Source organism: Panacibacter microcysteis (assembly GCF_015831355.1).
In the GTDB taxonomy this organism is placed as follows: domain Bacteria; phylum Bacteroidota; class Bacteroidia; order Chitinophagales; family Chitinophagaceae; genus Panacibacter; species Panacibacter microcysteis.
This window is the reverse complement of record NZ_JADWYR010000001.1, coordinates 288,358-403,700: the sequence shown is the minus strand read 5'-3', so window position 1 is coordinate 403,700 and position 115,343 is coordinate 288,358. Positions and strand designations below refer to the sequence as shown.

Genomic DNA, 115,343 nt, shown 5'->3' with positions numbered 1-115,343 from the left:
AACTCAAAATCGTATAGTATAGACTGCATACAGAAAATTTACACACACCTTTTAAGGTGGTTGAAGTTAAATGCATTGCATATTATACAGCAACAGCCTTGGCTGAACAGGAAAATTCAATGGCTATGTATGCAGTAAAAACTACTGAAGCGGATTGCACAAAAATGCCTGGTGCAAGTGCGCCAGGCATTTTAAAAACACAAACCTCGTAAGCCGGATTCTGTTTCAACACTATCATTTATCTGCGATAAACATTACTGTTTACCTGTAGCTGCCTACCCTGGCTCATCAGGCGGGCCGCCCTCGGGCGAGCCTATACATGGCATTACAGCATCCAAGGTTTACCCGTACGGTATATTACTATACCATACTGTGAGCTCTTACCTCACATTTTCACCCTTATTCTGCGTTGGCAGAACGGTTATTTTCTGTGGCACTGTCTGTTTCCGGCGTATACCGGAACCCGGCGCTTAACCGGTGGATTTACCCTATGCTGTCCGGACTTTCCTCTTTGTAAACAAAGCGATAGTTCGGGTTTGTGCAATTGCAAAAATACAGTAAGAAAATGATGGAGCCGGCAGTAGTATTTTATGGCATCGTCCCTTGCGTCGCATTACGTTCATCTGTATAACCCATGGCATCAATACTGGAAGTAAATCTCCGTAGCGCCATATCCATATTGCGGGTGGTATTGGTTAATAAAATATCGCACTTCTTTTTTCGACTTAAGTATGTCATGTATCTCATCCCTGAGTTTGCCGCTGCCCACACCGTGAATAATGGTAAGGCCAGGTTGCAGGTGAGCCACGGCAAGATCGTACCATTTTTCAAACTCGTTCAGTTGCATGGTAAGAATTTCAAAGTTGCTCATATGGCTCCAGTTGTCTGAAAGTTTTTCCATATGCAGGTCCACCACACTCCTGGGCGAAGGCAGGTTTTGCCTGGCTTTTTTTGCCTCGTAGGCAGTAAACTGTTTGTGAACGCCGGTTGGAACATCAGGTTTGTCATCAAACGCCTTATCCGGGTATGTTTCAAAGAGTTTAAAACTGATGGTAGGCTCGTTCTTCTCTTTCATCTCTTCCACTTTTTGAAAAAGTTGTCTGGCCTTTAATTTCACGGATGCCTCGTAGAACTCCGCCTTGTTTTTGACTGGTGTTATAAGCGAGAATTCAAAAAGAAACGAAGGGCTGTCGTTAAAGTCGGCAAACGAAAGATCATGCAGGTAGAAGTCATGGAAGGCTGTTACTTCGTTTGCTAGTTCAAAAGAAGGGTTGCCAAAAAAATGTTGCTCATAATTAAACTTATAGCCGGTATCTGTTCTGTTTACTACGTGAATTTTAAAAAGTTCCACCACTTCATCGCCAAACTCATCAATAGTAAATTTTGGTATCAGTGAAAGCCATACACCGGTGGTGGCTTTTATTTCGGCTGGTTTCGCTTTTGTTTTTTCCCTGGGAATATCTTCCACGAACTTCTTTTCTTTCTTAGGCTGAAAGATATTTTTCTTTTCTGTAAACCGTTTGAAATATGGAAAATCAATCTGGTCCATGTACGATGGAAATCTAACGCCACGCACTTCCACCATTACCATTTTGTTGTTGATGATCTCAACTACTTTGCCTTCTTCATTGGTATGCAAAACAACAATGTCATCACCTACCTGGTATTTCATCTTCTTTTGTTTATTAATGTGCAAAATTAAGCACTAATGAAATGCGTACAGGTAGCCGCTTACAGACAGCTTTACAAAAGGTGTAATTTGATATTTATGCTTTTGCCAGCCTGCTTTTCCTGTAGCCGTACAAAAAATAAATTGACAAACCAATAGCCATCCAGATAAGAAAATACATCCACGATACCGCAGGTATTTCAATCAGCAGGTAAGAACAAAACAATACACCCAATATTGGGATTAACGAGTAGTTGCGTATAAAAGTTAATACGCTCAATACTGCAGCCAGCACAATAAAAATAACAAACAGGATCTCCTGCAGGTTATCACTGCCCAGGTTTTGTACACTTGAAATTATCCTGTCTTTAGAGAAAAAAGCAAAGAGTACAAATAGTAATGGCACAATTACCTTTCCGTTTATGTATGGCAGTTTAAACTTACCCGTAGAATTGCCGGTTAAATTGGCAATTCTTGGCAAGGTTAACACTCCGCCGGACACAAGTACAAATGCAAACAGTGTTCCTATACTCGTAAGATCTGTCATTAAAGAACTCCTCATAAACAAAGAAGGTACGGCAACCAGTATACCTGTTATAATAGTAGAAAACCATGGCGTCTGGTATTTCGGGTGAACCTTTCCAAAAGCTTTTGGCAGTAATCCGTCACGGCTCATGCTCATCCATATACGCGGTTGTCCCAGTTGAAAAACCAGCAACACACTGGTGGTGGCAACAACAGCACTTACAGAAACAATATAGCCGATCCAGTTTTGGCCAACCCTTTCAAAAACAAAAGCAAGTGGGTCAGATACATTCAATTCTGAATAGTTTACCATGCCGGTTAGCACAAAAGCTACAAGGATATACAGCACAGTACATATAACCAGTGAATATATCATACCCCGGGGAAGATCCCTTTGCGGGTTGCGGCATTCTTCTGCCGTGGTGGAAATGGCATCAAAACCAATATACGCATAGAAGACGGCAGATACGCCTTTTAATACACCACCAAAGTCATTTGGCATAAAAGGGTTCCAGTTGCCCGGTTCTACAAAGAAAAAGCCTACAATAATTACAAAAATGATGACGAGTATTTTGAAGATCACCAGGAAATTGGTCATCTTTTTACTTTCTTTCATGCCTATATAGGTAAGCGCGCTGATAAGGCATACGATGATGAACGCTGGTATGTTCAAGAAGATATGTTTGCCGGCAATTACCGGTGCATTGTTCCATGTGTCGTAGGCAAACTGCATTGTTTTGTCAAGTGCGCCGCCTGCATTGAGTGTTTCCTGCGCTTTGGTAAAAGCCTCTTTTGCACTGCCTGGGTCTGTAATCATCCAGCCGGGTAAATGAAGGCCAAAGCCTTCGAGCAGGTTATTAAAATAACCGCTCCAGGAAATAGCTACCACAATATTACCTATCGCATATTCAAGTATGAGTGCCCAGCCAATGATCCATGCAATAATTTCTCCAAACGATACATAAGCGTAAGTATACGCACTGCCTGCAATAGGCACACGGCTGGCAAACTCGGCGTAGCACAGCGCAGAGAAGCCGCATGTTACCGCTGTTATAATAAAGAGCAGGGAAATACCCGGGCCGCCGTCAAAAGCGGCCTTGCCTATAGTAGAGAATATACCCGCACCCACCACCGCGGCTATACCCATAAAGGTGAGGTCTTTTACATTCAACACTTTTTTTAAGCCACCGCTATGTCCGTGCCCATCGTCCAAACCGGCTTCTGCATCTTTGACAATTTTTTCAATAGATTTTTTTCGGAAAAGTGAGTTAGACATAATAAGGAGTGGTTTAAAGCGGTCAAATTATGCAAAATATAATATGCACACAAAATTTTGCATTGGAGCGCAGCAAGTTTTTATGAAACGCTTTGGCTGTTGTGCCTGGCAACTTCCATGCGTTGTATGCACAAAAAGCACGCTGCAGCCGCCATAACAACGGAACGCAAAAGTGAGTGACACAACAGGCGATGCCACAGTGCTCAAAAGCTGGTACCATCATACTCTTACCGCTAATCCATATTTTGCGTGCTTTAACAAACAACCTAACCAGCGTTATTTTCTAATCAATACATTTGCGCCAACCTTAATTAAAAACATAACTATGCACATTAAGATGAAACTTTCTATGGTAATGGGAGGCTTTTTGATGATGTCTGCCGCGGCAGATGCGCAGAAGGTCGACTTTACCGAATATGATTTACCCAATGGCTTACACGTTATTCTGCACCAGGACAAGTCTGCGCCTGTAGCGGCTGTTACTGTTTTTTATCATGTTGGTTCAAAAAATGAAGAAGTTGGCCGCACGGGTTTCGCGCATTTTTTTGAGCACCTTTTATTCGAAGGAACAGAGAATATTAAACGCGGTGAGTGGTCTACCATTGTTACTTCCAATGGCGGGCAGGATAATGCCACCACATCCCAGGACCGTACTTTTTACTATGAGCTATTCCCTTCTAACCAGCTCGAACTTGGTTTGTGGATGGAGAGTGAACGCATGCTGCACCCGGTAATCAATAACGAAGGTGTGGAAACGCAAAACGAGGTAGTAAAAGAAGAAAAACGCCAGCGTATAGATAACCAGCCTTATGGCCATTTCCTCGAAGAAGTATTTACAAGATTGTTTAAAAATCATCCGTACCGCTGGCAACCCATCGGTTCCATGGAAGACCTCGACGCTGCAAAGCTGGAAGAGTTCCAGGCGTTCTTTAAAAAATTCTATGTGCCCAACAATGCCACACTAAGTGTTGCCGGAGACATCGACATAGAACAAACAAAAAAATGGATCGCCAAATATTTTAACGACATTCCCAAAGGCGCAGATATTGTACAGCCAAAGATTGAAGAAGCACCTATTACAAAAGAAATTGTAGATACCGCGTACGATGCTAACATACAGATACCGGCCATCATGACGGCTTACCGCGTTCCCGGTCTTACATCTGAAGATTCAAAAGTGCTCGAGATGATCTCTAGTTATCTCTCGAATGGCGGTAGCTCAAAACTCTACCGGAAAATGGTTGACGATAAAAAGAATGCATTGCAGGTAGGCGCCTTCAATTATTCGCTCGAAGATTATGGAGCATACATTACCTATGCTTTGCCAAACAACAACACGCCACTTACAGACCTGTTGAAAGATATAGACGAAGAAGTGGCAAAATTGCAGACTGAGCTCATCAGCGAGCAGGATTACCAGAAATTATTGAACCAGTTCGAGAACGAATTTGTAAGCGCCAACACACGCATGCTCGGCGTTGCAGAAAACCTGGCAGATGGGCATGTGTATTTTAAAAACACCGGCCACATTAATGATGAGTTGAATGCTTATAAAAAAATTACACGTGAGCAGATAAGAGAAGTAGCCAAAAAATACCTCAATCCAAACCAACGTGTAACGTTGTACTATTTACCCGAAGCTAAAGGCACTAATTAATTTTTATGAGCCCGGCAGCAGTACATGTGGCATCGCCTGTTGCGTCGCACTCTTGTACTAATGAGCATTGCTGAGCCGGAGCGCACAGTATACTGCCAGCGCTTCTATTAGCAAAAGGAAAATAGTTAATCATTACAATTTCTTTCAAACAAGTTATACAATGAAACAAATAATTATAGCAGCCACCGGTTTATTGTTTACCACAGTAACAATGGCGCAATCAGCAGTCGACAGAAGTGTAAGACCCAAGCCGGGTCCTGCACCGGCTATTGCCATTAAAGATCCCGTTATTTATAAACTTGCAAATGGCATTACCGTTTTGGTAGTAGAAAATCATAAACTGCCAAAAGTAACCGCCACCTATTCAATAGATGCAGGCCCGGTAACCGAAGGCAGCAAAGCTGGAACGCTCGATCTTATGGGCGGCATGCTTGCAGAAGGTACAACAAAAATGAGCAAAGCGGAATTTGATGAGGCAGTAGACCAGATGGGTGCAGATGTAAGCCTTGGTTCATCAGGCGGCAGCGTAGGAGCGCTTACCCGTTATTTTGATAAAGCCTTTACATTAATGACAGATGCATTAAAAAGCCCTGCATTCAAACAGGAGTCTTTCGATAAAATCAAAACCCAAACCTTAACAGGCATAAAGTCGAATGAAAAAAGTGCAAAAGCCATTTCTGCAAATGTGGTAGGCGCTCTGTCATTTGGTGCTGATCATCCGGCCGGCGAGTTTACTACCGAGACTTCTGTAAACAGCATTACGCTTGATGACATCAAAAAAGCCTACGCTAAATATATCACGCCATCGCGTGGCTACCTGACCTTCGTTGGAGATATTACACCTGCCCAGGCTAAAGCTCTGGCTGAAAAAACGTTGGGTAACTGGAAAGGCACTGCATTATCACTGGAGCAACTGAAAACAGTTAAGAACCCTGCCAAAACAGAGATCGATATAGTAGACGTACCAAATGCGGTACAAAGCGAAATAACGGTTACAAACCTCGTGTTATTACCAATGAGCAGCCCAGACTATTTCCCGGTATTGCTTACCAACCAGATACTCGGCGGTGGCGCAGATGCAAGACTATTTCTCAACCTGCGTGAAAAACATGGCTTTACTTATGGCAGTTACTCCAACATAGGTTCTGGCCGTTTTCAGTCCAGGTTCAGCGCTACAGCTTCTGTACGCAACGATAAAGTTGACAGTGCAGTGGCCGAAATACTTACTGAACTTAACCGTATAAGAACAGAGAAAGTTTCTGCTACCGAACTTGCCAATGCAAAAGGAATTTATAACGGATCATTTGCATTGGGTTTGGAAAACCCGGCACGTACGGCTTCATTTGCAAGCAACATTATCATCAATGACCTGCCCAAAGATTTTTACAGAACATACCTGCAAAAGATCAATGCGGTAACTGTTGAAGACGTGCAGCGCGTGGCTCAGAAATATTTTAGCTATAACGATACAAGAGTTGTGGTGGTAGGTAAAGCTGAAGCGGTAAAGCCCGGTCTTGCAAAACTTGGGTACGATGTAAAGATGTATGACAAGAATGCAAAGCCTGTTGAAGCAAAAGCAAATGCAGCGGTAAACATGACCGCCGACCAGATCATCGATAAATACATAACTGTATCAGGCGGCGCAGACGAATTAAAAAAGATCAATTCAATATCTTCTACGGGCACACTGGCAGTGCAGGGCATGCAGCTGGATGCTACATCTAAAAGAATGGCGCCAAACAAAGAGTTGATGGAAGTTTCAATGAATGGCCAGGTTGCAATGAGAACTGCTTTCGACGGTGAAAAAGGTTACCAGTCGCAAATGGGTAATAAGATGGATTTTGATGCAGACCAGCTAGCAAAAAAGAAAGAGATCAAAGGTTTGTTTCCACAGATGTATTATAAAACAGCGGGCTATAAACTGGAAGTTACCGGCACTGATAAAGTGGGCGGCGCTGATGCATATAAAGTAAAAATTGTGTCACCTTCCGGCGCTGAGGCGGTTGAGTATTATGATGTGGCAACCGGAAATCTTGTAAAAGAAGAAGCTGTTGAAAAACAGGGAGGCATGGAAATACAACGCAGTGTTGAATATGCCAATTTTAAAAAAGTTGGTAATGTTCTTTTGCCTTTTACTTTTAACATATCTGTACAGGCGGCGCAGGGCAGCCAGGATCTTGTAATGGAAATAAGTGAATATAAAATAAACGAAGGCGTAACTGACGCAGACTTTAAATAAGCTGCCACTTTTGTTTTGATAAAGCAGTTCAGCAATGAACTGCTTTATTTTTTTCGGCGCTTTTCACAGCCTTGTTTCATTGTTATAGCGCCTATCTTTGTTTCATTAATCAGAAATTGCCATGAATGAAAAATTTGTTGCACGGATAAAAGCAGAACTTACAGAAATAGAAGCCGCCGGCCTGTATAAAAAAGAAAGAATTATTACCAGCGAACAGGGTGCGGAAATAATTGTGGGCGGTAAAACGGTGTTGAATTTTTGTGCCAATAATTACCTCGGTCTCTCATCTCACCCAAAAGTTATTGAAGCTGCGCATAAAGCAATTGACAGTCATGGTTATGGCATGAGCAGCGTACGTTTTATTTGCGGTACACAGGATATACACAAAGAACTGGAAGCAAAACTTGCGCAGTTTCTAGGTACAGAAGATACAATTTTATATGCCGCTGCATTCGATGCCAATGGCGGTGTTTTTGAACCTTTGTTCAACGAGCAGGATGCCATCATTTCAGATGCACTTAACCATGCGTCTATTATTGATGGCGTGCGTTTGTGCAAAGCAGTGCGCTACCGCTACGAGCACAATAACATGGAAGACCTTGAAACAAAATTGCTCGATGCTGCTCACTTGCGCAGCCGCATTATTGTTACAGATGGTTCTTTTAGTATGGATGGCACCATTGCCCAGTTAGATAAAATCTGTGACCTCGCCGATAAGTATGACGCTATTGTAATGATTGATGAATGTCATTCATCCGGCTTTTTGGGTAAAACAGGCCGTGGCACGCATGAGTACCGCGGTGTAATGGGCCGCATAGATATCATAACCGGCACACTTGGTAAAGCGCTAGGCGGAGCAAGTGGTGGTTTTACAAGCGGTCGTAAAGAAATTATCGAGATGCTGCGCCAGCGCTCAAGACCGTATCTTTTTTCTAATACGGTTGCGCCAAGCATTGTAGGTGCATCTATCGCCGTGCTGGATATGCTTACAGAAACCACCGAGCTAAGAGATAAACTGGAATACAATACGCGCTATTTCAGAACGCAGATGACGGCTGCCGGTTTTGATATTAAACCGGGCGATCACCCCATTGTTCCGATAATGTTATACGATGCGGTGGTTGCACAAAACTTTGCGGCAAAGCTGCTGGAAGAAGGCATTTATGTAATTGGTTTCTTTTACCCGGTAGTGGCGAAGGGCCAGGCGAGAATTCGTGTGCAGTTGAGCGCCGCGCATGAGCAACACCACCTTGATAAAGCAATCGCTGCATTTACAAAAGTGGGTAAAGAACTGGAGGTGCTAAAGTAAGCAGTGATTGTATAAGCTGGTTGAACCCTTGCCGCCTGAAGTGCTGCAGTACAAGTGTGCGACGCAAGTAAAGCTACATAGTAGCAATGCAGCCGGGTACAAAAAATATTAACTCTTGAGAGAAAAAAGCTGCGATGCAGCTTTTTTTGCGGGTAGCCACGCTGCAAGTACTGCAACCGTAAACACTGTAAAGGATACCAGCAAAAAATCCTGCAGGTGCATTTGCACGGGGTAGTAGTTAATGATAAAAGTGCTGCCGGTAAGTTCAATAAAATGAAATTGGAGTTGCAGGGTGCAAATGACCAATGCCAGCAACATACCAGCGCCGCCACCTACAATTGCCAGTACCAGGCCTGCACTTAAAAAGATGTTTTGAATACGTGTAGTGTGTGCACCCATGGCTTTAAGTACAGCAATGTCTTTTTGCTTTTCCAGTACCAGCATGGTTAGTGCGCCAATCATGTTAAACGCAGCAACTACAAGTATAAGAGAGAGAATACCATAAATCACCCACTTTTCAATCTGCATTACGCTGAACAAACTCTGGTTCTGCTCGTAGCGTGTACGCACTTTCATTTTATCGCCGGTAATGGCCGCCAGTTGTTTGCTGATTGCCGTTTCGTTACTGCCTGGTTTCAAAAGTATGTCCACACCGCTGTACTCTTCATTTTTCAGGTCGAGCATATATTGCATAAACCTGAGATTGGTAAATGCGTATTTATCATCAAACTCCTGCTGAATGGCAAATATGCCGCTGGTTACAACATTGTAAGAATGCATGGCCTCCAGGTTGTCAAACGTGTTGGCCTTCCTGTTGGGCAAATACACAATAAGATTAGACAGTTTATCCTGCGGGTCTGCACCTACAGCATTGCTGATGCCAGAGCCGGCAATAATGGCTGGCTCTTCATCGGTTCCAAGGTTGTATGTACCACGTTCAATATGCTTGCTCAGGTTACATACTTTATCGTAAGCAGCGTCTACGCCTTTCAGGTATACGATGGTCTGGTAATCACCATTCATCAGAACGGCTTTTTCTTCCACGAAAAAACTGATCTCGCCAATGCCCGGGGTAGCCGCAATTTTCTGCACCATATCAGGCGTAAAAGCTGCATATTTTCCTTTGGCAGGTGTAATGCGAATGTCTGAGTAAAAATCGCTGTAAAGGCCTTTAACAATATCTTCAAAACCGTTGAATACACTTAGCACTATGATAAGCGCGGCCGTGCCTACTGCAATAGCAAGCACGCTGATCCACGCAATGATGTTAATGGCATTGGCAGACTTTTTACTCCTGAAATACCGCCATGCAAAAAGGAAATTCAAGTGCTGAGATTTAGAAAATGAAACGGAAGTTAATCTATTTTGTACCGGGCAGCATTGCTACTATGTAACTGCGGTTGTGTCACTCACTTGTACGTCCGGTTCATTAGTCAGCAAGGCCACAATCATCGTGTAAACTGCATACAGCTTATGCGCCCACTGTTACAATACCTGTGTACGGTCATCAACTACAGCTTCGGTCTCAACAGTAGCATGTTTTTCTTCATCTTTTGTAGGGAAGAATTTTTTCTGCCACAGGAGCAGCGCAATCACACCGGCAGATATAGAAGCATCGGCCAGGTTAAAGACCGGTCTGAAGAATTCGAAACTTTCGCCACCCCACAGCGGAAACCATGATGGGAACGTTGCATCCGTAATGATGGGGAAGTAAAGCATGTCTACAACCTTGCCATGCAAAAAGGTAGCATAATTATGCTCGGTAAAAGCCTGGGCAATAAGGTATGGCTGGCTTTCACTGAATATAAGTCCGTAAAACATACTGTCTATCAGATTACCCAGTGCGCCGGCATAGATGAGAGCCGCACAAACAATGAACCCGCGGTGGTATTTTTTGCGGATAATGGTACGCAGGTAAAACGTACCAAAAATTACGGCCACCAAACGAAAAAGAGTAAGGATGATCTTGCCAAAATCACCGCCAAATTTCCAGCCCCAGGCCATTCCTTCATTTTCCACGAAATGCAGCCTGAACCAACTGCCGATTACATTGTGTTCCTCGCCAAGATAATAGCCGGTTTTAATGTATACTTTCAGCAACTGGTCGGCAAGTAAAATGCCTGTGATGATTAATGCAACGTGCTTACCCTTCACGATTAAATAAAATTTGCGGCAAAGATAAGGGAAATGCATGCTGCCCTTTAGTACCTTAACAAATGGTTTTTCGCCTCGCTTCTTTACGCATAATTTCAATTTTTCTACGCCGGAATTGTTTATCTATGCAGGTATAATTCTTAACCATGAAGGCTTTGCGCTTTTTAGTGATCCTCAGTTTCACCGTCCATATTTCCTGCGCACAGGCGCCAAAAGACAGCTATACCAAGATTGAGCAAATGATCCCCATGCGGGATGGTACCAGATTATACACGGCCATATACATTCCAAAAAACAATGCCGGAAAGTTGCCTTTTCTGATGGTGCGTACACCATATTCCTGCCAGCCCTACGGTAAAGACAATTTACCTTCCCGGTTGGGGCCAAACATGTTGTTTAAAAATGAACCTTATATTTTTGTTTACCAGGATGTACGTGGCCGCCACATGAGCGAAGGCGTGTTCCGTGAAATGACGCCTTATATACCAGGTAAAAAAACAAACAAAGACGTAGACGAAAGCAGCGATACTTACGATACCGTAGACTGGTTGCTGAAGAATATTGACAACAACAATGGCAAAGTTGGTATATACGGTATTTCGTACCCCGGATTTTATGCCACCGCCGCCCTGCCAAATGCGCATCCTGCAATTAAAGCTGTATCTCCGCAGGCGCCCGTTACAGATGAGTTTGAGGGAGATGATGCCTACCACCGGGGCGCATTCTTTGTAATGGACAACTTCGATTTTATGAATTTTTTTGATGCCCCTAGAAGCGCACCCAGGGCAGACAACCCGCCCATCGATAAAAACCTTGAAATAAAAGATGCATATGATTTTTACCTGAAAGCCGGCGCATTATCCAATCTTAATACAAAATATTTTGGTGGCAAAAGCAACATTTGGAATGAATACCTGGCGCATGCAACGAAAGATGCTTACTGGCAATCAAGAGACATCAGGAAACACCTGGTAAATGTAAAACCCGCTACACTGGTGGTTGGTGGCTGGTTTGATGCGGAAGATCTTTTTGGTGCATTGAACACTTACAGTACTATTGAAAGCCAGAATAAATCAAATGACAATAGACTGGTAATGGGCCCGTGGACACACGGTGCATGGGAACGCCAGAATTGGAACAGGTTTGTATCGTACAATTTTGAAAGCAACACTGCCGCATATTTTCAGCAGATGGAACTGGATTTTTTCAACTATCATCTGAAAGCAAAAGGAAATTTTGATGCGGGCGAGGCAACGATCTTCTTTACAGGCACCAATGAATGGAAGCGTTTTGCGCAATGGCCGCCGGCAGGAGTTAAAACACGAAAATTATTGTTGAATGCAAATCATCAACTGGAATTAAACGATGTGGCTACCACAGGCGCCGATGAATACGTATCAGACCCGGCGAACCCGGTACCCTACATAAATAAAATTGCCGGCGAGCGGCTGAGCGAATACATGGCGGCCAACCAGCAGTTTGCCGCTGTGCGCAACGATGTACTTTGCTACACTTCTGTTGTGCTCGATAAAGATATTACCCTGGCCGGGCCGCTAACGGCAAACCTGTCTGTAAGTATAACCGGTACAGACGCAGATTTTATTGTAAAGATTATTGATGTTTTGCCTGATTCTGCCGCCACGCAGCAATTGGTAAGAGCAGAGGTGTTAAGGGGAAAGTTTCGTAACAGCTTTAAAAAACCCGAACCTTTTAAACCGGGTAAAATAACGCCGGTAAAATTGCAACTCAATGATGTAGCGCACACTTTTAAAAAAGGACATCAGATTATGGTGCAGGTGCAGAGCTCATGGTTTCCGCTGGTAGACCGTAATCCACAGCAATTTTTAAACATACCTGCTGCAAAAGACACCGATTTCAAAAAACAGTCGATTAAAATTTTGCACAGCAGCCAGTATCCATCCTGGATCAGTTGCACCGAGCTCGAGTAAGCCAATCACACATAGGTTACCAGGGCTGGTCCTGACAAAATTGTGGTTTACAGGCAGGTTGTATCGCTGTCTTCGTGTTGCCCAATAAAGATCTAACCGTTGAAGAGTGCGACGCAACGGAAGCCAAATTCTGGTATTACAGCCGGGTTAATCATCAAAAAATACCCGTATTTACAAATCAGGTATTCTTTTTGGATAGGTAAAATGCCTTGCGAAGCATTTTTTTTTGCATTTTTGCAACAGGCACCATTTTAAAAACAGGCATGAAGCAAACGATATACAACCAGTTAACCGAGAAAAAAAGAGCAGGGCGCAAATCATTCACGGTGCTTATTGATCCCGATAAAGTTGATGGCGGTAAGATTGATAACCTTATAACCCTGGCTCTGGATGCTAAAGTGGACTATTTTTTTGTAGGTGGCAGCCTAGTTATTTCAAATTATCTTGATCAATGCATTCAGCACATAAAAGCGGCCTGTGACATTCCCGTGGTCCTTTTTCCCGGCGCACCATCGCAGGTTAGCAAATACGCAGATGCCTTATTGTACCTTTCTTTAATATCAGGCCGTAATCCCGAACTGCTTATTGGTCAGCACGTAATCAGTGCGCCGTTTGTAAAACAATCTGGCCTGGAAATAATGCCAACCGGCTATATGGTTATTGATGGTGGCGCACCAACAACAGTTTCTTACATTTCAAACGCATCTCCCATTCCGTCAGACAAAAATGAAATTGCCATGTGCACCGCTATGGCGGGCGAAATGCTGGGCATGAAGCTCATCTACATGGATTCCGGCAGTGGCGCCAAAAGGCCCGTTAGCGAGGCCATGATCGAAAAAGTGTCTGCCAGTATAGAAGCCCCGCTGATTGTGGGTGGCGGCATTACCGATCCTGAAAAAGCATACCTCAACTGCAAATCGGGTGCAGATGTTATAGTGGTGGGCAATGCAATTGAGAAAGACTCGTCTCTTATAAAAGAAATGAGCGATGCTGTTCACTCTGTTCCCGTATTGGTTTAATCGTTTTTTATTTTGGTAGCCGGCTGTAAACCGCTCTGCGGCTTCTCTTGCGTCGCACTCTTGTGCTGTATCTCATTATTCAGCAGTTCCGGGCACTACAGCGCACCTCCTTGCAAACAGCATCGTATGCAGGTACGTTTATGGTTGAGCTATATTGTTTCTATACCCTGGTACAGGGTACGCAGGCTTTGCATGCTTAACAATCTCATCCCTTCGGGCAAAAATCATAAACTTATCTTTGCGCCTGCAAGCTATCAATATGGAACTAAACAGGTACATTGACCATACCATTCTAAAGCCTACAACACTGGTTGCTGATATCGAAAAATTATGTAAAGAAGCCCGTGAGTATAATTTCGCGGCCGTTTGTGTGCCGCCACCGTTTGTAAAAAAAGCAAAGCATTTACTGGAAGGGTCTGGCGTTAAAACCGCAACGGTAATTGGTTTTCCTTTTGGTTACTCAGCCACAGAGGCAAAAATTGCGGAGGTGCTGCTGGCTATTGTAGATGGTGCAGACGAGCTGGACATGGTGATTAATCTGATAGCGCTCAAAAACAATGACTGGGAATACCTCGCAAACGAAATCAATCATATAATGCCTATAGTACGGCAAAAGCAGAAAGTCATCAAGATCATCATAGAGTCAGGCATATTGACCAACGAGGAAATTACCAGGTGTTGCGACTTATACGGTGCTGCCGGCATAGATTATTTGAAAACTTCCACAGGCTATGCAGAAGCCGGCGCCACGGTAGAGGCTGTAAAGCTTTTTAAAAAGCACCTGCCTGCTGCTGTAAAAATAAAAGCTTCAGGCGGTATAAGAACCTACGGTTTTGCCCGGGAGCTGGTAGAGGCAGGAGCGGAACGGCTGGGCTGCAGTGCTGGAGTTTCGATCATGCAGCAGGCGTCGGACGATTCAACAGATTATTAAACCAATCAATATTAATTTTATTTTTAGCTGTATAAAAAATTATATATGTGCCGATCGTCGTTATTAATACTATTCTGCTGTTTTATTGTTTTTAAAGCCGCGGCCACAGATACGGTTATTATCCATAAAGATGCAAGGCTGGACGTATTAACGGCAAAACAGGCGGCGGTAAACAAATTAACGGCTAAAATGACAAGCAATGGCCAGTACAAGGGTTTCAGGTTACAGGTACTTAACAGCCGCAGCAGGGATGAAGCTTTTAAAGCAAAGTCAGACCTCCTGCAAATGTTTCCTGATCAGAAATCGTATGTACTTTTTCAATCGCCATATTTTAAAGTAAGGATCGGGAATTTTTATGAAAAGGCTGAAGCGATTTCTTTTAAATCGCAGTTATCAAAGAAATATCCCCAGAATGCTTACGTTGTAGAAGATATCATTGAATATACCCCTGGAGAGGATGAAGAAGATCCCGCGGTCAACTAGCGCGAAACCATTACATATGCTAAAAGAGAAGATCAATACCCTGGTAGCACAATACAGCGAAACATTTATTGCTATCCGGCATCATTTACATGCAAACCCGGAATTAAGCTACCAGGAATTTGCCACGTCTTCCTTTATACAACAGCAACTTGAAGTTTTAGGTATTCCTTTTACGGTTATTGCTACAACCGGCGTTGTAGCCACGATTGAGGGCAGAAATCCCGGCAGCAGGGTTATTGCCTTGCGTGCAGACATGGACGCTTTGCCGATAAGAGAAGAAAATGACGTAGCATATAAATCACAGCAGCCTGGTATCATGCATGCCTGCGGGCACGATGTGCATACAACCTGCTTACTGGGTGCAGCAAGAATATTGCATGAGTTAAAGAATGAATGGGAGGGAACTCTGAAACTGGTTTTCCAGCCCGGCGAAGAAAAAAACCCCGGTGGTGCCAGCCTCATGATAAAAGAAGGTGTACTGGAAAGCCCGGTGCCGCAGGGTATTGTAGCGTTGCACGTAAACCCGTCTCTTGATACCGGACATCTCAGTTTTCGCAGTGGCCGCGTAATGGCCAGTGCAGATGAGATATACATCACTATAAAAAGTAAAGGCGGCCATGCTGCCGCTCCACATCTTACTGCAGATACTATACTTGTGGCTTCTCAGGTAATTGTAAGTCTGCAACAGGTTATCAGCCGTAACAATAATCCTTTTTCACCGTCGGTTTTATCAATCTGCTCTTTCCAGGGTGGCAACACAACCAACGTTATACCGAGCGAGGTGAAATTAATGGGAACGTTCAGGGCGATGGATGAAGAATGGCGTTTCAAAGCGCATGAACTTATACGAAAGCAAACAACGGGCATTGCCAGTGCAATGGGCGCAGAAGCGTATATACATATTGATGTAGGCTATCCCGCTGTAGATAATGACGCAAGGTTGACCGCAGCTGCAAAAGCGCTTGCGGCTGATTATGTAGGCGCACGGTTTGTCTCCGAAACTGAAATGAGGATGGGTGCTGAAGATTTCGGTTATTACACACAAAAAATCCCAGGTTGTTTTTTCAGGCTGGGAGTAAGGAATGAAGAAAAAGGAATCATTCATAATGTTCATACACCCAGGTTTAACATAGATGAAGATGCGATTGCTACAGGCATTGGCGTAATGGCATGGCTCGGTGCTACACTTGCTGTTGAACCGGAACCCTCATAAACAACACATGACAGAATTGTACATAAGAAAAAGGCTTGTGAAGCCGTTTTTCATGCTTTCGTGGTTTTGCATATTTTGCACTGCTGTAAACGCACAGCAGCGTGCTATAGACAGTCTTTCCCGTTTACTCAACTATCACACAAAGGAAGACTCTGTACGGGTAGACCTGTTAATCAAATTGTCAGGCTATTACCAGGGCGTTAACCTTGGCAATGCAGAGATTTATGCCACCAAAGCACTTCACCTCGCTGAAAAGATAAAGTCACACAATTCCATATTCGCGGCAATGTCCCAGTTGGGTAGTGTGTACTCCTGGCAAAGACAGTCTGCAAAAGCATTGAATATTTATTTCCGTGAACTGGAACTGGCAGAAAAGACCCGCAACGAGTTCTGGCAGCAGGATGGTTACCTTGGTATGGCTTACGTATACGAACTGGAGAATGAATGGGATAAAGCATTACAATACACTTTGAAAGCCCTCCCTTATGTAGACAAATTAAACGATTCTTTTGTAAGGGCTTCCGCATATACAAACCTCGGTTCTGAATATCTTGGCCTGGGAGACACAGAACAGGCCCAGCATTACCTGAAGAGTGCCGCCCAATACTACCTGGAAAATGAATACTACGATCAGTACGCCAATAACGAGATCAACCTTGCCAAAGTGCATGTCGTTAAAAAGCAGTACGATTCTGCAAAGGTTCATTTCGAAATTGCTGATTCTGTTTTTTCAATGCTTGATGAGCCTTACCAGGTAGCCGATGTTTGCCAGCAAATGGGCGACATGTATGTGAAATCGGGCAATTACGGGCAGGCAAAAAAATACTACAGCAAAGCCATTGAGCACTACGACAAGAATGATATTTCTGAGGCAGATTATGCACTTGCTATGATGGGCCTGGGCGTGGTGGCTTTATCTGAGCAGAAATACGATATGGCGTCAGACATCCTGCACAAAGAATTCAGTAAGGTAAAAGCAGCAAACATTGCCGAGCAGGAACTCAATTACCTGCGTTATATGGCCAGGGTAGATTCGGCTAAAGGCAAATACCAGGAAGCATACGAACACATGCTGGAGTTTGCCGCTTTAAACGAAATTGCCTACAACGAGGAAAAAATAAAGGCTGCCCAAAAACTTGCCATAGAATCTGAAGTGCTGAAAAAAGACAAGGAAAATGAGCAGCTGAAAATGCAAAACAGCCTGCAGCGGAAAGTGGTCATCCTTATTGGTATTACAGGCATTTTATTATTGATCATCGGCATTTTTCTTGCCTCTATGTACCGGCAAAAAACAGTAGCGCTCGAGTCATTAAAAGACCAGCAAAATACCACAGAAGCAAAAAACAGGGAGCTTGCAGTAATCAATGCCATCAGGGATAAACTGATCTCCATGATTGCACACGATGTGCGTGCACCCCTTACCTCCCTGCAGAACACCCTGTACCTTACCAGGGAAAAAATCATCAACAAAGAAGAGTTTGCACAACTTAGCATGCTGCTCGATAATGATATCAAACACCTCATCAGCATGCTCGACAATACACTGGTATGGGCAAGGGAGCAGATACATGTGCTCAATGTAGACAGGGTAAGCTTTAACCTGTACGAGCTGGCAGAAGATGTACTCGTATTATATAAGCAGTCTGTAAAAGATAAATCCCTGGTGCTTAAAAATGAAATACCTGCCGACCTGGAAGTGGTGTCAGACCGTGAAATTATTCATACCGTTATGCGAAACATGGTCTCAAACGCCATTAAGTTTACACCTCCCGGCAAACAGATTATGCTAAAGGCTTTCCCGGGAAACACCGAAGTACTCGTGCATATACAGGACGAAGGTGCAGGTATTGCTTACAGTATTTTAGAAAAGATCAGCAAGAAAGAATTTATTTCAACACGCGGCACCAACAATGAAAAAGGTACAGGACTGGGCCTTATGTTCAGCTACGACCTGCTCGAAAAACTAAATGAAAGTCTTACCATTAAAACCGAGCCCAACGAAGGCACTACCGTTATTTTTTCCATAACGCCTCCCGCTAAACCAAAGGCAGATTAGCAGAATCAGGCACATTTCACTTAATTTGCGCCCTTTACAAACGGTTGTATTTTTTTGAGCCCGGCATTTGTACTTATAGCATCGTCCCTTGCGTCGCACACTTGTACTGTAGTACAGGAATCAGCAGCAAACAGCGTATTATGCACAGGATTGCTGCACTGTTGCCTGTTGCCTTGTTGCTTTTTCTTCCGAACGTACAAGTGAGTGACACAACAGGCGATGCCACCTGCACAGGTGCCGGTATCATCATTATAAAAAATTATGGCAAAAGAATTACGTAGAGAACAGGCGCTGGAATACCATGCAAACGGCAGGCCCGGAAAGATTGAAGTGGTACCAACCAAAGAAGCCAAAACCCAACGCGATCTTTCGCTGGCCTACAGCCCGGGTGTGGCGGAACCATGCAAAGAAATAGCCCTTAATAAAGAAGATGTTTATAAATATACCGCCAAAGGAAACCTGGTGGCCGTAATAAGCAATGGCACGGCGGTACTGGGTTTGGGAGATATTGGCCCGGAAGCCGGTAAACCTGTAATGGAAGGCAAGGGCGTACTCTTTAAAATCTTTGCAGACATTGATGTTTTTGACATAGAGATAAACGAAAAAGACCCGGAAAAGTTTGTGCAGATTGTAAAGGCGCTCGAGCCAACTTTTGGTGGTATAAACCTTGAAGACATAAAGGCACCCGAATGTTTTTACATCGAGCAAAAACTGCGCGAGGAATTACACATCCCGGTAATGCACGATGATCAGCATGGTACGGCAATCATCAGTTCTGCTGCATTGCTCAATGCGCTCGAAATACAGAAAAAGAAAATTGAAAAAGTGCATTTTGTTGTCAGTGGTGCGGGTGCCGCTGCCATGGCCTGTGTGCAGTTATATGTGGCATTGGGCGCCCGCTACGAGCACTTTACCATGTTTGATAAAGACGGCGTGCTGCACCGCGGAAGGACAGACCTGGATGAAACAAAAATAAAATTCGCCATTAATAAAAGTGATGTAACACTTACCGAAGCAATAAAAGATGCAGATGTTTTTCTCGGTCTTAGTGTAGGCAATATTCTTACGCCGGAAATGGTAAAAAGCATGGCAAAAAACCCCATTGTTTTTGCCATGGCAAACCCGGATCCGGAAATAGCTTACGAAACGGCTGTAGCTGTAAGGAAAGATATTATTATGGCAACCGGGCGAAGCGATTACCCCAACCAGGTAAATAACGTACTCGGCTTTCCGTACATATTTCGTGGCGCACTTGATGTGCGTGCAAGCAGCATTAACGAAGCAATGAAACTCGCTGCAGTGCAGGCTTTGGCACAAATGGCCAAAACACCGGTGCCGGATATTGTAAACCTTGCTTACAATCAAAAAAGTATGGCTTTCGGTCCTGAGTATATTATTCCCAAGCCACTCGATCCGCGTTTACTGGCCACGGTTGCACCGGCGGTTGCCAAAGCTGCCATGGATAGTGGCGTTGCCAAGAATCCTGTTGCCGACTGGGATAAGTATGTGCTCGATCTGAACAAAAGACTCGGGCTCGATAACCAGGTGATGCGGGTGATCGGCACAAAAGCCAGGCGAGATCCACGCCGTATTGTGTTTGTAGAAGCCGATAACCAGAAGATCCTGAAAGCAGCAAGCATCATTTACGATGATGGTATTGCTTACCCTATTTTATTGGGCGATGAAACAAGAATCAGAAGGATTGCAGGCGATAACCATATTGATATTACCGATATACCCATCATCGACCCCAAAAGCGATGAGATGGAAGAAAAAAGAAACTTTTATGCAGAGCTTTTCTTTAAGAAAAGGCAACGCAAAGGTTTCAACTATTACGAGAGTAAAAAAATGATGCGCGACCGTACCTATTTTGGTTGCATGATGGTTGAAACCGGCGATGCAGATGCAATGATATCGGGTCTTACACGCAACTATGTAGATGCTATAAAACCTGCACTGCAGATCATCGGTACCGAAGAAGGAGTGAAAAAGATTGCTGGTATGTACCTTTTGCTTACCAAACGCGGCCCTCTGTTCCTGGCTGATACAACAGTCAATTTCAACCCCACGGCCGAAGAACTGGCAGACATTACCATAATGGTGGCCAGAGAGGTGCGCAACTTTAATATTGTACCACGCATAGCCATGCTTAGCTACAGTAATTTCGGTAGCAGTAATTCCCCTGAAGCAAGGCTCGTGGCAGAAGCTACCCGCCTGGTAAAGCAGCGCAATCCATCGCTGATCGTAGATGGCGAAATGCAGGCCTGGGTACCGTTTAACAAAGACATCTTAAAAGATAATTTCCCTTTCAGCGATCTTGTTGATGAAGACGTGAATGTATTGATATTTCCCAATCTTGCTGCGGGCAACGTGGCATACAATCTGCTGAAAGAAGTGGGCGGTGCAGATGCTATTGGCCCTATACTGCTGGGTGTAAAAAAGCCCGTGCATGTATTACAGATAGGCAGCAGTGTGCGTAGCATCATTAATATGGCTAATATTGCAGTAGTAGATGCGCAGATGAAATGCAGGGTAAATCCAAATGAAGTTATTCAGCGTTCTCCCTGGTGGAAGCGTTTGAAGAAGAAGAAACGATAGATCAGAAAGAGGTAATAACAGGAAGCTTTCATTTGTTCGCAGCAGTTTCCAGGTAAAGAGATATACTGTTTTGCCGGCTGTAGTATTTCATGGCATCGCCTGTTGTGTCACTCACTTGTACTGCGAAGCCATGATGGGCAACACGAAGGTTAAAGCAAAGGCTTCATTATACCACGGTTACGTGGTAGAAGAAAGTTAAACAATATTCAAAAGAGCGGTCCAAAAAAAATTACCAGTGATAGGTTTATTTCTCAATCATCTCGGAAGGTTTCTGCTCATGCTGCGAAGCATGTTCACCAAACCTGAAAATTTTAAAATGTACTGGAAAGAATTTATGCACCAGTGCGTAGAAATTGGCGTAGGTTCTTTACCAATCGTAATCATTATTTCATTGTTTCTTGGTGCTGTAACTACCGTACAAACGGCTTACCAGCTTGTAAGCCCGCTGGTGCCGCAGTCAACCATTGCACAGATTGTAAGAGACAGTGTTATTCTGGAATTATCTCCAACAGTTGTATGTATTGTGCTGGCAGGTGTGGTAGGCAGTAAGATTGCCAGCGAACTTGGAAACATGCGCTCCACAGAACAAATAGATGCGCTTGAAATAATGGGTATTAATACACGCAGCTACCTGGTTGCACCAAAGATTGTTGGCGCATTGGTAGTAGTACCCTGCCTGGTTGTTGTATCTGCGGTACTGGCTATATGGGGCGGCAGAATGGCCGGGTCTTTATCCGGTATTTTGTCAACCGAAATTTTCGATAATGGTTTGCGCCAGAACCTCACACCTTTTAATATCACATTTGCCTTATACAAAGCGTACACTTTCGCCTTTATCATCAGCAGTATTCCCGCCTACTATGGTTATCATGTAAAGGGCGGTGCATTAGAAATTGGCAGAGCCAGTACAACCGCTGTTGTAGTAAGTTGTATTGTTATTCTTTTTGCAGATTATATCCTGGCTGCCTTGTTCCTCTAGCGGGTAGTCAGCAGAGGGTAATGAGCCATGTTTGTTAGGAGCGCCTGAATGTTTTAAGCACTGGCTTTATTTACCAACCCTTTTACTATTACATATCAGTCGTGATCTTTTTATAACTCGTTATGACACCTTTTATCAGCGAAGAACTGAAACCCTGGTGTTCCATTTCATTAAGCCCAGCAATGGTGCAGCCTTTTGGCGTGGTAACCTTATCTATTTCCTGCTCGGGGTGGGTATGTTTCGTAAGCAGTAATTCTGCGGCGCCTTTTACGGTTTGTGCGGCAATCAAAGATGCAGTTTTGGCGTCGAAACCTATTTCTATACCTCCCTGTATATTGGCCCTTATGTAACGCATGGCATATGCGGTGCCACATGCGCCCAATACTGTTGCTGCATCCATCAGTTTTTCCTCAATGGCCACTGTTTTACCCAACTGGTCGAAAAGATCTGCAACAAATTTCGATTGTTCTTCAGATGCATTGTGTTTGCAGATGCAGGTTATACTTTCCTGTATCGCTATTGCTGTGTTGGGCATAGCGCGGAATAACGTGAAGTCATTACCCACTATTTCCTGAATATCTTTTATCCATATACCGGTAATAACACTTACAAGTACATGTCGTTTTGCATCCAGTTTTGGTTTCAACTGTTGCAATATCTCTTTTATCTGGAATGGTTTTACAGCCAGTATTACCCAGTCTGCAAACTGTATGGCTTCTTCGTTATTGTTGCTTACAAGCACGCCTTTTTCTTCCAGTGAAGCAAGTGTGCTGATATTTCTTTTGGTGATAATGATATGTTCTGCTTTTGTAAACCCGCTGTTTACAAGACCTTCAGCTATTGCTGTACCGAGATTGCCACCACCAATGATGGCTATTTTTTTACTCATGTTATTTTGGTTGTGATTTTTTGCTTGAAACCTGCGACAATCTCATCAAAAAAAATTATGACAAAGCTCTGGTCATCATATTTAAACCGCTCCTTTGACTATAAGACTTACCAAATCTTTCCGGCAGCCAGGTAATTGCGCACATAGTCATCTAAACCATCTTCCAGGGCATAAAATATATCTGTATAACCCGCATTGCGGAGTTTTTGCATGTTTGCTTCTGTGAAATACTGGTATTTATCCCGTATGTCAGCAGGCATGTCTATAAATGTGATATTCGGCTCTTTGTCCACACCGCGGAAAGTTGCTGCGGCAAGGTCATAAAAGCTGCGTGCCGTTCCGGTGCCAAGATTGTACAGGCCATTTATAAATGATGCGTGTTGCGTAGCTGATGAACCTGTGTTTGCAGATTGCCGGGAGGCGAGCGATGGCTGCATTTTTTCCATCATCCAGTAGATGACTTTCACCACGTCTTTTACGTACACAAAATCTCTCAGTTGTTCACCATCTTTAAAATCAGGGCGGTGACTTCTGAATAATTTTACCTCACCGTTTTGTTGTATCTGGTTGAAAGAATGAAATATAACACTGGCCATTCTTGCCTTGTGGTACTCGTTTGGTCCATACACATTGAAGAACTTAAGACCCGCCCATGATGGCGGCGTAACAACCTGCTTCAGCGCCCACTTATCGAACTCATTTTTACTTACGCCGTATGGGTTCAGGGGTTGTAAGCTATCAACCACATTGTGGTCATCGTTATAACCATGCTCCCCGGCACCATAGGTTGCAGCAGAAGATGCGTAGATCAGTGGTATATTTTGATCAACACAATATTGCCATATTTTTTCCGAGTATTCAACATTCAGTTCCTGGTGAATGGCATAATCAAATTCTGTTGTGTCCGTACGGGCGCCAAGATGAATCACTACGTCTACATAAGGCTCGTGCATGATCAACCAGTCAAAAAGATTGTAGCGCTCAACCACGTGTGCGTAGCTTTTGTGCTCCCAGTTTCTGCGCTTTTCTTCCACGCCAAAATCATCTGCAATTATAAGGTTGTTGAAACCTTTTTCATTGAGGTATTGTACCATGCAACTGCCTATAAATCCTGCAGCACCTGTAACTATTATATAACCTTGCTGTTTGCTCATACTGTAATGTTTAAACTACGCCGATTTAACAGGATATAAATAAAACTGCCAACGATAGTATACCGCTCAGGATGCGATCGTCTGCTGTTCACGGCAATATACTTTGAATTTTTTATGCACAGCCTGCTGTCTTCGTATTGGGCTATTAAAAAAGCCACCTGTTATTAGTGTTAAAAATTTCGCGGAGAAATTTTACATAACAGGTGGCTTGCATTTTTTTATAACCATTAATGTAGTCTGGCAGATAACCAGGCTGTAAACCTGGCGTATGTAACACCCGCAGTGCTGAATAAAGGTTTGCCGTACAAGAGTGCGACGCAACCGGTGCTCAATACCTATTCCATAGCCTGGCTCAAAAACTAATTAACGAGTATTTTTTCTATAGCTGTATCGTATTTGTTTTTCCAATCGCCAATGTTGCCCCAGTTTTCGCTGTTTACTTTTATTTCGCCGCTTGTAACTGAGCCGAGTGTTGTAACAGGAATATTGGCAGCGGCTGCTTTTTGTTTAATGCTTTCTGCCTGTTGTTTTGTACAACTGATCACCACACGGCTTTGCGCTTCGCCAAACCAGTAAGCATCTTTGCGCAGGTCGGTATCAGCATTTACCTCAAAACCAAGATTGCGGTTGAAGCCTTTTTCAAGTAGTGTTATGGCAAGACCACCTTCACTGATGTCGTGTGCGCTGCTGATGATTTTTTCATGAATCAGTGACGCAACAAATTTCTGCACAGCGAACTCTTCATCCAGCTCAAAATATGGCGCAGGTGAATATTCCACGCGTTTTAGTTTGTGCAGGTATTCAGAAGAACCGATGCAATTGTGCTGCTCGCCTACGAGGATAATTGTATCGCCGGCCTGTTTGAAATCAAGCGTCATGCGGTTGTCAAAATTATCCAGGATACCCACCATGCCAATGGTTGGTGTAGGGTAAACAGCGCCTTCCGGGTGTTGGTTGTAAAAACTTACATTGCCACCGGTTACCGGTGTGTTGAATTTTTTACAGGCATCGCCCATACCCGTTACAGCCTTTACAAACTGGTAATATACCTCGGGGTTATAGGGGTTGCCAAAGTTGAGGCAGTTGGTAACACCAATAGGCTCGCCACCGCTGCACACGATATTACGTGCAGCTTCTGCAACAGCGATCATACCACCTTTATAAGGATCTGCAAATACATAACGGCTGTTGCAGTCTGTTGTAACGGCCAACGCCTTGCCTGTACCTTTTGCAAGCACGATGGCTGCATCGCTTGGTGCATTGGTACTGGTATTAGCACTGCCCACCATACTGTCGTACTGTACCGTTATCCAGCGCTTACTGGCAATGTTTGGAATTTGTACCAGTTGCTCCGCTATCTCTTTTAACGCTGCATTGCTTTCAATATCCGTTATACTATCTATGTTGAAATCTGCTACCTGTGCAAGATATGCAGGCTCTTTGTATTCACGGGTGTACTGGGGTGCACCGCCGCCCAATACAAGTTCATAGGCTGGTATAGATGCTTCGAGTTTGCCGTGCATATAAAAGTTGAGTAAACCGTCATCGGTTACTTCTCCGATCTGGCTGCAGGGGAGATCCCATTTATCAAACACTTTCAGTAGAGCTTCTTCTTTACCTTTCTCTACTACTATCAGCATGCGTTCCTGGCTTTCGCTCAGCAGCAGTTCCCATGCTTTCATATTTTTTTGTCGTGTAGGTACTTTATCAAGATCTATACGCATACCAACATTGCCCTTTGCACTCATTTCAGCGGTAGAGCAAATGATGCCTGCGGCGCCCATATCCTGCATGCCAACTACTGCACCGGTATCAATCACTTCAAGACAAGCTTCCAATAATTTCTTTTCCTGGAAAGGGTCGCCAACCTGTACGGCCGGTAACTCTTCTGTACTTTCTTCTGTAATATTTGCAGATGCAAAAGAGGCGCCGCCAATGCCATCTTTACCGGTAGCACTGCCCACGAAGAAAACCGGGTTGCCCAGGCCTGCTGCAGTAGCGCTGATTGTTTTATCAACGCGTACAATACCAACGCTCATGGCGTTGACCAGTGGATTGGTATGGTAGCATTCTTCAAAATATACTTCGCCACCTACGGTAGGTACACCAAAACAGTTGCCGTAGTGGCCAATACCTTTCACAACGCCGCTCATCAGGCGTTGTGTTTTTTTATCTTGTATGTTGCCAAAGCGCAGGCTGTTGAGCGATGCGATTGGCCTGGCACCCATCGTAAAGATGTCGCGCTGAATACCGCCCACACCGGTTGCCGCACCCTGGAATGGTTCAATAGCACTCGGGTGGTTATGGCTTTCAATTTTAAACACAACACCCCAGCCGTTACCCATATCCATTAGCCCGGCGTTTTCTTCGCCTGCAGCTACCAGCATACGGCCACCATCGCGGGGTAAGGTTTTAAGCCACTTAATAGAATTTTTGTAGCTGCAATGCTCGCTCCACATGGCGCTGAACGTACACAGCTCAGTAAAGTTTGGCGTACGCCCCAGTTTTTGTTTGATCAGTTCAAACTCGTCGGCTGTAAGTCGTAATTCTTCGGCGGTTTTAACGGTAACTTCCATTTTCCGTTTATGGTTTGTAGTTTATAGTTTGAAGTTTATTGTGAGATACCAGCTTTAGCACCAGTGGCATCGCCTGTTGCGTCGCAATCCGTTCATCTGTAGTAAAAGAATTGAGCGATAGCGGCCAGGTTTTTACGCCGCAAAGGTAAGGAAGTGGGGGAAGGCAGAAAAGCGGGAAATATGTGGGTATTTAAAAGTTAGTATTGATTTCTTTAAAATTGGCGAAATCCCTAAAATGAACCTTTCTAAAAAAAATACAGAGGTTTATTCGTCGCTGCGATCGGCAATTTACCTGGTAAGAAACAGTGTCAGATCTTATTATGATCTTTCAAAAAAAGTGTCAATTTATCAAATTGATAAAGCAGGTAATATAATAAAGCGTGCAATTGAATTTGAACTTAATTAAATCATTGCTCAATTACCAATCCAACCGCACAAGTGTGCGACGCAACGGATGCTTAATGCTTATTCTGCTGCCCGGCTCCAAAAATTAACTAACCAGTGTACCAACGTGCTTGCCTTCAATAACATTCATTAGGTTGCCCGGTTTGTTCATATCGAAAACAATGATCGGTAATTTATTTTCCATACACAAGGTAAAGGCCGTCATGTCCATTACTTTCAGGTTTTTAGTAAGGCACTCATGGTATGTAATGGTATCGTATTTGGTTGCAGTAGGGTCTTTCTCAGGGTCTGCTGTATAGATACCATCAACACGGGTGCCTTTAAGAATAACGTCTGCTTTTATTTCTATTGCGCGGAGCGAACCGGCAGTATCTGTGGTGAAATAGGGGTTACCGGTGCCTGCGCCAAAAATAACTACACGGCCTTTTTCAAGATGTCTCATGGCGCGGCGGCGTATGTATGGTTCTGCAACCTGTTCCATTTTAATAGCGCTTTGCAGGCGTGTTTTAACGCCCACTTTTTCCAGCATGGCCTGTAATGCCATACCGTTGATCATTGTGGCAAGCATACCCATGTAATCGCCATGTGCACGTTCAATGCCGGTTTCGTGCTCGTTGAGACCACGGTAAATATTGCCGCCGCCAATTACAAGCGCCACCTGTACACCCAATTCGGTTATAGCTTTTATATCAGTTACATACTGCTCAATAATTTTTGCATCGAACGGATCTGCATGTGCTGAACTAAGACTCTCGCCGGATAACTTTAAGAGGACACGTTTGTATTTTGGAAGCATAGAATATGTATTGATATAAATTGTTTGCAAATAACTGTAAAAAATTATCAAATGGCAAATGTGAATTACCATTTAAAATGTGTATACAGAATCACTTTCGCGTGTTATTTGCGCTTTGCAATATTGATATAAGTATTAAGTACAATACCATTGTTGTGCTGAAATACATTTTTGTTATCAATTTCGCGGCCCAGTTGTACAATCTGGTTCAGGTATCCTGCCTCTATGCGAAAAGTTGGATTAAACCTGTAGCCCGCTAATAATGCCACACGGTTCTGGTCAAAAATATTTTCGCCTACATTTTTGCCAAAGCCCATAAATATTTCATCGTAGCCTGCCACATACCAATGTTTATCCAGCGGTACATCCAGCCTGGGCATGTAACGCAGCCTGTTTAAATAGATCCATGTATCAGGTTTTGCACTTTCTATACTGTTGAAACGGCCCAGCCACCTTTGCTCAAGCCGTAAACGATGTGCCAGCGTTGTTTTACCTACCGGTGTTGTAACGGTTACCTGCTCATACATGCGGTGCTCAGGAAAAGTTTTGGGTACAGATGCCAGTGAATAGGTGCCGTAAGGGAATGTATGAATAAAGGCATAGCCAACATGTACGGTTACATGGCTGTTTACTTTATAATTTATGCCAACACGTGGTAAAGATTGTTGCCAGCCTTCTATAATATTGGTGCGCCGCCACTGGTATTCTATATGTGCGCTTACTTTATCAGATATTTTAGGTGTTACAAACAATGCGTACCAGCCAATGGTATTGTGTTCGCTAATGCGGTTTTGCGCAACAGAAAATAAAGGCAGAGCCAGTAATAATGCGGCAAGTGTTTTTCTCATGGCTGCAAATTTAGGCGCCGTGTACTAACAATCGGTAACAATACATTTTCTTTGCGGGCAGAATTGTAATGTATGAAAAGTACAAATGTCTATTACCAGGATTACCTTCAGCTACAGCACATATTAAACAGCCAGCACCCCGAGAGCTTTAAAGACGGCAATAAGCCGGCACACGATGAAATGTTGTTTATTGTAATTCACCAGGCGTACGAATTATGGTTTAAGCAAATCCTGTTTGAGGTAAACAGTGCCGTTGATATAATGAGCCAGGAAAACATCAATGACAATACGCCGCAACTGCAAACAGTGGTACACAGGTTAAACCGCGTAATAACAATTCTTAAAGTGCTGGTACACCAGATAGATGTTATGGAAACCATGACACCCATGGATTTCCTCGAGTTCAGGGATATGCTGCGCCCCGCATCCGGCTTTCAGAGCTGGCAGTTTAAAACGCTGGAAGCAAGGCTGGGCCTGCAGTTTGAAGAAAGACACGGGAAAGAATATTACACCTCCCAGCTAAAGCAACCCGAAGTAGCAACCATCAAACATGCAGAGCACGAAAAGTCTTTGCTGTATGTAGTGAATAAGTGGCTTGAGCGAATGCCGTACTTCAATAACACATCCAACTGGGAAGACTTTGAAACCGAGGCCAGGGATGTACACATACACCCTTACTGGAGCACCTACAGAAGCCGTTATGCAAACAGCCTTGCAGAGGCAGAGCGTAACAATCTAACGATCTTCAACGAAATTTTTATTGAAGGTAAACACGATGGCCAGCTTACCGCAACAGCAAAAAGAGCTGCGTTGTTTATTATGTTATACCGCGGCTATCCAATACTGCATTTACCGTTTGAGCTGCTGAATAACCTGCTGGAAATAGATGAACAAATGAGCACCTGGCGGTACAGGCACATGAATATGGTACACCGCATGATCGGTACCCGTATAGGAACGGGCGGAAGTACAGGTAAAGATTACCTGAAAGCCGCGCTGGATAAGCATTACATATTCAAAGAGATAGCGCAGCTAACAAGCTTTTTAATTGAAAGAAGCAGGCTGCCCGTGCTTCCGGATTCACTGATACATCATTTAAGTTTTAATGCGTAAAAGAGAGATTATGTACCAGGCAGCAGTAAAAGCATTAAGCTGCTGTTGCGTCGCACTCTTGTACTGTTGAAGCAATATTGGGCAATTAAAGTAAATTCCGGCCTTAACAGCTTAGCTTCATTATTTTAATGCTTTAGTGCCTTGTTGCCTCCCTGCCTATTGCTTCTTTGCCTGTTCTTAAATCATTTCTGCTTTCTGCCTGTATTCTTTAGGCGAGAGTGCGGTTGTTTTTTTGAAGATCTTATTAAAATTCGACAATGTCTTATACCCGCATTGAAAAGCGATCTCTGAAATATTCAGGTTTGTTTCCAGTAAAAATTTACAGGCATTGGAAATGCGAACCTCATTCAGGTACTCCACGAAATGCCTGTTGGTTCTTTGTTTAAATAACCTGCAAAACGCGGTAGGAGAGAGGTTGGCAATCTTAGATATTTCTTCCAGCGATATATCGTTGAAATAATTGGTGGTAATATACTTGTACACATCAGAAAGCCTGTCTGGCTTGGTTTGCAGTGTTGTGCCGGTATAACCTTCGTTGGTAATATATTCTATATCTTTTGAAGTGGCCAGTATATTCAGTAATTGCATCAGGCATATGATCCTGTCAAAGTCATACAACCTCGTAATCTCTTCCATTTTCTCGGCAATTTGTTTTTGTGTATTGCCGTTTATTTTTATGCCTCTTGATGCACGGTTGAAAAGGTCTGTAATTTTAGCACTTTCACGCAGTTCGTAAAAATTTTTAGAGAACAATTCTTTATTAAAGTAAAGAACAATCGACCGTGCCTGGAGTGTAGACTGTTCTTTGTGGTAGATCTCATCATTTAGCCATACGTGGGGCAGGTTTGCGCCAATAAATACCATATCGCCACCAGAAAATGTATCGAGTTTATCGCCAATAATGCGCTTACCTGTACTTTCTTTTACATAAACCAGTTCATACTCCGGGTGATAGTGAAAGGGTGATTTAAAATAAGGCTCGTTTCTTTCAATAACACCAATATAACTATGCAGCAGGCTGGAAATTTCGGTTTGGAGTGCTTTCATGTTTGCAATAGAATAAATTTGGTTTTAAATGCAATTACACAAGGCCAAGCGTTTTGTCCCTTACGAGCAGGCAACAACCCAGCAGGCCGGCTTTTTCATTTATCCTGGAAACAATGATCTCTGTATCCGTATTTACAAGACTTAGAGAATATTGAAAAATTGATGATTGAATTACAGGTAAAAGTAAAGAGTCTCCCAATGCAGACAATTTCCCGCCAATAACTATAACATTTGGGTTAAAAAGATTGATGGCTACGGCAAGACCTTTACCCAGATTAGTACCGATACGCGTTACACCTTCAATTGCCAGGTTGTCGCCAAGATGCACGGCTTCCACTACATCCTCCAGTTCAATAAAGCCCTTTTTTTGCAGAATATGTTTAAGGCGGCTGTTACTGCCCTCCTGCATTTTACCGGTTATCAGTTCAATGAGTGCCATACCGGAAGCTTCTGTTTGCATACAGCCTTTTTTGCCGCAAAGGCAAATCTTTTCGTTGTTGAATAAAGGTATATGACCCAGTTCACCTGCATAGCCAGACGCCCCGTATAAAGGCTTGCCTTCAACAAAAATTCCTGTGCCAAGGCCATAGTCCAGGTTAATGACAATTACATTTTCAGGGTATTTTTTTCGGCCAAAATAATATTCGCCATAGGCAATGGTACGGCTGTCGTTATCTATATAGACCGGTAAACCTGTTGCATCTTCCAGTATTTTTTTTACCGGTGCATCTTCAAAATGGTAAATCGTTAGTATTTCGCCGTTTTTTACATTTATACGGCCGGCAACACTTAACCCCATTCCTACTATCTTTTCTTTTGGAATTAAAGAGTGTTCCAAAAAATCAGTAATCGTTTTTACGATGGCATCAAGCGAATCATGTGGCGTGCTAAACGGGAATGGAATATTCAGTCTGGACTCTGCAATACTTTTATCGAAACCCATCAGGGCAAGGTTAAGGCTATACTTCTTGATTTCCACCCCCAAAAAGTAACAGCTATGTTGATTAAGGGTATAGATCGTTGCTTTGCGCCCGACACCTTCTGTTTTATGGCCGGCTTCTTTTACAAGACCTTCGTCTACCAGGCTCATTGTTACATCATTTGCTTTGGGTACGCTTATATTTAAAAGATCTGCCAGTTCGGAGATAGTAGATTCCTTCTGCATGCTTAACTGCGCAATGATTTTCTTCTTATGCAAATGCTCTTTAAAAGCAACTCCTGATAATTCGGCACCGCTAAGGTGTCCAAAAACTGAATAATTCATTGATTAAGAAGGATGGTTAAAAATATTCTAATAATGGGAATTAATTAGCAATTATTTTACTAAATACATTACTGATTGTAAAAATATTTTATTTTGATAAAGATTTGTTTAAAATCTTTTAACAAAAACCATTTCTTTAAATTAAACTGCTAAGAAACGATGAAAAAACTGCTCCTTCTTTTTGCATTCATCGCGGCCACACTTGTCTCTACGGCCCAGAATGTTGCGGTTACCGGCAAAGTGTCAAACAGTGCTGGTTCCGGCATTGAAGGTATTAATGTTTTGGTGAAAGGTTCCAGCAAAGGAACAATTACCAAAGCGGATGGATCCTTCAATCTTTCTGCTCCATCAAATGGAACACTCGTATTTTCCGGCGTGGGTTATGCCCAGCGTGAAATTGCAATCGATGGACAAAGTACAATAAATGTTACTTTGTCTGAATCTCAAAATGAATTAAATACAGTTGTTGTTACAGCGCTTGGGGTATCAAAGCAGGCCCGTAAACTAGGTTACGCAGTTACTTCAGTTAGCGGAGACGCTATGAACAAAGCCAGGGAGACAAATATTGCCAATTCATTAGGCGGCCAGGTAGCTGGTCTTAGTGTAAGAGGTACTAACAGTGGACCGGGTGGTACTTCCAAACTCCTTTTAAGAGGTTTACCAAGTATGACAGGGTCAGGTTCTCCGCTGTTCGTAATCAACGGCATACCTATGGACAATAGTCAGCGAGGTAGTGCTGGTGAGTGGGGCGGTTCTGATAATGGAGATGGTATTAATAACATCAACCCTGATGATGTAGAATCAATCACTGTTTTAAAAGGCCAGGCTGCATCAGCTTTATACGGTTCAAGAGCTACAAATGGTGTTATTATGATCACTACAAAAGGTGGTAAAAAAGGCAGAAAAGACTTTTCTGTTGAGTATAACCTTAATTACATGGCCGACATGGCAATGAACCTTACCGATTTTCAGTATGTATATGGTCAGGGCGATCAGGGGGCAAAGCCTGCAACCCAAACTGATGCGATCAACACGGCGTATTCTGCGTGGGGTCCTAAGTTGGATGGTAGCCAAATCCTCGGATACGATGGCAAAAACTACACTTACAGCGCAGTAAAAGATAACATTCAGAACTTTTACCAGACTGGCAACTCTCTGACAAATTCTATAGCACTATCAAAAAGCTCTGAAACCGGTTCATTCCGTATTGGATTAACTTACTTAAACAATACAGGTATTGTTAGAAACAGCGGTTTAAAACGTTACAGTATCAGCCTGAATGCAGATCAGAACATTACAGAAAAGCTATCAGTACAGGCATATATTAACTTCATCAACCAGGAAAGCGAAAACATCGCTGCATTAAGTGATGCCCCGATGAACGTAAATAATGTAAGGTTTCTTGCGCCAAATATTGACCAGGCAACACTGGCACCCGGTTACGACCTGACAACCGGTCTTGAAACTGTTGTGGGTGGAATCTATTCCCAAAATCCATGGTTCGTGGTAAATAAAAGCCAGAACAATATCGGACGGAAAAGAATGATCTCATCAGTTGCATTGAAATATAATTTTACTGATTGGTTGTATGCACAGGCAAGGGTAGGATATGACCTTATTCACGATAATGCTTTCAAAATAGAGCCTTGGGGTACAGCTTACAGGAACACCACTGTAAACAATGTTTTCGCCAGCGGTTATCTGCAAAATCTTGATAAATCAGAAAGGTTTGAGCTAAATGTGGATGGCATTGTTGGTGCGAGCAAGAAGTTTAACAGTATTGAAGTAAATGCACTCGTTGGTGCAAACCTCAGGAAAAACCAATACTCAATGAGCCATCTGTACGGTGGTCCGTTTATACAGAAAGATTTTTATAGCTATAACAATCTATACAATAAGTTTTCTGAATACGATAACTGGGCTACAGAAGTTCATTCTGCTTATTATAGCATAGACGCTACCTATAACAATTTCCTTACTTTAGGAACTACAGGTCGTTATGATGCATATTCTACTTTACCTGTAAACAATAACACAGTTTTTGTTCCTGCAGTAACAGGTGGATTTATTTTCTCTGAACTGCTAAAAAATCCGGGCATTCTTCAGTTTGGTAAGCTCCGTGCTTCTTATGCTTCTACAAGTAATGAATTGTCTGAAGCCTATAGAACGCAGATTTATTACTCTTTGCAAACGAACAATTATAACGGAATTCCTTTGGGTACTTATGACCTTTCTCTTCCAAACGGTCTTTTAAAACCATTTGTTGTAAATGAAATAGAGCTTGGTACGGAGCTTCATTTCTTCAAAGGAAAATTAAACCTCGATGTTGCGTGGTTTACAAAGAAAACGAAGAATGAGATTATGGGTGCAACAATTAGCAGATCAAGCGGTTACGGAAGTGGATACGTTAGCACCGGTTCTACAAAAAACAGTGGTATCGAAATTCTTATCAGCGGTACAGTTGTAAAGTCAGGAAACTTCTCATGGAAGCCCTCTCTTAATATTACAAAAGTACAAAACAAAATTCTCAGCACTACAGAAGATAACAGCAACATCAACCTGGGCCAGGCGAGAGAAACACTTGGCAACCTGATTACTGCTTATGTAGTTGGTTTACGTGGCCCGCAGATTCTGGGTTACGACTACCGAAGAGACGCTGCCGGCAATATTGTTGTTGATGGCTCAGGCATTCCTTTAGCTGCTGCAACTGTTACGCCACTCGGTAGTGTGTTACCTACTTTCTATGGTGGTTTTAATAACGAATTCACATTAACCAGGGATATCAGTTTCTCCTTCCTAGTTGATTACAATTTTGGTAACAAAGTTATCTCAATGACCAGCAGATCTGCCATGAGTGCTGGTTTGCTAAAAGAAACACTTGTTGGTCGTGAAGGTGGTTTAGTCGTAGATGGCGTTACCGAAAGCGGAGAAAAGAATACCACAAACGTGTCTGCACAGTCTTATTATACGGCTCTTGCATCCCGCATTACTGCACTGCATGTGAAAGATGGAGATTTTGTAAAACTGCGCCAGGTTGCGTTAACATACAATTTCCCGGCAAAAACTATACAAAGAACAAAAGTGTTCAAAGGCGCACAGCTTTCTTTTACTGCCAGAAACCTGTTCATATTGTATAAGAAAGCGGAAAATATAGATCCTGAAGAGTCTTTCGGTTCAAGCATAAATTATTATGGAATTGAAGGTCGTAATCTTCCATCTGCACGCTCAATCGGTGTCAACCTGAAAGTGACTTTCTAACTTTGATCATCTTATTTTAAAAATGCAATTCATGCGTATAAAAACTTTAACTGGTGTATTAGCTATAAGCTTGCTTTGCTCACGGTGCACCAAGGATTTTGGAAGTATAAATACTGATCCAAATCAGCAATCGCCTGCAACGTTCAATGCAGAATATTTTCTTGCAAGCAGCCAGAACGAGTACAAGGGTGCTATAACTGGCTACGAAAGCGGTTTCATTTTCGAATCGGGATGGGCACAAATATTAGGTGCGCCTTCTACTGGGTATTTGTCTAATATGGACAAATATGTTGAATCATCAAATACCAACGACTATGCAAGCAGGGCATGGAACGACTGTTACCGTGCTGCAGGTTATGCAGATGCTATTATTCAGAAGCATAAAGATGATGCAGCTAAAACAAATCTTGTGAGCGCTGCCACAGTAATGAAGGTATTATCGCTCCAGTATATTACCGATATGTATGGCGACATACCGTATACAGAAGCATTAAAAGGTTTTGACGGTACATCACTTGGTACTATTTTTCCGCCTTATGATAATCAACAGACCATTTATATGTCTATGTTGTCTGAGCTTGATGTAGCCCTTACAAATTTTAATACTGGTGAACCTGGCCCTACAGCAGACCTTATGTACCATGGGGATATTACAAAATGGAAAAAGTTTGGCTATTCCTTAATGCTGCGCATGGCAATGCGTTTGACAAAGGTTGATGCAGCTACAGCCCAGTCATATGCTGAAAAAGCGTATGCCGGTGGTGTGTTTACCTCTAATGATGATAACGCATTGCTCAAAGGCGAGAATGCAACCGGGCATGGTAGCGAAAATCCCCGTGTGCTAACCCTGGCAGGAGATATCGAATACATACGCTGGGGTAAAGAGTTCATCAATTATCTAAAGTCAACCAGCGACCCCAGGTTGCCTGTTATATCTGAAGTGGTAGATATTGCAGCTGCAGTTGATATTGCGGTAACACCAACAGTTTCAAACACCACTCCTGCAGATCAGTTTGGTGTACCAAATGGTTATGTTACAAACAATACCAGTCCTTACTATATAGCAACTGAGCCAGATTATCCCGGCGCTGTTGGTGCAGGTACATCTGTTGCAGAAATTCTTGGTAAATATTCACGTCCAAGAAGAGCATTATACTACGATCTTAACGGACCTATCTTTTTCTTATCGTATACTGAAACCTCATTATTATTGGCCGAAGCTAAATTCAGGGGATGGAATGTAGGTTCGCTTTCTGCGCAGGATTATTACCAGCAGGGTATTGCAGCAGCACTAGGTACTTATTCTACCTTTAGCGCTTCCGCAGGTGCAATAGATGCAGCAGCCATTACGGCTTATGCCTCATCTCAAACATTAACTGCAGGAAAAGAACTTGAACTGATCAATACACAATTATGGTTATCTGAAGGTTCATTTTTAAACTTTACGGAAGCTTGGACAAACTGGAGACGCTCAGGCTATCCTGAGTTAACGCCAGTAACTTATCCAGGACAGTTTGCCAACGCAACAATTCCAAGAAGACATATATACCCAACATCTGAGTCTACGACAAATAGCGATAATTACCAGGCTGCGGTAGGTAACCTCGATGGTGGCGATAAATGGACATCACGTGTATGGTGGGATAAATAATTTTTAGTTTCACAAGCAGTGTTTCCTTAGTATGGACATGAGACAGGGCTGTTTTCAGCCTTGTCTCTTCTTTTTAGCACAACCTGCATTTGTATAAGCGGGCTTGCTCCGGATCGCTTCAGTTTCATTCATAATAAAGCGCTGAAGTGTGCGACGCAACAAAGATGACACGCCTGCTGCAGCCGGTAACCCCAAAAAAAATACCGGGTATTGAACGGGCATTGGAACGGGTGGCATCGTCCCTTGTGTCACTCACTTGTACGGTATAACTTTATTGGGCAGTGCGATGCGATCCCCGCACAATAGAATAAGTTTTATCTGCTAACTTGCAACCACCATAACAATTGTTTACGTGCTTTTAAATTCTGTCGCATGAAGTGTTTGTATTATATGGGTTTACTTGCTGCCATCCTGTGCATTGTAACCAATACAAATGCACAACCTCTTTTTCAGCTGCTGCCGCCAAAAGAAACCAATGTAAAATTTATCAATGAAATAAGTGAGAACGAAAACCTCAATGTACTGGCATATGAATATTTTTATAACGGTGCAGGCGTTGCTGTAGGAGATATTAACAACGACGGGCTGGAAGATATTTTTTTTACCGCCAACATGAAGCCCAATAAACTTTTCCTCAATCTTGGCGGAATGAAGTTTAAAGATATCAGCAAAGAAGCCGGTATAGAAGGAAGAAGCAACGCATGGAAAACCGGTATCACCATGGCTGACGTAAATGGAGATGGGTTGATGGATATATATGTTTGTTATTCCGGCAAAGTAAGTGATGATGTAAGGCGCAACCAGCTTTTTATCAATAAAGGCAACACAAAATTCAGCGAAGAAGCAAAACAATATGGCCTCGACGATAGAAGCTATAGCACACAGGCCGCTTTTTTCGACTACGATAACGATGGCGATCTCGACATGTTCCTGCTAAACCACAGCACAAAGAAAATAGACAACATAGAACTGGCGCGCTACCGCAACGATGTAGATTCTCTTTCAGGAAATAAGCTGTACCAGAATAACAATAATCATTTTACCGATGTTTCTGCCCAATCTGGCATAAGGCGCAACCCGCTGACCTTCGGCCTTGGCATAGCTGTGGCAGATATTAACAAAGATGGCTGGCAGGATGTTTATGTAACCAATGATTATAATGAACCGGATTATCTCTACATCAATAACCACGATGGCACATTCAAAGAAACATCCCGGCAGTTGCTTACACACCTGTCGCAATTTTCGATGGGTGTAGATATTGCAGATTTTAATAACGATGCACTGCCGGATATTATGACCCTCGATATGCTGCCCGAAGATAACCGCCGCCAGAAATTACTGCAGCTACAGGAAAACTATGAGTCTTTTCAACTGATGCAATCGCAGGAATTGTATAAGCAATACATGCGCAACATGCTTCATTTAAACAATGGCGATGGCACATTCAGCGAAATAGCACAGGCGTCAGGCGTTTCCAATACAGACTGGAGCTGGAGTCCTTTGTTTGCCGATTTTGATAACGACGGGTACAAAGACCTGTTTATTACAAATGGTTATTTGAGAGATTATACCAACAAAGATTTTCTGCGCTACTGGGGAGATTACAAAGTAAAAAAAGCAATGGACCGTGAGCCAACCAAACTGATGGACCTCGTTACGGCCATGCCTTCAACCGCTTTAAACAACTATATTTTTCGCAACAATCACGATCTTACTTTCTCAAATATGAAAAATGAGTGGGGTATGACCGATGCTGCGATCTCCAATGGCGCTGTATACGCAGACCTGGACAATGACGGAGATTTAGATCTTGTTGTAAACCATATTAACAGCAATGTGGCCATATACCGTAATATGCAGCAGGAGCAAAAAAAGACTTCTTACCTCACGATAAAACTTACTTATAAGGGAGCCAATAAAAACGCTGTTGGCTCCAAACTTTACGTATATACCAATACAGGCGTGCAGTATCTGGAGATAAACCCCAACCGTGGCTACCTGTCCTGCATGCCGGTTACTGCACATGTTGGTTTAGCAAACCAGGATTATGTTGATTCAGTTAAAATAATCTGGCCCGACAATACAGCGCAAATTTTACTGCATGTTAAAGCCAACCAGCTAATGCCTGTTGCGTATCAAAATACTTTGCCGGCCAACTACGCAGCCAATGATTTAAAAACATTGTTTAGTAAAGCCAAAGACGTTATTACATACCGCAACGAATCTTTCGATGAGAATGATTTTAAGCGCCAGTTGCTGATGATGTTTATGTATTCTAAAACCGGTCCCGTTACAGCTGTTGCTGATGTTAACAAAGACGGCATGGAAGATATGTTCATCAGCGGCGATCGCAGTAAGCCGGGAACTGTTTACCTGCAACAAAAAGATGGCAGTTTTATGCCGGTAAAAGACCTTGCAATCGGCGATGAAAACGTTAATGCAACAAGTGCTGCTGCTTTTGCTGATGTAAACGCAGATGGGTTTGCAGACCTTTATATTGCCAAAGGCGGCTTTTCGTTGTTTCAGCCAAATACACCGGCATTGCAGGACGAATTGTATATCAACGACGGCAAAGGCAACTTTAAGCTGGCAGCAAACGCTTTGCCCGATGTAAGTGCCAGCTCAAAGAGTTGTGTGCGTGCCTGCGATTATGATAATGATGGAGACATTGATCTTTTTGTAGGCGGCCGCATTGTTCCGGGCCGCTATCCTATGACGCCTTTGAGCTTCCTGCTCAACAATGATGGCAAAGGAAATTTTTCAATTGTAAATACTGCCTTCAGCGATATCGGTATGATAACCGATGCACAATGGCACGATCTGAATAATGATGGCAGGCAGGATCTTGTAATGTGTGGCGAATTTATGCCCGTAAGTGTTTTTATTAATAACGCTAACGGTTTTGCTGACAGCACCAACACTTATTTTGCCTCGCCGGATAATGGCCTGTGGTTTTCATTAAATGTGGCAGATGTAAATGCAGATGGTAAGCCTGATATAATTGCAGGCAACACGGGCCGCAATACACAAATACATTTTTCTGCTAAAGAGCCCGCTGAATTATTTTTTGCAGATTTTGATGGCAATGGTTCAATAGACCCTTTTCTTAATTGTTATGTGCAGGGCAAAAGCTACCCCTTTGTAAGCCGTGATGAACTGAATGAACAGATTTATAGTATGCGCAAAAGATTTACTTCTTACAAAGATTATGCTGAGGCCGGCATGAACAATATTTTTACACAGGATGAAATGGCAAAAGCCGGAAAGCTTAGTGCTACCGAATGCAACAGTGTTTGTTATCTGAATGTCGATGGAAAATTCCGGAAAGTAGTGCTGCCGGTGCAGGCGCAGTTTTCTGTGGTTACAAAAATAATTACCGAAGATTTTGACAAAGATGGCAAAGAAGATATTTTATTGCTGGGCAACCGCTCAGACAACCGTCTAAAGATCGGCGCTGTGGATGCAAATTTTGGTTGTGTTCTGAAAGGAGACGGCGCAGGCACTTTTAAGTATCTCGCTCAAACAGTCTCCGGTTTGTCAGTGAAAGGCGATGTAAAATCTGCGGGGTTCATCATCATAAACAACGCAAAAGTTTTATGCATAGGTGTTGCAGATGGTCCAATGCAGTTTTATACAATGAATTAACTATTTGGTACCCGGCATTTGAATAAACATGAAACTCCTGTTGCGTCGCACTCTTGTACTGTTGAATCTTTATTGACCAACCGCGAAGATTGTAGCGAAGATGGTGTAGCAGCAGGAAGGCTGCCACACGTTCAGTAGCGAACCAAACGTACAAGTGAGTGACACAACAGGTGCTGATGGTAGCAACATAGCCTGTAACATAAAAATTACCGCTTTAATGAAACGCTTAACTATACTGTTACTTTTTTGCTCGCTTATAGCCAGGGGGCAGAAGAATGCTGCCTACGAAAAAATGGTGCAGCCTGCAGTTTTTTCCCTGTCTATGGTAATGATGCATGATGTAGTAAACCCACCCGCGGCCAGCCGCTACTATGCGTATTGCATGCTCGGTGCCTATAACATTATAGCGAACCATAATAACAGCATTGTGCCGCTCCAAAGTTTTGTAAAGCGTTACCAACCCGTTTCCATTGCAATGCAGCAAACAGATTATGACTACCGCATTGCATCGTTATACGCCATTTATGAGTCGGGAAGGTTGTTGCTGCCTTCCGGTTATATGCTGGAAGAAAACCAGCAAAAGTTTATTGCGGCATTGAAAAAGCAAAAAGTAAAACAAAGCATTATAGACAGTTCGGTAAGCCTTGCAAAGTCTGTTGCTGCGCAGATAGCGTTGTGGTCAAAAACAGACGACTATGGAAAGCTGAGCGCAAAGTTGCGTTACACGCCTGTAAAAGGAGAAGGTTACTGGTTTCCCACACCACCGGCTTACATGGAAGCTGTGGAGCCAAACTGGCGTACCGTGAAGCCGTTGGTTATAGATTCCTGCAACCAGTTTTTGCCTTTGCCGCCTGTTGCATTTAGCAAAGACACGACAAGTGCGTTTTATGCGCTTGCCAAAGAAGTGTACAACGTTTCGCTGGCGCCTACGCAGGAGCAATTGAATATTGCCGGTTTTTGGGATTGCAATCCTTTCGTAGTGGCCAGTTCCGGGCACATGTCGCTGGGTTTTAAAAAAATAAGCCCGGGTGGCCACTGGATGAATATTGCTGCAATTGCAGCTGAAAAGGCCTCGTTAGATTTTGACAGGACGATACAAGTGAATACGCTTACAGGCATTACACTCATGGATGCGTTTATAAGTTGCTGGGATGAAAAATTCCGGAGTAACCGTATAAGACCTGAAACATATATCAACCACTATATTGATGTAAGGTGGCAGCCATTGCTGCAAACGCCGCCATTTCCTGAGTATACGAGCGGTCACAGTGTAATCTCGACTGCATCGGCCGAAGTGCTGAGTTATCTTTTTGGTGATGCGTTTGCTTTTACAGATAATACCGAGGTCATGTTTGAATTACAGCCACGAACGTTTTCCTCTTTCCGCCAGGCTGCAGAAGAAGCTGCAATATCCCGTTTATATGGTGGTATTCATTATCGTGATGCCATTGAACAAGGCCAGGCAGAAGGCCGGGGCGTAGGTAATTTTATTGTGGCGCAGTTAAAGGCTGCAGGGGTAAAGCCGGTTTTGTAGGGTCTTGTATAAAAAAGAGGAGGTAATAGACATTACCTCCGTCAACCATAAATTGCCCGTAGGCAAATCGTTTATAATGAGTTGTACAATTCAATTGTAAAAGTATTGTGCAAACGTTTACACTGCTGGCTGAAAATTGCCATTTTTTAGTAAAATTTTCTTATTGCAGCCGCGGAAACTGCGCTGTATTTATGTGTTTTACGCCAAAAAAATTTACGACAGTTTTCTTAACTGCTGTAAAGTTGCTTTCAGGTCTTTGGGTAATTCTGCTTCGAAGTTGTAGTTGGTGTCTTTGTGTATAAACTGCAGGCTGGCAGAATGTAATGCAAGCCGTGAAAGCAGGGGCCGTTCAATATCTTCACTTTTGGAAAGATTGAACTTTTTCTTTAGCGATGATAACAATATAGGTTCAGGCGAACCATATAGTTCATCGCATACGATACTGTTACCAATGTGCTGCATGTGTACCCTTATCTGGTGTGTGCGGCCGGTATGAATACGAAACTTAACCCATGCATACAATTTGAAATGCTCCTGCACTTCATACTCAGTTAAAGAAGGCTTCCCTTTTTGATGGGTAACCATTTTGCCATTTTTTGCAGGGTGCTCCATCATTGGCGCGTCTATGATGCCGGTTTCATGTGCAGGGTTGCCGTGAACCAGGCCGAGATAATATTTTGCTACATCCCGGCTTTCAAATAACTGAGATAATTCTTTGTGGGTTACATCATCTTTCGCGAATACAATTACACCACTCGTATCCCTGTCGAGCCTGTGTACGGTGTAAATGCTGCCGTATTGCTGCAACAGTATATCTTTCAGCGATGGCTCTGACTGCATACGGTCTGGCACACTGAGTAAGCCGGACGGTTTATTGATTACAACAAATTGATGATTCTCAAAAATTACCTGTGGTTTGTTGTGTTTACTCATAACTGATGTATAAACAGGAAGATGCTGCAAATAAATTGCGTAGTGGCACCCGAAGATGGTGAAACATGCAATGTCGTACAAGTGTGCGACGCAACCAAAGCATCATAGCAATGCTGCAGCCTGGTACAAAATGGTTTTTATTCTTCTTTCTTATTTCTTACAAACGATTTGTTCATGTATTTGAGCAGGCGTACTTCTTTTTCTGTGAGAAAACGCCATTTGCCACGATCAACATTCTTCTTGGTGAGGTTGGCAAACATAACACGGTCGAGGTTTTTTACATCGTAACCAAGGTGTTCAAAAATGCGGCGAACGATCCTGTTGCGGCCACTGTGTATCTCTATACCAATCACGCTTTTGTCTTTTGCATCTGCATAAGAAACCGCATCTGCATTGATGAAACCATCTTCGAGCGTAACGCCTGCGAGAATGGCTTCGAGGTCTTTTTTAGCTACCGGCTTATCAAGTCTTACTTCGTAGATTTTTTTTATTTCAAACGAGGGATGGGTGAGTTTTTGTGCCAGTTCTCCATCGTTTGTTAAAACGAGTACACCGGTGGTGTTCCTGTCAAGCCGGCCAACAGGGTAAATGCGTTCGTCGGTTGCGCCCTTTAAAAGATCAAGTACTGTTTTTCTGCCTTCCGGGTCTTTTGCGGTAGTGATATAGTCTTTGGGTTTATTTAATAATATATAAACGGGGTTCTTTTGGGCATAAAGTTGTTTACCCTTGAAAACAACTTTATCTGCGGCGCCTACTTTATAACCGGGCTCGTAAACGATAGAACCATTTACTTTCACCTTTCCTTCTTTCACAAGGTCTGCAGCTTCCCGTCTGCCGCAAATGCCGGCATGGGCAATATATTTATTCAGCGGCATTTGTTCAGCTTCTGATTCTTTTTGCTGCTGTGGTTTTTGTGTTATCTGCTGGTAGGTTTGTTTTACGGGTTTGCCTTGTTTGTAACGCGGAGCCGTTGTATTGGAAGGCCTGTTTACTGGTCTTTGCGGCGTAGTGCTGTTTGGTTTGTCATTGTTTTTGGCAGTCTTTTCAGCTTCAAGCCTCTTTTTAAGAAAACCATTGGTAGCGGCAGCTTTTTGCAGTTTGGATTCTTCGATCTTCTTACGGATTTCCTTTTTTATCTTTCTTTTCTCCTGGCGTATTGCTTCTTTCTTTTTTGCGCCGGACTCTTTGTTCATGAACTTGTCGAATGCATGTTTTGCCATAATATACAGTTTTGCTGTTTTTCAACAGGAGCGGTAAAGGTATTGTATTGTTTTCTTATGCGGTTAGCAGCAGCAAAAAAGCCAATTTAGAATTCTACAAGCCCGGAGATATATGACAGTAATCATAGAATGTATATAAAAACCGGTTGTATTTTCGTTATATCTTACAACTGAACATTCTCTTTCAAGAAATAACTGCTAATGAGGGACGGGCAAATGAACGGGCAATTACTGCCTGGTGTATATCGTAATCAATATAAGAAAACCGGCCAGGATTTTATTTCTGCCGAAGAAATGGCCGAGATACTGGCATCGATGGATGATCTTGTTTTCCTGATGGATAAACAGCGAAATTTTAAACGTTGTTTTCAACATCAATCAACAGACCTTTTACTGCCACCTGCTTTGTTCCTGAACAAAAATATCACTGAAGTTTCTTTTCCTGCTGATGTACTTGCACTAATGCAGGCTGCATTTGATAAGGCTGAAGCCGAGGTAGCGACACAGTCGATCGAATATAAACTGGAACATAATAAAACAGGAAAATGGTACAACGCAAGAATTTCTGTAATGCCAAATACGGGTTTTACTGTGGTGGTGAGAGACATTACAAAGTGGAAAAATCTCATTTTTCATTTCCAGGAAAATGAAAAAAAATACCAGCTGCTTGCGGAAAATACCACAGATCTTGTTGTGTTATACAATACCGATGGTAGGATAGCCTATATTTCGCCGGCGGTTGACCATTTGCTGGGTTTTACTGCAGAAAGCCTTACCGGCATTAATCCTGCCTTTTTACTGCACGAAGACGATAAGGCGTACATAGAAAAACATTTTAAACCGGAACTATTCCCCGGAGATGCAAAGTTTGTGTTTGAGTACCGGTTACGAAATGCTGACGGCAAATGGCTGCATTTTCACACCACGCGCAGGTTTATAAGAAATGAAAATAACGAAGTAGTACATGTACTTGCATGCTGCAGGGATATAACACACCGGGTAAAATACGATGCTGCACTCAAAAAAAGCGAAGCCCACTACAAATTACTGGCCGATAACATACTGGACCTCGTTGCATTGCACGATGTAAACGGCGTATTTGAATATGTTTCACCTTCCGCACATACAGTGCTTGGTTATGGGCCTGCTGAACTTGCAGGCAACAACGCTTTTGATCTTATTCACCCTGAAGATGCAGCAGGGTTGTTTGAAAAAAATAACCTTCGGGTTTCGCAGGGTATAGATTCATTTAAAGAAGAATTTCGCATACGGCATAAGGAAGGGCATTATGTATATTTTCAAACAACTACCAGGGTTATCAGGGATAAAGACGGTAATGCACATCGGTTTTTAAGTGCATCGAGAGATATTACCAACTGGAAACAATCTCAGTTTGCTTTGAAAGAGAGCGAGGAAAAATACAAAGGCCTGGTGGAGAATGTTGACAATCTTATTATGATGGTAGACCGGGATATGAATTACCTGTTCGCCAACCAAATGGCTGCAAATTTTCTCCGCATGCCGGCCGAAGCTATTGCGGGTAAAAAGATGGGCAGTTTACTGCACTCCACAACTGCCGCAGACTGGCTTGAAAAAGTGCAACAGGTATTTATTGATAAAGTGCCCTTGCGCTGGGAGACAAGTATAGACGTAAATGGCGCCACATACTGGCTGAGAACAGGGTTTAACCCGGTTCGTAATTCGCGGGGTGAGATCTATGCGGTTTTGCTGAATGCTGTCGATATCACCAATATAAAGCGCACAGAAAACCTCCTGGAAGAACAGAATAAAGGCTTAAAGGAAATAGCATTTCTGCAGTCTCATGTAGTGCGTTCGCCACTGGCCAATATACAACACCTGATCAGCCTGCTCGATAAAAAGCAACTTACCGAAGAAAACAGGATCATTGTAGAACTGTTACAGGTTTCTGCCAATAATCTTGACAACGCCGTGAAACACATTGTTGAAAAAACCTACCTGCCGGAACAATAAAAATTACCTGTCTTTATTGGCAAGCTGACCGCAGGCCGCATCAATATCTTTGCCACGGCTTCTTCTGAGTCTTGCATTTACGCGGTTGGCTTCGAGGTATTTCATAAAGTTTTCAATGGTATCTTCATCGGGTTTGGTAAACCTGAAAGCATCAATAGGGTTGTACTCAATAATGTTAATAAGGTCTGCCGGTACCTGCCTGTAAATCCTGATTAACTCATCCGCATCTTTTTGCGAATCATTGAAGTTCTGGAAGAGGATGTATTCAAACGTTATTTCGTTCTTTGTGTGCTTGTAAAAATAATTCAATGCATCAATCAGAACGCGTATATTGTTGGTTTCATTGATAGGCATTATTTCGTTGCGCTTTACATCGTTGGCAGCATGCAATGACAAAGCAAGTTTGAAGCGTACTTTATCATCTCCCAGTTTCTTTATTTGTTTGGCCACACCGGCGGTTGATACTGTAATGCGTTTTGGGCTCATGAATAAACCATCTTCTGCAGAAATGCGTTCAATCGCCTTCATTACATTGTTGTAATTGAGCAACGGTTCGCCCATACCCATAAAAACAATGTTGCTCAGTTTTTTATCGTACACTCTTTCGCTTTGCTGGTTGATCAGCACCACCTGGTCGTAAATTTCATCGAATGAAAGGTTTCTTTTGCGTTCCATATAACCCGTTGCACAAAATTTGCAGCTCAGACTGCAGCCAATCTGCGACGATACGCATGCGGTCTTACGCTCGTCTGTAGGTATAAGCACGCCTTCAACCAAATGGCCGTCGTGTGTTTTGAAGCGGCTTTTAATAGTGCCGTCTGCACTGTATTGCGTAGCATCAACCTTTAGTGCCGGTAAAGTAAATTCATCTCCCAGTTTTGCACGCAGCTCTTTGCTCAGGTTCGTCATATCATCAAAGCTGTGTGCATGTTTTTGCCATAGCCATTCATACACCTGTTTAGTGCGAAATTTCTTTTCGCCCATTTTTTCAAAAAAGGTTTCCAGTTCCCGAAGACTCAAATGGCGTATGTTCTGCGCTTCTTTCATGCCGCAAAGATAGCGCACGGTGCTTTCTTTTTAGTGAAGGATTTGGTAACGGGCTGTAGTGAAGGTGGCATCGCCTGTTGTGTCACTCACTTATACTGTTGGAGCTTTGTGGAGCAGGCGATAGCAAATATTAACCAGCAAAGAAAGCCGTACCAGCAAGATGGTTGAGTAAACAGATCGCCTCAGCCGCCATAAAAACGGAACCCCGAACCGAGCGTGGCAACAGGCGATGCCATGAAAAGCTTGTGCCGGCTACAGAAAAAAACCGGTTGCGCTGAACCGGTTTCGAGATATATACATTAAAGTTTATGCTACTTGCAACTCATGGCATTATCGCCTACATAATATCCTTTTTCCGGGGTTTTAGACATCAGGCTGTTAAGAAAACATACACTGTTGGAAACGAGGAAATCGTCGTTAAATACCCCATGGCCGCCACCGGGTTCTATGTGGGCCACCGCCGGAATGCCCAGTGTAGTAAGTCTTTCATACAAAGGCTTTGTGCCGTAACTCGCAGGAAAATTATCGCAGGTATAATAATGTGAAATATCAAAAGGAACTACCTGGTCTGCCGTACCGTGGTAAAAAATGGTTGGTTTTGCATTGGCTGCGGTAATGATCTCCGGCCTCGACATGCCGCCCCACATAGAAAGAATACCTTTTATCTGGTAGGTGTTTTTCAGCGTGTTACCCTGGTCCAGGGAACCGAGCTTCGCGGTGATAGCAGGCATAAAATCGTCTGCCAGCTGTTGGGTATAGTAAGATGTGTTAAGGGTGATAATACCTCCTGCACTGGCACCTCCAATAAACACCCAGCTTGTATCTATATCGTATGTGGTTGCATTAGCCACGAGAAACCGCAGTGCTGCTCTTGCATCCTGTACCGCACGGTAAGACGCTTCTTTTGCCTGCGTGGTATCGCCATTACAGGTATTGTTTTCGTCCTGTGTCCAGCCGAGGCGGTAATTGATGGATGAAACGATAAACCCTTTGTTGGCAATGGCCGTACAAAATTTGTCTGAACTTGATTTGTCGCCACCCACGAGACCTCCGCCGTGGATCCATACGAGTAGCGGATATTTAACACCATCAACCATGTTTGCCGGCTGGTAAACATCCAGTTTAAGGTCTTCCTGCTGGCCAAGCCAGTTGGTATTTGTTGCGTATGTTACATCTTTAAATGCGGTGCCCGATGGGTTATCTGGTGGAGTGTTGGTATTCCTGTACGCATTGTCTTTAGAGCATGAGGATAACAATAAGTCCGTAATGAGGATTATAAATATGCTGCCCGTCTTCATAACCTTGATTTTTTTATTGACTTGTAAAAGCTTGCGAGGTTTAAGATTATGGCCATTAAAACTGCCAAGCTATAAACAGGAGGAAAGCCAAAAGTGTGCCGTGGCTTGTTTTTGAGGCATGTGAATTTTTTTCCCCGGTAAAAAAGAAAGCAAAAAATAATGGGGGTGTTGGTGTTACCCGGCTTTGCGCCTTTCCAACTCTTTGTTGATCAGAGATAATTCCCTGCCTGTTTGCCCGCTTACACTGGTATTTTCCTGCGCCCTGCGCATAAGATACGGAATAACATCGCGTATGGGGCCAAAGGGTAAATATTTGCTTACTGAGTAGCCAGCCTTACCAAGATTGAAAGTGATATTGTCGCTCATGCCGTACAATTGGGAAAAATGTACGTTCGGGTGATTGTGCTGTAAACCTTTTTCATCCAGCAGTTGTGCCGCAAGCAGGTTACTTTCTTCATTGTGAGATGCCACAATAACAGCCGTATCGGCAATATTCTCAAGGCAAAAACGCACCGCTTCGTTGTAATCCCTGTCAGTACTTTCTTTATCCGGCTGAATAGGAGAAGGGTATCCATGTTCGTCAGCTCTTGCTCTTTCTTTTTCCATGTAGGCCCCGCGCACCAGCTTAACAGCCAGTTTAAACTGCTTTTGCCTGGCAATACGGTGACTCATTTTCAGAAATTGCAACCTGTCGTGTCGATAAAGTTGAATAGTATTATAAACAATCGGTCTTTCTTTGTTGAAAATAGACATCATGTCTATTACAAGCCTGTCCACGGGATCCTGTATCCAGCTTTCTTCTGCATCTACAAGCACGCCAACACCTTTTTCAGCAGCAGCTTCACATATGCGGTACATCCGGTCATACACACGGTCTCTCTCTGCAATTTCTTCTTCATGATCATGTACACCGCTTCTTAAGCGTGGTGCTTCATTCAATGTTTGCAATAAGCCAAAACGTGCAATACCGGTAACTTTTATGCTGATGAACGGAATGTTATCCTGCGTGGCTGCGTAATTGATTACCTTAATGAACTCTTCTGTAGCATGGTCAAAACTTTCTTCACTTTCCTTACCCTCTACGCCGTAGTCAAGTATAACCTTTACGTTATACTTCGCCAGCATATCGCATACAGGTTGGGTATCTTCCAATGTTTCTCCACCAACAAACTGTTTAAATATTGTTTTGCGTATGATTCCGTGAATTGGCAATCCTGTTTTCATCAGGAAGGGAGTGATCCTTGTTCCTACGGCTACGAACATAGGGTAGTGCATGGTTTTTAGCAACCAACGCCCGTTTTTCAACTCTTTATCACTCTTGTATGCAAATGCAGTTTCGGTGTTATCGAAGGATAGATCCATACTAACATTCATTCATTGGCAAATATCTGTACTGTGACTTATAAATTAAAATATTCAAGTAAGTTATTTGAATTATTTGTGCAGAAGTTTAACAAAAAAAGACGTTTGAAAATGCTTATGAAGGCATGTGCCTGTACGCGGCAGGTAATATCAATAAAAAAGCCGGCAACAAAATTTATTGCCGGCTTCATTTACGCTTATGTTGCGGTTATTTTCTCATGCCCGGCATTTTACCCATTGGCATTTTGTTCATCATTTTCATCATCTGGCGCATTTGCTCAAATTGTTTCATGAACGCGTTTACATCTGCAAGCTGCTTACCAGCACCTTTTGCAATCCTGTTCCTGCGCCCTGGTGTAATACTATCAGGGTTGGCTCTTTCATACGGCGTCATCGAATTAATGATTGCTTCCACGCCTTTAAATGCATCATCACTTATATCAACGTCTTTTATAGCCTTGCCCATTCCCGGTATCATACCCATCAGGTCTTTGATGTTTCCCATTTTTTTTATCTGCTGTAGCTGATCAAGAAAGTCCTGAAAGTCGAACTGGTTTTTGCGGATTTTCTTTTCCAGTTTTTTTGCCTGTTCTTCGTCAAACTGTGCCTGTGCTTTTTCTACAAGGGTTGTTATGTCACCCATGCCTAAAATACGCTGCGCCATACGCTCGGGGTAGAAAACATCCAGCGTATCCAGCTTTTCACCGCTGCTTACAAATTTGATCGGTTTCTGCACCGTGTATTTGATCGACAATGCAGCACCACCTCTTGTATCACCATCAAGTTTGGTAAGTACTACACCTGTAAAATCCAAACGTTCATTGAATGCTTTGGCTGTATTAACTGCGTCCTGGCCGGTCATACTGTCTACAACAAACAAGATTTCATTTGGCTTTACCGCTTCTTTTACATTTGCCACTTCGGCCATCATGGCTTCGTCAATGGCAAGGCGACCGGCGGTATCTATAATAACAATGTTCTTATTTTTGCTTTTGGCTTCTTTAATGGCATTCTGCGCGATGCTTACCGCATCTTTGTTTTCACGCTCGCTATATACATCCACACCAATCTGCTCACCAAGAACCATCAGTTGGTCAATCGCTGCCGGCCTGTAAATATCTGCAGCTACGAGCAAGGGAGATTTGCCTTTTTGGTTTTTCAGGTAGCTGGCCAGCTTTCCGCTAAAAGTTGTTTTACCACTACCTTGCAAACCTGCAATCAACACTACTGCGGGGTTGCCGGTAGTATTAAACTCGGCTTCTTCACCGCCCATAAGTTCTACCAGTTCGTCTTTAACGATCTTTACCATTAACTGGCCCGGACTAATAGCATTGATTACCTTACTGCCAACAGCTTTGTCTTTTACCCTGTCTGTAAACTCTTTGGCAATTTTATAGTTTACGTCTGCATCAATCAGTGCACGGCGTATATCTTTAACGGTATTGGCAATATTAAGGTCATTGATCCTCGCTTCACCTTTCAGGTTCTTAAACGCAGATTCTAAACGCTCGGTAAGATTGTTAAACATATTTTTTCTGTTAAACGGGCTGCAAATATAAAGTAAGTTTTGAGTAAAGTGAGGGGCGTTTTGCGCTGTTTAAAACCGGTGGCTGGTGTAATATTTATTGTGGTTACCGGCATTGGTTCTTTGTGGCATCGCCGGTTGTGTCACTCACTTGTACGTTCTGCACTTTTGGCGGCGGCAGGGCGCTAAAGACATCATGTGCGCAACTCTGCATAAGCCCATCTCTAAAAATTTAGTGGCGTAGATTTTGACTTTTATATTTCCCGCAGTATAGAACCGGTTGTTTATTTTTACTAAAATTGCTAATCAAAAACCTTTCTGATGATACAGAGAATTCAGTCCATTTGGTTGTTACTTGCTTCTGTTTGTTCTTTTCTTACGCTGAAGCTTTCATTTTTCAGTGGTAATAAACTGGAGAATAACATTAAAACCTTCCAGTCTTTAACCGCGCAGGATAATATGTTGCTCATGGTGCTTACCGTAGCCGTGGCAATTGCTGCGCTGGTGACTATTTTTCTCTACAAAGACCGCAAAATGCAAATGAAAGTATCTTTTGCAGTGCTGGTATTAGCCATCGTAAACATTGTTTTATTTTTTAGTGCTACAGCAAAATTTGTAGAAGGTAAACATGACTGGAGTTCTCCGCTGGTGTTTCTTCCTCCTGTGTTTATACTACTCGCCATCAGGGGAATTTATAAAGATGAAAAACTGGTAAAGAGTGTTGACCGGTTGCGGTAAATTTTTTCCGCTTCGATCTTCGCATTTGTTCAAGCCTGTTCCTGCAGTTGAAGAGTGCGACGCAACAGGCGCTTAATAGCAGTACTAATGCCGGGTACATAAATAAATTTAAAAGAAAAGAGACTGCAATTGCAGCCTCTTTTTTATTACCCATGTGCATTATGAAAATTACTGCATCATCTCACCGCCACCACCGGAATCGGCTTTGTTGTTGCGGCGTTTAAAGATGTTTGCATCAAACTTGCCAAAGCGATAATTAACATTCAGGCGTAGTACCTGCGGGTCTCTTCTCCGCTCTGAATACTGTTTAAAATAATCAGACTCTGAATAAGTTTTGAATAACTGTGTACGCATGAAATCGTTCATGCTAAGTGTGATGGAAAGACTTTCGCCACTCTTCCAGCTCCAGTCTTTTTTAATGGCTGCGTCAAAGCTGTAGCGTGGGTCAATATAACCTTGGGCCGTGGTAATGGCACCACCAAAGAATCCACCACCGCCAGGTCCTCTGCCACCACCGGAATTAGCCGGCAGCACGGTTCTTGCCTGGTAATCTCCGGAAAGCTGTATAGAAAATCCTTTGGGTAATTTAAAGTTGTTGTTCACTTTAAAGAACCAGCTCCATCTTTCTGTACTGATATTACTTTGTGCAGAGCCGCCATTGATTTTTGAATTGAACAAATTGAGGTTGGTTGTAAAATCCCAGAATTTGGCAATGGTGATCCTGTTGGTAAATTCAAGACCGAATGAACGGCTGTTATCTGCGTTTACATAGGTTGTATAATACACACTGTCATTCTTATTGATAGAGGTATCGGGGTTAACATCCCTGTAAATGTAATTGGTGATGAGGTTGCTTGTTCTTTTGTAGTAAGCAGAGATCAGGAGATTTGCTCCTTTGATATAAGCATAATTGTAATTGAACTCGAAAGAGTTGGTAAACTCAGGATTTAACCCGGGATTACCAATGCTGATATTCAGCGGATCACTGTTGTCAATAAACGGCATCAACTGGAAGAAATTGGGCCTGTTGATACGTCTTGAATAGTTGATTTGTATATCCTGTTTTTCAGCAAGCCTGTATGTAATAAATGCACTCGGGAAAAGGCTTACAGGATATTTAACCGAGAAAGAAGAGTCTTTACCCAGGAGGGTTCCATCATAGTTGGAACTTTCGAGACGCAACCCTAACTGGTAAGTCCATTTTTTTGCTTTAAGGCTATAAGTGGTATATACTGCATATACCTGGTCAGTGAATTTATATTTGCTGCTGATGGATGGCAGTAATTCATATTTGCTGTTGGTATAATCATACACATACTGTTCGTTCAGGTTTTCGAAGTTTCTTAGTGCACCTCGTACGCCAGCTTCAATTTTCATGTTTTCATTCAGCTGATTTTCGTAATCGCTCTGCACGGTAATAAATTTGTTGAAACCCGAACCCAGTGTTTGTTGCAGTAAAGACGGATATTTAAAAGCAATGGTGTTGGGCAGGTAATAGTTCGTTTTATAATCGCCTATGTTATCGTTTGTGCTAGAGTTATAGTTAACATCTGCAGTAATATTATGACCGTTCTCTCTGAAGTTGTGCCTGAAGCTTAGCTGTGCGCCATAGTTTTTAAAATTACGTTCAGAAAATGCCGTACGCATGCTGTGCGTGGCAAGCAAACCACCAATGGTAGAATCTATAACCTGGTCTTCATCGCTGTTAAACTGGCCACGGTTAAAATTGCCGGAAACAGAAAGCGTGTTCCTGTTGTCTATCAGGTAATCAAAGCCACCACGTATAAAGGCAAAATAGCCTTCGTTTACTGAGTTGCTATTTTGTAAGATATTACTTGGCGGATCAAAAAAGTTATCCCTGTTAATGTAGGAGGTGGATTTTGATTTGCGCTGGTTATAACTTCCACTGAGAAAGAAGTTGAGTTTGTTCTGTCTCACATTTATATCTATCCCGGTATTTACTTTACCGCGGGAGTCTATACCTCCGCGAATACCGCCATTATAGCCTGTTTTCTTATTTTTCTTCAGTACAATATTGAGAATGCCTGCATTGCCTCCCGATGCATCATATTTAGCAGAAGGGTTTGTTACCAGTTCCACTTTGTCTATAATGTCGGCAGGTATCTGGTCCAGCGTTAACGTTGTTGGCCTGCCATCTACAAACAACGTAGGGCTGGCATTGCGCATGGTTACGTTACCGTCTATGTCTACATTTAAAGATGGTATCTGCTTCATTAATTCAGTAGCAGACTGGCCGGAGCTCACAATGTTTTTATCTACGTTAAAGACTTTCCTGTCAACACCCATCTCAAAAAATGGCTTGGCGGCTGCGGTAACCGTAACATTCCCAAGGTTTGCTTCCGATGCTGTAAGTTTAATGTTGCCGAGATCTTTATCAGTGGCATTCATCATTTGCTGCATACGCTCCTGCTGGTTGCCCTGTTGTGCTGCGCCTGGTTGTGGTCGTTTAAAACCGAAGGATACAGTATCAGAATAATCAACGTACCCAATGGCGGAAATGCGAATGGTGTAATTGCCAAATAAAGAAAGGTTTTCAATATTGAAATCACCATTCTTTTCCGTAAGTAATGTGGCAGCGTTATAATCTCTCATGGCACGGGTTGCCGTATCAAATTTTTTTCCGAGTAGCTGAATAGTGGCACCCTCGATTCCTTTGTTGGTTTTATCGTCAATGATTTTTCCAAAAATGTGGCCCATATTCATATTCTGGCCACCTGCACCCTGCCTGTTAAAACCGCCGCCCGGAGGCTGCGCGTAGATTGCTGTAATAAGTGTACAACTAATAATGGTAAGTAATAGTTTCATTTAAATTGCTGTTTTTTTCAAGGTCTTAAATGCTACACGCAGGGTGGTTTATAGAAATGTTTTTTATAAGATTAGTGGATTACCAGTATTGTTCTATGCCAGTATAAGCAATGTAATAGCCAATTGTATAAAACCTGCAACGAGGCCGGCAGCGGCGAAAATGAATTCAATGTTCCTGATGCTTTGGCCAAACCTCCGGTAAAAGAGTTGCCTGCTTGCTGAAATAGATATCGTATGCAATTTTAACACAATCTCTTGCTCAAGAGAGCCGCTTTGCGACAAGTTGCCGATAAACTGCGACATAACAGATGGAAAGAGTTCTTTTAACTCCTGCAGAAACAATTCTTTTAACTGGCTGATAATTTTTTCGCCTACAAACATGGAGATAACAGGAATTGCCTCCTTTAGTTTATGATTAAGAAAATGATCGGTGTGCGTTTCTATAACCGGCATTGCGTTTTCAAGCGTTTTTTCACTTGTAAGCTGTTGCGTAAGCAAAGAAGAGTTGAGTATTTCTTTATTTAAAGCACTGGCAATACTTGCAGCCAACGGGCCTTTAACCCTTGCAAGCAGTCCATTCTTCCAGAAAATGCTGCGAATGCTAATCCTGATCATCAGCCAGGAAGCCAGGGCAGCAATAAGCGGAACGAGGAAAAGGGCATTATTCATAGAAGCAGTTTAAAATAAAAAACCTTGTAAACATCAGTATTTACAAGGTTTTGCTTTTGGGAGGCTGATGGGTCTCGAACCCACGGCCTTCAGTGCCACAAACTGACGCTCTAACCAACTGAGCTACAGCCTCCGTAATCCCGTTTTACATTTCGGGCAGCAAAAATAATCAAATAGCGTTAGCAGCCAAAATAACATTTGTAATTTCTTTTGTGTATTCCACTGTCCATCTGCTTCGCACTGCTGCCTCACGATAAAAAGTACAAGAGTGCGACGCAACGAAGACGCCATGTATTCTGCAGCCGGGCTCATAATAATTTCTTTTTTTATTTAAAATACCAGCAAAGGATCTTTGGGCATCGTCCCTTGCGTCGCAATCCGTTCAACTGTAATGCAAATGGCAACTGCAGGTGGCGGTTATCAAATGCGGCACAGAATTAGAAATTGTAGAAAACATAAAAGGCAGAAATACCGTTAATGTATTTTGTTTACCCTTTACATACCAAATGGGGTAATTTACTTTCAGAAAGCGCTAAAAAATCCTTGTTAATTAGTTTTGGCGGGTATAAGCTGCTTTTATTTTTCGCCTAATTTTGGTTCGATGGCTAATAAAATTTTTAAAATTATGATGAACAGAAAAGTTTGGCCTTTATTGCTATTGGTTTTGCTGGTAAGTGGCGTATTGTGGGCATTTACGGGAAGAGATAATGTGGAAGGTGAAAAAAGCAACGAAGACAAATATGCAAAACAACAAAAACTACTAACAGCAATAGGTTCCATCCTGGAGCAGCGCCATTACAGCCCTAAAGCCATAGACGATAACTTTTCCAGGTCTGTATTTAAGAAATACCTCGAAAACCTGGATCCTGAAAAAAATCTTTTTCTTCAGTCAGATATCAAGGCTTTGTCTAAATACCAGGCTGCTATAGATGAAGAGATTCTTGGTAAAACTACAATGGAGTTTTACCCTGCGGCAGGGCAGATTTATGAAAAGCGTATTGGAGAGGTAATGACTATCTATAAAGACCTTCTTTCAAAGCCATTTGATTTTAGTGCCAATGAAAATGTACAACTCGATGGTGAAAAGATTGATTACGCTGCAAATGAAGAAGCCAGGAAAGAAGCGTGGCGCAAACGTTTAAAGTTTATGACGCTCGAGCGTTTTGTAGATCTGCAGCAACAGCGTGAAAAGGCCGATAAGAAAGATTCAATGGCCTCCAAAACCGATGCGCAATTGGAGAAAGAAGCGAGGACGAGAGTTTTGGGTGCACTTGACAGAAATTATAACAGGCTCAAACTGGTGTTTAACGCTGACCAGCAGTTCAGTTCTTTTGTTAATACCATCACCGATCTCATGGATCCTCACACAGAGTATTTTGCGCCTGTAGACAAGCGCGGGTTTGATGAAGAAATGAGTGGTCGTTTTTATGGTATTGGGGCGCAGTTAACGGAAGAAAATGGCTCGATTAAAATAGCAAGCCTTGTAACCGGCAGCCCCGCGTGGAAAAGCGGACAGGTACAGGTGAATGACGAGATATTGAAAGTAGCGCAAGGTGCAGAGCCACCGGTTGATGTGGCCGGCTATGCTGTAACTGATGTAGTTAAATTGATTCGCGGAACGAAAGGAACAGAAGTAAGGATTACTTTCAAAAAGAATGATGGTACATTACAGATAGTGTCTCTTGTAAGAGACGAAATAGTACAGGATGAAACTTTTGCAAGAAGTTCTGTGATCACAGATGACGGTAAGAAAATCGGCTACATCTACCTGCCTGAGTTTTATGCAGATTTCGACAGGCCTGAAGGTAACCGTTGTTCACAGGATGTTGCCAATGAAGTAAAGAAATTAAAAGCCGAAAATGTTGAGGGAATAATATTGGATCTTAGAAATAATGGTGGTGGTTCATTGTACGAGGTGGTACAAATGGTAGGGTTGTTTATTAAAAGCGGACCGGTTGTGCAGGTAAAAGACAGGGATGGCAAGCCTATAACACTAAGCGATACCGATCCCGGTGTTTTGTACGAGGGTCCACTGGCGGTGATGGTAAATGAATTGAGTGCTTCGGCATCTGAAATATTTGCTGCAGCCATTCAGGACTACAAAAGAGGTATCGTAGTAGGTAGTACATCTACGTATGGTAAAGGCACGGTACAGAAAAATTTACCGCTCGGAAGGCAGGATATGACCACTGGCCAGACTGAATACGGGGCACTGAAACTGACTTTCGAGAAATTCTATCGTGTTAACGGTGGCTCAACACAGTTAAAAGGCGTAACGCCCGATGTAGTGCTGCCTGATGTGTATGAATACATCAAATTTCGCGAAAAGGATAATCCTTCTGCACTTGCATGGGATCAGATTCCACAGGCTGATTATAAGCAGAGTATGGATATAAACTGGGCTGAGATTCAGAAGAAGGCAGATGAAAGAGTTTCTGCAAATACTGCCTTTGCCGGGATAAAGAAAAACACTGACTGGTTAAGCAAGAATACAGAACGGGCATATGAGTTAAATCTTGAAGCTTACAAAAAGCAACAGGCCACTTTGCGTAATACGGTAAAGCAGGATGATACGCTTTCCAAATTGCAGGCGCCTATGGATATGAAACCTGTGGAAGTTGATAAAGATAAATTTTTTAATAATGCTGATAAAGCGAAAGGCGAGCGTTATCAGCAGTGGCTGAAAAGTGTTCAACGTGACTTATATATTGACGAAACGGTTAATATTGTTCGAGATGTAATAGCAGCTAAAAGCCAGGTGACCGTAAAGCAATAAAATAAATTCGAATCAATAAAAAAGCTTTCCGTTTCCGGAAAGCTTTTTTATTTTATTGCAGTTTTTAATACTTGAAGTGGGTAAAAACTGCCTCGTTATGTACTGGTTCAATTTACACGGATTTCCTGCCAAGAATCAATGACAGAAGGAAAAGGACGATGAAAATAAAGAATAACACCTTAGCTATTCCCGCTGCACTTGCAGCTATTCCTGAAAAACCAAATACAGCAGCTATAATTGCTACTATAAGAAAAATGACTGTCCAGCGTAACATAGTGGTAAGTTTTTATGATGAATAATATTACTTCTTTTTCAGAAAATATGCCAGAATAAATTCCACACAATAATTAGAGACATTCGGCAGTTTAACACGCGATGTTTACATGTTTTCACCACATTCGCAAAATGAAAACTTTTCTTACTGCAATTCTTGCTATTCTATCTGTCGCTGTTTTTGCCCAGGAGCCGAAGATACATCCGAAGGCAGCCAAAGCTTATGAAGATGCAATGCTGCAGTTAAGAGATGGTTTTATTAGAGATGCGTTGCCTTTGCTGGGTAAGGCTATTGAATATGAACCCAGGTTTGTTGATGCCTGGCTATCGCTGGCCGGGGTTTATGGCGAACTTAAAGATTACCAGAAAGCAATTGAACATTATAAGAAAGCCAAAGCAATTGATACCGCTTATTTCAGGTTTTATAATCTGCCATATTCTATCAATCTTGCAGGGCTTGGAAGGTTTACTGATGCCCTTGGCGCGGTTCAAGATTTTCTGCTTATTCCTAATCTTAATGACAAGAGTATCAAAAGTGCCACATACAGGAAACAGTGTTATGAGTTTGCTGTAGACTACCAAAAAAAACATGCTGCTTCAACTTATATTTTCACCCCTGAGAATCTTGGCGACAGTATCAATTCAAAGCAGTCGGAATATTATCCCTCTTTTACTATTGATGATAGCACTCTCGTATTTACAAGGCACGTTGAAGGCATACGCGAAAATTTTATGATGAGTAACTTATTGCAAAATGGTTACGGCAAAGCAGCGCCTATAAACGGGCAATTGAACGAGCAACCTTCAAAAGGTGCCATCAATATATCCCAGGATGGGGAATGGCTCGTGTTTGCCGGCAATTTCGGCCAGGAAGGTTTTGGGAATTTTGATATCTACATATCATATAATACACCACAGGGCTGGAGCACACCAGTCAACCTGGGGGCTAACATCAATACAGAGTTTTGGGAAAGCTCACCAAGTTTGAGTCCGGATAAGAACGCACTTTATTTTAGCAGTAACAGGCCGGGAGGCTCCGGTGGAAAAGATCTTTATGTAAGTTACCGTTCTGCAAATGGCCGATGGCAACCTGCACAAAATCTAGGGCCTGCAGTAAATACCAAAGGAGATGAAATTGAACCTTTTATTCATGCGGATAACCGCTCGCTTTATTTTACCAGCAATGGTTTGCAGGGATATGGTGGCCTTGACATATTTCTTTCCCGGAAAGATGCCGGCAATAACTGGCAAATACCGGAAAATCTGGGTTACCCCATCAATACCATTGAAGATGAAGAAAGCATTTTTGTATCATCTAAAGGGGATGTTGCCTACTATGCCAGCAGCAGGTCAGATTCGCGTGGGGGGCTTGATCTGTACAGATTCAATCTTCGTGCAGATATTAAGCCGGTGAAAACATTGTACATACAGGGATCAGTTGTTGATGCAGTTACAAAACATACTATACCGTGCGCTGTTGAGTTAATTGAAAACAGTACACAAAAGGTCATATCAAAAGTGCAAACCGATGAGACCGGCTTTTACTTTGTAACGCTACCTGTAGGTAACGACTACACCTTTGCTGTTAACCGTAAAGGATATTTATTTTACAGCAGCCTCTTTGAATTAGGCAACAAAGCATCTGATAGTATCTATGTAAAAGACATTCAACTGCAGCCTTTGCAGGTGAATGCTGTTGGTGTACTAAATAATATTCAGTTTGAAACCAATACGGCCAAATTGCAACCTGTAAGTTTAATTGAGTTAGACAAACTACTGCAGCTCTTGCAGGAAAACACTACGCTTAAAGTGCAGATAAACGGGCATACAGACAACACAGGTACTGCAGATAGAAATAACCAGCTATCGCTGGAGCGTGCGCAGGCCGTTGTAGCCTTTTTAACAGGCAAAGGCATAGAGGCCAAAAGGCTTACTGTTAAAGGATTTGGCGCGTCTAAACCATTGGCAGATAATGCAACTGAAGAAGGGCGTTCTATGAACAGGCGCACAGAATTTATTGTTACCGGCCTTTAGTGTTTTGTTAAGGCACATTGATGTATTTATGCAGTTGCATACTTAGTTCCCATTGCGGATTTTCTTTGATGTAATCGATGATCAACGGTAGCATTTCGTTACACCTGCTCCATTCGGGTTGAAGGTAAAGTTTACAGTTGGCATTTACTTTAGAAGCATTTTGCTCTGCCCAGCTAAAATCTGACTTATTATATACCACAACTTTTAACTCGTTTGCTTTTTCAAACACCTCTGTAAGTGGAGCTTTAAATTTTTTAGGCGAAAGGCATATCCAGTTCCAGTTGCCTGTTAAAGCAGATGAGCCAGATGTTTCAATATTCGTTTCGAAACCAGCGTCTTGCAGTTGTTGCGTCAAGCCGGTAAGGTTATGCATCAAAGGCTCGCCGCCGGTTATTACCGCCAGTCTGCCGGCATGTTTTTTTGCTTCTTCTACAATCTGTGCTATGTTTTGTACAGGATGTGCGCTTGCATCCCAGCTTTCTTTTACATCGCACCAAAAACAGCCCACATCGCAGCCGCCCAACCTTATAAAGTACGCGGCACGGCCCTGGTGAAAGCCTTCGCCCTGCAGCGTGTAAAACGCTTCCATTACAGGTACTGAAGTGATGGTATTTTCTGCTGTATCTGCTAAATTCATGAAAGATGAAAGGTGTTATAAATAATCATGTAGCCGGCTGAATATCTTTGGGCATCGCCTGTTGTGTCACTCACTTGTACTGAAGAAACGTTGATCAGCAGGCGGCGCACTGCTGTTACAACTACCGGAAAACTGCTATTAGCTGCGGCACCCGCAGTTGCCGAATAATGCTTTAGCCGTACAAGAGTGCGACGCAACAAAAGCCCGATAGTAGTAATGCAGCAGGGCTCAAAAAAATTAGCCGCGTCTTTGCTTATAGGCCTGTAATGTATTTTTCAGCAAGCCGGCAATTGTCATTAAACCAACACCGCCCGGAACCGGTGTAATGGCTGCAGTTTTAGGAGCTACCTCATTGTAGGCAACATCTCCTTTTATGCGAAAGCCTTTTTTTGCGGTATTGTCTTCTACTCTTGTAATTCCCACGTCAATGACAATTGCTCCTTCTTTTACCATGTCTGCCTTTACAAATTCTGGTTTGCCAAGTGCTGCAACCAATATATCTGCCTGCAGGCATATCTCTTTCAGGTTATGCGTATGCGAATGGCAAATGGTAACCGTACAGTTTCCGAATCTATTATTACTGCTAAGTAAAATGCTCATAGGTCTGCCAACAATGTTGCTTCTGCCTATTACCACCGCATGTTTGCCTTTGGTCTCGAGATTGAAATGTTCCAACATCAACATTATACCATAGGGTGTGGCTGGTATAAAGGTTGGTAAGCCCTGCACAAGTTTACCTGCACTGGCAGGATGAAAGCCATCCACATCTTTTGCGGGGTCTATTGCTTCGATTACTTTTTGTTCATTTACCTGTTTGGGTAAAGGCAGTTGTACCAGAATACCATCTACAGATGGGTCATTATTGAGCGACTCTATCTTTTCAAGCAAATGTTCCTCAGACACGTCAGCGTCCAAACGAATAAGTGTAGATTGAAAGCCTATTTCAGCACATTGTTTCACTTTACTGGCAACGTAGGTTTCGCTGGCACCGTTATTCCCTACCAAAATGGCTGCCAGGTGTGGTGCCGGCCGCCCGGCCCTGATGATTGCATCAACCTCTTCTTTAAGCTGATCTTTTGTGGCTGCTGCGGCAACCTTACCGTCTAAAACTATCATGCTGCAAAAGTATAGTTTATGTATTCAATTTGAGGGGATATTTAAGACATATCACGGCTCGAAATACCAACATATTTTCTATAATATCATATGTGAAAATTCAAAAATACCACGTTCTTTTGGATGCAGATAGAGATATGCAACAAATTGTATTGTTAGATGATACATAGTATGAAAAATAATATACAATAAACTCACGGATGTAAGCAGCGTCTGCCTGCCGTTCATTGTCTTTTTCGCTGGTTTATACAATTTAACAAGCCGTTTAAATTTATTTAACCATTTGTTATTAATCCCATACATTTGGGCGCAAAATTTTTTTAAAACCTATAGTCACATGAGAAAAATTGTAAGTTTCTTACTCATGCTATTGCTATCTACCTCGATGGCCATAGCGCAAACCCGAACCATTACGGGAAAGGTTACTGAAACAACTGGCGAAGCGATTGGTTTCGCAACTATCGCTGTTAAGGGTGCCAAGACTACTGTTGCTGCTGATCCCGACGGCTCTTTTCGTATTCAGGCAAAAGATGGTGATGTGCTTGTTGTTACCGCGGTCAATTTTGAAACAAAAGAAGTAACGGTGGGTTCAGAATCGAACTTAACTGTTTCTCTCACACGAGTGTCAAATTCCCTTACAGATGTCGTAGTTACAACTGCATTAGGAGTTCAACGACAGGCTAAATCTCTTGGGTATGCTACTGCAAAGGTTGGCACAAAAGAATTAACCCAGGCTAGGGTGGTAAACCTTCAGAATGGCCTCACTGGTAAAGTTTCCGGTCTTAACATTCAGACAGCTAACAACGGCGTATTTGCTGATACACGTATTACCTTACGTGGTATCCGCTCTTTAACTGGCAACAATCAGCCAATGTTAATCTTGGATGGTGTACCTCTTGCATTATCTTACATTTCTTCAATCAACCCAAATGACGTTGCTGATGTGACCGTGCTCAAATCATCATCTTCAACTGCAATTTACGGTCCTGATGGTGTAAATGGCGCGATTGTGATTACAACCAAAAAAGGTGTGAAAGGCAAGCCTCAAATTTCCGTGAGTAATACCACGCAGTTTGAAACTGTTTCATACTTACCTAAACTGCAAACCCGCTTTGGTGGAGGCTCTTCTATAGATGCTAACGGATATGGGGTTTACGACCCTATTGAGAACCAGGGATATGGTGATGCTTTCGATGGATCGCTTCGTCAGATTGGTCGTGATGCTCCTGACGGGAGTAAATATGAAGTTACCTATGTTGCCCGTCCGGAAGAAAAGAAAAAGTTTTGGAACACAGGTATAACTAATCAAACTGATATTTCTTTTGCTACAGGCGACTTTTATTTAAGTGCTCAAAACGTAGATATACAGGGCGTTGTTCCTAAAGATGAAAACCACAGGCGCAATGTTCGTATGAGGGCTGAAAAAGAATACAACAGGTTTAAAGCTGCTTTTAACCTTAGTTATACACAGGGTAAATACGACATAACTACCCAACCTGGTAGGGATGAATCTGTATATTGGAATTTGATCAACACGCCAATGCAGATCCCTATAACTGCTTTCAAAGATTGGAGAAATGATTATTGGTCAAGCCCTGATGGTTATTATAATGATTATTATTCTAACCCATATTTCATTATTGATAATTATAGGACAACAGGAAGGTCTGATGATCTTTTTGGAAATGTTGAATTGAATTTTAAAGTTGCTTCCTGGATGAATCTTACTTATCGTATTGGAGCTTCAATAAATAATTCAACCGCCAAAAATACAACGGCTCCTTTTACTTATTCTCAGTTTACTAAAGAAAGTGGAAAATCTATCGCGCAAAGTGGTGACATAGTTGCTGCAGTTGGAGATGCTACATCTTTTTCAAGCAGGATAACTTCAGAGATTTTTGCCACTTTCAATAAGAAATTTGGTGGTGTTAACCTAGATCTGTTAGTTGGACAATCTTTTCGTGATATAAGTTCAAAAACAACAAATATTTCAAGTAGCAATTTAGGTCAGTCAACACTTTATAACGTTATCGTGAGAAAGGGTGAACCGAGTGTTGCAGAAGCTGACTCAAGACAAAAGCTAGAAAGATTTTTCGGCAAATTCGCTGTTGGTTATAACGACTGGTTATTTGCAGAATTTACAGGGAGTTACGATATAGATAGCAGGCTTTCAAATCCTTATCAGCCTGTTGATTATTCAAAAATCGCTTTCTTTTACCCAGGGGCAAGTCTATCAGTCCTTGTTAATGAATTGATTCCAGGTCTGAAAAATAACAACTTCCTTTCCTACTTTAAAGTTAGGGGTGCTATTTCTAAAACTGGTAATGTTAATCTTGGTGCTTATTCACTTGAGAATACTTATGGGTTGTCCACATTCTTCCCGTATGGTGATATTCAGGGTTTTGGATCTACCGGAACACTGGTACAGTCTCAGTACAAGCCAGAATTTGTTAACAATAAAGAAGTTGGTATTGAATTAGGGTTTTTGAAGAACCGTATAAATATAGAAGCAAACGCCTATACTCAAAATAATACTGACCAGATTATATCTGTTGCTTATTCATCTTCAACAGGATTCCCACGTTCTGTATTAAATGCCGCGTCTTTTGATAATAAAGGTTTGGAAATTGATTTAAAGCTTACTCCATTAATTAAATTGAGGGATGTTACAATTGATTTTAAAGTCAACTATACTTTGCAGGATAGTAAGGTAACCAGTTTGATTGATGGCGTTGACGAATTGGCGGTTGGTAATGCAAACTATGCAATCGTTGGTATGCCTGCTTTCGTATTTAAGCTTACGGATTATTTACGTGACGATCAGGGTCGTGTAATTGTTGATGGAACAACCGGTATGCCCCAGAAAAATCCAAATACGAGCGTTTTTGGTAGAACATTGCCTAAGAACATCATAGGTTTAAATCTTGGTGTAAATTGGAAAGGCTTTTCGTTAAATGCGGTTGCCGATTATCGTGGTGGCAATCAAATCTATAGCGGTAATATTGGATCCGCACTTGACTTTTCTGGCATTTCATATAGAAGTGGTCAGAATGATCGTCAGGCGTTTGTGTTCCCTAATTCTGTATATTATGATGGTTCCAAGTATGTTGAAAATACGAGCATATACACCAAGTCCTACGGTTATAATTTTTGGTCACAGGATATAAATACCGGTGTACAGTCAAACTACATATCTAGTGGGGCTTTCTGGAAACTTAGAGAAGTTTCTATTGCATATTCTCTTCCTAGTAAAGCATTATCGGGATTTTTACATAATGCGGTAAAAGGATTGACTATAGCTGTTAACGGTAGAAATCTGAAAACTTGGCTTCCAAAAAGTAATCAATGGACTGATCCAGAATTTTCAGCTTCAACCTCATCAAATGGACAGGGTGTAAGTAGTATTTATAATACAGTTCCAACAAGGATCTTTGGTGCAAGCGTTACTGTCCAATTCTAAAATAATAAGATAAATATTTAATATGAAACTTAAAAAGTCATATTCCATAATTTTTGTACTACTGGTTGTTCTTACGACCGGCATACAGAGTTGTAAGAAGGAAAGTTTTAATGTAAATAAAAACCCCAATCAGCCTACAGACAGTACGGTAACTTATAATGTGTTACTTCCTGCTGCTTTACAGTCTACCTCATATATTGTAGCAACAGATTGGGGTTGGTTGCAGAACTGGCTTGGCTATTGGGCTAGATCTGGTACTTATGCTCCCAATGTAACTGAAGAGACATATCAAATCACTACTAACTTTCAAACGAATGTTTGGGATGATTTGTACTCAAACGCCTTCAACTATGATATTATGCAGAATAAGGCGCATCAGGCAGGAGCAACTTTTTACGAAGGTGTTGCTAGAATTATGAAAGCCCACAATTTTCAAATTTTAGTAGATGTCTATAATAACGTACCATATTTTGATGCGCTAAAAGGAAATGCTAATCCCACGCCGAAATATGATAAGGGTATTGACATTTACAAAGACCTGTTCCGTCAATTGGATACTGCGATAACATTATTAAACGAAACAAATCCTGACGTTAACGTAGATTATGAAACAAATGATCTTGTTTACGGCGGAGACGTTAATTTGTGGATTAAATTAGCTAACACACTTAAATTAAGAATGCTGGTTCACGTGTATGGCGTATCGGATTTTGATATCGCTGGAGAAGTTGCAAAAATTGAAGAAAATGGCCTAGGTTATCTTGGAACCGGAGAATCAGCTATGATTAACCCGGGTTTCGGATCCACTAAACCTAATCCATTCTACAGAACCTATGTGCGGGACGAAACAGCCACTGCAACGGGTTCATCTGTTTACTACAAAGGTAACTCTTATGCAGTAGGAGACGCAACTGGTGCACTTGAAACCTATGGATGGTACAGATGGGATGGCGATCCTCGTATTAATCGTTTTTATGTAGCTGGTAACCAAGGTATGCGTGGGGTAGCTTATGGCTTACCACCAGTGACAGAAAATGCAGCTGCAACGTTATCTTCAATAAGCGGACCGGGTTTGCTTCCTGAGGGCGCAGCTTCAGATGCGTGGCTGTTAACCAGCGTAGAAAGCATGTTTTTACAGGCTGAGGCTGCTGAAAGGGGAATTATTGCAGGCGATGCTGGTCAATTAACAGTCGCTGCTGTTACTGAATCATTTATATGGTTAGGTTTGGATGCTGCTTCTGCCGAGGCATATCTCGAAGGAAACGCAACTTATCCAGATGTTGATTATTATGCAGAAGGCGGGGGCTTAAATACTATTATTTGTCAAAAATGGTTTGCGTTAAATGCGCTTGCTCCTTTTGAAATATGGTCCGATTACAGACGCGTACCTTATGATGGTAGTACGCATTTTGTTTACGGAGCCCCAGGTGGTTATACAGCAGGCCCGCCTCTATCTGTTGCTCCGCAAAATACTGCAACAGAAATACCTATAAGGCTACTCTATCCACAAAACGAATACAATTACAACGCTGCTAATGTTAAAGGAGAAGGTACAATAGATCAATTCAGCAGTAAAATATTCTGGGACAATAATTAAAATAAATTTATATGAAATTGAAATTCATAAGATTGAATTCGCTCTTTTTATTTGCGCTGGGGGCGATGTTTCTAACCGGGTGTTTGAAGGATAATGATTTCGAGGACGGCGTTTATGGTATAAACAATCCTGGTTCTCAGAAAGGGGTTCTTTTCCAACAATCTAAAGTAAATGCAACTGGAATTCAGGTGCCCGTAGTGGCTGGTATTTCTGGCATAAGTACGCCTCAAACGATCCAAACGCTCGTAAAAATCGCAGCTGATCAGGCTGTAAGTAAAGATTTAGAAGTTACAGTTACCTTAAACAATGCTTTACTGGATGGTACGGGTTTAACCGAGCTTGATGCCAGTTATTATACTCTGCCAAGTGGTAAAGTTTTAATACCTGCTGGTGAGAAATATGCTGAATTTGTTGTAACGATCCCAGATGCAGCGGTAATTGATCCAAGTGTCGTTTACGGACTGGGTTTCACTATTACTGAAGTATCTGGTAGTGATTATACCATTGCATCCAATTCAAAGGACTTTGTGTTTGGGATCGCAATCAAAAATATTTATGACGGTAATTATCATTCAACTGGTTATGTGTATCACCCATCTGTACCTCGTGCTGTTGATGAAGAAAAAGTTCTTCCAACGGTTGACGCGCGTACAGTGGAATGTTTTCTCGGTGATTTGGGCACTTCCGGTTATATATCATGGTTAACAGTTGATCCTGAAACAAATCATGTAACAATAACTGCAGCACCAGGCGCGGCGGGTGCCCCATACACACAGTTTGACAACGGTTTGCCAACAACAAATCCGGGCTATGTACCACAATGGGATGGATCATCACAATGCAATAACACATATGATCCGGCGACAGGGACCTTTTATCTAAGATATGGTTACATGGGTTCTACAGGGTGGCGTGTAACAGAAGAAATATTGACTAAAGAATAGTTTTTTAGTTCATAAAAACTGCCAGTTAAATACTGGCAGTTTTTTTTATTATTGATGATAAGTTGTATTTAAAATGCTAAATAAAAATGATGAACTCTAAACTGCTAGTAACTGTAATCCTGACATTTTTATTTTTTGCCGGGTACTCCCAGGCGCGCTCGTATTTTGACGCCGCTCAAATGTACAATAGATTGTTACTTGAAAATGAGAATAGCGTAGTCCAAGTTGGAAACTTTAAAGTTAAAGGATCTCCATACCTGTTTGGTGGACGCAAGCAAGGTCAATTATTTCTTCATGGTCAAGCAGCGAACACTTCTTTTATCAGTTATAACACTTACGATCAAATTATAGAGTTTAGTAATTCCGGATCAATATCATCAACACTCTTTCAGCCTTCGGGGCTTTTGGATTCGTTTGCCATCTCTGCGAATAAAGATCTGGGTATTACAAGAGAGCTTATTTTTATAAAAGGTTCTTTCGTTTCAGCTCAAGATTCCTCGTTTTATCAAAGAATGTTATCCGGTAGTCGATTTTCCTTATACAAAAAATATAAGTCTCAACTTGTCATTGTCAGTACGAATTATGTACAATCAGATCTTCGGCAATTCGATTTGCAAACAGAATATTATTATCACGACAGTTTATCCAATCTTTTTAAAAAAATGAAAACCAATACTGGGTTCTTAAAAAAAGAATTTAAACAGTTCGATTTGAGTGCAATATTAGAAAGTTCAGATTTCTCATACGATCTTGACAAATCATTGATCGATATATTTCAGGTTCTAAACAAGTAATTTTTGCGCTTTAAGTAAAAGAATCTTTTAGTACATCAGCCACCTTTTGTATTACAACCGAAATCCCAAATACTTTATCTTTAATTGATTCCAGTGCCATCCGCCCCCGGGCGTTTATCTCCACCTCCTTCACATCGTCTATAATACTCGTAATGTCCAGTAAATTTACATTTGCCTTTATTTTATGCGCGTAGAAATACACCTGGTCCCAATCCTGCGCATCGCAGGCTTTTTTCATAGCTTCGGTATTCGCAGGCACAGTCTCTAAAAAGATCTGTATTACCTGCGAGATGAAATCTTCAGAATCATCAATTTCTTTTAGTTTATGAAGAGAGTATAGTGGTTTTTCTGACATTAGTTTTGTTCTTCAGGGTGTCTGTAAAGTTTCAGTTCATTGTTACTGATCATCCTGTAAATGGTAGATTTACCAACATCCAGCTTTTCTGCCACCTTTAAAACATCGTACTCATATGTGTCAAGGTAGTGCTGCAGCAATTGAGTGGTAAACTGCTTCAATGTAAGGTTTTCAGTATTGTTATTAAAGCTCTTGTTATTGTTGTTGGTGTGTATTTGTATATGCTCTGTATCAATCAACTCGTCATTGCTCATTACACAGGCAAGCTCTATAATGGATTTAAGCTCTCTTATATTACCCGGGAATGAATACAGCATAAGCGTTTTTTTAGCTTCAACACTTAAATGCTTTTTAGGCAAATGATTCTCCGTACAAAAATGATCAATGAAAAGATTGGCAATAAGTATAATGTCGTTACCCCTATCTCTCAGTGGCGGCAAATGAATGGGCAAACCGAGCAGGCGATAATACAGGTCTTCCCTGAATTTTCCTTTTTTAACCAACTCCTGCAGGTTACGGTGAGTGGCAACAATAATTCTTACATTGATCTTGATAATCTCATTACTACCCACCCTCGTTAACTCCTGCTCCTGTAGTACACGCAGCAGTTTAGCCTGCATGTTTATATCCATCTCACCTATTTCATCCAGGAACAATGTGCCTTTGTGCGCTTCTTCAAATTTGCCGATGCGCCTGTTGACAGCCCCCGTAAAGGAACCTTTTTCGTGGCCAAAAAGCTCACTTTCCAATAATTCGCGGGGTATAGCAGCAACGTTTACAGGAACAAAGGGAAACTTCTTGCGCTCAGAATTGAAATGAATACTTTTGGCAACAAGGTCTTTACCGGTACCCGTTTCGCCGTACACAGAACAGGTAATGTTTGCAGACGCAGCCTTTTCCATCAACGCAAAAACCTGTTTTATGGCCGGGCTGTTACCTATAATAGCTTTTTGAAAGTTGTATTTCTTCTGCACCTCCTGCTGAAGGGTAGCAATTTCTTTCTTTAAAGAAATGTTTTCCCGCAGGTTTTGGATACTCATCCATAACCGTTCCTGTGTATCGTTATCCTTAACGATATAATCGTTGGCGCCTTTTTTAAATAATTCAATCGCCACTTTTATGTCTTCCTGGCCAGAGATAATAATTACCCTTGTCTCCGGGCTGGCGGTCTTTACTTTTTCCAGCAAAATATCACCGGTCATATCCGGCAAAGAATAGTCAAGTGTAACAATATCGGGCTTTTCATGAATAGCCCCGAGTATAGCTTTTGCAGATGTAAACTTCTTAACCTGGAAGTCAGGATTCAGTGAGAGAAAATGACCTAATACGGCGCTGTAAACAGCATCATCTTCTACGATAAAAATAGATATTGGGTCTTGCTTCATTTTGTAATTCAAACCTAAGCAAAAAATCGGTTTTCCTTCTCCCAAAACGGGAAAATTTAGTCATTATTGCCCGGTCCGGTTATTACGCGTTATTTATTTGTGTTCCCGGCTGCAGTAAATCTATGAAGCTTTCGTTGCGTCGCACTCTTGTACTGTATAATAAAGCTGAGCTTTGGTTCCGTATCAGGCAGCGTGTGTGTGTTTCAAAAAGAACTTTGATTCGCACATGCCACATCATCGTTCCGAACGGTGCAGTGAGTGACACAACCGGCGATGCCACAAAGTGCTGCTGCCCGTACCAAAAATGCATTACCCGTTTTGTTTATCACGCATAACAGAAAGAACGCGCAACATATTTGCCGCTGTTATATTTTTTGCGCTTCAATAAGCCATTACTTTTACTTTTGTTATTATGGAAATCAATAGTGCACTGGTAGAAAACCTGGCTCACTTATCGCGTCTTTATTTTACAGATGAGGAAAAGAAAGAAATAGAAGCTGACCTGCAGCGTATGATTTCTTTTGTAGAAAAATTGCAGGAAATAGATACCACCGGCGTTCAGCCATTGCAACACATGGGCGCATCCATCAATGTGCTGCGCGAAGATGAAATAAAAGGGTCTGTAACAAGGGAGGAGGCATTGCTAAATGCCCCGGTTACAGATGGTGCATTTTTTAAAGTTCCAAAGGTTATCAAGAAATAAAATATTATGCAGTCGATCATTCACCTGGAAGAGATCAGGAAAACATATTACATGGGTAGCCACTCCCTGGAAGTGCTTAAAGGTGTTTCGCTTGATATTTTTAAGAACGAATATGTAGCGCTGATGGGGCCAAGCGGCAGTGGTAAGAGTACGCTTATGAACATCCTTGGTTGCCTTGATACGCCAACTTCCGGCAAATACATACTCAACGGGAGCGATGTAAGTAAGATGGCTGACGACGACCTGGCAGATGTGCGTAATAAGGAAATTGGTTTTGTGTTTCAGCAGTTTAACCTGTTGCCAAGGCTTACCGCGGCAGAAAATGTAGCGCTGCCGCTTATTTATGGTGGTATTGGCAAAAAAGAACGGATGGAAAGAGCGCTGGAGGCATTGAGGAAAGTTGGGCTTGCAGAGCGAAGCCAGCACAAGCCCAATGAAATGAGCGGTGGCCAGATTCAGCGTGTTGCTATAGCACGGGCCCTTGTAAATAACCCGTCTATCTTACTGGCCGATGAACCAACCGGTAACCTGGATTCCAAAACATCCGTTGAGGTAATGGAAATATTCGGGCAAATACAGGCAGCTGGTAATACTGTGGTACTGGTAACACACGAAGAAGATATTGCTGCGTTTGCCAAACGCGTAATAAGGCTTAGAGACGGGCTGGTAGAAACAGACGTTACAAAAGATAGCACGCACAACGTAATGGCTTAAGTAAGAAATAATTAAACATAATAATATATTCGTGGAAAATATGGGGAGAGTTTAGACTCTCCTTTTTTATTGCACCGAACTGTGAATGTTTAATTTTGTTGTTTATTTTTTTAAACAGATCAGCTATGGCACTTAAGATATATACCAAAACAGGAGATAAAGGAAAGACAAGTCTTATTGGCGGAACAAAAGTGCTGAAAAGCCATATACGCATCGAAACTTATGGCACTGTAGATGAATTGAATTCATATATCGGCTTACTCAACGATCATATAACAGATGTAAACAGTAAGCATATGTTGAAAGAGATACAGGACCGTTTATTTACAATTGGCGCCTCATTGGCTGTTGACCCCGATAAAGAGCCAGCCATGAAAATTCCGGATCTGAAAGAAGAAGACATCGTTATGCTGGAACATGCAATTGATCACATGAATGAAGTGCTGCCCGAAATGAAACATTTTATTTTGCCGGGCGGCCATGTTGCTGTTTCTACCGCGCATGTTGTGCGCTGCGTATGCCGTCGTGCAGAAAGGTTATGTGTAAACATGAAAGAAAACGAGCTGTTTGTCGAGCCACTGATCATCAAATATCTAAACCGCCTTAGTGATTATCTTTTTGTTTTGGCACGTTTTATTGGCCACCAGAATAACATCAATGAAGTAATCTGGAACCCAAGGGCTGTCAAGGTATAAAATATGGCGCCGGCCAAAGGCCGGCGCCATATTGTTTTATTAACCGCTTTATTATTATTTACACTTATTGCTTAGCTGTGCGTCTATTACTTTTTTAATGTCTGTATACATATCTCTCCTGTCCTCTGCTTTCAGGTTTCTTACAAAAATAATGCAGGCATAGCCCCGGCAGTTATCAACCCAGGGCCACGTACCAAATAAGCCCGGGCTGGTTACAGAGGTACTGTTTCCGTTACTGTCTTTTTCTAATACCCATTCTCCCAGCGCATAGTCCAATCCTTTTGCATTGTCTGGTGAGTACCTGATCATATTTTGCGTGGTTTGCGCCTTTTGCATTTCGGCTATAGACTGTTCGCTCAGTATGCGTTTGCCATTAAAGTTGCCTTTGTTTAACAGCATTACAAGAAAGTTCATGTAATCAGCAGCCGTAGATTTAGCACCGCCGCTCGGGTTTACAGCGCGTTCGCTGTAAAAAGTGCTCATCTTCATATTTAGTGGCCGGAAAATACGTTGCATCATCAACTGGTCGAATTGCCTTTTGCTAATCACCTCCAGTACCCTGCCTGCAATATTCAAGCCCACAGTACTGTAGGCAAACTGCTGCCCCGGCTGCGCAAAAATGTCGCGCTTGCCCATAAACTCATTTACCTCTTTTTCAAGCGATTCATATTTGCTGTTTTCAAGCAGTACGCCAAGGCCCGGGCGCCCGTTTTCTATACCGGTGGTATGAGAAAGACATTGCCGTATGGTTATATAGCCTTTGCCATAGTTGGTAAACTCCGGTATGTACTTACTCACCTTATCATCCAGCGAGAGTTTGCCTTCATCCACAAAGGTCATTACCAGTGCAGCAGTCAGCCATTTACTGCAACTGGCAATGGGTGCCACCGTGTTGGCCTTAAACTCACCCATTTCCTTTTTATACACTACCTGGCTGTCTTTGTAAACTATGGCAACAACGTTACCACCCAGTTGCTTCTGGTAACTTTCCAGTTTTTTGTCCAGCTCAGCAAAATTGTATTGTGCCCCGGCAACCTGAAATAATAGCATGAAAATCAATACCGGGCTGACTTTCATGCAGTTTGCTACATTTTTTTGCGCCATAATTTCTTGTTACTTGTGTTGGATTATGATTTGCTGAAAGTTATAAAGCTATTTGAATGTATGTTAACGAAGATAGTAATGGGTTCATTGTAAACATATAACCGGTTGAGCAACAAAGTTGAAGAAAAATGATGAGCCGGGCAATGAATAACTATTAAGCTTCCGTTGCGTCGCACTCTTGTACAATTGAAGCAATACGGGGCATGTGCGAAGATCGGCAGATGCCCATGGTTCCAACAGTACAAGTGAGTGACACAACAGGCGATGCCATGAAAGACAAAAGCCGGAAACATACTGATCAACAATATTTTACAAACACAACTTATAACTACATATGAACTTAGGGAATTTCACCATTAAAGCGGCAGAAGCTGTACAACAGGCGCAGCAGCTGGCGTTTAATAACCAAAATCCGAATATTGAAACAGAGCATATTTTAAAAGCCCTGCTCGATATGGAAGATTCGCCTGTTGACTATTTACTTAAAAAGAACAACGTAACCGTTAACCTTGTTGAAAACAAGTTGGCCGAGCTTTTGGCAAAACTTCCTAAAACAAGCACAGAGCCGGCGCAGATGATTGGCCGCGAAGCGAACAGTGTTGTACTACGGGCGGGTGCAGCTTTAAAGAAGTTCAATGATGAATTTGTAACACCCGAGCATTTATTGCTCGCAATAGTACAGGGAAACGATGCTACTGCCAAACTGCTGAAAGATGCAGGCGTTACAGAAAAAGGATTGATCACCGCCATCAACGATTTACGCAAAGGTGAAACTGTGAAGTCTCAAACGCAGGAAACACAGTTTAATGCGCTGAATAAATATGCAAAAAACCTGAACGAAATGGCAAGGCAGGGTAAGCTGGATCCTGTTATCGGCCGTGATGAAGAGATCCGCAGAACTCTGCATATCCTTAGCCGCCGCTCGAAAAATAACCCCATTTTAGTTGGCGAACCTGGTGTTGGTAAAACCGCCATAGCAGAAGGGTTGGCTATGCGTATTGTAAATGGCGATGTACCCGAAAACCTGAAAAGTAAGGTGATTTATGCGCTCGATATGGGCCAGCTTATTGCCGGGGCAAAATATAAGGGCGAATTTGAAGAGCGCTTAAAGGGCGTTGTAAAAGAAGTTTCAACAAGTGAAGGGGAAATTGTGTTATTCATAGATGAAATTCATACGCTTGTAGGTGCAGGTGGGGGCGAAGGTGCCATGGATGCTGCCAACATTCTTAAACCAGCACTGTCACGTGGAGAACTGCGGGCTATTGGTGCTACAACGCTTAATGAATACCAGAAGTTCTTTGAAAAAGATAAAGCCCTGGAGCGCCGTTTTCAAAAGGTTATGATCGAAGAGCCAAACGTGGAAGACGCTATTTCCATCTTGCGCGGTTTAAAAGACCGTTACGAAACACACCACCATGTGCGTATCAAAGATGAAGCAATTATAGCCGCGGTTGAATTATCGCACCGCTATATTACCGATCGTTTTCTGCCAGACAAGGCCATAGACCTGATTGATGAAAGCGCAGCCAAACTTCGCCTGGAAATGAATTCCATGCCCGAGGAACTGGATAAACTGGAACGACAAATACGGCAATTGGAGATCGAACGCGAAGCGATCAAAAGGGAAAATGACGAAACAACGCTTAAAGAACTGAATACCGAAATTGCCAACCTCTCCGTACAGCGCGACACATTTAAGGCCAAATGGAAAGAAGAGAAAGAATTGGTAGAAAAGGTGCAGAATGCAAAAGCAGAGATAGAGCAACTAAAGCTGGAAGCAGAACAGGCAGAGCGAAACGGTGATTATGGTAAGGTAGCAGAGATCCGCTACGGTAAAATAAAGGATAAAGAGCAGATTATAGGTACACTCTCTAAAGAACTAGATACGCTGAGCGACAAGCGCATTATGAAAGAGGAAGTAGATGCAGAAGACATTGCTGAAAGTATTGCCAAAGCCACAGGTATCCCGGTTTCAAAAATGCTGCAGAGCGAAAGGGAAAAACTGTTGAAACTGGAGGATCATCTGCATGAGCGTGTGGTAGGCCAGGACGAAGCGATTACAGCCGTGGCAGATGCCATACGCAGAAGCCGCGCAGGTTTGCAGGACCCTAAAAAGCCTATCGGCTCATTTATATTTCTTGGCACTACCGGCGTAGGTAAAACAGAGCTGGCAAAAGCGCTGGCAGAATACCTTTTTGATGATGAAGGCATGATGACCCGCATAGATATGAGTGAATACCAGGAAAAACACACAGTATCAAGACTTGTGGGAGCGCCTCCGGGTTATGTGGGTTACGATGAAGGCGGGCAGCTTACAGAAGCAGTACGCCGCAAACCTTACAGCGTGGTGCTGCTGGATGAGATTGAAAAAGCACACCCTGATGTATGGAACGTTCTGCTGCAGGTGCTGGATGATGGCCGCCTTACAGATAACAAAGGCAGGGTGGTAAATTTTAAAAATACCATTATTATTATGACCAGCAACATCGGCAGCCACCTTATACAGGATGCTTTCGATAACGTGGATGAAAACAATGTAGAAGAAGCTACCGGAAGGGCTAAAGTAGAGGTAATGAACCTGTTACGCCAAACTATACGTCCCGAGTTTCTCAACAGGGTAGACGAAATTATCATGTTCCACCCGTTGCTCAGGAAAGAAATAAGAAGCATCATTAACATACAATTGAAACAATTGCAGCAATTGGTAGCTGAAAATAATATACATTTGGCGTTCAGCGATTACCTGGTAGATTTTCTTGCAGAAAATGGGTATGATCCGCAGTTTGGTGCTAGGCCTCTAAAACGTTTAATTCAGAAAGAGATTGTTAATCAGTTAAGTAAGCGAATTTTGGCCGGGGATATTGATAAATCAAAACCAGTACTGGTGGATGTGTTCGACGGAACGGTTGTTTTTAGAAATGAAACACCTGAACTGGAAAAGACAGAAGTAAAAAGAAAATAAATACAGTGCCATCGCCAAGCGGTGGCACTTGTTTTTACATATCAAAACAAAAAGAAAGGAGTCAATTATGGCGTTCAAAAAAGAGGTGATGGAGATAATAGAGCCGAAAGATGTATTTGTAGGCAAAACCGATGCGCCGGTTACCATCATGGAATTCCTCGAATATGAAAATGAAGATTGCGCCAAAGCCAATGAGGTAGTAAAGCAGGTGTTGAATGATTATGAAGGCCAGGTGCGGTTCAATTTTCGTCATTTTCCACAAACACGCATACACCAGCGCAGCATGAAGGCAGCAGAAGCAGCCGTTGCAGCCATCCAGGAAGGCAAATTCTGGGAAATGCACAATGAAATGTTCAACAACAGGCGCAACCTTGGTACCGTTAGCCTTAAGTTATATTCAAAAGAAGTAGGAATAAAAAATAAGAACTTTCTTACCAATCTTGTCGACGGTACTTTTGGCTGGCAGGTGCAGGACGATCTTAAAGAAGGACTGGACCGCGGTGTAAAAGAGCTGCCCGCATTTTTTATAAATGACGAACCATTGCAGGGCAAGCCTACTTACGCAAACATCAGTGCAGCTATAGAAGAAGCCCTGAAAAAATCAAAAAAGAAAACTACTGCCAAAAAGCAGGTTGCATAAAAAATTATCCCGCCATGTAGCGGGATTTTTTTGTTTGATGTCCTGGCTGCATTACTACTATGAAGCCCCGGTTGTGTCACTCACTTCAGCTGCAGAAACTTTTTTGGGCATAGCCGGGCACGCTCTACCTCTTCGGGCATACTTCAAAGCGTATAGGGATATAGCGTGGCATATGTCGCGCTTTTTTGTTTTCATCATTTACTTTTGGAAAGATGGACACTACTATTCTTCATAAAGTAAAAATAGCAGGCATTATTGCTGAAACGCCATCAGCAAAAACATTTGTATTGCAACCGCTCAATAACTGGAAACCGGTGTATAAACCCGGGCAGTTTATTACACTCATTTTCACGAATACCGGTATAGAAAAAAGAAGATCTTTTTCCATTACTGCTGTTCCCGGGGAAGATCAGATGTGTATCACGATCAAGCGTGTGGCCAACGGAGAATATTCAAGATATATGTTAGATCATGTCCTGGTGGGTGATGAATTCTTAACAACAGGGGTCAACGGTTTTTTTACCCTGCCACCGGTATTACCGCAAGAAACAAAACAACTTTTCTTTTTTGCGGCCGGCAGCGGTATTACACCCGTTTATGCACTTATCAGAGCCGGGCTGCAAATGTGGAAAGATGTAACTGTTGTGCTGGTTTACAGCAACAGCAGTAAAAAAGAAGTAATATTTTTTGCGCAGTTAATGGCGCTGCAACAACAGTTTGAAGGCCGGTTTCATATTGTTTGGTTCTACAGCGATCACCATCATTTTCGGCAGGCCAGGTTAAGCAATTACCTGCTTAACAACCTGCTTGATAATTACAAAGCTGGTACACAAGACCTTTATTTTATGTGCGGCCCGTTTGACTATATGCTGATGATACAAATAACACTACGTACCTATGGCGTGCCGTCAAACAACATATTTAAAGAGCAATTCAGCACATTGCCAAGAATAACAAAACCTGTTCCGCCGGATACAGGCAAACACACCGCAGTTATACAAGTCAACAATCAGTCATTTAAGATAGCAGTGCAGTACCCGTCTACCATACTTGCCGCAGCCAAAGCCAATGGTATTACCCTGCCATACAGTTGTGAGGCCGGGCGTTGCGGCAGTTGTGCTGCACTGTGTACATCCGGTAAAGTCTGGATGGCCTATAATGAAGTATTGATGGATGATGAAGTAGAGAAAGGACTTATTCTTACCTGCCAGGCTTACCCGGTTGGCGGAGACGTTAAAATAAACTTTTAAACGTAAAATATGGCAGAAAAATCAACCGAGTATTGGCTGCGTGGCCCTGTGGCAGATATTCCGGCATTACTTCAGCCGGTAGCGCACGCTTTGTTGCAGGCCCGTGCAGAAGTAAATGAAATGATGACAGGATTTGATGCAGGCTTACTTTTCAGCAGCATTGCAGGTATGGCATCTCCTGCTTTTCACCTGCTGCACCTGGCGGGTGTTTTAGACCGGCTGTTTACTTATGCAAGAGGAGAGCAGCTAACCGAAAAACAACTCGACTACCTTAATGCGGAAACTAACCCGGATAAAAACATTGTAAGTAATACGCTGCTGGCAAACTTCAACATGCAGGTAAACCTTGCGCTGGAGCAACTGAAACACACAGATGCTTCAACCCTTACAGCGGTAAGGGCGGTAGGCCGTAAACATGTGCCCTCTACCGTAATTGGTTTACTGGTTCATGCCGCAGAACATACTATGCGGCATACGGGCCAGCTACTGGTTACGGTAAATGCATTAACTGCTTATTCGAAAGAAAAATGATTTTATGTTTGTCCATTACTTGAAAGTAAGACATGCAGTATCGTTGCTGCCTGCAGTAATGCAGTACAAGAGTGCGACGCAACGAAGCCCGATAGTAGTACTGCTGCCGGGTTCAAAATCTTCTTCTTTGCCGGTGCAACCGAATGTTTTATTTTAGTGCAAAATTGAACTGCATTGAAATCTATTTTATCTGAGCAGCAGGTTGCATTGAGTATAAAAAGACTGGCGCATAATATTCTTGAACACCATCTCGAACTTAACGATACAGTAATCATAGGCATTCAGCCAAGAGGTATATATGTGAGTGACCGAATAGTGGATGAATTGAAAATGCTGATTGCACCGGACAAAATTCAATACGGCAAACTGGATATTACTTTTTACCGCGATGATGTGCGCAAGGAACTTAAAATTGCCAACAAAACGGATATCAATTTCAGCATAGAAAACAAGAGCGTTGTTATCATCGATGATGTTTTATGGACCGGTCGCACCATACGTGCAGCCCTTGATGCCTTGCTTGATTTTGGCCGGCCGGCCAAAGTAGAACTTTGCGTACTCATCGACCGGCGCTTTAACCGTGAATTGCCCATACATGCAGATTATGTTGGCCGCACAATAGACACATTTCCATCTCAAAAAGTTTTTGTACACTGGAAAGAAAAAGACGGTAAGGATGATGTGGTTCTCGTGTAATAAATAAGCAATTGAATGCGCCGCCGCAGCTAAAACAACATTCACTCTATAATTTTCTCAAACGCAGCCGGGTGTTTGATGTTCCTGTGTTTTCCTGTAATGGTACCTGTACGGGAATACTGTTTTTAACCTGCAACCGCAATCTCAGTTCTTACAACTTTTTCTTCATTCTTGTATTTGCTTTCCCTTTATCTTCGCTCTTTAATGAAACTTTCTACACGACATCTGCTCGGTATCAAAGACCTCACCAGGGAAGATATAGAACTCATTCTTTCCACAGCGCAGCAGTTCAAAGAAGTACTACAAAGACCGGTAAAAAAAGTTCCCTCACTCAGAGATGTAACCATTGTCAACCTCTTTTACGAAAACTCTACGCGTACACGCATGAGTTTTGAACTGGCGGAACGAAGGCTTTCTGCAGATACACTCAACTTTGCTGCAAGTACATCATCTGCTGCAAAAGGTGAAACGCTGCTCGATACGGTGAATAATATTCTCAGTATGAAAGTAGATATGGTGGTCATGCGCCACAGCGCAAGTGGTGCGCCGCATTTCCTTGCCAAACATATACCGGCCGCCATTGTAAACGCAGGAGACGGTATTAACGAGCACCCTACACAAGGCCTGCTCGATGCATTTTCCATGATTGAAAAAAAAGGCACTTTACAGGGTTTGAAAGTAGCGATCATCGGCGATATAATGCACAGCCGCGTAGCGCAAAGCAATATTTACCTGCTTCGTAAAATGGGCGCAGAAATTTTAATAGCAGGGCCGCCAACGCTTATTCCAAAATACATCAAAGAAGCGTATGGCGTAAACGTTACTTACAATGTAATGGAAGCATTGCAATGGTGCGATGTGGCCAATGTGCTGAGGATACAACTGGAGCGACAGAACCAGCCGCTGTTCTCCTCTCTGCGGGAATACAATCTTGCATACGGTATAAAACGCAGCATGCTGGAAAAACTTCAGAAAGAAATTGTTATCATGCATCCGGGTCCTATAAACCGTGGGGTTGAGTTAGACAGCGATGTTGCAGACGGGCCACATAGCATTATATTAAACCAGGTAGAGAATGGCGTAGCAGTGCGTATGGCTGTTTTATACCTGTTGGCCAACAGGGAGAATTAGTATTGCCAAACAGGCGTTTTATTATCAGCTGCGTTTAATGTTATAAGTTTATTTTATTTGTCAGCTGCGGTATTCCATGGCATCGCCTGTTGTGTCACTCACTTCAACGTTCCTTTTTTATGGCGTCTGCAGCGTTCCTTTTTCTATAGCAGCGCAAGTTCTTAAGCGTTAGGTTACAATACAGGCAACAGTCATTTTTTATACCAGGCATCCAAAATGTACAACCATGAGTCGCGTTTGTTTATTTCCCGGCACTTTCGATCCTGTAACACTCGGTCATACAGATATCATTAACCGTGCATTACCATTGTTCGACAAGATCATTGTTGGCATAGGTTTAAACCCGGCAAAAGCCCCAATGTTCTCTGTAGAGCAGCGTATGGAGTGGTTCAGGGAAATCTACAAAAACGAATCAAAGATTGAAGTACATGCTTACGATGGTCTTACGGTAAACTTCTGCAAAACCATTGGTGCAAATTTTATTTTGCGTGGTATTCGTTTTGTAAGCGATTTTGAATATGAAAAAACTATTGCAGACGCCAACCGTACCCTTGATAAATCTATAGAGACTGTTTTTCTTACTGTAGAGCCCAGGTTTACATCTGTAGCTTCCACTATTGTAAGAGATATTTTAAGGCATCATGGAGATGTTTCTTCTTTTCTTCCGGCAGAAGTAATACGATCGCTTAAGCAATAATAACCACCAGCTTTTAATGTTTGTATGCATGCAGATTGCATAAAAGCAACGGCAGGTATGCAATATCATTGCCGCCACCTTTTGTGCAGTACAAGAGTGCGACGCAACGATGCTTTATTGAAAAACAGCTGCCGGGTACCAAACATTATTTACGATAATTCTATAGTGCGTATGTGCCTTAGTTTTGCGTGCAGTAATTTTTTCTCTGCTTCACTTTGTGTTAAAGTAAGTGCTTTTTCGAGATGCAATTTGGCTTTGTGGGGTTCACCGTTTCGCATGCAAAGCTCGGCCAGCACAGCGTTGAAAAGGTATTGCGTTTTTAGCAGGTGGGCAATATTCTCTACCGAGCACAGCAGCTCAATTGCTTCGGCTGTTTTTCCGGTGTATGAAAGTACGATAGAACGGTTCATCTGCACAACAGGCGTAGGTTTAAGCGCGGCCAGCATATTGTACAGTTGCAGCAGCCGCTGAAAATTGGTTGCGGCAAATGTTGTTGCAAGGCAATGCTCAGCAGCTATGGCAGATTCAAGATGGTAAACCGTAATATTTTCTCCAAAACAGGACTGGTTAAGGTAATGGTAGCCTCGTTCAATGAGTGCCTGGTTCCACAAACTACGGTCCTGCTGTTCAAGCAAAATAATCGTATTGTCTTTGCCAAGCCTGCTCTCAAAGCGAGATGCATGAAAACACATTAAAGAGAGGAGTGCAGAGGCAGCAGCAGTACCAAATGTTTTATGTTCGGTCAAAAGAAGTGTTAAGCGCATTGCTTCTGCACAAAGATCATGTCGTATCAGTTCATCTGCCCTGGCTGCGTTGTAGCCTTCATTGAAAAGGAGGTACAAAATAGTGTGCACCGTATCTGTTCTTTGTTGCAGTGCCCGGCCATAAGGTACTTCGAGTGTAATGTGGTGTTGCTGTATAAATTTTTTGGCGCGGTATAATCTTTTCTGAATTGTTTCTTCATTGGTAAGTAGGGCTTTTGCAATTTCTTTTACGCCAAACCCGGAAATCGTTTTTAAGGTGAGCGCAACTTTATCTTCTTCGTTAAGCAATGGATGGCAACATGCAAACATCAGTTGCAGCTGACTGTCTTCAATCTCAGTATCAAGAAATACCTGGTCTACAAAATGGTCTGTGGTTTCCTGCAGTTCATGCAGTAGCTCTTTAGAATAATGATCGGCAATATTTTTATGGCGCAAGACATCCAGCGCTTTGTTTTTTGCCACCTGCATCAGCCATGCTGCCGGGTTGGCTGGCACACCTTTCAGTTTCCAGGTAAGTGTTGCTTTGAGAAAAGCCTCCTGCACCACATCTTCTGCCACAGAGAGGTTGTGCATGCCAAACAAACGTGTAAGCACAGCAATCATCTTTCCCGCCTCGTGGCGGAAAAGATGATCTACAAGCATTTCAGAAGCCGGATAGCTCATTATTCAAATATTACGACTTCCCGTACTTCAACTGACCCGCCGATAGAAAAATCGGGATAATCTTTGGTGTAAGCCACCGCGCTATCCAGGTCTTCGGCTTTTACAATAAAATAGCCGCCAACCAGTTCCTTGCTTTCGGCAAAGGGGCCGTCTGTGATAACCTGTTTTTCGCCGGTTATTGTTTTTCCGCCGGGCATTAGTGCTTCGCCGCCGGCATATACGCCCTGGCTTTTGAGTTTTTCTACCCATGCAAACCATAGTTGCATATTGTTTTGCATTTCTTCGGGTGCAGCGTTTCTGCGGCTTTCAATTCCATTGCGGAAAATAAACATGAAGTCTTTCATGATGTGTTTGTTTTACGTGGTTAAATTAGATTATCGCAACTACGACGTTCAATAAAAAGGAATCCGGACAGGAAATGTAAATTTTTTTAACTATTACAATTGCCCGTTTGTAGTTTCTTTTTACTGGTTCCGCTCTTTTTAATTCCACAAGATTCGCACCCGGGTAAAAGTTTCGTTAAATTTATTACACATAAATATTTCTTATGAGAAAGAATATTTTGTTCCTGCTGGCCCTTTCAGTAATGTCCATTTCTGTGCTGACAGGATGTTCCAAAAAGGCCGTTGTTCCACCTAAGCAAACCGATAAAAGTGCAGCGTCTGCAAAGACGGGTACAAACACCGGAGGCACCACTAACCAGGGTACAACACAACACACCTGTGGCGGAAATGGTTATGGTGGCAGTAGTGGTAGTGGTACAGGTAGCTCTGGCTACTAGCCACAATCGGTAATGCTTCAAAGTTCTCATCGATGATAACTGTATTACGTATCGGTGAGAACTTTTTTATTGCCTGGAAGTGTATACATTTTGATTGCCTTCCTGCGTTATAGGGCGTATGTTTATAAACATTATCTTGCGGCGTATGAAACGAATATCGTGGGTGATGTTTGTTGTTTTTATCACTACCATTTTGTTAACATCCTGTGCCAGGGAAACGGAAACACCCAACCTGCCGGTACTTACTGACTATTATCCGCTGCAAGCAGGAAAGGTTTTTATATACCGGCTTGATTCTTTTTTGATACCGGTTTCAGGTGCCAGCCAGCTTGAACCTAAAAGCTACCACCTGCGGGATAGTATTGCTGATACCATCAGGGATAACTTAAACCGTTTGTCTTACCGTGTATACCGCTCCCTGTCTGATACGTTGGAAACAAGCGGCTGGGAAAATATTGGTTCTTATTATATAACACCTGCAGGTAACAATATAGAGGTAATGGATGAAAATAACCTCCGTTTCATAAAACTGGTACAGCCACTGAGAAATGATATAAGCTGGCCGGGCAATAGTTATATAGATACGCGCAGCGCGAACTCTCCATACCAGTTTATGGATGGCTGGTCTTACCTGTACCAAAATACAGGTGCAGCTTACACTACACTCAGCGGTACTTTCCCCAATACAGTTACAGTTATACAGGAAGACGAGACCTCGCCACCGGGTGATTTTGACCCTAATAATTACCAGCAGCGCAATTATGCAATTGAAGTATATGCGAGTGGCGTGGGCCTTATTTACAAAGAATTCCTGCATTGGACCTGGCAGGTAACTCCACCACCTGCAGCCTTTGACAATGACAGCTATGGCATCAGGCTTAACCTTGTAAGCTACCGGTAGTTTAACGGGTTTAATGATTAAGCGGGTAAACCTGGCAGTTAAACCGGAATGAGACCGCATTTCCAAAGCTCACATATATTCTGCTGCACAAGTGTGCGACGCAACGGAAGCTATATAGTACCACAAAAGCCCGGTACCAAAATATAATGCTTACTTCATTTGCCCGGTTTTGATAAAAGAAAAATAACTGTACTTTTAAAAAATATTTCAAGCTGTTTTTAAGTTATTACAAAATGAATTTCACTGCATGCGTAAATCGTTGTTGAATATATTTTTAACCGTAATTCCTGCTATTTTTTCGCTAACCGTTTTTGCCCAACCCGGAACAACTGTTGAACTGGACAAGCCAAAACAATACGAGAACAGAAAGCTTACTTCTGAAAAAACAGGCGAGAAGAAATTTAAATATCCCAAAAGGCTTTATCAAAACACCATAACGCATTACAATTATTATTTTAATGCCGCTAATAAACTGAATGAAATTGTTGCCGGCGCAAAACAATCTTTCAGGGACGATTACACCAAATTGCTGCCTTTTTACAATTACAGCCTTGATGTAACAGCAGCCAGTGGTGAACTTGATTCTGTGATTTATAAATGCAATGCCGGCATACTGCTGCACGACCTGCGGAATGACTGGATAGACAACCTTTATCTTACGCTCGGGAAAGCCTATTTCTACCGTAAAAACTTCGATTCTGCCAGCCAGGTGTTTCGCTTTATCAATTATGCATGGGCTCCAAAAGAAGAAGGTAATTACGATATTCCCGTAGGCAGCAACCTTACCAATAACGGGGTATTCAGCGTTGCCAACAAAGAAAATAATTCTATTTTAAAAAAAGCATTTTCAACGCCGGGCAGCCGTAACGAAACATTGCTGTGGCTGGCCAGGAATTATATTGAAACCGAAAATTACGGCGAGGCCGGAAGCCTGCTGGAGATTTTGCAACAGGATGCACTTTTCCCGGAAAGATTAAAACCTGAATTGCATGAACTGGTTGCTTATTGGAATTACCGGCAGGGCTTATCAGACAGTACTGCCGCCAACCTTATAAAAGCACTCGGGACTGCTGCAGCCGGTTTTGAAAAAGCCCGGATGGAGTTTTTAATTGCGCAACTGTACGAGCGCATTGATAGTACAACAAAAGCCATTGACTGGTATGGCAGGAGTGCCGCACACACAACCGATCCCATCATGGAGGTCTATGCCAACCTGAACAGTATAAGAGCATCGGGCAGTAAAGATGAGGCCGTATTAAAAGAAAAACTGGAGAACCTGCAGAAAATGGCGAGACGCGATAAGTACTACGGCTATCGCGATATTATCTATTATGCTCTTGCACAGGTGGAGATAGACCTGCGTAAAGATTCTGCAGCCGTGGAAATGCTTAAACGGAGTATAAAATTCAATACACCTGAAAACCCCGAACAAAAAAGTAAGTCATTTCTTTTAATGGCTGACCTGAGTTATAATCTTGGCAGGTATGTTGATGCAAAAAACTATTACGATAGTGTGGAAACTGCTGTTATCGCAGATGATAACGAGTTGAACCGCATTGATGAAAGGAAAGCTGCATTATCTGTAATAGCCGCCAATATACGCGATATCAATCACGAAGACAGTTTGCAGCAGGTAGCCGCAATGCCCAAAGACAAGCGTGATGCCCTCATCAGGAAAACTGTAAGAACACTCAGAAAGCAGCAGGGCTTATCTGAAGAACCGGAACTGAGTACCAACCCTGCGGTACAGCAAACTGTTGCAGCAGATTTGTTTGGTGCCGCTAATAAAGACAGTAAAGACTGGTATTTTAATAACCTTCAACTAAAAAGCCAGGGCGCAAACCAGTTTAAGGCCACCTGGGGCACAAGACCCAATACAGATAACTGGCGCCGCCTTGCAGGTATCAGACTAAACAAGCCGGAAGACGGGGAAGGTGATGAAGAAAGTGCCGATGATGCTGACAGCAGTAACCTTGCTGCAGGCGGTACAACATCACTTACAGACTCATTGGGCGAAATTACTTTTGAAAGCTTATCAGCGTTGTTACCACTTACCGAAGAAAAACTGGCGGCATCAAAAGCAAAGGAAGCAGAGGCATTATTCCAGAACGCCCTTACATTCCAGGATAAGCTTGAAGATTACCCTGCGGCAATCAAAACATACCTCAACCTGCTGGATTCATCCCCCGGCACAAAAGACAAAGAACAGGCCTTATTCGGTTTGTTTTATTGTTACAACAAAACCGGCGACAAAGCCGCCGCTGCTGCTATAAAAAATACACTCATCAAAAATTTTCCTGAAGGAGATTTTACAGCAAAGCTGAACAATATCGGCGCCGCAAAACCTGCAAAGGAAGAAGAGCCTGCAACAAAACAGTACAAAGAAATTTACGACATGTTCTTATCAGGCGATTTTGAAAAAGCCGAAGCGGCAAAGGTGGTAGCCGACAGTTTGTATGGCAACAGCTACTGGACGCCGCAATTATTGTACATAGAGTCTGTCTATTACGTTTCCAAAAAACAGGATAGCGTGGCTATAGACAGGCTCAGCAATCTGCAAAACCTTTACGCACAAACACCGCTGGCAGAAAAAGCCGCCACCATGATTGATGTACTCAGCCGCAGAAAAGAAATTGAAACATACCTTACCAACCTCGATATAAAGCGCTATGAAGAAGATGAAGCCCCTGTAATAGACCTTTCACCTTCCACTACCGTAAAGCAAAAAGAAGTAAGTACAAAAACAGATTCCGTTGTATCCAAACCAATAACCCAGGTTGCAAAACCCAATATCGATACTACCACAAAAGTTGTGGCTCCTGTAATAAAGAAATATGAGTTCAATGCCAAAGACCCGCAATACGTGGTAGTGTTGTTAGACAAGGTTGCACCCGTTTTTATCAATGAAGCAAAAAATGCTTTCGACAAGTACAACAAAGTAAATTTTTATAACCAGAAACTTGCCATTACCACGTCGCCGATAGACGATCGTTATAACCTCGTTCTCATTGGTCCGTTTACAGATGCAGCTATAGCTGTAGAGTATGTAGATAAGGTAAAACCGGTAACCGGCAGCCGCATCATTCCATGGCTTACTGCAGATAAATATACCTACAGCATCATCAGCGAAAGCAACCTTGCACTCATGAAAGAAATAAAAGATGTAGACAGTTATAAACAGCTTATTGAAAAAACATTGCCGGGTAAATTTTAAATAATGTAGCCGGCTGTATTGCTACTATTGAACTGCGGTTGTGTCACTCACTTGTACGCTTTATCCATTATTCGGCATTGGCTAACTCCCTAACTGCATATATACAGGCACACACGCAATGCCCGCTATCTTTTAATATGCACTCCATCTATTCCCGTTTCATGAGAGGTTATTGGCGCTTCAACATTGCCCGTTCCCCTTATTATGCCTAATATTGCCGTTTTTAACAGCAGGAAAATGAGCGAACCGAATAAGAAAGCATCTGCAAGAACAATCATTATGCCCGCAGAAAAAGCAGGCAGGAATAAAGGAAAAAATATACCGGCACTACTCATCGATCTTACACCAAAAGCCGAGCACCCGTTTTCATTCAATGCCTTAATGGTAATGGAGATCAATGGCAGCCGTTCCTACAAAATGTTGCCGCTAAACAGTGAACTGGTGCTAAAAGATTTCAGGAGCCTTCCTCCTGAAGCAAGCAGAACAATTTTGCGGCTCACGAAAGATAAGCTGGCAGCAATGCGTGAAACGCTTACAGCGGAATACAACGCACAACCATCAACCGCTGAACCGCAAAATGATTTCATCAATAAAAAAATGGAGCTGCATATATATGAACAACTACAACTGCTAAAGCCGTTTAATGTTATTTTGAAATGGTATTACCAGGTGGTAGATGAAATGCTGCTCACCACAACCGTAACAAAGCCTGCATCATTCAGTAACTACAAACCTGTTGTGCTGTTTGACCTGCTGCGCATCTACAATGGTTTGCTCCGCCTGGTACCAATGATCAAACTAAACAATGAGATCATTCCATACGCAGAGTTCAAACGTTACCATTTTTTGCTCAGGAGCAGAAATGAACTGTTTCTGCTCGACCTGCAGGATACCGCAACACTCGATGCCTTCCCGGACGGCTACCTCAATGCAACCAAAGATGAGGCAAAATTTATTGCAGAGATCGTAAAGCCCCTGGCAGAAAAATACCCGGTCAATATGGATGTATTGATGAGCCATGAAGAGGTAACGGAAAGTGTGTATGCAAGAATTCACCTGAGCGAACTCAACAGCAATTTTCTCATGATTACTACAAAATTTCTTTACGGAAATTTTGAGGTGGATGATGATAATAACACGCACTCAGAATTAGCTGAAGATGGTGTGCGTTATAAAATCAACAGAGACGTACCGGCAGAAAAAGAGATCAAAACCTGGCTCGGCGCCCTGCATCCCAAATTTAACTCACAAAAAAACGGTTATTATTACCTCTCTTTTGCTGAAGCTGAAAAAAGTCAGTGGTTCATCAAATTTTACCGTAAGCTTGTAGATAAGAACATACCGGTATATGGTATGGAGCACCTGCAGCATTTTCGCTACAACCAGCATATACCCATACTTAAAATACATTTAGATGGAAAGGGCATCGACTGGTTCGATCTTCGTGTAGAAATTAGCTTTGGAGACCAGCAGGTGCCATTGGCAGAACTGCAAAAGGCAATCATCAACAAGCAATCAGTTTTATTATTAAAAGACGGAACAATCGGCGCCATACCGGAAGAATGGGTACAACAATATGCCGCTGTTTTTAAAATGGCCCACCTGCAAAAAGATGCTCTCAGGCTTTCAAAGTTGCATTACACATTGTTAGATAAAGTCGAAGATGGAGATGCCATTATTGCACAGGTAATAACAGCAGACTACAAAGAAAAATGGCAGGCACTGCAACAACAAAAAGAACATCTTTTTAAAGTGCCTTCAACCATCAATGCTGCTTTGCGGGATTACCAGCGTGCCGGTTTCGAATGGCTTTGCCTGCTCGATGAAATGCAATGGGGTGGCTGCCTGGCAGATGATATGGGCCTTGGTAAAACTTTGCAGACCATTACCTTTTTACAGTATGTAACAGACAGGTATAAAACAGAAACGCACCTTGTTATTTGCCCTACATCGTTGTTATATAACTGGGAAAATGAGTTGAAGAAGTTTGCACCCGGCCTTAGCTATTACATTCATTATAAGGCAGACAAGACACCGGATAATGAACTCTTTAAAAAATACAATGTTGTGCTTACAACCTATGGCCGTGTAAGAAATGACATTGACCTGCTCGAACATTTTCGTTTCGGTTATATTGTTTGCGATGAAAGCCACGTGATAAAAAATCCCGCCGCTCAGTTATCCAAAGCTGTAAACAGGCTGCAGTCAAGAAATAAAATCGTATTAAGTGGTACGCCCATACAAAACAACACCTTCGATCTTTATACACAAATGAATTTTATCAACCCGGGCTTACTGGGCAACAGGGAATTTTTCAAAACAGAGTTTTCCCAGCCTATAGATAAACACGGCGATAAGGAAAAGTCTGCGCAACTAAAGAAACTGATCTATCCATTCTTATTGCGTCGAACCAAAGAACAGGTTGCCAAAGATCTGCCGGCTAAAACAGAAATTACTTTGTGGTGCGAAATGGGAGAGGAGCAGCGTAAAGCATACGATGCTATCAAAGACTATTACCGGCAAAGCCTGCTCAAACGCATCGAAGAACAGGGTGTAGGCAGCAGTGCAGTGTATATTTTGGAGGGTCTTACGAAACTGCGGCAGGCCTGCAACGCACCCCAGCTGATCAGCGGTTATAATGAAATTACGGACTCTGTAAAACTCAGTGAACTGGTTAGTGAACTGCAGGAAAATACAGGCGATCACAAAGTGCTGGTTTTTTCACAGTTTACGGGAATGCTGCAGCTTATTGCCAATAAACTGAAAGAGCACGAGGTTTCTTATTACTATCTCGACGGCGGTACAAAAGCGGAACAAAGACAACAACTGGTACAGGATTTTCAAACCACCAATGAAGCAAAAGTATTTTTGATAAGTTTGAAGGCCGGCGGTGTTGGTTTAACACTCACTGCCGCCGACTATGTGTACCTTGTAGATCCCTGGTGGAACCCTGCGGCGGAGCAACAGGCAATAGACCGCACACACCGTATAGGACAAACGCAAAAAGTTTTTGCTTACAAAATGATCTGCAGAGATACAGTGGAAGAAAAAATTCTCGCATTGCAACAAAGAAAAAAGTCGCTTGCAGAAGACCTCATAAGCGAAGATACAGGCTTTGTAAAGGCGCTTACTACAGAAGATATTGATTACCTTTTTAGTTAAAAATAAACCCCGCATTTGCGGGGTTTATCATTGGTGGTCCACATGATCAGTTCGCCATGTGTATGCCGGCCCGTGTCAGCTCATCTGTTGTAAGAACAGGCTTTTTGCCTTCCTTCATTTTTGCAATAACCATGTTTGCGGTCTTTATGGCATCTGCCTTACCAGCAAAAGAATGGTTGCCGCTTATGGCAGGTATATGGTCCTGTTTAATGAATAATTTGTTATCAACATATATTTCATAACCCCAGCCTTTTTTAGCAGGCACGGCAATCGCATTTATGCGCAGCCTGTCATCCATGTTTGTTTTATCTTTTGCTGTACATGACGCTAGTATTATGCCTGCAATAAGCAAGAGCAGTTTCGCTCCTTTAATCGTTTTCCTCATATGTTTGAGCAGGGTTAAATTCATTCAGATCATCATAATAACTGCTGCCTGAGTTACCTGTGGTAACAAAGCCGCGGTCTTGTATGGTAAATGCTACAGCACCTGTTCTGCTGCTTCGCTCAAAGGCTGTTTTTCTCGACCATGTATCGGTGCTAAAATCATACTCCCAGGTTTTATTTGTAAGGCTTCCGTTTGTACCGGTTGTTACATACGCTTTGTCACCAATAACAAACGCTACAGCATTGTAGCGCACAATGTCACTGTAATCATCATCATAACTCTCATCGCTTATACTGGTAAGTTTTCTTTTTTCTGTCCATGTTTCCGTAGCAGGGTCGTATTCATGCAGGTCGTTTACGGTAGTACCATTGTCTTGCCCCAGGCCAACGTATAATTTATTGTCGTGTACAAAGCAAACCGCCGCCTGTCTTTTATCACCGCTCAGACTCACTTTTTGTGTCCATGTATCAGCAGAAGGATCATATTGCCAAAGGTCTTTCCGATAGTTGCCATCCCACCCGCTGCTGATGAATCCCTGCCCTGAAATGCCTGCTGCCACTGCATCGTAGCGTGCACTGCCGCCAAAGTCGGCCTTTTGTACCCATTCGTTGGAGGTTGCATTATATTGCCAGCAATCTTTCAGTTTATTGGTTCCGTCATAACCTGTAGCTATGTAGCCGTTGGTGCCTGTTGAAAAGCCGGCTGCAGAACTGCGTGCAACGCCGGGAAATGTTGCTTTTTGCTCCCAGGAATTGAGTGCGGCATTATAAGACCAGAAGTCCTGTAACCGCTCTTCGCCATCATAGCCGGTACCAACATATGCAAGATCGTTTATTACAAATGCAACTGCTTCCGATCTTGCCACACCTTCAAATGTTGAACGTTTGATCCAGTTACCGTCATCTTCATCATCTGTAGTAGATGTATCTTTTGTGCATCCTGTAGCCTGTAGTAATACCAGTAATGCTGCTAAACAGTACTTGCTTTTTGTCATCATGCATTTTGTTTTGCCGCCAAATTATTTGCAGTGCGTTGCTTCATTTTGTTAAAACAGATATGTAAACGCTTTTTCACTTCAAACAGGCAACGTTTGTCTACTACCGCGAAAACCTTTGCAGCATTGCATTTCAGCATGTGTGTATGTATGCTGCATGTCTTCATCGTTAAATAGCAAACGATGGTAGGCATTCCACCGGAGTTTATACATAGTAACAAATCTGTAACAACATGTGCAGGTATCATTGCGCATGTTAAATATTTTACCGGGCGCTTTTTTTCTTTCTGTAGCCGTTGCAGTATGGTGCTTTTTTTTATTTGTAACCATGCAGCAGTACATGTATGATGCACCTGTTGCGTCGCACTCTTGTACTGCATCAGCAATTTTCAGCAGGGCACGCTGCGTGTACAAAATGGTTTATGCAAGCTGCCTGTACTTTTTGTTGTCTGCATGGTGTTGGTTAAATATTATGGCAGCAAAGACCAGGCTTTCTGCACGTAAACGCAGACTACGCTATAATCTTCGCGTTTGCTGCATAGCGCTTCAACAGTTGAAGAGTGCGACGCAACAACAGCTGCATATATTTACCCAAAGCCGGGTTCATTATTTCTTTCCTGTATTTGGCTGTTTGCTTTTTATGCACGCATGTAAGAAAGCAGATATTAATTTTGGTGAAGCGCTCCTGGACAACACACATACATACGTTGTAAAAACAGATTCTGTTACGGTAGATGTTGCCACTGTTTACATCGATTCTTTTATAACCAACAACAAAGCCACAGGATTGACTGGTGTTTACACCGATCCTTATTTTGGTGTTGTAAAAGCAAAGTCTTTTATAGAAATAGCACCACCCGCATTTGCAGATACTTTTCAGTTAACAACATTCGACTCCCTGGAGCTTGTTTTGTTTTTAAACAAAACCTGGTATGGAGATACAACAAAGCCTGTGGCATTAAGTGTGTACAGGCTGGCGCAAAACCTGGCGTATGCAGAAGGTTCATACATGTACAATACAACAGGTTTTGCAACTTATAATGACCCACTGGCAGCAACCGATGTTTTACTAAGACCCATCCAGGCAGACAGTATAAGCATCAGGCTGTCAGACGAACTGGGAAAAGAATGGCTGAGTATGTTGCAGCAAGCTGATGAATATGTAAAAGCGCCGTCAACATTCAGGAATTATTTTAAAGGTCTTTGCATTAAAGCCGGGGGCACGGATGGGGTGGTATTTGGTTTTAAAGACAGTATTGCAGTGAGGCTGCATTTTTCAAAGAAAGATATTTATCCTGTAAGCAGGTACGTTCAGTTTGATATTAATAACCGGGAATACCAGTTCAACAATATCTCAACAGACAGGCAGGGCACAGCGATCAGTACCATCAGCAGCGCAAACAATGAATTAAGCAGCGGTGCCACCAATAATACCGGCTACATGCAATATATAACGGGCACGCTTGTTAAACTCCGTTTTCCTTACCTGAGAAATTTATTGCAGCTAAATGGTTTTACCGCGCTGTCCGCTGCAGAGTTGCGTATAAAGCCTGTGGCAGGTTCATTCAATGCTGTGTATCCGTTGCCACCAACGTTGCGCTTATCTACCACTGATGGTACCAATACATTTCAAAGCGATATAACCACCAGTGTAAGCGGTACAGAGGAGGTGCAGACCGGCTCATTAACGATAGACGAATTATATGGTATAAACACGTATTACAGTTATGATGTAACAGCTTATATCAATTACCTCTTAGGCCTTAGTGAAAACAACAGGAATGGCTTACTCATCGCACCCGTATCAGACGACGTTGCTACCAGTTTTAGCCGTTTGCTTGTACAGGATAACCAGGCGCAATCTTATCGCACGGAATTGATTCTTTATTACCTCTCTGTTCAATAAATACAACATGCAGAAAATATTTATAATGGCGTTATTCGTCTTATGCATTAAAGATGCTGGCGCACAAAATACCTCGTCTCCATATTCTGTTATTGGTATAGGAGACATTCAGCAAAGTTCTTTCGACAGGTCATCCGGTATGGCTAATACGGGCATCGGTTTATCTTCGGGCAGGTACCTGTATCATGCAAACCCGGCTTCTTACGGCAAGCTTGAACCGCATTATTTTACGATGGAAGTTGCGTTGCGCTATAAGAATGTAAGTTACTCAGGCAATGGTGTAAGCGCTGGCAACAATACTTCTGATGATCTTTCTGTGGAGAAGCTGGTAATTGCGCATAAAATAAAAGACTGGTGGGGAGCCAGCATAGGGTTAATGCCTTACAGTACCAGCAATTATGCCTTTTACAGCACAAAAGATGTGCAGGGTACAAACCTTGCTGCAACAACCTATTACGAAGGCTCAGGTGGCTTTAACCAGGCTTATATTGGTAATGGTTTTGCCATTGCAAAAAATTTGCGTGCAGGTGTACAGGCCACTATATTGTTTGGCAATTTTACCCAGGAAGAAACCTTGTACACAAATCTTATCGGTATCACAACATCACCGGTTGTTACTACAACCAAAATCTATAGCAGTAAAGTGTTGTTTAAGGGCGGCCTGCAATATGATCTGGCAATTAATAAACACTGGGCATTGAATATTGGCGCTGTTGCTTCTCAGCAAAGCAAACTGAATGCTAATTACAATATCGAGGTTACAGACGATGAATCAACCATTAGCGCCAAGGAAACATATAAGGCAAATTATTTTACGCTGCCATCTGCCTATGGTGGCGGCATTGCATTGGTGAAAGACAATAAAATCACTTTTGCTGCAGACTACCAGCGACAGTTATGGAGCAATTTCAATTACAAAGGCTTTAACTATGAGCTTAGAAACAGCGACCGCATGTCAGTTGGTTTTGAATATAAAAAGCGAACCCCTTATATGAACGGGTATGTAGAAAAATATTTTCTGCAGGCGGGTGCGTTTTACAACAATTCTTACCTGCACGCATATGGCAGGCAACTAAAAGATTATGGTCTTTCTTTTGGTGCAGGATTTAATGCGCGGCGCAGCCAATTTGGATACATGTTGAACCTGGAACTTGGTCGCCGCGGTACTACGGCCAGCAATCTGATACAGGAAAATTATGTACAGTTTGGTGTTACATTCAGTTACAGGGACCTGTGGCTTACCAAAGTAAAACGTTATAATGATTAGTGGTTCCACAACACGAGGTTGTGTAAACACAGTATGACTGTGTATTGCTGAGTTTATTGACAGCCGTACAAGTGAGTGACACAACGATGCCCAATAGCAGCAATGCTGCCGGCTTCATATGCTTCTTCAAAAGGACTACGGTATACAGCTTTTATTACACAAGGGGGCGTGTTTTTTGGGTGTTGTTAAAGGATTCTTAAGAGGAAATTTGTTTGTCGCATAAATCGGCTTGTTTATCTCAAAAATAAAAAACGGGGCATCGCTAAAAGTAGCTTTGTAAAGTAGATAGGAAAACACAAAACCACCACCAACATGATACCTCCAACACTAACAAATGGTTTTGCGCAAAGAAAGCTTACAGCTACAGGCATGGCAAACAGCAGCTTTACAGGTGAACAGGGTTTGCAGGTTTTTATTCTTTCAAAACATAGTGATACAGTATCTGTGCTGCTGTGCGGTTTGCGCGATATAAAATTTGTAAATGTTTGCAGGGTACATGATGATTTGACCGGTATGATGAGCATGCATACCTATAATAATGCGGTATTGTTTGTTGATGCAACGATTATGAGTGAAGAGACGGTCAGGCAGGTAAAAACTGCAGTGCCATCAATACTGATTGTTGTACTGAAGCAAAAGGATATGGTGCCGGGCATTTTTTACAAAGACGTTTTCAGCTACCTCAATAGCCCGGTTGTTTTTGGTGACCTGTTTTCGGTAATGAGCAATGCATTACAGTACTGTAGCCAGCGGGGAAAAGCGATGATGCGCAACAGGGACTTTGTACTCATCAAATCTGAGTACCGCCTTTTAAAAATAAGGCTGGCAGATATTTTATTTGTGGAAGGCATGAAAGATTATGTAAAGATCTGGCTGAAGGATAAAAATGCGCCTGTAACAACACTGCAAAACCTGAAAGAGTTTGAAGCCAAACTTCCGGCAGACAACTTTATACGGGTACATAAATCTTACATTGTTGCGTTGCAACATATCGATTGTATTGCACGCAACGAAATTGTAATAGGCAACCATTCAATACCCGTAGGTGACGCTTTCCGGAATGGCCTGAACGGGTTCATTTTATCACATTCGTAGATTAAAGTTTTTGGACTGTCGCACGTCCAAAGTATAGATTAATAATGGGTGCGGGGAGGTATTCTTACTTCCCCAATTTTTTTTCCTGTGCTGGTGTTTTTTGGTATACAAAACGCTGCACCATTGCAATTCCCAAATGTTTACAAAAATGCTAAAGTGAATGGCGGAATAATATTTGCACGTAATTAAATCACCTAAATTGCGTTGTTTAAATTCTGTCATGAAAAAATCAGTAAAAATTCTCTGGCGGCTCTTCATTTTTGGGTTTGTCTTTTTTTTGCTCGTATTACTGCTTGCAGATTTTGGTGTATTCGGCTCCATGCCGTCTATCAGCGACCTGCAAAACCCTTCTGCCTCTCAATCGAGCCAGGTATATGCAGACGATGGTACACTGATGGGCAAATACTACCTGGAAGACAGGGTGAATGTGGAATACAAAGACATTAGTCCAAACATTATAAAAGCATTGATTGCAACAGAAGATGAACGTTTTTATGACCACAGTGGTATAGATCCGCGATCACTTGCAAGAGCCGTTTTCTTCTTAGGCAGTAAAGGTGGTGCAAGTACCATTACCATGCAAACCGCCAAAAACCTTTTTACAGAGAACTGGGGTACCAGCAATATTTTCCTGCGTATGATACAAAAGCTGAAAGAAAGCATTATAGCAGTGAAGCTGGAAAGAAACTTTACTAAAAATGAGATTGCAACATTGTACCTGAATACCGTAGCATTTGGTGACAATGTTTTTGGTATACGCAATGCCTCAAAAACGTTCTTCAGTAAAGAACCGGATCGTGTGAGTGTAGAAGAAGCGGCGGTGCTTATTGGTATGGTAAATGCCCCAACAACCTACAATCCGCGCATCTATCCCAAAAATGCACTTGACAGAAGAAACCTTGTTTTCGACCAGATGGTCCGCAACAATTACCTCTCTGCCACAGAAGCTACCGACCTTAAGAAAAAGACCATACAGTTAAATTATAAAAAGCTCGATGAAACAGCCGGTCTTGCACCTTATTTTCGTATGGTGTTGGGTGAGGAGTTAAAGAAATGGGGAAAAGACCATAAAAAGGCAGACGGCAGCAATTACAATATTTACAAAGACGGTTTAAAAATTTACACAACCATTAACCCACGTATGCAGTTGTATGCAGAAGAAGCGGTAGCCAAACATATGGCTTACATGCAGAAACTGCTGAATGTTCAAAGCGATGTAAAAAGCGGTGCAGTGTGGAAAGGGCACGAAAATGTTTTGGAAGCGGCTATGAAACGCTCAGACCGCTGGAACAACATGAAAAAGGCAGGGCTAAGCGAAGAGGAAATAAAAAAAGCCTTCAAAGTAAAAACACCCATGAAGGTATTTGCATGGAACAACAACCGTTCAAAAGATACTACCATGACGCCCTACGATTCCATTAAGTACCACCGCCAGATGTTGCAGGCAGGCTTTATGGCAATGGACCCGCTGAGCGGTGAAGTAAAAGCGTGGGTAGGCGGTATAGATTTCAAGACCTATAAATACGATCACGTAAACCTCAATACCAAACGCCAGGTAGGTTCTACCATCAAACCATTGTTGTACAGTCTTGCCATAGAAGATGCAGGTTTTACACCTGGTACCATGGTAGAAGATGTGCAGCAAACATTCAAAGGTTTTGGGCAGGTACCTGCTACACCCAAAACATGTACCGGCCGCACAATGCCTATGGCAGAAGCATTGGCAACGTCAAGGAACTGCGCTACTGCTTACATCATGCAGCAACTGGGCGGCGGTAATGAAGGTGCAAAAAGATTCATCGATTTTCTCCGCAATTGCGATGTAAAAGCAAAGCTCGATCCTTACCCATCGCTTGCTTTGGGTGCAGGTGAAATTTCATTGATGGAAATGATGCAGGCTTACAGCATGTTCCCCGGCCGCGGTTTCAATGTAAAGCCCATGTACATTACCCGTATTGAAGACAAGAACGGTAATGTATTGCAAACTTTTACGCCGCAACGCAAAGAAGTCATCAGCGATGTAACGGCCTACTCTGTTATCAGTATGATGCAGGGCGTAATGCAGTTTGGTACAGGCCGCAGAATTTGGAGTTATGGCGTAAGTGGAGAAATTGCAGGTAAAACAGGTACCACCAACGATAACAGTGATGCCTGGTTTATGGGTTACACGCCACAACTGTTGTGCGGTACATGGACGGGCTGCGACGACCGTTTTATTCGCTTCAACAGTACCGCACTCGGGCAGGGTTCGTCTGCTGCATTGCCTATGTGGGCTTACTTTTATGCCAAAGCTTCTACCGATAAAAACGTAGCGCTCGATCGCTCCTCCGTATTTGCAAAACCCGAGGTTATGCAAAATGACATCAGCTACGACTGGATAAACGATGTACCGGTAGACCTTGGCGCCGAAGGAGATGATGTTGGCAATGGCGGATCAAATGATTACGGCGCAGAAGAACTGTTGCCGCAAACAAGGCCCGAAGACATAAAACCGGAAAGCGAGTTGCCCGATACTTCAAAAAAAGAAAAATTACCTGACGGCACGGATAAACCAAAGGCTATAATGCCAAAGAAATCCGGGCAGTAACAGATTGGTTCTGTAAAATGAAAAGGGCATCAGCGATGCCCTTTTTTATTCCCTCAAATTATCGGTTTATTTATGTGTACCCGGCTGCATTACTACTATCGTCGCCTGTTGCGTCGCACACTTGTACGGCAGCAAATATTTCAGCAATACACAACCTGCTTTATTTTCTCACACGGCTGTTGCATCAGGCTGTCTTCAGGATTCCAGTATTTTCATCACCATCTTTTCCTCTGCGGTTAATGAAGCTTTGTTATCGTCAGCTTCCATATGCTCAAGATCAGCAAAATATTTCTCCAGTGTCTTATTTTCATACATGTTAATGATCATAGGATGCACATAATATTTCCGGCATACCGTTCTTGTATTGCCAAGGCTTTTGGCCACATTGTCCAGTGCCTCCACAATTTTCTTTTTGGTTTCTGTTTGCGTATCAAAAAAACCAAGGTCTTTAAATGCAATAAATGCATTCACGGTACCTGCCCAGGTTCTAAAGTCCTTGGCGCTAAAATCTTCCCCGCTTATCTCTTTAATGTAGTTGTTTACCATTCCCGAATCAATACTTCTGCGCTCCTTGTTTTCGTCAAAGTATTGAAACAGTTCTTTACCAGGTATATCCCTGCATTGTTTTACAATGCCGGCCAGCCGTTTGCTTTGTATGTTTACATCATGGTATACACCCTTCTTGCCTTTGTATGTAAAATGTAAGCGGCTGCCATTGATATCAACGTGTTTGTCTTTAAGTGTGGTCAGCCCGAAAGATCCGTAGAGTTTTTCATAAAGACTGTTGCCTACGCGTATGTTGGTGCGCTGCATAAGGCTTATCACTGCAGCAAGCACTTTGCGTTGCGGCAAACCGGGTAGTGCAAGATCTTTTTCCAGTTGCAGCCTTATGCCAGGCAGCGCCTTGCCAAAAGCCGCCATTTTAAAAAACTTCGTATGGTTGCGCAGCGCATTCCAGGAAGGGTGGTAGCGGTACTGTTTTCGTTGCAGCGCGTCTTTTCCAGTAACCTGCAGGTGGCCATTTTCAAGAGCACAGATCCATACATCTTCCCAGGCCGGTGGTATTACCAGCTTTTTGATGCGTTCTAGTTGTTGCTTGTTTTTTAGCTTCCGCTTATTAAGGATATAATCAAATGTGGTTTTGTTCCTTATGCGGTGTATACCTGGTTCAGCGTCTGACACGTAAATAAGATCTACTGCCTTTGCAGCTTTTACGGGATCTTTTCCAATTCTTTTTATCTTTTGCTTATTAAGTACAGGGATTATTTCTATGGCTTCCATGTAAGATGTTTATACACAGTAGCAATAGAAATTTTTGTGCCTTTTAAAATTTATCCTGCCTGCCTTCCTGCACACATCTTTTTGCGGAATAAATTCTACAAAATCAGGTATTGTGCTTTCTTATTTTCACCACAACAGATTTAGAGGCCGGGGTATTGCTGGTATGCGCAACCTGGTTGATTGATACCAGCACATTTGCTTCAGGAAAGTAAGTAGCTACGCATTTACGCGCAATGGGCATTGGCACAACAATGAAGTTTGAAGCGACGCGTTCGGTATTGTCGTAAAAACTAACGAGGTCTGTAACGGCATGCTTTGTAAACCCGGCAGCAAGCATGTCTGCTTCATTCATCATTACAATTCTTCTTTCGTTGTGTATGCCGCGGTAGCGGTCGTTCATGCCGTAAATGGTGGTATTAAACTGGTCATGGCTTCTTATCGTCATCATCATGTATTCGTCATCAGCCAGCCGGTTTGCAGGCAGCGGAAGTACCGAGAAGTTGGCTTTACCGTTTTTAGTGTTAAAGTGTTTTTCTTTTGCTGCATTGGGCAGGTAAAAACCGCCCGGCTTTCTCACGCGCTCATTGTAATTATCAAAACCGGGAACTACTTTTTCTATTACATCACGTATGTGGTCATAGTTGCTTTGCATCAGGTCCCAGTTTATAGTAGTACTATTGCCCAGCGCCTTTTTTGCCACGCCGCAAATAATTGCCACTTCACTCAGCAATGTTTTTGAATGTGGTTGCAAAACCCCTTTGCTCATCTGCACCACCCCCATCGAGTTTTCACAACTCACAAATTGTGGCTTGCCATCCTGCAGGTCTATCTCTGTTCTGCCAAGGCAGGGTAATATCAATGCCTGTTTGCCATGTACAAGGTGGCTCCTGTTTAGCTTGGTAGACACATGCACCGTAAGGTTGGTATTACGTAAAGCCTGCGCAGTAAAAGCTGTATCAGGCGTTGCCGATAGAAAGTTGCCACCCATGGCAAAGAACAACTTTACGTTGCCCGCATGCATTGTCTTTATAGATTCCACTACATCAAGCCCGTGTTTCTTCGGTGGTTCAAAATGAAAAACCTCCTGCAGCCGTTGCATAAAAGCATCCGGCATTTTTTCCCATATGCCCATTGTCCTGTCGCCCTGTACATTGCTGTGGCCGCGTACAGGGCAAACACCTGCACCTTTCTTTCCAATACTGCCTTTCAGCAGCAAAAGATTCACCACTTCTTTTATATTGTCAACTGCATTTTTATGTTGCGTGAGGCCCATGGCCCAGCACACAATAATTTTGTTGCGTTCTTTTATCAATGCTACGGCTGCTTCAACCAGTTCTCTTGCTACACCACTCTGGCCTATGCATACTTCAGCCGAATGGTTTTTCAGGTTGCTGATAAAATCATGATAGCCTGCGGTATGTGCGTGTATAAAGTTTTTGTCAAAAACACTGCCTTCATTTTTTTCCTCCGCGTCCAGTAGCAGCAGCATAATCGCTTTCAGCAACGCAACATCTTCATTGATCCTCACCTGCAAAAAAAGATCAGCCAGCGCCGTGCCGCCTGTTACTATTTTTCCCGGGTTTTGCGGATCAATAAAATACATTAAACCCGGCTCTGGCAGCGGGTTTACAGCAATGATCTTACCACCATTCTTTTTGCATTTCTCCAAAGCAGATAACATGCGCGGATGATTGGTGCCGGGGTTTTGCCCCATAATAATCAGCAGTTCCGCTTCATGAATATCCTCCAGCGATACAGTGCCCTTGCCCACGCCTATCGTATCGTTCAGACCTGCTCCGCTGCTCTCATGACACATGTTTGAACAGTCTGGTAAATTATTCGTACCCGCCATACGGGCAAATAACTGGTATAAAAAGGCTGCTTCATTACTTGTTCTGCCGGAAGTATAAAAGATGGCTTCATCGGGCGATTGCCTGTTGCGCAATTCACCGGCAATTATTTCAAACGCTTCATCCCAGCTAACAGGTGCATAATGCGTGGCACCTTCCTTTAAAAACATTGGTTGCGTAAGCCGCCCTTTTTTCCCAATTTCAAAATCTGTCCACGAACCAATTTCCTGCACACAGTGTTGTGTAAAAAAATCAGCAGTAACCTGTTTTTTCTGTGCTTCTTCAGCAATGGCTTTTATACCGTTCTCACAATATTCGCCGATTTGAGAACGCTCATCATCCGGGTCGGGCCATGCACATCCCGGGCAATCGAAACCACCTTTCTGGTTCAGCGCAAATGCAGCCTTCCACGCGTCTTTTGCATGCATATAAGTAAGCATCTGTTTTACCGATGATACGATTGCCGGTATTCCTACAGCCTTGTGCTGCATAGGCCCCTGGTGCAAGTGCGAAAGACGCAACGGTGTAAGCGATATATCTGCCGGTTGTTTTTCCATACAACTGTAATTTAGTAAAACATATATATGCGTGAATAGTTAAAAAAAGAAATGATGGGCCGGCCTGCATTACTACTATCGGGCTTTTGTTGCGTCGCACTCTTGTACTGCAACAACAACGGGCGGCAATATGCAGTCTTCTGCTGTTTGTACAACCATTCATTGTGCGGCTGTGTGGAAAGGCATGTTAATTGATATTAGAATGGCATAAATATCATCATATGTCAAACACAGAAAAAAACAAGCAGGAAGCTGACAACAAAGACGCAGCAGTAAAACCAGATGAAGAAACCTTACATACTACAGACCCGCAGGAGCATATGGAAGGCCCGTTTTCTTCTGTAATGCAGGGTGTAAAAGAAGGTTTTGAAGAAAATGAAGAAAAGGATAAAGAAGACGAAAAAGCATAGTTGAAGGTTGCACACTTGTGTTTTGCAGTAACAGGATTGCCATTGCCGAATAATGAAAAGAAAGCACAAGTGTGCGACGCAACTGAAGCTACATAGCAGCAATGCAGCCGGGTACCAAAAAAACTCCTAACAATTATTACGTGTACCTTTTTGTGCTGCAAGCTCCGTAAATGTATCAGTCTTGTCTTCATCTGGTCTTTCCTTGCACGGGAAATCTTTTTCAATCATTACTTCAAGCGCTTCATCGTTATCAATATCTACCAGGTGATATAACCCCACTTCATCACTGTCGATCCATGCGCTGGCTTTAACAACAGGAATTTGAATAAGCAGGTTGCTTTCTGATAACACGGGTGTGATCTCTTTTACATCTGCAATTTGTAATGCGTAAGTAAAAGCCTTAACTGGAAAGGAAACGGCTTCAGTAATGTTGTTATGTTCCTTTAAATGCACCAGTTCTGACTTGCGTATGCGAATGCGTACAGTATTGTTTTCGAAACGGAGTTTCATGTGTAAGTGCTTATGTGTTTATGACTGCAGGATTCGCTCTTCCCCGCAGTAAATATTAAAAGTGTTTTCTTTTAGAAATCCAACAACAGTCATGCCATTGCGGGCGGCAATTTCTATAGCGAGGCTGGTAGGTGCGCCAATAGAACATACCATTGGAACGCCGGCCTTTAGTGCTTTTTGCACAAGCTCGTAACCCAACCTGCCACTAAACAACATGATATTGTGTTGCAGCGGTAATTGATGAGCGGCCAGCATTTTGCCAATCAGCTTATCTGTAGCATTATGCCTGCCAACATCTTCAGATAGGTGTAACAAACTTAGCGTGCTGTCAGTTAATACCACGGCATGCGAACCGCCTGTTTGGGAAAAGAGATTTTGAGATGTGCTGAACAATGAAGGCAGCTTGTAGAGCATTGCTGCAGGAATGGTAAATGCTGTGCTAAGTGGCGCATAAGATTGCTCCAACATTTCTGCTGCATTTGTTTTGCCACAAAATCCGCAGGAAGCTGCCGCTACAAAGTTTCTTTTTTTGCCACCGGTAGTAAACGTAATCGAAGGCTGCAGTTTTATGGTGATCTTGTTGTTATCTGCAGGTGCAATTTCCATTGCAGCAATATCTGCTGCGTTGTTGATGAAACCTTCGCAAAAAAGGAAACCACGAACCAGGTCTTCATCATTGCCGGGTGTGCGCATGGTTACGGAAAGTTCTTCCTGCACGCGGTTATCTTTGCTGCCATGCTCAACCACTATTTGCAGCGGTAATTCTTCTATCAGCATGTCTGTTGTATAGAAATGCTGTTGTTGTTTGTATTTATGAATATGCAGTGTTGTGGTGGACTTCATACTTATGTTTTAGAGCCATTTACTTAAGCTTTTAAGGCTTTCTGCGTTGTGTACAGGTGCAAATACAGTTGTAAAGGGAAGTGCCGCCTTCATGCCTGCAACGTGTGGTTTATAATCTGCGTAACCGGCAAGAGGGTTTAACCATATTACTTTTTTGCTTTTGTATTGTATGGTTTGCATACTTTGTTGCAACAGCTCAATATCGCCGGTATCCCAGCCATCGCTCATGATGATGACGATGCTTTTTTTATCCAGGTACCTGTTGGCATAATCTTTTACAAAAGCGCTGAGGCTTTTGCCAATTCTTGTACCCCCGCTCCAGCCTTCATTTTTATCACCCAGCAGGCGCATGGCTGCAGTAAAATCGTGTTGCTTCAACAATTGGGTAATGTGCTGTAAAGAAGTGCTGAATGCAAATGTTTCTGTGCGTTTATACACATGCTGAAATGCGTACATAAACTGGAGCAGGAACGCGGCATATAATTCCATTGACCGGCTTACATCGCATATTACCACCAGCTTCGTGCGGTTTTGTTTGGGCTTTTTAAAAGCGAGTTCTAATAATTCTCCGCCCCGGCGCATATTTTTGCGAAGTGTTCTGCGCAGATCGGGAAGGTTTATACGGTTTTCTTTTTCGTAGCGCCGGTTGATTTGTGCGGCTAACCTGCGTGACAAGGCTTTTATGGTGCGCATCAGTTCTTCCATTTCATCGCCCGTAACGTCTGCAAAATTTTTCTTCGATAAATTTTCATTAACGCTGTAAGAGGCTACTTCTTCCTGCTCATCGCTCTTGTTGCCATTAAGCCAGGCTTTCAGTGATTTGAATGAGGCGTCTTTTGCCGTGCTTTTAGCGCTTTGTTGCTGTTGCGTTTTTATTTTGGCATCTACTGCTTCTGCCAGCTCTTTCCAGTACTGCGTGAAGAGTGCGTCGAATTCTTTTAACTGTTGCCTGCTGCGGCAGCAGAGCGTTTTAAGCGCAACCCTGAAAACATCTTTGTTTTGGTAATTTATGCATTGCAAGGCGGTTAGTATGGCTGTTTCTTCCTCTACACCAAGGGAGAAATTTTTTGTACGCAGGAAGCGACAAAACTGCACGATGTTGGCCGATAGCGAGGTGTGCCGTTGCATCATGCCACATCGATTTTTGAAATGATGCCTGTTTTTTCCATCAGTTCGCTGAGGGACATTTGCACATTTCGTGTATCTCTCCAATCTTTAACTATTACGCCTAATGTTTGCCCGATAATATCTTTATCCAGGTGATCGATATGCAAAGCTGCAAGCGCAGTTGCCCAGTCAAGTGTTTCTGCTATGCCCGGTGTTTTTTCCAGCTTCATTGTGCGTAGTTGCTGCATGAACCGCGTAACCTGTTCTGCAAGTTTTGCGTCAATATCCTTGTTGCGGCTTTTAACAATCAGGTATTCCTTTTCAAAATCGGGGTAATCGATGTAGAGGTAAAGGCAGCGCCTGCGTAAAGCTTCACTCAGTTCTCTTGTTCTGTTACCTGTAAGGATTACCTGTGGAATATTGCTGGCACGGATGGTGCCGATTTCAGGTATAGTTATCTGCCATTCGCTGAGCACTTCGAGCAGGAAGCTTTCGAATTCTTCATCACTGCGGTCTATTTCATCGATGAGTAAAACCGTTTTTTTGTTTTGTGTAATAGCCTGTAAGAGTGGCCGTTTCATAAGGAATGTATCACCAAAAATTGTTTGTTCTTTTTCATCAATGGTCTGGTCTGCGTGTTCTGTCATTTTTAAGTGCAGTAACTGGCGCTGATAATTCCATTCGTATAATGCATGCGTTGCATCAAGCCCTTCGTAGCATTGCAGGCGGATGAGCTCTGTTTGCAATGCTTTTGCCATTACTTTGGCAATTTCAGTTTTACCCACACCTGCGGGCCCTTCTATCAGTAATGGTTTATTTAACTGCAGGGATAAGTATACAGACATTACTACAGAATCATCTGTTATATAGCCTTGCTGCAACAGCATTTGTTTGATATCATTCAACTGTATCATAGCAATAAACGGTGAAACATTTTAAAATTTTACGGTAAGATGTGATAAACAAAATCTGATAATAAGGAACGACGTAGATCTTTTTATACGCTGTGATCTTCGCTTTGCTGCATTACTTGCTGCAGTACAAGAGTGCGACGCAACAGAAGACATATAGCAGTACTGCTGCCCGGCTCATAATAGCTGCTTATAACAACGCTAGTATCAACCGCCAATCGTTGCCATACTTTCATGCGCCGGCATTTTTTCTTTACGCAAACGTTCTGCCTCAAAGCCATCTTTTGCACGGTGATGCAAAGCATCTGTCAGTGCATTTGCAACAGCATCATCCTGCAGGTTACTGCGCATGAGATCCCGTACGTTTAAAACACCATCATCGTATAAACATGTTTTGAGCATGCCCTGCGGCGTTAAACGAATGCGGTTGCAGGTGCCGCAAAAAGTTCTTGAATATGCCGCGATGATACCAACATTGCCCAGGTGGCCGGGTATATGATAGTTATACGACGTGCTGTTTGGTGCATCCTGCAGCTTTTGTATGGCGGGGAATTGTTCCTCTATTTTCCGGAGTATGCGCATGTAATGCCAGTGCAGGTGCGAGTAGTGGTTGCCTTCTCCGTTGAAAGGCATTTCCTCGATAAACCGTACACTTACCGGCAGGTTTTTAGTGAGTTCAACCAGTGGTATAATGTCGTCTATGTTTTTACCATCCATCACCACCGCGTTGATCTTAACGTCGATGTTGTGCCTGATGAGCTGCTCCAGTGTATCGAGTACTGCGGGTAGTTCATCGCGTTTTGTAATGGTAAAAAATTTATTGCGGTCGAGCGTGTCCATACTCAGGTTAACAGATTGTACACCGATTTTTTTTAATTCGGGAACATGCGGTGCCGTAAGCACACCGTTTGTTGTAAGTGTAAGATGTTGCAAGCCGTTAAGCTTTGACAGTGCCGTAAGAAACTGCATGATATCTTTTCGTACGAAAGGCTCTCCGCCGGTAATGCGAATTTTTTCTACGCCCATTTTTACCAGTATGGAACAGATGCGCATCATTTCTTCGTAGCTCATAAGTTCGTTGCGTGAAAGCCAGTCGAGCCCATGTTCCGGCATGCAATAAAAACAGCGCAGGTTGCAGCGGTCTGTTACAGCAAGACGAACATAATTTATTTTTCTTCCGTGGTTATCTGTAAGCATGATGATTAATGAGTGATGAGAAATGACCAGTGAAAAGAGCGGTTTTTGTATGCAATAAGGTTAGTGCAACCGGTTCATGATTTGCTTATAACACACTCTCCATTTTTAGTTACCGTAAATTGTTCCCTCACGAAAACGCAGGCTGGTACCCTTTCTGCCTGCAAATACGCTCCTGATCTCTGCACAGATGGACAGTGCAATTTCTTCGGGCGTTGCTGCGCCAATATCCAGGCCTGCGGGGCTAAAGATACGCTGTAAGTTTTGTTCGCCTAAAGCACGACCCCCGGCAGCCAGCGCATCGAACATTTTTTGCGTGCGCTTACGCGGGCCAAGCATGCCGATATAACCGGTTGCTGTTGCAAGCATCTGCAGCATATTGGCAAAATCAGTTTTATAGTCGTGCGCCATTAAAACAACGGCAGTGTATGCATCAATGACAGGCTGCTCTGTGCCGTTATTGTGCAGCACCTGTGTAGCCGTGGAAAAAAGTGCTTTGCCTGCTTTGCTGATATTTGTAACCACGGTAACATTCCAGCCCAGTTCCCGTGCAATTCTTGCCATGGGATAAACATCATACCCGCCGCCGTATAAAACAAGGTGCATAACAGGCAAAATAACTTCTATAAAAAGTTTTATTCCTGCGTCTTCATAAGTGACAGTGGAGGATGATTGTTTTGAATGAGCACGATGAATGTCTTCCAGCACTTTTGAGGCAAGCGGCTGAACAGGAAATTCGTTCATAAATTGCTCATTAGTGGAGTATAATATCGTTCTGCCAAGCAGGTCATGCTGGTTTGCACCTGTGATGGTAACGATAATTTTTGATTCTCTTGTTTCGGTAACTGTACTAAGGAGTTCTACCGGGTTTGTTTTATCGTTGTATTGTAACGGAGTGAACAATACATCAATGATGCCGTTGCAGCCAAGACCCACGCCGATCTGGGCGCCGTCGTCCTGGGTGGTATCGTAAGTAATGATAGATGGCTTGTTTTGGGCAATGGCTTTTTGCGCCCTGCGCAATGCATCACCTTCCAGGCAACCACCGCTGATACCACCAAAATAATTACCATTATCGAGCACCAGCATCCTGGCGCCTGCGCGCCTGTATGACGATCCTTCTACCCGGGCAACCGTAGCCAGTGCTGCTTTTGTAACTGAGAAATCTACTTCGTTATATGCTGCTGCTATTGACTTTATTTCTTTCATATTCTGACCGCTTACCTAAAATTACAAACAGAAATTGCGGAACACGGTAAAAATCCTATCATTTTAGATGAGCATCGATTTACGGTATTGCGCTGGTGTAAGGCCTGTATGCCTTTTAAACATACGCAGAAAGTAATTGAGGTTGTTGAAACCACAGGCAAAACTGATTTCGGAGATACTGATATCTGCGGCACGCAGCATCATCCTGGCCGCTTTGATGCGTTGCTCATTGATGAACTCTACAGGAGACATGCCAAATTGTTGCTTAAAGCAACGGAAGAAATGTGGTTCGCTCATATAAGCCTGGCGGCTTAGCGTTTTTACGGTAATGTTATCCTGCAAATGTTGCTGGATGTATTCTACTACATGTGCAAACCGGTTATTGGTTTTATAAATTTTATGATTATCGAGCAATGTGTTTTTTTGATTTGACTGCATTAAACGTACCACGAGTTCCTGCAGCACGAGATTGGCGAAGAAATCTTTGGCAGTGTTATTTTCTGTGCATATTAAAATGAGCCGGTTAAGCAACTGGTTAATCATTATATCGTTTACAAACTGGCTGCCTGTGGCATTATAACTCCATTGTTGCTGTGCATCAGGCAACGTACATTTTTCATTGAGTCGTTCACAGAAAGCAGTAATTTTTTCCGGTGCTATAGCAAGCGTAAGGCATTCTGTAGGGGTGGTGTCAGTAGCTTCAGGAAAGTCTATATAACATGTTTTCTTTGGCGTTAATACCACGCTCTGCCCAGGTAAAAACTCAAATGCAGGTTTTTCTTCTATGTGCATGATCTTCTTACCGGTGATCATGCTTGCAAGCATCGGTATGTCGAAGCGCAAGCCTACCTCGAAAGCTTTTTCGCGTGTTTCATAAATGCATAGCTCTGTATGATCGAGCGTGTAAGCAGTACGGTTTTCTACCACCTGCTGTAGTGTACGTTGCTGCAGGTGCGTACGGATGTTGAGCAATGACTTATTCATATAGCGGCTTAAAACTGTAATTTAAGACATTCGCGCCTAAGAGAAAATGGTATGTTGTCATTTTCATTCACAGGTAACATGGTCAACGGTCATCTGTAACCGGGGTAAACTGGTTGTACAATGGTTTTGAAATCAACGTGCAGGCATCCGAATATAATGATGCAATTCAATCATTGCTTTTGCGCTGTTTGTGTATGCTGCTTATTTCAAAATGATAGAATCCTTCTGTTTTTTAATACCATTGTTTGTTTTTTTGACTAACTTAATTCGGAAATTGCTGTAACGATTGACAACCTCCTTTATTTAGTGATCATTTTTTTCAACGATTGTTTATGCAGCTTACAGGAAACCACACAGTAAATGCTTCGCCGGCTAAAGTATGGGCATTGTTAATGGATACAGATACGCTTGCCCGCATTGTACCGGGAGTTCAAAAACTTGAACGGATAGAAGGCAATTCTTTTAAATCTACGCTTGGCGTGAAACTCGGTCCGGTAAGTGCTTCATTTAACGGCAACCTGGAAATGGAAGATGTACAGGAAGAAAAAGGATTTACATTAAAAGTGCAGCAAAACAGTAAGGTTGGTAATGCCAGTGCTGCTATAAAAATTGATTTGAAGCCTGTTGCGGATAACCAGACAGAAGTAGCTTTTGACGGCGACGTAAAATTATCCGGCATGCTTGCAAGCATGGGCCAGCGGGTGGTAGGCGGCGTTGCCAATACCCTGAGCAAACAATTCTTTACCAATATGGAGAAAGAACTCGCTTAGTGTTGCCCAAAGTTCCGGACGATAAAGTGATTGCGACGCAACAGCCGATGCCATGAAATACTACTGCCGGTATCATAAAATTTCTATCAATAAATAATCCTTTATGAGTGTCAAAATTCATGTAAAGGTCAATGGGGTGAGTTATGCTCATGACGTTGAACCACGATTGCTGCTTGTTCATTATTTACGCGATGTATTGCGCCTTACAGGCACCCATGTTGGTTGTGATACCAGCAGTTGCGGTGCATGTACCATTCATTTTGATGGCAGGGCCACCAAAAGCTGCACCATGCTTGCAGTACAGGCAGATGGGGGTGAAATAACCACCATTGAAGGACTTGCCGGCAACAATGAACTGCACCCTTTGCAGGAAGGCTTTAAAGAATGCCATGGTTTGCAGTGTGGTTTTTGTACGCCTGGTATGATCATGACCTCGGCAGACCTGTTGCAGCACAACCCGCAGCCCACAGAAGAAGCAATACGCGTGGCCCTGGAAGGCAATCTTTGCCGCTGCACAGGCTACCACAACATTGTAAAAGCTGTGCAGTTTGCGGCTGATAAAATGACCACCACACAAAATGTAAAAGAGGAGGCTACTGTATGAGCACAAATGGATGGATCGGAAAATCCGTAAAACGGGTAGAAGACAAAAGATTTATTACCGGCCGTGGTAATTATACAGACGACATTGTATTGCCAAAGCAAACGTATGCATGTTTTGTACGCAGCCCTTATGCGCATGCAAAAATTCTGAACGTGGATACCGCTGCAGCCAGGGCCATGCCGGGTGTTGTTGCTATATACACAGGCGCAGATGTGGCAGATGTAAACGGGGTGCCATGTGGCTGGCAGGTAAACTTCAAAAATGGCGATACCATGAAAGAGCCTAAGCACCCGTTGCTGGTTGCAGATAAGGCAAGGCATGTTGGTGATGCGGTTGCCATAGTAATAGCAGAATCTTATGAACAGGCTGTAGACGCTGCCGAAGCTGTTATGGTAGATTATGAAGAACTGCCTTGTGTGGTAGATGCAAAAAAAGCAACAGAAGCAGGTGCGCCGCTTGTGCATGACGAAGCACCCGGTAATACATGTTACGACTGGGCACTGGGCAACCCTATAGAAGAAGTAAATGCAGCCATTGACGCATCGGCACACGTAACCACGCTTGAATTTGTAAACCAGCGTATGATACCAAATGCCATGGAGCCCCGCAGTTACAACAGCTCTTACGATGCATTCAACGATAAATACGTGCTGTATACGAGTACACAAAACCCTCATCTCATCCGTTTGCTGATGTGCGCATTTGTGCTGGGTATACCGGAACATAAAGTAAGAGTGGTTGGGCCTGATGTAGGCGGAGGTTTCGGCAGCAAAATCTTTCACTACACCGAAGAAGCATTGCTTACGTGGTGTACCAAACAAATAGGCAGGCCGGTAAAATGGACATCTACAAGAAGCGAAGCTTTTTTAATGGATGCACATGGCCGCGACCACGTAACAAAAGCCGAAATGGGTTTTGATGCCGAGGGAAAAATTACGGCATTGCGTATAAAAACATATGCAAACCTGGGTGCATACCTTTCCACATTCAGCACCTGTGTGCCTACTTATTTGCATGGTACATTGTTACAGGGTTTATACACTACACCAAAGATCAATGTAGATGTTACCGGAACCTTTACCAATACTACTGCTGTAGATGCTTACCGCGGTGCCGGCCGGCCCGAAGCTACTTATTTGCTGGAGCGCATGCTGGATCTTGCAGCACATGAAATGAATGTTGACCCTGCCGAATTAAGATTCAAAAACTTTATACCGCCATTCGATGGTGTTACGCAACCCGGCTACCAGACACAGGTGGCCTTGCAGTACGACAGCGGTAATTACCACGGCGTGCTCGAGAAAGGGCTGCAGATGCTCGGCTACCAAGATTTTCGCCGCGCACAGAAAGAAGCGCTGAACAATGGCCATTTGTTAGGCGTGGGTATCTCTACATATATAGAAGCATGTGGTATAGCACCATCAGCAGTGGTGGGGTCGTTGGGTTGCCGTGCTGGCTTATTCGAAGTAGGACAGGTACGGGTGCAGCCTACCGGCAAGGTAAGTGTGTATACCGGTTCGCACTCGCATGGCCAGGGCCACGAAACAACCTTTGCACAGGTGGTTGCTGACAAACTGGGTATAGCCATGGAAGACGTGGAAATAGTACATGGCGATACGGAAAGCGTGGCATTTGGCATGGGTACTTATGGTTCCAGGAGTCTTGCTGTTGGCGGATCTGCCATTATGAAGAGTATTGAGAAAATTGTAGAAAAAGGTAAGAAAATTGCCGCGCACAAGCTGGAAGCAAGCGAAGGCGACATTGATTTTGCCGATGGAAAGTTCACAGTAAAAGGCACCGATAAGTCAGTTGCCTTTGGCGATGTGGCGCTTACCGCTTATGTGCCACATCACTATCCTGCAGGCCTGGAGCCGGGGCTTGATTTCAGTAGCTTTTATGACCCTGCAAACTTTACTTACCCGTTTGGTTGCCATATAGCCGTTGTGGAAGTGGACAAAGAAACTGGTAAGGTAAAACTGCAGCGTTTTGTGGCGGTAGATGATGTGGGTAATATCATTAACCCGATGATCGTGGAAGGGCAGATACACGGTGGTCTTGTGCAGGGTATTGGCCAGGCATTGTTCGAGGGCGCCGAATACGATGAGAACGGGCAGCTTACCAATGGTTCTTACATGGACTATTGTATGCCGCGGGCAGATGATGTGCCGTTCTTCGAAACCGCCAACCAGGTTACCCCTTGTCCGCATAACCCGCTTGGTGTAAAAGGTGCAGGAGAAGCAGGTTGCATAGGTTCTACACCAGCGGTTGTAAATGCGGTGATCGACGCCTTGTGGAGTGGCGGTCATAAAGTAAAGGATATTCGTATGCCGCTTACCTCTGAAAGGGTGTGGCGGGCCATGCAGTAATAAAGCGCAAAAAAAGAAAAGAAAAATAATGAGCCGGGCAGTGGTGCATGCATGAAGCTTCGTTGCGTCGCACTCTTGTACGTCCGGTACGTTATGCAGCAATCAACAATTATTAACTACTAATTATTCACAACCATGATACCAGTTGCATTCGATTACCAGAGAGCAACAACTGTAGATGAAGCACTGGCTGCTTTATCGGAAGACAGTAAAATTCTCGCCGGCGGGCACAGCCTGTTACCTGCTATGAAGCTGCGCCTCAACCAGCCCGGCAAGCTGATAGACATTACCAGGATAGACGCGCTGAAAGGTATAAAAGAAGAAGATGGTGAAATTGTGATTGGCGCCGCTACCACCCATGGGGCCATTGCAGGCAATGAACTCATTAAACAGCATTTGCCATTTTTTGCGGAAGGCGCTTCCTGGATAGGTGATGTGCAGGTACGCAACCATGGCACAATCGGGGGCAGCCTTGCACACGCTGACCCTGCGGCTGACTGGAGTGCACTGGTGTTGGCTGCAGATGCAGCCATTGAAGTACAAAGCACCAGGGGCAAAAGAAGAATACAGGCTGCCGTTTTTTTTGTAAGTATGTTTACCACCGCGCTGGAGGAAGGGGAGATCATTACCGCCATCAGGATTCCGGTGCCACCTGCAGGTACAAAAACAACATACCAGAAATTT

Annotated in this window: 87 protein-coding genes, 1 tRNA gene and 1 other RNA gene (2 of these 89 only partly in view); 48 read left to right on the top strand and 41 right to left on the bottom strand. The window is 42.8% G+C overall.

The genetic code is table 11. The annotated features are described in order from the left end of the window. The 4 genes from I5907_RS01655 to I5907_RS01640 form a co-directional block, all read right to left on the bottom strand. A protein-coding gene (locus tag I5907_RS01655) for a hypothetical protein (RefSeq protein ID WP_196989008.1) crosses the window boundary here: on the bottom strand, nt 1-29 show its beginning. 154 nt of this gene lie to the left of the window's left edge; the window shows 29 of its 183 coding nt (coding positions 1-29); the start codon lies at nt 27-29; the stop codon falls past the left edge of the window. Between the two features lie 164 nt (nt 30-193). Beyond that, nucleotides 194-542, bottom strand: an RNA gene (gene rnpB, locus I5907_RS01650) — RNase P RNA component class A. A gap of 98 nt (nt 543-640) precedes the next feature. After that, complete coding sequence (locus tag I5907_RS01645) at nt 641-1,672, bottom strand: Smr/MutS family protein (protein WP_196989007.1); 1,032 nt, start codon at nt 1,670-1,672, stop codon at nt 641-643. Nucleotides 1,673-1,766: 94 nt separating this feature from the next. Continuing rightward, nucleotides 1,767-3,470, bottom strand: a complete 1,704-nt coding sequence (locus I5907_RS01640) for an amino acid permease (protein ID WP_196989006.1) — start codon at nt 3,468-3,470, stop codon at nt 1,767-1,769. 325 nt (nt 3,471-3,795) lie between these two features. Between I5907_RS01640 and I5907_RS01635 the strand changes: the two genes are divergently transcribed. From I5907_RS01635 to kbl, 3 genes are all read left to right on the top strand, one after another. Then, on the top strand, nt 3,796-5,127 hold the full coding sequence (locus tag I5907_RS01635) for a M16 family metallopeptidase (protein ID WP_196989005.1): 1,332 nt from the start codon (nt 3,796-3,798) through the stop codon (nt 5,125-5,127). A 160-nt stretch (nt 5,128-5,287) separates the two neighbouring features. After that, nucleotides 5,288-7,366 carry an insulinase family protein gene (locus I5907_RS01630; RefSeq protein ID WP_196989004.1) on the top strand — a complete coding sequence of 693 codons (2,079 nt, stop codon included), beginning with the start codon at nt 5,288-5,290 and terminating at the stop codon, nt 7,364-7,366. A gap of 121 nt (nt 7,367-7,487) precedes the next feature. After that, on the top strand, nt 7,488-8,675 hold the full coding sequence (kbl, locus tag I5907_RS01625) for a glycine C-acetyltransferase (RefSeq protein WP_196989003.1): 1,188 nt from the start codon (nt 7,488-7,490) through the stop codon (nt 8,673-8,675). Nucleotides 8,676-8,783: 108 nt separating this feature from the next. Here kbl and I5907_RS01620 read toward each other — a convergent pair whose 3' ends face one another. Then, nucleotides 8,784-10,001, bottom strand: a complete 1,218-nt coding sequence (locus I5907_RS01620; RefSeq protein ID WP_196989002.1) for an FtsX-like permease family protein — start codon at nt 9,999-10,001, stop codon at nt 8,784-8,786. 159 nt (nt 10,002-10,160) lie between these two features. Further along, nucleotides 10,161-10,829: a lipoprotein signal peptidase gene (locus I5907_RS01615; protein WP_346266763.1), complete on the bottom strand. Its 669-nt coding sequence runs from the start codon at nt 10,827-10,829 to the stop codon at nt 10,161-10,163. A 146-nt stretch (nt 10,830-10,975) separates the two neighbouring features. Here I5907_RS01615 and I5907_RS01610 point away from each other — a divergent pair, with 146 nt between their 5' ends. From I5907_RS01610 to I5907_RS01570, 9 genes are all read left to right on the top strand, one after another. Next, nucleotides 10,976-12,778, top strand: a complete 1,803-nt coding sequence (locus I5907_RS01610; protein ID WP_231401929.1) for a CocE/NonD family hydrolase — start codon at nt 10,976-10,978, stop codon at nt 12,776-12,778. A 263-nt stretch (nt 12,779-13,041) separates the two neighbouring features. Beyond that, nucleotides 13,042-13,797, top strand: a complete 756-nt coding sequence (locus tag I5907_RS01605; protein ID WP_196989000.1) for a phosphoglycerol geranylgeranyltransferase — start codon at nt 13,042-13,044, stop codon at nt 13,795-13,797. 259 nt (nt 13,798-14,056) lie between these two features. Next, complete coding sequence (gene deoC, locus I5907_RS01600; protein WP_196988999.1) at nt 14,057-14,728, top strand: deoxyribose-phosphate aldolase; 672 nt, start codon at nt 14,057-14,059, stop codon at nt 14,726-14,728. A 45-nt stretch (nt 14,729-14,773) separates the two neighbouring features. Further along, nucleotides 14,774-15,211 carry an SPOR domain-containing protein gene (locus I5907_RS01595; protein WP_196988998.1) on the top strand — a complete coding sequence of 146 codons (438 nt, stop codon included), beginning with the start codon at nt 14,774-14,776 and terminating at the stop codon, nt 15,209-15,211. A 16-nt stretch (nt 15,212-15,227) separates the two neighbouring features. Then, complete coding sequence (locus I5907_RS01590) at nt 15,228-16,424, top strand: M20 metallopeptidase family protein (protein ID WP_196988997.1); 1,197 nt, start codon at nt 15,228-15,230, stop codon at nt 16,422-16,424. Between the two features lie 7 nt (nt 16,425-16,431). Next, the gene (locus I5907_RS01585; protein ID WP_196988996.1) at nt 16,432-18,480 is read left to right on the top strand and encodes a tetratricopeptide repeat-containing sensor histidine kinase; all 2,049 of its coding nucleotides are present in this window, start codon (nt 16,432-16,434) and stop codon (nt 18,478-18,480) included. 140 nt (nt 18,481-18,620) lie between these two features. Further along, nucleotides 18,621-18,761 carry a hypothetical protein gene (locus I5907_RS01580; RefSeq protein WP_196988995.1) on the top strand — a complete coding sequence of 47 codons (141 nt, stop codon included), beginning with the start codon at nt 18,621-18,623 and terminating at the stop codon, nt 18,759-18,761. Next, nucleotides 18,742-21,078 (top strand): NADP-dependent malic enzyme, encoded by a 2,337-nt coding sequence (locus tag I5907_RS01575; protein ID WP_196988994.1) that lies wholly within the window; start codon nt 18,742-18,744, stop codon nt 21,076-21,078. Before I5907_RS01580 ends, I5907_RS01575 begins: the two co-directional genes overlap by 20 nt. A 235-nt stretch (nt 21,079-21,313) precedes the next feature. Beyond that, nucleotides 21,314-22,057: an MlaE family ABC transporter permease gene (locus I5907_RS01570; protein WP_346266762.1), complete on the top strand. Its 744-nt coding sequence runs from the start codon at nt 21,314-21,316 to the stop codon at nt 22,055-22,057. 88 nt (nt 22,058-22,145) lie between these two features. Here I5907_RS01570 and proC read toward each other — a convergent pair whose 3' ends face one another. The 5 genes from proC to I5907_RS01545 form a co-directional block, all read right to left on the bottom strand. After that, nucleotides 22,146-22,946 carry a pyrroline-5-carboxylate reductase gene (gene proC, locus I5907_RS01565; protein ID WP_196988993.1) on the bottom strand — a complete coding sequence of 267 codons (801 nt, stop codon included), beginning with the start codon at nt 22,944-22,946 and terminating at the stop codon, nt 22,146-22,148. Nucleotides 22,947-23,053: 107 nt separating this feature from the next. After that, nucleotides 23,054-24,100, bottom strand: a complete 1,047-nt coding sequence (locus I5907_RS01560; protein WP_196988992.1) for an ADP-glyceromanno-heptose 6-epimerase — start codon at nt 24,098-24,100, stop codon at nt 23,054-23,056. Between the two features lie 359 nt (nt 24,101-24,459). Continuing rightward, the gene (gene purL / locus I5907_RS01555) at nt 24,460-26,676 is read right to left on the bottom strand and encodes a phosphoribosylformylglycinamidine synthase subunit PurL (protein WP_196988991.1); all 2,217 of its coding nucleotides are present in this window, start codon (nt 26,674-26,676) and stop codon (nt 24,460-24,462) included. Between the two features lie 490 nt (nt 26,677-27,166). Then, complete coding sequence (gene pyrH / locus I5907_RS01550) at nt 27,167-27,877, bottom strand: UMP kinase (RefSeq protein WP_196988990.1); 711 nt, start codon at nt 27,875-27,877, stop codon at nt 27,167-27,169. Nucleotides 27,878-27,981: 104 nt separating this feature from the next. Continuing rightward, entirely contained in the window at nt 27,982-28,725 is a 744-nt protein-coding gene (locus I5907_RS01545; RefSeq protein WP_196988989.1) for a DUF2490 domain-containing protein, read from the bottom strand. A 72-nt stretch (nt 28,726-28,797) separates the two neighbouring features. Between I5907_RS01545 and I5907_RS01540 the strand changes: the two genes are divergently transcribed. Then, nucleotides 28,798-29,838: a tryptophan 2,3-dioxygenase gene (locus tag I5907_RS01540; protein WP_196988988.1), complete on the top strand. Its 1,041-nt coding sequence runs from the start codon at nt 28,798-28,800 to the stop codon at nt 29,836-29,838. A gap of 177 nt (nt 29,839-30,015) precedes the next feature. Here I5907_RS01540 and I5907_RS01535 read toward each other — a convergent pair whose 3' ends face one another. Both I5907_RS01535 and I5907_RS01530 read right to left on the bottom strand, forming a co-directional pair. Continuing rightward, the gene (locus I5907_RS01535) at nt 30,016-30,885 is read right to left on the bottom strand and encodes an AraC family transcriptional regulator (RefSeq protein WP_196988987.1); all 870 of its coding nucleotides are present in this window, start codon (nt 30,883-30,885) and stop codon (nt 30,016-30,018) included. A gap of 34 nt (nt 30,886-30,919) precedes the next feature. Next, nucleotides 30,920-32,149, bottom strand: coding sequence for an ROK family protein (locus tag I5907_RS01530; protein ID WP_196988986.1), 1,230 nt, complete (start codon nt 32,147-32,149; stop codon nt 30,920-30,922). A gap of 159 nt (nt 32,150-32,308) precedes the next feature. Between I5907_RS01530 and I5907_RS01525 the strand changes: the two genes are divergently transcribed. The 4 genes from I5907_RS01525 (at nt 32,309) to I5907_RS01510 (ending at nt 42,240) form a co-directional block, all read left to right on the top strand. Continuing rightward, nucleotides 32,309-35,407: a SusC/RagA family TonB-linked outer membrane protein gene (locus I5907_RS01525; protein ID WP_196988985.1), complete on the top strand. Its 3,099-nt coding sequence runs from the start codon at nt 32,309-32,311 to the stop codon at nt 35,405-35,407. Between the two features lie 31 nt (nt 35,408-35,438). Beyond that, nucleotides 35,439-37,058, top strand: a complete 1,620-nt coding sequence (locus tag I5907_RS01520) for a SusD/RagB family nutrient-binding outer membrane lipoprotein (RefSeq protein ID WP_196988984.1) — start codon at nt 35,439-35,441, stop codon at nt 37,056-37,058. Between the two features lie 372 nt (nt 37,059-37,430). Beyond that, nucleotides 37,431-40,706 carry a VCBS repeat-containing protein gene (locus tag I5907_RS01515; RefSeq protein ID WP_196988983.1) on the top strand — a complete coding sequence of 1,092 codons (3,276 nt, stop codon included), beginning with the start codon at nt 37,431-37,433 and terminating at the stop codon, nt 40,704-40,706. Nucleotides 40,707-40,923: 217 nt separating this feature from the next. Beyond that, on the top strand, nt 40,924-42,240 hold the full coding sequence (locus I5907_RS01510) for a vanadium-dependent haloperoxidase (RefSeq protein WP_196988982.1): 1,317 nt from the start codon (nt 40,924-40,926) through the stop codon (nt 42,238-42,240). 213 nt (nt 42,241-42,453) lie between these two features. Here I5907_RS01510 and I5907_RS01505 read toward each other — a convergent pair whose 3' ends face one another. Continuing rightward, entirely contained in the window at nt 42,454-43,173 is a 720-nt protein-coding gene (locus tag I5907_RS01505; RefSeq protein ID WP_196988981.1) for an RluA family pseudouridine synthase, read from the bottom strand. Nucleotides 43,174-43,310: 137 nt separating this feature from the next. After that, complete coding sequence (locus I5907_RS01500) at nt 43,311-44,393, bottom strand: pseudouridine synthase (protein WP_231401928.1); 1,083 nt, start codon at nt 44,391-44,393, stop codon at nt 43,311-43,313. 201 nt (nt 44,394-44,594) lie between these two features. Here I5907_RS01500 and I5907_RS01495 point away from each other — a divergent pair, with 201 nt between their 5' ends. Continuing rightward, nucleotides 44,595-46,385: a PAS domain-containing protein gene (locus I5907_RS01495; protein ID WP_196988980.1), complete on the top strand. Its 1,791-nt coding sequence runs from the start codon at nt 44,595-44,597 to the stop codon at nt 46,383-46,385. A 3-nt stretch (nt 46,386-46,388) separates the two neighbouring features. On the opposite strand, the gene rlmN is transcribed toward I5907_RS01495, so the two are convergent. From rlmN to ffh, 4 genes are all read right to left on the bottom strand, one after another. Next, nucleotides 46,389-47,432 carry a dual-specificity RNA methyltransferase RlmN gene (gene rlmN / locus I5907_RS01490; protein WP_196988979.1) on the bottom strand — a complete coding sequence of 348 codons (1,044 nt, stop codon included), beginning with the start codon at nt 47,430-47,432 and terminating at the stop codon, nt 46,389-46,391. Between the two features lie 311 nt (nt 47,433-47,743). Continuing rightward, entirely contained in the window at nt 47,744-48,730 is a 987-nt protein-coding gene (locus I5907_RS01485; RefSeq protein ID WP_196988978.1) for an alpha/beta hydrolase, read from the bottom strand. 174 nt (nt 48,731-48,904) lie between these two features. Beyond that, a complete protein-coding gene (locus I5907_RS01480) occupies nt 48,905-50,092 on the bottom strand; it encodes a proline dehydrogenase family protein (protein WP_196988977.1) in 1,188 nt (395 codons plus the stop codon). A gap of 208 nt (nt 50,093-50,300) precedes the next feature. Further along, nucleotides 50,301-51,620: a signal recognition particle protein gene (ffh, locus tag I5907_RS01475; protein ID WP_196988976.1), complete on the bottom strand. Its 1,320-nt coding sequence runs from the start codon at nt 51,618-51,620 to the stop codon at nt 50,301-50,303. 318 nt (nt 51,621-51,938) lie between these two features. Between ffh and I5907_RS01470 the strand changes: the two genes are divergently transcribed. Beyond that, nucleotides 51,939-52,355, top strand: a complete 417-nt coding sequence (locus I5907_RS01470; protein ID WP_196988975.1) for a DUF4293 domain-containing protein — start codon at nt 51,939-51,941, stop codon at nt 52,353-52,355. Between the two features lie 168 nt (nt 52,356-52,523). Here I5907_RS01470 and I5907_RS01465 read toward each other — a convergent pair whose 3' ends face one another. The 3 genes from I5907_RS01465 to I5907_RS01455 all read right to left on the bottom strand — a co-directional run bounded on the left by I5907_RS01465 (nt 52,524) and on the right by I5907_RS01455 (nt 55,983). Further along, nucleotides 52,524-55,181 carry a TonB-dependent receptor gene (locus I5907_RS01465; protein WP_196988974.1) on the bottom strand — a complete coding sequence of 886 codons (2,658 nt, stop codon included), beginning with the start codon at nt 55,179-55,181 and terminating at the stop codon, nt 52,524-52,526. A gap of 93 nt (nt 55,182-55,274) precedes the next feature. Next, nucleotides 55,275-55,850 carry a hypothetical protein gene (locus tag I5907_RS01460; protein WP_196988973.1) on the bottom strand — a complete coding sequence of 192 codons (576 nt, stop codon included), beginning with the start codon at nt 55,848-55,850 and terminating at the stop codon, nt 55,275-55,277. A 59-nt stretch (nt 55,851-55,909) separates the two neighbouring features. After that, nucleotides 55,910-55,983: transfer RNA gene (locus I5907_RS01455), tRNA-His, on the bottom strand. 492 nt (nt 55,984-56,475) lie between these two features. Between I5907_RS01455 and I5907_RS01450 the strand changes: the two genes are divergently transcribed. Further along, on the top strand, nt 56,476-58,626 hold the full coding sequence (locus tag I5907_RS01450; protein WP_196988972.1) for a carboxy terminal-processing peptidase: 2,151 nt from the start codon (nt 56,476-56,478) through the stop codon (nt 58,624-58,626). A 112-nt stretch (nt 58,627-58,738) separates the two neighbouring features. Here the strand turns inward: I5907_RS01450 and I5907_RS01445 are convergent, their stop codons facing one another. Then, entirely contained in the window at nt 58,739-58,900 is a 162-nt protein-coding gene (locus tag I5907_RS01445; RefSeq protein ID WP_196988971.1) for a DUF1328 domain-containing protein, read from the bottom strand. Between the two features lie 131 nt (nt 58,901-59,031). On the opposite strand from I5907_RS01445, the gene I5907_RS01440 reads away from it, so the two are divergent. Further along, a complete protein-coding gene (locus I5907_RS01440; protein ID WP_196988970.1) occupies nt 59,032-60,933 on the top strand; it encodes an OmpA family protein in 1,902 nt (633 codons plus the stop codon). 7 nt (nt 60,934-60,940) lie between these two features. Here I5907_RS01440 and I5907_RS01435 read toward each other — a convergent pair whose 3' ends face one another. Both I5907_RS01435 and I5907_RS01430 read right to left on the bottom strand, forming a co-directional pair. Continuing rightward, nucleotides 60,941-61,570, bottom strand: coding sequence for a 7-carboxy-7-deazaguanine synthase QueE (locus tag I5907_RS01435; RefSeq protein WP_231401927.1), 630 nt, complete (start codon nt 61,568-61,570; stop codon nt 60,941-60,943). Between the two features lie 237 nt (nt 61,571-61,807). Further along, nucleotides 61,808-62,686 (bottom strand): bifunctional 5,10-methylenetetrahydrofolate dehydrogenase/5,10-methenyltetrahydrofolate cyclohydrolase, encoded by an 879-nt coding sequence (locus tag I5907_RS01430; protein WP_196988969.1) that lies wholly within the window; start codon nt 62,684-62,686, stop codon nt 61,808-61,810. Between the two features lie 337 nt (nt 62,687-63,023). On the opposite strand from I5907_RS01430, the gene I5907_RS01425 reads away from it, so the two are divergent. From I5907_RS01425 to I5907_RS01410, 4 genes are all read left to right on the top strand, one after another. Next, nucleotides 63,024-66,146, top strand: a complete 3,123-nt coding sequence (locus tag I5907_RS01425) for a SusC/RagA family TonB-linked outer membrane protein (RefSeq protein WP_196988968.1) — start codon at nt 63,024-63,026, stop codon at nt 66,144-66,146. Nucleotides 66,147-66,168: 22 nt separating this feature from the next. After that, the gene (locus I5907_RS01420; protein ID WP_196988967.1) at nt 66,169-67,743 is read left to right on the top strand and encodes a SusD/RagB family nutrient-binding outer membrane lipoprotein; all 1,575 of its coding nucleotides are present in this window, start codon (nt 66,169-66,171) and stop codon (nt 67,741-67,743) included. Between the two features lie 11 nt (nt 67,744-67,754). Continuing rightward, nucleotides 67,755-68,687, top strand: coding sequence for a BT_3987 domain-containing protein (locus I5907_RS01415; protein ID WP_196988966.1), 933 nt, complete (start codon nt 67,755-67,757; stop codon nt 68,685-68,687). Between the two features lie 89 nt (nt 68,688-68,776). Then, nucleotides 68,777-69,481 carry a hypothetical protein gene (locus tag I5907_RS01410; RefSeq protein WP_196988965.1) on the top strand — a complete coding sequence of 235 codons (705 nt, stop codon included), beginning with the start codon at nt 68,777-68,779 and terminating at the stop codon, nt 69,479-69,481. 10 nt (nt 69,482-69,491) lie between these two features. Here the strand turns inward: I5907_RS01410 and I5907_RS01405 are convergent, their stop codons facing one another. Further along, a complete protein-coding gene (locus I5907_RS01405; protein ID WP_196988964.1) occupies nt 69,492-69,836 on the bottom strand; it encodes an Hpt domain-containing protein in 345 nt (114 codons plus the stop codon). Then, the gene (locus I5907_RS01400; RefSeq protein WP_196988963.1) at nt 69,836-71,221 is read right to left on the bottom strand and encodes a sigma-54-dependent transcriptional regulator; all 1,386 of its coding nucleotides are present in this window, start codon (nt 71,219-71,221) and stop codon (nt 69,836-69,838) included. Before I5907_RS01400 ends, I5907_RS01405 begins: the two co-directional genes overlap by 1 nt. Nucleotides 71,222-71,633: 412 nt before the next feature. Between I5907_RS01400 and gatC the strand changes: the two genes are divergently transcribed. The 3 genes from gatC (at nt 71,634) to I5907_RS01385 (ending at nt 73,333) form a co-directional block, all read left to right on the top strand. Continuing rightward, nucleotides 71,634-71,924, top strand: coding sequence for an Asp-tRNA(Asn)/Glu-tRNA(Gln) amidotransferase subunit GatC (gene gatC / locus I5907_RS01395; RefSeq protein ID WP_196988962.1), 291 nt, complete (start codon nt 71,634-71,636; stop codon nt 71,922-71,924). A gap of 6 nt (nt 71,925-71,930) precedes the next feature. Beyond that, nucleotides 71,931-72,638 (top strand): ABC transporter ATP-binding protein, encoded by a 708-nt coding sequence (locus tag I5907_RS01390; RefSeq protein ID WP_231401926.1) that lies wholly within the window; start codon nt 71,931-71,933, stop codon nt 72,636-72,638. 125 nt (nt 72,639-72,763) lie between these two features. Continuing rightward, nucleotides 72,764-73,333 (top strand): cob(I)yrinic acid a,c-diamide adenosyltransferase, encoded by a 570-nt coding sequence (locus I5907_RS01385; protein ID WP_196988961.1) that lies wholly within the window; start codon nt 72,764-72,766, stop codon nt 73,331-73,333. Nucleotides 73,334-73,387: 54 nt separating this feature from the next. On the opposite strand, the gene I5907_RS01380 is transcribed toward I5907_RS01385, so the two are convergent. After that, nucleotides 73,388-74,437, bottom strand: a complete 1,050-nt coding sequence (locus I5907_RS01380) for a serine hydrolase domain-containing protein (RefSeq protein WP_196988960.1) — start codon at nt 74,435-74,437, stop codon at nt 73,388-73,390. A 334-nt stretch (nt 74,438-74,771) separates the two neighbouring features. Here I5907_RS01380 and clpB point away from each other — a divergent pair, with 334 nt between their 5' ends. The 7 genes from clpB (at nt 74,772) to coaD (ending at nt 82,344) form a co-directional block, all read left to right on the top strand. Continuing rightward, nucleotides 74,772-77,399, top strand: coding sequence for an ATP-dependent chaperone ClpB (gene clpB, locus I5907_RS01375; RefSeq protein ID WP_196988959.1), 2,628 nt, complete (start codon nt 74,772-74,774; stop codon nt 77,397-77,399). A gap of 67 nt (nt 77,400-77,466) precedes the next feature. Continuing rightward, complete coding sequence (locus I5907_RS01370) at nt 77,467-78,039, top strand: DsbA family protein (protein WP_196988958.1); 573 nt, start codon at nt 77,467-77,469, stop codon at nt 78,037-78,039. 212 nt (nt 78,040-78,251) lie between these two features. After that, complete coding sequence (locus tag I5907_RS01365) at nt 78,252-79,289, top strand: flavin reductase family protein (protein WP_196988957.1); 1,038 nt, start codon at nt 78,252-78,254, stop codon at nt 79,287-79,289. A gap of 9 nt (nt 79,290-79,298) precedes the next feature. Continuing rightward, complete coding sequence (locus I5907_RS01360; protein ID WP_196988956.1) at nt 79,299-79,820, top strand: DinB family protein; 522 nt, start codon at nt 79,299-79,301, stop codon at nt 79,818-79,820. A gap of 174 nt (nt 79,821-79,994) precedes the next feature. Next, nucleotides 79,995-80,516 carry a bifunctional pyr operon transcriptional regulator/uracil phosphoribosyltransferase PyrR gene (pyrR, locus tag I5907_RS01355; protein WP_196988955.1) on the top strand — a complete coding sequence of 174 codons (522 nt, stop codon included), beginning with the start codon at nt 79,995-79,997 and terminating at the stop codon, nt 80,514-80,516. A 204-nt stretch (nt 80,517-80,720) separates the two neighbouring features. Then, nucleotides 80,721-81,647: an aspartate carbamoyltransferase catalytic subunit gene (locus tag I5907_RS01350; protein ID WP_196988954.1), complete on the top strand. Its 927-nt coding sequence runs from the start codon at nt 80,721-80,723 to the stop codon at nt 81,645-81,647. Nucleotides 81,648-81,873: 226 nt separating this feature from the next. Then, nucleotides 81,874-82,344, top strand: a complete 471-nt coding sequence (coaD, locus tag I5907_RS01345; protein ID WP_196988953.1) for a pantetheine-phosphate adenylyltransferase — start codon at nt 81,874-81,876, stop codon at nt 82,342-82,344. A 149-nt stretch (nt 82,345-82,493) separates the two neighbouring features. Here the strand turns inward: coaD and I5907_RS01340 are convergent, their stop codons facing one another. Next, the gene (locus I5907_RS01340; RefSeq protein ID WP_196988952.1) at nt 82,494-83,771 is read right to left on the bottom strand and encodes an RNA polymerase sigma factor; all 1,278 of its coding nucleotides are present in this window, start codon (nt 83,769-83,771) and stop codon (nt 82,494-82,496) included. Next, nucleotides 83,771-84,115, bottom strand: coding sequence for a YciI family protein (locus tag I5907_RS01335; RefSeq protein ID WP_196988951.1), 345 nt, complete (start codon nt 84,113-84,115; stop codon nt 83,771-83,773). Before I5907_RS01335 ends, I5907_RS01340 begins: the two co-directional genes overlap by 1 nt. A 203-nt stretch (nt 84,116-84,318) precedes the next feature. Here I5907_RS01335 and I5907_RS01330 point away from each other — a divergent pair, with 203 nt between their 5' ends. From I5907_RS01330 to I5907_RS01315, 4 genes are all read left to right on the top strand, one after another. Beyond that, nucleotides 84,319-84,552, top strand: a complete 234-nt coding sequence (locus tag I5907_RS01330) for a hypothetical protein (protein WP_196988950.1) — start codon at nt 84,319-84,321, stop codon at nt 84,550-84,552. Between the two features lie 145 nt (nt 84,553-84,697). Further along, entirely contained in the window at nt 84,698-85,453 is a 756-nt protein-coding gene (locus I5907_RS01325; protein WP_196988949.1) for a hypothetical protein, read from the top strand. Between the two features lie 247 nt (nt 85,454-85,700). Continuing rightward, entirely contained in the window at nt 85,701-88,667 is a 2,967-nt protein-coding gene (porW, locus tag I5907_RS01320) for a type IX secretion system periplasmic lipoprotein PorW/SprE (protein WP_196988948.1), read from the top strand. Nucleotides 88,668-88,904: 237 nt separating this feature from the next. Then, nucleotides 88,905-91,829 carry a DEAD/DEAH box helicase gene (locus tag I5907_RS01315; RefSeq protein ID WP_196988947.1) on the top strand — a complete coding sequence of 975 codons (2,925 nt, stop codon included), beginning with the start codon at nt 88,905-88,907 and terminating at the stop codon, nt 91,827-91,829. Nucleotides 91,830-91,875: 46 nt separating this feature from the next. Here I5907_RS01315 and I5907_RS01310 read toward each other — a convergent pair whose 3' ends face one another. After that, nucleotides 91,876-92,214 carry a DUF4907 domain-containing protein gene (locus I5907_RS01310; protein ID WP_196988946.1) on the bottom strand — a complete coding sequence of 113 codons (339 nt, stop codon included), beginning with the start codon at nt 92,212-92,214 and terminating at the stop codon, nt 91,876-91,878. Beyond that, nucleotides 92,198-93,211, bottom strand: a complete 1,014-nt coding sequence (locus tag I5907_RS01305; protein WP_196988945.1) for a Kelch repeat-containing protein — start codon at nt 93,209-93,211, stop codon at nt 92,198-92,200. The genes I5907_RS01310 and I5907_RS01305 overlap by 17 nt, the downstream gene beginning before the upstream one ends. A gap of 637 nt (nt 93,212-93,848) precedes the next feature. Between I5907_RS01305 and I5907_RS01300 the strand changes: the two genes are divergently transcribed. From I5907_RS01300 to I5907_RS01285, 4 genes are all read left to right on the top strand, one after another. Next, nucleotides 93,849-95,114, top strand: coding sequence for a DUF4270 family protein (locus I5907_RS01300; RefSeq protein WP_196988944.1), 1,266 nt, complete (start codon nt 93,849-93,851; stop codon nt 95,112-95,114). Between the two features lie 7 nt (nt 95,115-95,121). Further along, nucleotides 95,122-96,381 carry a BamG family beta-barrel-assembly machinery protein gene (gene bamG, locus I5907_RS01295; RefSeq protein ID WP_196988943.1) on the top strand — a complete coding sequence of 420 codons (1,260 nt, stop codon included), beginning with the start codon at nt 95,122-95,124 and terminating at the stop codon, nt 96,379-96,381. A gap of 312 nt (nt 96,382-96,693) precedes the next feature. Then, nucleotides 96,694-97,476 carry a LytR/AlgR family response regulator transcription factor gene (locus tag I5907_RS01290; RefSeq protein WP_196988942.1) on the top strand — a complete coding sequence of 261 codons (783 nt, stop codon included), beginning with the start codon at nt 96,694-96,696 and terminating at the stop codon, nt 97,474-97,476. 220 nt (nt 97,477-97,696) lie between these two features. Beyond that, the gene (locus tag I5907_RS01285) at nt 97,697-100,063 is read left to right on the top strand and encodes a transglycosylase domain-containing protein (protein WP_196988941.1); all 2,367 of its coding nucleotides are present in this window, start codon (nt 97,697-97,699) and stop codon (nt 100,061-100,063) included. Between the two features lie 195 nt (nt 100,064-100,258). Here I5907_RS01285 and I5907_RS01280 read toward each other — a convergent pair whose 3' ends face one another. Next, complete coding sequence (locus tag I5907_RS01280) at nt 100,259-101,344, bottom strand: DNA topoisomerase IB (protein WP_196988940.1); 1,086 nt, start codon at nt 101,342-101,344, stop codon at nt 100,259-100,261. Between the two features lie 103 nt (nt 101,345-101,447). Further along, nucleotides 101,448-103,751, bottom strand: a complete 2,304-nt coding sequence (locus I5907_RS01275) for an FdhF/YdeP family oxidoreductase (protein WP_196988939.1) — start codon at nt 103,749-103,751, stop codon at nt 101,448-101,450. A 221-nt stretch (nt 103,752-103,972) separates the two neighbouring features. Here I5907_RS01275 and I5907_RS01270 point away from each other — a divergent pair, with 221 nt between their 5' ends. After that, nucleotides 103,973-104,161, top strand: a complete 189-nt coding sequence (locus tag I5907_RS01270) for a hypothetical protein (RefSeq protein WP_196988938.1) — start codon at nt 103,973-103,975, stop codon at nt 104,159-104,161. Between the two features lie 126 nt (nt 104,162-104,287). Here I5907_RS01270 and I5907_RS01265 read toward each other — a convergent pair whose 3' ends face one another. The 7 genes from I5907_RS01265 to I5907_RS01235 all read right to left on the bottom strand — a co-directional run bounded on the left by I5907_RS01265 (nt 104,288) and on the right by I5907_RS01235 (nt 110,919). Beyond that, a complete protein-coding gene (locus tag I5907_RS01265) occupies nt 104,288-104,671 on the bottom strand; it encodes a DUF7009 family protein (RefSeq protein WP_196988937.1) in 384 nt (127 codons plus the stop codon). Between the two features lie 18 nt (nt 104,672-104,689). Then, complete coding sequence (gene fdhD / locus I5907_RS01260; protein ID WP_196988936.1) at nt 104,690-105,514, bottom strand: formate dehydrogenase accessory sulfurtransferase FdhD; 825 nt, start codon at nt 105,512-105,514, stop codon at nt 104,690-104,692. Between the two features lie 9 nt (nt 105,515-105,523). Next, nucleotides 105,524-106,645 (bottom strand): vWA domain-containing protein, encoded by a 1,122-nt coding sequence (locus tag I5907_RS01255; protein ID WP_196988935.1) that lies wholly within the window; start codon nt 106,643-106,645, stop codon nt 105,524-105,526. After that, nucleotides 106,642-107,535, bottom strand: a complete 894-nt coding sequence (locus I5907_RS01250) for an AAA family ATPase (RefSeq protein ID WP_196988934.1) — start codon at nt 107,533-107,535, stop codon at nt 106,642-106,644. The genes I5907_RS01255 and I5907_RS01250 overlap by 4 nt, the downstream gene beginning before the upstream one ends. A gap of 204 nt (nt 107,536-107,739) precedes the next feature. Further along, nucleotides 107,740-108,729 carry a GTP 3',8-cyclase MoaA gene (gene moaA / locus I5907_RS01245; RefSeq protein WP_196988933.1) on the bottom strand — a complete coding sequence of 330 codons (990 nt, stop codon included), beginning with the start codon at nt 108,727-108,729 and terminating at the stop codon, nt 107,740-107,742. Between the two features lie 105 nt (nt 108,730-108,834). Continuing rightward, a complete protein-coding gene (locus tag I5907_RS01240; RefSeq protein ID WP_196988932.1) occupies nt 108,835-109,935 on the bottom strand; it encodes an XdhC family protein in 1,101 nt (366 codons plus the stop codon). A 63-nt stretch (nt 109,936-109,998) separates the two neighbouring features. Further along, entirely contained in the window at nt 109,999-110,919 is a 921-nt protein-coding gene (locus I5907_RS01235; RefSeq protein ID WP_196988931.1) for a helix-turn-helix domain-containing protein, read from the bottom strand. Nucleotides 110,920-111,251: 332 nt separating this feature from the next. Here I5907_RS01235 and I5907_RS01230 point away from each other — a divergent pair, with 332 nt between their 5' ends. From I5907_RS01230 to I5907_RS01215, 4 genes are all read left to right on the top strand, one after another. Then, the gene (locus I5907_RS01230; RefSeq protein ID WP_196988930.1) at nt 111,252-111,689 is read left to right on the top strand and encodes an SRPBCC family protein; all 438 of its coding nucleotides are present in this window, start codon (nt 111,252-111,254) and stop codon (nt 111,687-111,689) included. 103 nt (nt 111,690-111,792) lie between these two features. Beyond that, nucleotides 111,793-112,293 (top strand): (2Fe-2S)-binding protein, encoded by a 501-nt coding sequence (locus I5907_RS01225; protein ID WP_196988929.1) that lies wholly within the window; start codon nt 111,793-111,795, stop codon nt 112,291-112,293. Then, nucleotides 112,290-114,659: a xanthine dehydrogenase family protein molybdopterin-binding subunit gene (locus tag I5907_RS01220; RefSeq protein ID WP_196988928.1), complete on the top strand. Its 2,370-nt coding sequence runs from the start codon at nt 112,290-112,292 to the stop codon at nt 114,657-114,659. The genes I5907_RS01225 and I5907_RS01220 overlap by 4 nt, the downstream gene beginning before the upstream one ends. Nucleotides 114,660-114,794: 135 nt before the next feature. Next, nucleotides 114,795-115,343, top strand: the 5' portion of a protein-coding gene (locus tag I5907_RS01215; protein WP_196988927.1) for an FAD binding domain-containing protein. 264 nt of this gene lie beyond the right edge of the window; only the first 549 of its 813 coding nucleotides appear in the window; it begins with the start codon at nt 114,795-114,797; its stop codon lies off the right edge, out of view.

What these genes read in the sequence shown, in the direction of transcription:
- gatC (WP_196988962.1), top strand. Translation starts at nt 71,634, where the DNA reads ATGGAAATCAATAGTGCACTGGTAGAAAACCTGGCTCACTTATCGCGT.
- I5907_RS01535 (WP_196988987.1), bottom strand. Translation starts at nt 30,885, where the DNA reads ATGAAAGCACTCCAAACCGAAATTTCCAGCCTGCTGCATAGTTATATT.
- I5907_RS01485 (WP_196988978.1), bottom strand. Translation starts at nt 48,730, where the DNA reads ATGAAGACGGGCAGCATATTTATAATCCTCATTACGGACTTATTGTTA.
- I5907_RS01380 (WP_196988960.1), bottom strand. Translation starts at nt 74,437, where the DNA reads ATGGCGCAAAAAAATGTAGCAAACTGCATGAAAGTCAGCCCGGTATTG.
- I5907_RS01480 (WP_196988977.1), bottom strand. Translation starts at nt 50,092, where the DNA reads ATGGATCTATCCTTCGATAACACCGAAACTGCATTTGCATACAAGAGT.
- fdhD (WP_196988936.1), bottom strand. Translation starts at nt 105,514, where the DNA reads ATGAAGTCCACCACAACACTGCATATTCATAAATACAAACAACAACAG.
- I5907_RS01605 (WP_196989000.1), top strand. Translation starts at nt 13,042, where the DNA reads ATGAAGCAAACGATATACAACCAGTTAACCGAGAAAAAAAGAGCAGGG.
- I5907_RS01540 (WP_196988988.1), top strand. Translation starts at nt 28,798, where the DNA reads ATGAAAAGTACAAATGTCTATTACCAGGATTACCTTCAGCTACAGCAC.
- I5907_RS01265 (WP_196988937.1), bottom strand. Translation starts at nt 104,671, where the DNA reads ATGAAACTCCGTTTCGAAAACAATACTGTACGCATTCGCATACGCAAG.
- I5907_RS01330 (WP_196988950.1), top strand. Translation starts at nt 84,319, where the DNA reads ATGAGAAAGAATATTTTGTTCCTGCTGGCCCTTTCAGTAATGTCCATT.
- I5907_RS01495 (WP_196988980.1), top strand. Translation starts at nt 44,595, where the DNA reads ATGAGGGACGGGCAAATGAACGGGCAATTACTGCCTGGTGTATATCGT.
- I5907_RS01425 (WP_196988968.1), top strand. Translation starts at nt 63,024, where the DNA reads ATGAGAAAAATTGTAAGTTTCTTACTCATGCTATTGCTATCTACCTCG.
- I5907_RS01500 (WP_231401928.1), bottom strand. Translation starts at nt 44,393, where the DNA reads ATGGCAAAACATGCATTCGACAAGTTCATGAACAAAGAGTCCGGCGCA.
- I5907_RS01410 (WP_196988965.1), top strand. Translation starts at nt 68,777, where the DNA reads ATGAACTCTAAACTGCTAGTAACTGTAATCCTGACATTTTTATTTTTT.
- I5907_RS01230 (WP_196988930.1), top strand. Translation starts at nt 111,252, where the DNA reads ATGCAGCTTACAGGAAACCACACAGTAAATGCTTCGCCGGCTAAAGTA.
- porW (WP_196988948.1), top strand. Translation starts at nt 85,701, where the DNA reads ATGCGTAAATCGTTGTTGAATATATTTTTAACCGTAATTCCTGCTATT.
- purL (WP_196988991.1), bottom strand. Translation starts at nt 26,676, where the DNA reads ATGGAAGTTACCGTTAAAACCGCCGAAGAATTACGACTTACAGCCGAC.
- I5907_RS01275 (WP_196988939.1), bottom strand. Translation starts at nt 103,751, where the DNA reads ATGGAAAAACAACCGGCAGATATATCGCTTACACCGTTGCGTCTTTCG.
- I5907_RS01510 (WP_196988982.1), top strand. Translation starts at nt 40,924, where the DNA reads ATGAAACGCTTAACTATACTGTTACTTTTTTGCTCGCTTATAGCCAGG.
- I5907_RS01420 (WP_196988967.1), top strand. Translation starts at nt 66,169, where the DNA reads ATGAAACTTAAAAAGTCATATTCCATAATTTTTGTACTACTGGTTGTT.
- I5907_RS01580 (WP_196988995.1), top strand. Translation starts at nt 18,621, where the DNA reads ATGCACAGGATTGCTGCACTGTTGCCTGTTGCCTTGTTGCTTTTTCTT.
- I5907_RS01640 (WP_196989006.1), bottom strand. Translation starts at nt 3,470, where the DNA reads ATGTCTAACTCACTTTTCCGAAAAAAATCTATTGAAAAAATTGTCAAA.
- I5907_RS01560 (WP_196988992.1), bottom strand. Translation starts at nt 24,100, where the DNA reads ATGAGCAAACAGCAAGGTTATATAATAGTTACAGGTGCTGCAGGATTT.
- I5907_RS01460 (WP_196988973.1), bottom strand. Translation starts at nt 55,850, where the DNA reads ATGAATAATGCCCTTTTCCTCGTTCCGCTTATTGCTGCCCTGGCTTCC.
- I5907_RS01220 (WP_196988928.1), top strand. Translation starts at nt 112,290, where the DNA reads ATGAGCACAAATGGATGGATCGGAAAATCCGTAAAACGGGTAGAAGAC.
- I5907_RS01515 (WP_196988983.1), top strand. Translation starts at nt 37,431, where the DNA reads ATGAAGTGTTTGTATTATATGGGTTTACTTGCTGCCATCCTGTGCATT.
- I5907_RS01280 (WP_196988940.1), bottom strand. Translation starts at nt 101,344, where the DNA reads ATGGAAGCCATAGAAATAATCCCTGTACTTAATAAGCAAAAGATAAAA.
- kbl (WP_196989003.1), top strand. Translation starts at nt 7,488, where the DNA reads ATGAATGAAAAATTTGTTGCACGGATAAAAGCAGAACTTACAGAAATA.
- I5907_RS01470 (WP_196988975.1), top strand. Translation starts at nt 51,939, where the DNA reads ATGATACAGAGAATTCAGTCCATTTGGTTGTTACTTGCTTCTGTTTGT.
- I5907_RS01645 (WP_196989007.1), bottom strand. Translation starts at nt 1,672, where the DNA reads ATGAAATACCAGGTAGGTGATGACATTGTTGTTTTGCATACCAATGAA.
- I5907_RS01270 (WP_196988938.1), top strand. Translation starts at nt 103,973, where the DNA reads ATGTCAAACACAGAAAAAAACAAGCAGGAAGCTGACAACAAAGACGCA.
- I5907_RS01595 (WP_196988998.1), top strand. Translation starts at nt 14,774, where the DNA reads ATGTGCCGATCGTCGTTATTAATACTATTCTGCTGTTTTATTGTTTTT.
- I5907_RS01415 (WP_196988966.1), top strand. Translation starts at nt 67,755, where the DNA reads ATGAAATTGAAATTCATAAGATTGAATTCGCTCTTTTTATTTGCGCTG.
- clpB (WP_196988959.1), top strand. Translation starts at nt 74,772, where the DNA reads ATGAACTTAGGGAATTTCACCATTAAAGCGGCAGAAGCTGTACAACAG.
- I5907_RS01440 (WP_196988970.1), top strand. Translation starts at nt 59,032, where the DNA reads ATGAAAACTTTTCTTACTGCAATTCTTGCTATTCTATCTGTCGCTGTT.
- I5907_RS01525 (WP_196988985.1), top strand. Translation starts at nt 32,309, where the DNA reads ATGAAAAAACTGCTCCTTCTTTTTGCATTCATCGCGGCCACACTTGTC.
- bamG (WP_196988943.1), top strand. Translation starts at nt 95,122, where the DNA reads ATGCAGAAAATATTTATAATGGCGTTATTCGTCTTATGCATTAAAGAT.
- I5907_RS01530 (WP_196988986.1), bottom strand. Translation starts at nt 32,149, where the DNA reads ATGAATTATTCAGTTTTTGGACACCTTAGCGGTGCCGAATTATCAGGA.
- proC (WP_196988993.1), bottom strand. Translation starts at nt 22,946, where the DNA reads ATGAGTAAAAAAATAGCCATCATTGGTGGTGGCAATCTCGGTACAGCA.
- I5907_RS01365 (WP_196988957.1), top strand. Translation starts at nt 78,252, where the DNA reads ATGGACACTACTATTCTTCATAAAGTAAAAATAGCAGGCATTATTGCT.
- I5907_RS01610 (WP_231401929.1), top strand. Translation starts at nt 10,976, where the DNA reads ATGAAGGCTTTGCGCTTTTTAGTGATCCTCAGTTTCACCGTCCATATT.
- I5907_RS01235 (WP_196988931.1), bottom strand. Translation starts at nt 110,919, where the DNA reads ATGAATAAGTCATTGCTCAACATCCGTACGCACCTGCAGCAACGTACA.
- I5907_RS01435 (WP_231401927.1), bottom strand. Translation starts at nt 61,570, where the DNA reads ATGAATTTAGCAGATACAGCAGAAAATACCATCACTTCAGTACCTGTA.
- I5907_RS01315 (WP_196988947.1), top strand. Translation starts at nt 88,905, where the DNA reads ATGAGCGAACCGAATAAGAAAGCATCTGCAAGAACAATCATTATGCCC.
- pyrH (WP_196988990.1), bottom strand. Translation starts at nt 27,877, where the DNA reads ATGCTTCCAAAATACAAACGTGTCCTCTTAAAGTTATCCGGCGAGAGT.
- I5907_RS01585 (WP_196988996.1), top strand. Translation starts at nt 16,432, where the DNA reads ATGACAGAATTGTACATAAGAAAAAGGCTTGTGAAGCCGTTTTTCATG.
- I5907_RS01390 (WP_231401926.1), top strand. Translation starts at nt 71,931, where the DNA reads ATGCAGTCGATCATTCACCTGGAAGAGATCAGGAAAACATATTACATG.
- I5907_RS01285 (WP_196988941.1), top strand. Translation starts at nt 97,697, where the DNA reads ATGAAAAAATCAGTAAAAATTCTCTGGCGGCTCTTCATTTTTGGGTTT.
- I5907_RS01405 (WP_196988964.1), bottom strand. Translation starts at nt 69,836, where the DNA reads ATGTCAGAAAAACCACTATACTCTCTTCATAAACTAAAAGAAATTGAT.
- I5907_RS01465 (WP_196988974.1), bottom strand. Translation starts at nt 55,181, where the DNA reads ATGAAACTATTACTTACCATTATTAGTTGTACACTTATTACAGCAATC.
- I5907_RS01305 (WP_196988945.1), bottom strand. Translation starts at nt 93,211, where the DNA reads ATGATGACAAAAAGCAAGTACTGTTTAGCAGCATTACTGGTATTACTA.
- ffh (WP_196988976.1), bottom strand. Translation starts at nt 51,620, where the DNA reads ATGTTTAACAATCTTACCGAGCGTTTAGAATCTGCGTTTAAGAACCTG.
- deoC (WP_196988999.1), top strand. Translation starts at nt 14,057, where the DNA reads ATGGAACTAAACAGGTACATTGACCATACCATTCTAAAGCCTACAACA.
- I5907_RS01335 (WP_196988951.1), bottom strand. Translation starts at nt 84,115, where the DNA reads ATGAAAGACTTCATGTTTATTTTCCGCAATGGAATTGAAAGCCGCAGA.
- I5907_RS01430 (WP_196988969.1), bottom strand. Translation starts at nt 62,686, where the DNA reads ATGATAGTTTTAGACGGTAAGGTTGCCGCAGCAGCCACAAAAGATCAG.
- I5907_RS01445 (WP_196988971.1), bottom strand. Translation starts at nt 58,900, where the DNA reads ATGTTACGCTGGACAGTCATTTTTCTTATAGTAGCAATTATAGCTGCT.
- I5907_RS01520 (WP_196988984.1), top strand. Translation starts at nt 35,439, where the DNA reads ATGCGTATAAAAACTTTAACTGGTGTATTAGCTATAAGCTTGCTTTGC.
- I5907_RS01370 (WP_196988958.1), top strand. Translation starts at nt 77,467, where the DNA reads ATGGCGTTCAAAAAAGAGGTGATGGAGATAATAGAGCCGAAAGATGTA.
- I5907_RS01225 (WP_196988929.1), top strand. Translation starts at nt 111,793, where the DNA reads ATGAGTGTCAAAATTCATGTAAAGGTCAATGGGGTGAGTTATGCTCAT.
- coaD (WP_196988953.1), top strand. Translation starts at nt 81,874, where the DNA reads ATGAGTCGCGTTTGTTTATTTCCCGGCACTTTCGATCCTGTAACACTC.
- I5907_RS01400 (WP_196988963.1), bottom strand. Translation starts at nt 71,221, where the DNA reads ATGAAGCAAGACCCAATATCTATTTTTATCGTAGAAGATGATGCTGTT.
- I5907_RS01310 (WP_196988946.1), bottom strand. Translation starts at nt 92,214, where the DNA reads ATGAGGAAAACGATTAAAGGAGCGAAACTGCTCTTGCTTATTGCAGGC.
- I5907_RS01635 (WP_196989005.1), top strand. Translation starts at nt 3,796, where the DNA reads ATGCACATTAAGATGAAACTTTCTATGGTAATGGGAGGCTTTTTGATG.
- I5907_RS01240 (WP_196988932.1), bottom strand. Translation starts at nt 109,935, where the DNA reads ATGAAAGAAATAAAGTCAATAGCAGCAGCATATAACGAAGTAGATTTC.
- I5907_RS01575 (WP_196988994.1), top strand. Translation starts at nt 18,742, where the DNA reads ATGGCAAAAGAATTACGTAGAGAACAGGCGCTGGAATACCATGCAAAC.
- I5907_RS01360 (WP_196988956.1), top strand. Translation starts at nt 79,299, where the DNA reads ATGGCAGAAAAATCAACCGAGTATTGGCTGCGTGGCCCTGTGGCAGAT.
- I5907_RS01340 (WP_196988952.1), bottom strand. Translation starts at nt 83,771, where the DNA reads ATGAGCTATCCGGCTTCTGAAATGCTTGTAGATCATCTTTTCCGCCAC.
- I5907_RS01505 (WP_196988981.1), bottom strand. Translation starts at nt 43,173, where the DNA reads ATGAGTAAACACAACAAACCACAGGTAATTTTTGAGAATCATCAATTT.
- I5907_RS01300 (WP_196988944.1), top strand. Translation starts at nt 93,849, where the DNA reads ATGCACGCATGTAAGAAAGCAGATATTAATTTTGGTGAAGCGCTCCTG.
- I5907_RS01350 (WP_196988954.1), top strand. Translation starts at nt 80,721, where the DNA reads ATGAAACTTTCTACACGACATCTGCTCGGTATCAAAGACCTCACCAGG.
- I5907_RS01325 (WP_196988949.1), top strand. Translation starts at nt 84,698, where the DNA reads ATGAAACGAATATCGTGGGTGATGTTTGTTGTTTTTATCACTACCATT.
- I5907_RS01255 (WP_196988935.1), bottom strand. Translation starts at nt 106,645, where the DNA reads ATGATGCAACGGCACACCTCGCTATCGGCCAACATCGTGCAGTTTTGT.
- I5907_RS01590 (WP_196988997.1), top strand. Translation starts at nt 15,228, where the DNA reads ATGCTAAAAGAGAAGATCAATACCCTGGTAGCACAATACAGCGAAACA.
- I5907_RS01385 (WP_196988961.1), top strand. Translation starts at nt 72,764, where the DNA reads ATGGCACTTAAGATATATACCAAAACAGGAGATAAAGGAAAGACAAGT.
- I5907_RS01630 (WP_196989004.1), top strand. Translation starts at nt 5,288, where the DNA reads ATGAAACAAATAATTATAGCAGCCACCGGTTTATTGTTTACCACAGTA.
- rlmN (WP_196988979.1), bottom strand. Translation starts at nt 47,432, where the DNA reads ATGAAAGAAGCGCAGAACATACGCCATTTGAGTCTTCGGGAACTGGAA.
- I5907_RS01545 (WP_196988989.1), bottom strand. Translation starts at nt 28,725, where the DNA reads ATGAGAAAAACACTTGCCGCATTATTACTGGCTCTGCCTTTATTTTCT.
- I5907_RS01250 (WP_196988934.1), bottom strand. Translation starts at nt 107,535, where the DNA reads ATGATACAGTTGAATGATATCAAACAAATGCTGTTGCAGCAAGGCTAT.
- I5907_RS01450 (WP_196988972.1), top strand. Translation starts at nt 56,476, where the DNA reads ATGATGAACAGAAAAGTTTGGCCTTTATTGCTATTGGTTTTGCTGGTA.
- I5907_RS01290 (WP_196988942.1), top strand. Translation starts at nt 96,694, where the DNA reads ATGATACCTCCAACACTAACAAATGGTTTTGCGCAAAGAAAGCTTACA.
- moaA (WP_196988933.1), bottom strand. Translation starts at nt 108,729, where the DNA reads ATGCTTACAGATAACCACGGAAGAAAAATAAATTATGTTCGTCTTGCT.